Source organism: Rhizobium sp. P28RR-XV, from assembly GCF_012641385.1.
Lineage (GTDB): Bacteria > Pseudomonadota > Alphaproteobacteria > Rhizobiales > Rhizobiaceae > Rhizobium.
In genome coordinates, this window is record NZ_JABAIG010000016.1 from 1 (window position 1) to 113135 (window position 113135).

The 113135-nt window shown below is 59.4% G+C and carries 113 protein-coding genes and 4 pseudogenes (1 of these 117 running past the window's edge); 59 read left to right on the plus strand and 58 right to left on the minus strand.

Going from position 1 to position 113135, the window contains the following annotated elements:
- A pseudogene (locus tag HGP12_RS27825) lies at positions 1 to 143 on the plus strand (IS5/IS1182 family transposase); the annotation flags it as partial.
- A gap of 349 nt (positions 144 to 492) precedes the next feature.
- Positions 493 to 882: a VOC family protein gene (locus HGP12_RS27830; protein WP_168879888.1), complete on the plus strand. Its 390-nt coding sequence runs from the start codon at positions 493 to 495 to the stop codon at positions 880 to 882.
- Between the two features lie 206 nt (positions 883 to 1088).
- On the opposite strand, the pseudogene HGP12_RS27835 reads toward HGP12_RS27830, so the two are convergent.
- From HGP12_RS27835 to HGP12_RS27885, 11 genes and pseudogenes are all read right to left on the minus strand, one after another.
- Positions 1089 to 1283: pseudogene (locus HGP12_RS27835) on the minus strand (SRPBCC domain-containing protein); the annotation flags it as partial.
- A complete protein-coding gene (locus HGP12_RS27840) occupies positions 1280 to 1603 on the minus strand; it encodes an ArsR/SmtB family transcription factor (RefSeq protein ID WP_168840509.1) in 324 nt (107 codons plus the stop codon). The gene HGP12_RS27840 and the pseudogene HGP12_RS27835, both read right to left, overlap by 4 nt.
- Positions 1604 to 1710: 107 nt before the next feature.
- A complete protein-coding gene (locus HGP12_RS27845) occupies positions 1711 to 2775 on the minus strand; it encodes an ABC transporter ATP-binding protein (RefSeq protein ID WP_168879890.1) in 1065 nt (354 codons plus the stop codon).
- Positions 2776 to 2848: 73 nt separating this feature from the next.
- Positions 2849 to 4147, minus strand: coding sequence for a D-tagatose-bisphosphate aldolase, class II, non-catalytic subunit (locus tag HGP12_RS27850; RefSeq protein ID WP_168879891.1), 1299 nt, complete (start codon positions 4145 to 4147; stop codon positions 2849 to 2851).
- Complete coding sequence (locus HGP12_RS27855; protein WP_168879892.1) at positions 4144 to 5097, minus strand: SIS domain-containing protein; 954 nt, start codon at positions 5095 to 5097, stop codon at positions 4144 to 4146. Before HGP12_RS27855 ends, HGP12_RS27850 begins: the two co-directional genes overlap by 4 nt.
- A gap of 12 nt (positions 5098 to 5109) precedes the next feature.
- Complete coding sequence (locus tag HGP12_RS27860; RefSeq protein ID WP_168879893.1) at positions 5110 to 5967, minus strand: carbohydrate ABC transporter permease; 858 nt, start codon at positions 5965 to 5967, stop codon at positions 5110 to 5112.
- Positions 5967 to 6884 carry a carbohydrate ABC transporter permease gene (locus HGP12_RS27865; RefSeq protein ID WP_168879894.1) on the minus strand — a complete coding sequence of 306 codons (918 nt, stop codon included), beginning with the start codon at positions 6882 to 6884 and terminating at the stop codon, positions 5967 to 5969. Before HGP12_RS27865 ends, HGP12_RS27860 begins: the two co-directional genes overlap by 1 nt.
- Positions 6881 to 8137: an ABC transporter substrate-binding protein gene (locus HGP12_RS27870; RefSeq protein ID WP_168879895.1), complete on the minus strand. Its 1257-nt coding sequence runs from the start codon at positions 8135 to 8137 to the stop codon at positions 6881 to 6883. The genes HGP12_RS27865 and HGP12_RS27870 overlap by 4 nt, the downstream gene beginning before the upstream one ends.
- Complete coding sequence (locus tag HGP12_RS27875; protein ID WP_168879896.1) at positions 8130 to 9128, minus strand: N-acetylglucosamine kinase; 999 nt, start codon at positions 9126 to 9128, stop codon at positions 8130 to 8132. The genes HGP12_RS27870 and HGP12_RS27875 overlap by 8 nt, the downstream gene beginning before the upstream one ends.
- Positions 9125 to 9919, minus strand: a complete 795-nt coding sequence (locus HGP12_RS27880) for a DeoR/GlpR family DNA-binding transcription regulator (RefSeq protein ID WP_168840501.1) — start codon at positions 9917 to 9919, stop codon at positions 9125 to 9127. Before HGP12_RS27880 ends, HGP12_RS27875 begins: the two co-directional genes overlap by 4 nt.
- A gap of 167 nt (positions 9920 to 10086) precedes the next feature.
- A complete protein-coding gene (locus HGP12_RS27885) occupies positions 10087 to 11403 on the minus strand; it encodes an alpha-glucosidase/alpha-galactosidase (RefSeq protein ID WP_168840500.1) in 1317 nt (438 codons plus the stop codon).
- 111 nt (positions 11404 to 11514) lie between these two features.
- Between HGP12_RS27885 and HGP12_RS27890 the strand changes: the two genes are divergently transcribed.
- From HGP12_RS27890 to HGP12_RS27900, 3 genes are all read left to right on the plus strand, one after another.
- Entirely contained in the window at positions 11515 to 12387 is an 873-nt protein-coding gene (locus HGP12_RS27890; protein WP_168879897.1) for a helix-turn-helix domain-containing protein, read from the plus strand.
- 141 nt (positions 12388 to 12528) lie between these two features.
- Positions 12529 to 13038: a cytochrome P460 family protein gene (locus HGP12_RS27895; RefSeq protein WP_168840498.1), complete on the plus strand. Its 510-nt coding sequence runs from the start codon at positions 12529 to 12531 to the stop codon at positions 13036 to 13038.
- Positions 13039 to 13463: 425 nt separating this feature from the next.
- The gene (locus HGP12_RS27900) at positions 13464 to 14747 is read left to right on the plus strand and encodes an epoxide hydrolase family protein (RefSeq protein ID WP_168879898.1); all 1284 of its coding nucleotides are present in this window, start codon (positions 13464 to 13466) and stop codon (positions 14745 to 14747) included.
- A 157-nt stretch (positions 14748 to 14904) separates the two neighbouring features.
- Here the strand turns inward: HGP12_RS27900 and HGP12_RS27905 are convergent, their stop codons facing one another.
- Together HGP12_RS27905 and HGP12_RS27910 are read right to left on the minus strand one after the other, a co-directional pair.
- Positions 14905 to 16062 carry an MFS transporter gene (locus HGP12_RS27905; RefSeq protein WP_168879899.1) on the minus strand — a complete coding sequence of 386 codons (1158 nt, stop codon included), beginning with the start codon at positions 16060 to 16062 and terminating at the stop codon, positions 14905 to 14907.
- Positions 16063 to 16299: 237 nt separating this feature from the next.
- Positions 16300 to 17202: an alanine--tRNA ligase-related protein gene (locus HGP12_RS27910; protein WP_168879976.1), complete on the minus strand. Its 903-nt coding sequence runs from the start codon at positions 17200 to 17202 to the stop codon at positions 16300 to 16302.
- 427 nt (positions 17203 to 17629) lie between these two features.
- Here HGP12_RS27910 and HGP12_RS27915 point away from each other — a divergent pair, with 427 nt between their 5' ends.
- The 14 genes from HGP12_RS27915 to HGP12_RS27980 all read left to right on the plus strand — a co-directional run bounded on the left by HGP12_RS27915 (position 17630) and on the right by HGP12_RS27980 (position 29468).
- Positions 17630 to 17782: a hypothetical protein gene (locus tag HGP12_RS27915; protein ID WP_168879900.1), complete on the plus strand. Its 153-nt coding sequence runs from the start codon at positions 17630 to 17632 to the stop codon at positions 17780 to 17782.
- 28 nt (positions 17783 to 17810) lie between these two features.
- Entirely contained in the window at positions 17811 to 18047 is a 237-nt protein-coding gene (gene rpsU / locus HGP12_RS27920) for a 30S ribosomal protein S21 (RefSeq protein ID WP_168879977.1), read from the plus strand.
- A gap of 61 nt (positions 18048 to 18108) precedes the next feature.
- Positions 18109 to 18303 (plus strand): hypothetical protein, encoded by a 195-nt coding sequence (locus HGP12_RS27925; RefSeq protein WP_168879901.1) that lies wholly within the window; start codon positions 18109 to 18111, stop codon positions 18301 to 18303.
- A 127-nt stretch (positions 18304 to 18430) separates the two neighbouring features.
- A complete protein-coding gene (locus tag HGP12_RS27930; protein WP_168879902.1) occupies positions 18431 to 19435 on the plus strand; it encodes a LacI family DNA-binding transcriptional regulator in 1005 nt (334 codons plus the stop codon).
- Positions 19436 to 19492: 57 nt separating this feature from the next.
- On the plus strand, positions 19493 to 20845 hold the full coding sequence (locus tag HGP12_RS27935; RefSeq protein ID WP_168879903.1) for an ABC transporter substrate-binding protein: 1353 nt from the start codon (positions 19493 to 19495) through the stop codon (positions 20843 to 20845).
- A gap of 162 nt (positions 20846 to 21007) precedes the next feature.
- Positions 21008 to 21952 (plus strand): carbohydrate ABC transporter permease, encoded by a 945-nt coding sequence (locus HGP12_RS27940; RefSeq protein WP_168879904.1) that lies wholly within the window; start codon positions 21008 to 21010, stop codon positions 21950 to 21952.
- Positions 21942 to 22790 (plus strand): carbohydrate ABC transporter permease, encoded by an 849-nt coding sequence (locus HGP12_RS27945; RefSeq protein ID WP_168879905.1) that lies wholly within the window; start codon positions 21942 to 21944, stop codon positions 22788 to 22790. The genes HGP12_RS27940 and HGP12_RS27945 overlap by 11 nt, the downstream gene beginning before the upstream one ends.
- A 28-nt stretch (positions 22791 to 22818) precedes the next feature.
- The gene (locus HGP12_RS27950) at positions 22819 to 24015 is read left to right on the plus strand and encodes a glycoside hydrolase family 172 protein (RefSeq protein WP_168879906.1); all 1197 of its coding nucleotides are present in this window, start codon (positions 22819 to 22821) and stop codon (positions 24013 to 24015) included.
- A gap of 178 nt (positions 24016 to 24193) precedes the next feature.
- Positions 24194 to 24460 carry a type II toxin-antitoxin system Phd/YefM family antitoxin gene (locus tag HGP12_RS27955; protein WP_168879907.1) on the plus strand — a complete coding sequence of 89 codons (267 nt, stop codon included), beginning with the start codon at positions 24194 to 24196 and terminating at the stop codon, positions 24458 to 24460.
- Complete coding sequence (locus tag HGP12_RS27960; protein WP_168879908.1) at positions 24457 to 24900, plus strand: PIN domain-containing protein; 444 nt, start codon at positions 24457 to 24459, stop codon at positions 24898 to 24900. The genes HGP12_RS27955 and HGP12_RS27960 overlap by 4 nt, the downstream gene beginning before the upstream one ends.
- A gap of 373 nt (positions 24901 to 25273) precedes the next feature.
- Positions 25274 to 26485 carry a glycosyltransferase family 4 protein gene (locus HGP12_RS27965; protein ID WP_168879909.1) on the plus strand — a complete coding sequence of 404 codons (1212 nt, stop codon included), beginning with the start codon at positions 25274 to 25276 and terminating at the stop codon, positions 26483 to 26485.
- A gap of 16 nt (positions 26486 to 26501) precedes the next feature.
- Complete coding sequence (locus HGP12_RS27970; RefSeq protein WP_205926683.1) at positions 26502 to 27488, plus strand: NAD(P)-dependent oxidoreductase; 987 nt, start codon at positions 26502 to 26504, stop codon at positions 27486 to 27488.
- 298 nt (positions 27489 to 27786) lie between these two features.
- Positions 27787 to 28620: an SGNH/GDSL hydrolase family protein gene (locus tag HGP12_RS27975; RefSeq protein ID WP_168879910.1), complete on the plus strand. Its 834-nt coding sequence runs from the start codon at positions 27787 to 27789 to the stop codon at positions 28618 to 28620.
- Positions 28617 to 29468, plus strand: coding sequence for an NAD(P)H-binding protein (locus HGP12_RS27980; RefSeq protein ID WP_168879911.1), 852 nt, complete (start codon positions 28617 to 28619; stop codon positions 29466 to 29468). Before HGP12_RS27975 ends, HGP12_RS27980 begins: the two co-directional genes overlap by 4 nt.
- Here HGP12_RS27980 and HGP12_RS27985 read toward each other — a convergent pair.
- The 7 genes from HGP12_RS27985 to HGP12_RS28015 all read right to left on the minus strand — a co-directional run bounded on the left by HGP12_RS27985 (position 29465) and on the right by HGP12_RS28015 (position 36556).
- On the minus strand, positions 29465 to 30094 hold the full coding sequence (locus tag HGP12_RS27985; RefSeq protein ID WP_168879912.1) for a TetR/AcrR family transcriptional regulator: 630 nt from the start codon (positions 30092 to 30094) through the stop codon (positions 29465 to 29467). The two genes, HGP12_RS27980 and HGP12_RS27985, sit on opposite strands and share 4 nt — an antisense overlap.
- Before the next feature lie 310 nt (positions 30095 to 30404).
- The gene (locus HGP12_RS27990; RefSeq protein ID WP_168840489.1) at positions 30405 to 30986 is read right to left on the minus strand and encodes an NAD(P)H-dependent oxidoreductase; all 582 of its coding nucleotides are present in this window, start codon (positions 30984 to 30986) and stop codon (positions 30405 to 30407) included.
- The gene (locus HGP12_RS27995) at positions 30983 to 32392 is read right to left on the minus strand and encodes an FAD-binding oxidoreductase (RefSeq protein WP_168879913.1); all 1410 of its coding nucleotides are present in this window, start codon (positions 32390 to 32392) and stop codon (positions 30983 to 30985) included. The genes HGP12_RS27990 and HGP12_RS27995 overlap by 4 nt, the downstream gene beginning before the upstream one ends.
- A 1-nt stretch (position 32393) precedes the next feature.
- Positions 32394 to 33707, minus strand: coding sequence for a cytosine deaminase (locus HGP12_RS28000; RefSeq protein ID WP_168879914.1), 1314 nt, complete (start codon positions 33705 to 33707; stop codon positions 32394 to 32396).
- A complete protein-coding gene (locus HGP12_RS28005; protein WP_168879915.1) occupies positions 33707 to 34573 on the minus strand; it encodes an ABC transporter permease in 867 nt (288 codons plus the stop codon). Before HGP12_RS28005 ends, HGP12_RS28000 begins: the two co-directional genes overlap by 1 nt.
- Positions 34573 to 35397, minus strand: a complete 825-nt coding sequence (locus tag HGP12_RS28010; protein ID WP_168879916.1) for an ABC transporter ATP-binding protein — start codon at positions 35395 to 35397, stop codon at positions 34573 to 34575. Before HGP12_RS28010 ends, HGP12_RS28005 begins: the two co-directional genes overlap by 1 nt.
- Before the next feature lie 142 nt (positions 35398 to 35539).
- The gene (locus tag HGP12_RS28015) at positions 35540 to 36556 is read right to left on the minus strand and encodes an ABC transporter substrate-binding protein (RefSeq protein ID WP_168879917.1); all 1017 of its coding nucleotides are present in this window, start codon (positions 36554 to 36556) and stop codon (positions 35540 to 35542) included.
- A 184-nt stretch (positions 36557 to 36740) separates the two neighbouring features.
- On the opposite strand from HGP12_RS28015, the gene HGP12_RS28020 reads away from it, so the two are divergent.
- Positions 36741 to 37709 carry a LysR substrate-binding domain-containing protein gene (locus HGP12_RS28020; protein WP_168840483.1) on the plus strand — a complete coding sequence of 323 codons (969 nt, stop codon included), beginning with the start codon at positions 36741 to 36743 and terminating at the stop codon, positions 37707 to 37709.
- Here HGP12_RS28020 and HGP12_RS28025 read toward each other — a convergent pair.
- From HGP12_RS28025 to HGP12_RS28050, 6 genes are all read right to left on the minus strand, one after another.
- A complete protein-coding gene (locus tag HGP12_RS28025) occupies positions 37697 to 38494 on the minus strand; it encodes a creatininase family protein (RefSeq protein ID WP_168879918.1) in 798 nt (265 codons plus the stop codon). The genes HGP12_RS28020 and HGP12_RS28025 overlap by 13 nt on opposite strands.
- Positions 38495 to 38812: 318 nt before the next feature.
- A complete protein-coding gene (locus HGP12_RS28030; RefSeq protein ID WP_168879919.1) occupies positions 38813 to 39862 on the minus strand; it encodes a porin in 1050 nt (349 codons plus the stop codon).
- 690 nt (positions 39863 to 40552) lie between these two features.
- Positions 40553 to 42115, minus strand: coding sequence for a glycosyltransferase family 39 protein (locus HGP12_RS28035; RefSeq protein WP_168879920.1), 1563 nt, complete (start codon positions 42113 to 42115; stop codon positions 40553 to 40555).
- Between the two features lie 548 nt (positions 42116 to 42663).
- The gene (locus HGP12_RS28040; RefSeq protein ID WP_168879921.1) at positions 42664 to 43875 is read right to left on the minus strand and encodes an adenylate/guanylate cyclase domain-containing protein; all 1212 of its coding nucleotides are present in this window, start codon (positions 43873 to 43875) and stop codon (positions 42664 to 42666) included.
- A 30-nt stretch (positions 43876 to 43905) separates the two neighbouring features.
- Positions 43906 to 45528, minus strand: coding sequence for an MDR family MFS transporter (locus HGP12_RS28045; protein ID WP_168879922.1), 1623 nt, complete (start codon positions 45526 to 45528; stop codon positions 43906 to 43908).
- 76 nt (positions 45529 to 45604) lie between these two features.
- Positions 45605 to 46831: an HlyD family secretion protein gene (locus tag HGP12_RS28050; protein ID WP_168879923.1), complete on the minus strand. Its 1227-nt coding sequence runs from the start codon at positions 46829 to 46831 to the stop codon at positions 45605 to 45607.
- A gap of 137 nt (positions 46832 to 46968) precedes the next feature.
- On the opposite strand from HGP12_RS28050, the gene HGP12_RS28055 reads away from it, so the two are divergent.
- Positions 46969 to 47871: a LysR family transcriptional regulator gene (locus HGP12_RS28055; protein WP_168879924.1), complete on the plus strand. Its 903-nt coding sequence runs from the start codon at positions 46969 to 46971 to the stop codon at positions 47869 to 47871.
- A gap of 180 nt (positions 47872 to 48051) precedes the next feature.
- Positions 48052 to 48540 carry an Rrf2 family transcriptional regulator gene (locus tag HGP12_RS28060; protein WP_168879925.1) on the plus strand — a complete coding sequence of 163 codons (489 nt, stop codon included), beginning with the start codon at positions 48052 to 48054 and terminating at the stop codon, positions 48538 to 48540.
- On the opposite strand, the gene HGP12_RS28065 is transcribed toward HGP12_RS28060, so the two are convergent.
- From HGP12_RS28065 to HGP12_RS28085, 5 genes are all read right to left on the minus strand, one after another.
- Positions 48523 to 49551 carry a mechanosensitive ion channel family protein gene (locus tag HGP12_RS28065; protein WP_168879926.1) on the minus strand — a complete coding sequence of 343 codons (1029 nt, stop codon included), beginning with the start codon at positions 49549 to 49551 and terminating at the stop codon, positions 48523 to 48525. The genes HGP12_RS28060 and HGP12_RS28065 overlap by 18 nt on opposite strands.
- A gap of 84 nt (positions 49552 to 49635) precedes the next feature.
- Positions 49636 to 50055, minus strand: a complete 420-nt coding sequence (locus tag HGP12_RS28070; protein WP_168879927.1) for a cupin domain-containing protein — start codon at positions 50053 to 50055, stop codon at positions 49636 to 49638.
- Between the two features lie 64 nt (positions 50056 to 50119).
- Positions 50120 to 50872: an SDR family oxidoreductase gene (locus HGP12_RS28075; protein WP_168879928.1), complete on the minus strand. Its 753-nt coding sequence runs from the start codon at positions 50870 to 50872 to the stop codon at positions 50120 to 50122.
- Between the two features lie 164 nt (positions 50873 to 51036).
- Positions 51037 to 51954 carry an MBL fold metallo-hydrolase gene (locus tag HGP12_RS28080; RefSeq protein WP_168840471.1) on the minus strand — a complete coding sequence of 306 codons (918 nt, stop codon included), beginning with the start codon at positions 51952 to 51954 and terminating at the stop codon, positions 51037 to 51039.
- A gap of 78 nt (positions 51955 to 52032) precedes the next feature.
- Complete coding sequence (locus tag HGP12_RS28085; RefSeq protein ID WP_168840470.1) at positions 52033 to 52512, minus strand: carboxymuconolactone decarboxylase family protein; 480 nt, start codon at positions 52510 to 52512, stop codon at positions 52033 to 52035.
- A 130-nt stretch (positions 52513 to 52642) separates the two neighbouring features.
- Between HGP12_RS28085 and HGP12_RS28090 the strand changes: the two genes are divergently transcribed.
- Positions 52643 to 53554: a LysR family transcriptional regulator gene (locus HGP12_RS28090; protein ID WP_168879929.1), complete on the plus strand. Its 912-nt coding sequence runs from the start codon at positions 52643 to 52645 to the stop codon at positions 53552 to 53554.
- 51 nt (positions 53555 to 53605) lie between these two features.
- Here the strand turns inward: HGP12_RS28090 and HGP12_RS28095 are convergent, their stop codons facing one another.
- The 4 genes from HGP12_RS28095 to HGP12_RS28110 form a co-directional block, all read right to left on the minus strand.
- Positions 53606 to 54637 carry an ABC transporter substrate-binding protein gene (locus HGP12_RS28095; RefSeq protein ID WP_168879930.1) on the minus strand — a complete coding sequence of 344 codons (1032 nt, stop codon included), beginning with the start codon at positions 54635 to 54637 and terminating at the stop codon, positions 53606 to 53608.
- A gap of 33 nt (positions 54638 to 54670) precedes the next feature.
- Positions 54671 to 55441, minus strand: coding sequence for an ABC transporter permease (locus HGP12_RS28100; RefSeq protein ID WP_168879931.1), 771 nt, complete (start codon positions 55439 to 55441; stop codon positions 54671 to 54673).
- Positions 55438 to 56256 carry an ABC transporter ATP-binding protein gene (locus tag HGP12_RS28105; RefSeq protein WP_168879932.1) on the minus strand — a complete coding sequence of 273 codons (819 nt, stop codon included), beginning with the start codon at positions 56254 to 56256 and terminating at the stop codon, positions 55438 to 55440. The genes HGP12_RS28100 and HGP12_RS28105 overlap by 4 nt, the downstream gene beginning before the upstream one ends.
- A gap of 200 nt (positions 56257 to 56456) precedes the next feature.
- Positions 56457 to 57017 carry a DJ-1/PfpI/YhbO family deglycase/protease gene (locus HGP12_RS28110; protein ID WP_168879933.1) on the minus strand — a complete coding sequence of 187 codons (561 nt, stop codon included), beginning with the start codon at positions 57015 to 57017 and terminating at the stop codon, positions 56457 to 56459.
- A gap of 126 nt (positions 57018 to 57143) precedes the next feature.
- On the opposite strand from HGP12_RS28110, the gene HGP12_RS28115 reads away from it, so the two are divergent.
- Positions 57144 to 57641: a cupin gene (locus tag HGP12_RS28115; protein WP_168879934.1), complete on the plus strand. Its 498-nt coding sequence runs from the start codon at positions 57144 to 57146 to the stop codon at positions 57639 to 57641.
- Between the two features lie 19 nt (positions 57642 to 57660).
- Here HGP12_RS28115 and HGP12_RS28120 read toward each other — a convergent pair whose 3' ends face one another.
- The 3 genes from HGP12_RS28120 to HGP12_RS28130 form a co-directional block, all read right to left on the minus strand.
- The gene (locus tag HGP12_RS28120; RefSeq protein WP_205926684.1) at positions 57661 to 58359 is read right to left on the minus strand and encodes a methyltransferase family protein; all 699 of its coding nucleotides are present in this window, start codon (positions 58357 to 58359) and stop codon (positions 57661 to 57663) included.
- Between the two features lie 246 nt (positions 58360 to 58605).
- A complete protein-coding gene (locus HGP12_RS28125) occupies positions 58606 to 59223 on the minus strand; it encodes a 4'-phosphopantetheinyl transferase superfamily protein (protein ID WP_168879935.1) in 618 nt (205 codons plus the stop codon).
- A gap of 8 nt (positions 59224 to 59231) precedes the next feature.
- Positions 59232 to 63275, minus strand: coding sequence for a Pls/PosA family non-ribosomal peptide synthetase (locus HGP12_RS28130; protein ID WP_168879936.1), 4044 nt, complete (start codon positions 63273 to 63275; stop codon positions 59232 to 59234).
- Positions 63276 to 63447: 172 nt separating this feature from the next.
- Here HGP12_RS28130 and HGP12_RS28135 point away from each other — a divergent pair, with 172 nt between their 5' ends.
- From HGP12_RS28135 to HGP12_RS28145, 3 genes are read left to right on the plus strand one after another with little or no spacing between them, the layout of a single operon-like run.
- Entirely contained in the window at positions 63448 to 63765 is a 318-nt protein-coding gene (locus HGP12_RS28135) for a PepSY domain-containing protein (protein WP_246703573.1), read from the plus strand.
- 5 nt (positions 63766 to 63770) lie between these two features.
- On the plus strand, positions 63771 to 64442 hold the full coding sequence (locus HGP12_RS28140; protein ID WP_168840459.1) for a response regulator transcription factor: 672 nt from the start codon (positions 63771 to 63773) through the stop codon (positions 64440 to 64442).
- Entirely contained in the window at positions 64439 to 65830 is a 1392-nt protein-coding gene (locus HGP12_RS28145) for a sensor histidine kinase (RefSeq protein WP_168879937.1), read from the plus strand. Before HGP12_RS28140 ends, HGP12_RS28145 begins: the two co-directional genes overlap by 4 nt.
- A gap of 33 nt (positions 65831 to 65863) precedes the next feature.
- Here the strand turns inward: HGP12_RS28145 and HGP12_RS28150 are convergent, their stop codons facing one another.
- Complete coding sequence (locus HGP12_RS28150; protein WP_168879938.1) at positions 65864 to 66799, minus strand: sugar-binding transcriptional regulator; 936 nt, start codon at positions 66797 to 66799, stop codon at positions 65864 to 65866.
- Positions 66800 to 67202: 403 nt separating this feature from the next.
- Between HGP12_RS28150 and HGP12_RS28155 the strand changes: the two genes are divergently transcribed.
- The 6 genes from HGP12_RS28155 (at position 67203) to HGP12_RS28180 (ending at position 73495) form a co-directional block, all read left to right on the plus strand.
- Entirely contained in the window at positions 67203 to 68837 is a 1635-nt protein-coding gene (locus HGP12_RS28155; RefSeq protein ID WP_168879939.1) for an ABC transporter substrate-binding protein, read from the plus strand.
- Between the two features lie 81 nt (positions 68838 to 68918).
- Positions 68919 to 69932 carry an ABC transporter ATP-binding protein gene (locus HGP12_RS28160; protein ID WP_168879940.1) on the plus strand — a complete coding sequence of 338 codons (1014 nt, stop codon included), beginning with the start codon at positions 68919 to 68921 and terminating at the stop codon, positions 69930 to 69932.
- Positions 69929 to 70912, plus strand: coding sequence for an ABC transporter ATP-binding protein (locus tag HGP12_RS28165; protein WP_168879941.1), 984 nt, complete (start codon positions 69929 to 69931; stop codon positions 70910 to 70912). The genes HGP12_RS28160 and HGP12_RS28165 overlap by 4 nt, the downstream gene beginning before the upstream one ends.
- 8 nt (positions 70913 to 70920) lie before the next feature.
- Entirely contained in the window at positions 70921 to 71850 is a 930-nt protein-coding gene (locus HGP12_RS28170; protein ID WP_168879942.1) for an ABC transporter permease, read from the plus strand.
- Between the two features lie 10 nt (positions 71851 to 71860).
- Positions 71861 to 72739 (plus strand): ABC transporter permease, encoded by an 879-nt coding sequence (locus tag HGP12_RS28175; protein ID WP_168879981.1) that lies wholly within the window; start codon positions 71861 to 71863, stop codon positions 72737 to 72739.
- A gap of 12 nt (positions 72740 to 72751) precedes the next feature.
- The gene (locus tag HGP12_RS28180; protein ID WP_168879943.1) at positions 72752 to 73495 is read left to right on the plus strand and encodes a glycerophosphodiester phosphodiesterase family protein; all 744 of its coding nucleotides are present in this window, start codon (positions 72752 to 72754) and stop codon (positions 73493 to 73495) included.
- Between the two features lie 126 nt (positions 73496 to 73621).
- Here HGP12_RS28180 and HGP12_RS28185 read toward each other — a convergent pair whose 3' ends face one another.
- Positions 73622 to 74428 (minus strand): MBL fold metallo-hydrolase, encoded by an 807-nt coding sequence (locus tag HGP12_RS28185; RefSeq protein WP_168879944.1) that lies wholly within the window; start codon positions 74426 to 74428, stop codon positions 73622 to 73624.
- Between the two features lie 412 nt (positions 74429 to 74840).
- On the opposite strand from HGP12_RS28185, the gene HGP12_RS28190 reads away from it, so the two are divergent.
- Entirely contained in the window at positions 74841 to 76526 is a 1686-nt protein-coding gene (locus HGP12_RS28190; RefSeq protein ID WP_168879945.1) for a Na/Pi cotransporter family protein, read from the plus strand.
- The gene (locus HGP12_RS28195; RefSeq protein WP_168879946.1) at positions 76519 to 77007 is read left to right on the plus strand and encodes an NUDIX hydrolase; all 489 of its coding nucleotides are present in this window, start codon (positions 76519 to 76521) and stop codon (positions 77005 to 77007) included. Before HGP12_RS28190 ends, HGP12_RS28195 begins: the two co-directional genes overlap by 8 nt.
- Before the next feature lie 134 nt (positions 77008 to 77141).
- Here the strand turns inward: HGP12_RS28195 and HGP12_RS28200 are convergent, their stop codons facing one another.
- The gene (locus HGP12_RS28200) at positions 77142 to 78836 is read right to left on the minus strand and encodes a dihydroxyacetone kinase family protein (protein WP_168879947.1); all 1695 of its coding nucleotides are present in this window, start codon (positions 78834 to 78836) and stop codon (positions 77142 to 77144) included.
- Positions 78837 to 79172: 336 nt separating this feature from the next.
- Here HGP12_RS28200 and HGP12_RS28205 point away from each other — a divergent pair, with 336 nt between their 5' ends.
- The 7 genes from HGP12_RS28205 to HGP12_RS28235 all read left to right on the plus strand — a co-directional run bounded on the left by HGP12_RS28205 (position 79173) and on the right by HGP12_RS28235 (position 85744).
- Positions 79173 to 80897 (plus strand): penicillin-binding protein 2, encoded by a 1725-nt coding sequence (locus HGP12_RS28205; RefSeq protein ID WP_168879948.1) that lies wholly within the window; start codon positions 79173 to 79175, stop codon positions 80895 to 80897.
- A 614-nt stretch (positions 80898 to 81511) separates the two neighbouring features.
- Positions 81512 to 82351, plus strand: coding sequence for a transporter substrate-binding domain-containing protein (locus HGP12_RS28210; protein WP_168879949.1), 840 nt, complete (start codon positions 81512 to 81514; stop codon positions 82349 to 82351).
- Positions 82352 to 82405: 54 nt separating this feature from the next.
- Complete coding sequence (locus HGP12_RS28215; protein WP_168843908.1) at positions 82406 to 83068, plus strand: amino acid ABC transporter permease; 663 nt, start codon at positions 82406 to 82408, stop codon at positions 83066 to 83068.
- Between the two features lie 4 nt (positions 83069 to 83072).
- Positions 83073 to 83732, plus strand: a complete 660-nt coding sequence (locus HGP12_RS28220) for an amino acid ABC transporter permease (RefSeq protein ID WP_168843909.1) — start codon at positions 83073 to 83075, stop codon at positions 83730 to 83732.
- A 12-nt stretch (positions 83733 to 83744) separates the two neighbouring features.
- Positions 83745 to 84515: an amino acid ABC transporter ATP-binding protein gene (locus tag HGP12_RS28225; protein ID WP_168879950.1), complete on the plus strand. Its 771-nt coding sequence runs from the start codon at positions 83745 to 83747 to the stop codon at positions 84513 to 84515.
- Positions 84516 to 84530: 15 nt separating this feature from the next.
- A complete protein-coding gene (locus tag HGP12_RS28230) occupies positions 84531 to 84920 on the plus strand; it encodes a RidA family protein (protein ID WP_168843911.1) in 390 nt (129 codons plus the stop codon).
- A 17-nt stretch (positions 84921 to 84937) separates the two neighbouring features.
- Positions 84938 to 85744, plus strand: a complete 807-nt coding sequence (locus HGP12_RS28235; protein ID WP_168843912.1) for an IclR family transcriptional regulator — start codon at positions 84938 to 84940, stop codon at positions 85742 to 85744.
- Positions 85745 to 85984: 240 nt separating this feature from the next.
- Here the strand turns inward: HGP12_RS28235 and HGP12_RS28240 are convergent, their stop codons facing one another.
- The 5 genes from HGP12_RS28240 to HGP12_RS28260 all read right to left on the minus strand — a co-directional run bounded on the left by HGP12_RS28240 (position 85985) and on the right by HGP12_RS28260 (position 89558).
- Positions 85985 to 86290, minus strand: a complete 306-nt coding sequence (locus tag HGP12_RS28240) for a hypothetical protein (protein ID WP_168879951.1) — start codon at positions 86288 to 86290, stop codon at positions 85985 to 85987.
- Between the two features lie 287 nt (positions 86291 to 86577).
- Positions 86578 to 87384: an ABC transporter ATP-binding protein gene (locus tag HGP12_RS28245; RefSeq protein WP_168879952.1), complete on the minus strand. Its 807-nt coding sequence runs from the start codon at positions 87382 to 87384 to the stop codon at positions 86578 to 86580.
- An 18-nt stretch (positions 87385 to 87402) separates the two neighbouring features.
- Positions 87403 to 88101 carry an ABC transporter permease gene (locus HGP12_RS28250; protein ID WP_168879953.1) on the minus strand — a complete coding sequence of 233 codons (699 nt, stop codon included), beginning with the start codon at positions 88099 to 88101 and terminating at the stop codon, positions 87403 to 87405.
- Positions 88101 to 88826: an ABC transporter permease gene (locus HGP12_RS28255; protein ID WP_168879954.1), complete on the minus strand. Its 726-nt coding sequence runs from the start codon at positions 88824 to 88826 to the stop codon at positions 88101 to 88103. The genes HGP12_RS28250 and HGP12_RS28255 overlap by 1 nt, the downstream gene beginning before the upstream one ends.
- Positions 88827 to 88859: 33 nt before the next feature.
- Positions 88860 to 89558, minus strand: a complete 699-nt coding sequence (locus HGP12_RS28260; protein WP_168843917.1) for a GntR family transcriptional regulator — start codon at positions 89556 to 89558, stop codon at positions 88860 to 88862.
- Between the two features lie 184 nt (positions 89559 to 89742).
- On the opposite strand from HGP12_RS28260, the gene speB reads away from it, so the two are divergent.
- From speB to HGP12_RS28295, 7 genes are all read left to right on the plus strand, one after another.
- Positions 89743 to 90789: an agmatinase gene (gene speB / locus HGP12_RS28265; RefSeq protein WP_168879955.1), complete on the plus strand. Its 1047-nt coding sequence runs from the start codon at positions 89743 to 89745 to the stop codon at positions 90787 to 90789.
- Positions 90790 to 90871: 82 nt separating this feature from the next.
- Positions 90872 to 91714: a lysine/arginine/ornithine ABC transporter substrate-binding protein gene (locus tag HGP12_RS28270; RefSeq protein WP_168843919.1), complete on the plus strand. Its 843-nt coding sequence runs from the start codon at positions 90872 to 90874 to the stop codon at positions 91712 to 91714.
- Positions 91715 to 91837: 123 nt separating this feature from the next.
- Positions 91838 to 93220: an aspartate aminotransferase family protein gene (locus tag HGP12_RS28275; protein WP_168843920.1), complete on the plus strand. Its 1383-nt coding sequence runs from the start codon at positions 91838 to 91840 to the stop codon at positions 93218 to 93220.
- Between the two features lie 17 nt (positions 93221 to 93237).
- Entirely contained in the window at positions 93238 to 94830 is a 1593-nt protein-coding gene (ggt, locus tag HGP12_RS28280; RefSeq protein ID WP_168843921.1) for a gamma-glutamyltransferase, read from the plus strand.
- An 18-nt stretch (positions 94831 to 94848) separates the two neighbouring features.
- Positions 94849 to 96282 carry an NAD-dependent succinate-semialdehyde dehydrogenase gene (locus HGP12_RS28285; protein ID WP_168843922.1) on the plus strand — a complete coding sequence of 478 codons (1434 nt, stop codon included), beginning with the start codon at positions 94849 to 94851 and terminating at the stop codon, positions 96280 to 96282.
- A gap of 69 nt (positions 96283 to 96351) precedes the next feature.
- Positions 96352 to 97416: a phosphotransferase gene (locus HGP12_RS28290; protein WP_168843923.1), complete on the plus strand. Its 1065-nt coding sequence runs from the start codon at positions 96352 to 96354 to the stop codon at positions 97414 to 97416.
- 44 nt (positions 97417 to 97460) lie between these two features.
- Entirely contained in the window at positions 97461 to 98783 is a 1323-nt protein-coding gene (locus HGP12_RS28295; protein WP_168879982.1) for an aspartate aminotransferase family protein, read from the plus strand.
- Positions 98784 to 98838: 55 nt separating this feature from the next.
- Here HGP12_RS28295 and HGP12_RS28300 read toward each other — a convergent pair whose 3' ends face one another.
- The 3 genes from HGP12_RS28300 to HGP12_RS28310 all read right to left on the minus strand — a co-directional run bounded on the left by HGP12_RS28300 (position 98839) and on the right by HGP12_RS28310 (position 101215).
- Positions 98839 to 99615, minus strand: a complete 777-nt coding sequence (locus HGP12_RS28300) for a molybdopterin-dependent oxidoreductase (protein WP_168879956.1) — start codon at positions 99613 to 99615, stop codon at positions 98839 to 98841.
- Positions 99612 to 100472 (minus strand): cytochrome b/b6 domain-containing protein, encoded by an 861-nt coding sequence (locus HGP12_RS28305; protein WP_168879957.1) that lies wholly within the window; start codon positions 100470 to 100472, stop codon positions 99612 to 99614. The genes HGP12_RS28300 and HGP12_RS28305 overlap by 4 nt, the downstream gene beginning before the upstream one ends.
- Positions 100473 to 100603: 131 nt before the next feature.
- On the minus strand, positions 100604 to 101215 hold the full coding sequence (locus HGP12_RS28310; protein ID WP_168879958.1) for a hypothetical protein: 612 nt from the start codon (positions 101213 to 101215) through the stop codon (positions 100604 to 100606).
- A gap of 260 nt (positions 101216 to 101475) precedes the next feature.
- Here HGP12_RS28310 and HGP12_RS28315 point away from each other — a divergent pair, with 260 nt between their 5' ends.
- The 7 genes from HGP12_RS28315 (at position 101476) to HGP12_RS28345 (ending at position 105414) form a co-directional block, all read left to right on the plus strand.
- Positions 101476 to 102030 carry a sigma-70 family RNA polymerase sigma factor gene (locus tag HGP12_RS28315; protein ID WP_168843927.1) on the plus strand — a complete coding sequence of 185 codons (555 nt, stop codon included), beginning with the start codon at positions 101476 to 101478 and terminating at the stop codon, positions 102028 to 102030.
- Positions 102020 to 102661, plus strand: coding sequence for a DUF1109 domain-containing protein (locus tag HGP12_RS28320; protein WP_168843928.1), 642 nt, complete (start codon positions 102020 to 102022; stop codon positions 102659 to 102661). The genes HGP12_RS28315 and HGP12_RS28320 overlap by 11 nt, the downstream gene beginning before the upstream one ends.
- A gap of 329 nt (positions 102662 to 102990) precedes the next feature.
- Positions 102991 to 103221: a hypothetical protein gene (locus tag HGP12_RS34925; protein ID WP_409526877.1), complete on the plus strand. Its 231-nt coding sequence runs from the start codon at positions 102991 to 102993 to the stop codon at positions 103219 to 103221.
- 136 nt (positions 103222 to 103357) lie between these two features.
- Positions 103358 to 103648 carry a DUF2934 domain-containing protein gene (locus HGP12_RS28330; RefSeq protein WP_168843929.1) on the plus strand — a complete coding sequence of 97 codons (291 nt, stop codon included), beginning with the start codon at positions 103358 to 103360 and terminating at the stop codon, positions 103646 to 103648.
- 15 nt (positions 103649 to 103663) lie between these two features.
- The gene (xth, locus tag HGP12_RS28335) at positions 103664 to 104437 is read left to right on the plus strand and encodes an exodeoxyribonuclease III (protein WP_168879959.1); all 774 of its coding nucleotides are present in this window, start codon (positions 103664 to 103666) and stop codon (positions 104435 to 104437) included.
- Between the two features lie 396 nt (positions 104438 to 104833).
- Positions 104834 to 105034 carry a type II toxin-antitoxin system VapB family antitoxin gene (locus HGP12_RS28340; protein WP_168879960.1) on the plus strand — a complete coding sequence of 67 codons (201 nt, stop codon included), beginning with the start codon at positions 104834 to 104836 and terminating at the stop codon, positions 105032 to 105034.
- Positions 105031 to 105414 carry a PIN domain-containing protein gene (locus HGP12_RS28345; RefSeq protein ID WP_168843931.1) on the plus strand — a complete coding sequence of 128 codons (384 nt, stop codon included), beginning with the start codon at positions 105031 to 105033 and terminating at the stop codon, positions 105412 to 105414. Before HGP12_RS28340 ends, HGP12_RS28345 begins: the two co-directional genes overlap by 4 nt.
- A 336-nt stretch (positions 105415 to 105750) precedes the next feature.
- On the opposite strand, the pseudogene HGP12_RS28350 reads toward HGP12_RS28345, so the two are convergent.
- Positions 105751 to 106359, minus strand: a pseudogene (locus HGP12_RS28350) (ABC transporter permease); the annotation flags it as partial.
- Between the two features lie 108 nt (positions 106360 to 106467).
- Between HGP12_RS28350 and HGP12_RS28355 the strand changes: the two are divergent.
- A complete protein-coding gene (locus tag HGP12_RS28355) occupies positions 106468 to 106719 on the plus strand; it encodes a DUF982 domain-containing protein (RefSeq protein WP_168879961.1) in 252 nt (83 codons plus the stop codon).
- On the opposite strand, the gene HGP12_RS28360 is transcribed toward HGP12_RS28355, so the two are convergent.
- Both HGP12_RS28360 and HGP12_RS28365 read right to left on the minus strand, forming a co-directional pair.
- Positions 106701 to 106979 carry a hypothetical protein gene (locus HGP12_RS28360; RefSeq protein ID WP_168879962.1) on the minus strand — a complete coding sequence of 93 codons (279 nt, stop codon included), beginning with the start codon at positions 106977 to 106979 and terminating at the stop codon, positions 106701 to 106703. The two genes, HGP12_RS28355 and HGP12_RS28360, sit on opposite strands and share 19 nt — an antisense overlap.
- Positions 106980 to 107348: 369 nt before the next feature.
- The gene (locus HGP12_RS28365; RefSeq protein WP_168879963.1) at positions 107349 to 107696 is read right to left on the minus strand and encodes an NIPSNAP family protein; all 348 of its coding nucleotides are present in this window, start codon (positions 107694 to 107696) and stop codon (positions 107349 to 107351) included.
- 123 nt (positions 107697 to 107819) lie between these two features.
- Here HGP12_RS28365 and HGP12_RS34710 point away from each other — a divergent pair.
- Positions 107820 to 107942: pseudogene (locus HGP12_RS34710) on the plus strand (transposase); the annotation flags it as partial.
- 173 nt (positions 107943 to 108115) lie between these two features.
- On the opposite strand, the gene HGP12_RS28375 reads toward HGP12_RS34710, so the two are convergent.
- The 3 genes from HGP12_RS28375 to HGP12_RS28385 all read right to left on the minus strand — a co-directional run bounded on the left by HGP12_RS28375 (position 108116) and on the right by HGP12_RS28385 (position 110013).
- The gene (locus HGP12_RS28375) at positions 108116 to 108433 is read right to left on the minus strand and encodes a WGR domain-containing protein (protein WP_168879964.1); all 318 of its coding nucleotides are present in this window, start codon (positions 108431 to 108433) and stop codon (positions 108116 to 108118) included.
- Positions 108434 to 108520: 87 nt separating this feature from the next.
- Positions 108521 to 109165, minus strand: a complete 645-nt coding sequence (locus tag HGP12_RS28380; RefSeq protein ID WP_168879965.1) for a TenA family protein — start codon at positions 109163 to 109165, stop codon at positions 108521 to 108523.
- A gap of 5 nt (positions 109166 to 109170) precedes the next feature.
- The gene (locus HGP12_RS28385; RefSeq protein ID WP_168843941.1) at positions 109171 to 110013 is read right to left on the minus strand and encodes a BtpA/SgcQ family protein; all 843 of its coding nucleotides are present in this window, start codon (positions 110011 to 110013) and stop codon (positions 109171 to 109173) included.
- Positions 110014 to 110039: 26 nt separating this feature from the next.
- Between HGP12_RS28385 and HGP12_RS28390 the strand changes: the two genes are divergently transcribed.
- A complete protein-coding gene (locus tag HGP12_RS28390) occupies positions 110040 to 110942 on the plus strand; it encodes a PfkB family carbohydrate kinase (RefSeq protein WP_168879966.1) in 903 nt (300 codons plus the stop codon).
- Positions 110943 to 110945: 3 nt separating this feature from the next.
- On the opposite strand, the gene HGP12_RS28395 is transcribed toward HGP12_RS28390, so the two are convergent.
- The 3 genes in view from HGP12_RS28395 to HGP12_RS28405 are tightly spaced (at most 17 nt apart) and all read right to left on the minus strand, a layout consistent with a single transcriptional unit that may run on beyond the window.
- Positions 110946 to 111716, minus strand: coding sequence for a glutamine amidotransferase (locus HGP12_RS28395; protein ID WP_168879967.1), 771 nt, complete (start codon positions 111714 to 111716; stop codon positions 110946 to 110948).
- Positions 111717 to 111733: 17 nt separating this feature from the next.
- A complete protein-coding gene (locus tag HGP12_RS28400; RefSeq protein WP_168879968.1) occupies positions 111734 to 112810 on the minus strand; it encodes a phosphotriesterase in 1077 nt (358 codons plus the stop codon).
- On the minus strand, positions 112810 to 113135 hold the 3' portion of the coding sequence (locus tag HGP12_RS28405) for an ABC transporter permease (RefSeq protein WP_168843945.1). It continues 679 nt past the right edge of the window; the window shows 326 of its 1005 coding nt (coding positions 680-1005); the start codon falls outside the window, past its right edge; it ends in the stop codon at positions 112810 to 112812. Before HGP12_RS28405 ends, HGP12_RS28400 begins: the two co-directional genes overlap by 1 nt.

Genomic DNA, 113135 nt, shown 5'->3' on the forward strand with positions numbered 1-113135 from the left:
ATCTCTACGCCCAGCGCCACCTGATCGAGTGCTGCTTCTCCAGACTCAAGCAGTTCCGCAGGGTCGCTACGCGCTTCGAAAAAACCGCCGAAAACTACCTCGCAGTCGTCACTATCGCAGCAATCGTCCTATGGATCAGATAACTGTCCACACTTCCTAGCCCAGGCCAACCCCAGCGCAGTTTCTTTCTGACCCGAATTTTGCAAAACGGGGGACCGATGCAGGGTGTTTTCAGCGAGGAAGAAGTAGCGATCGTGTCAAACTGGATTCAAGCAGGGGCTGGGTCTCCCGGTGAACGAGCGACTTTCCTAGCTTTTGACAATACACTTTTTGCGGCAAACACCCAGCTATCAGACAAGCAAGCGAGGCAAGAATTTGCAATGAAACGTCCTCTTATCGGAATGGGTTCAGTTCATTAGACGTAGCATCCCGCCGGCGACCCACTGTCTACGGTGTGGCGCGTCGCGGAATTGCTGGCGTTAGGAGGTGACAATGCCATCCACTCCCCTAGACTTAAACGGGCTCGATCACTACGCGATAAATATCGCTGATTTGCAGCGTTCAGCAGACTGGTATGAGGATGTGCTGGGGCTTCATATCCTACACAAATGGAATACTACCTGGATGGTAGGTCGTGGGAACTTAAAGGTCGGACTGTTTCTGCGACCTGAAGCCGACCCACAGCCTGACATCAACAATACCGTGCTGATTCAGCATGTAGCTTTTTCGGTCGATGGCGATAAATTTTCAGATATTCACCAATATCTTCTGCAGAAAGGCCTCGCCGTGACCGGTCCTGAGGATAGTGGGATCGCTTATTCGATATTCTTACAAGATCCCGACGGGCACAAGCTTGAGATAACCACCTATCACGCCTCCTAGTTTTGTCGGTAGGTCGGCTCGGGAACTTCCTCATTGCAAGTCAGATTCCGAACTCCGGCTTTTTGCTTGCGGCGAGATTCATCACTCCTGCCAGCGTGGATGTTGAACGCATTTTGGCCTATTACATTTCGGTCGTCGGCTATGACAACAAGATTTATACCGCAGAAACAATAACATAAGAGTTCTCAGTTTCATCCTCTCCGGCGCACCTCGCAATCCAAAACACCGCCCCAGTCGGTGCGAAGAGTAAACCTGTGACCCAAGGCGGAAACGAAGTCGTTCTTCATCAGCCATTCCGCCATCAGATGCGGCTGTGTGAGGGCTCGCCAAATCCGCTCAGGCGGGTGAGCGATTTCGCGCTCGACGACGACAGCGCGCAAGTCGGGCGACACTTCTTTCATTGGTCCATCCTGCCGAGCAAGTCTTCGAGATCGTCGAGCTTGCCCTCCCAAAAGCCAGCCATTTGGCCTGCCCAATCAACCAGCGGCTTAAGGGCGTCTCGCTGTACGCTGTAATGGGTCTGGCGTCCTTCGTGCCGGTCACACACCAGCCCTGCCTGTTTTAGAACGGCGAGATGCTTTGAAACACCTGGTTGAGACACGCCGGCATAAGCGGTAAGTGCGGCGACTGTCTGATCGCCATCGTGGCACAATCGCTCGAAGATCGCCCGCCGCGTCGGATCGGCGAGAGCCCTGAAAATTGGATCGTGAGCTTTTGCCATGGCAATCATAACTCTTTGGCTATTGATTTAATTGATAGCCAAAGAGTTATGAATAAGTCAAGTAGGCGCACAACCTTTGCGACGAGCTTCGATCGAGAAAGGTTAGCTCATTCAAGCCGACGGCCCGTCGTTCCGTCGAAAAGATGCAGCCTTCCAAGGTCGGGCATCAGCGAGAGACGCTCTCCAGCCCGCGCACTTACCCTCTCGCGCAACGCCATCACGAGATTGTCCTGCCCTATGCGGGAGACGATCAGCGTCTCTGCTCCGGTGGGCTCCACGACCACGACTTCAGCATCGATCCCGCCTTCACTGATCGAGATGTTCTCCGGCCGAATGCCATAGAAGACCTCGGCCCCTTGCGTGAGATCGAGCCCTTCCGGCAGCGGCAGGCGCCCGCCGCCATCGGCGACGAATTCCAGCGCGCCGGTACTGCAGATCTTGCCACGGATGAGATTCATCCCTGGAGAGCCGATGAAGCCGGCGACAAAAAGGTTCGCGGGCCGATCATAAAGCTCAAGAGGCGAGCCGATCTGCTCGACATAACCATCTCGCATGACCACGATCCGGTCCGCCATCGTCATGGCCTCGATCTGGTCGTGCGTGACGTAGATGGTCGTCGTGCGCAGGCGCTGGTGTAGCTGCTTGATTTCGGAGCGCATCTGGACGCGCAGCTTAGCATCCAGGTTCGATAGCGGTTCATCGAACAGAAACACTTGCGGCTGGCGCACGATCGCACGGCCCATGGCGACGCGCTGGCGCTGGCCGCCGGACAGGTTGCGCGGATAGCGGTCGAGGAGGTTCTCAAGCCCCAAAATCTGCGCAGCGCCGCGCACGCGCCGCTGGGTCTCCTCCTTCGGCGCCTTCGCCAGCCGGAGCGAAAAGCCCATGTTCGCCTCGACAGTCATATGCGGATAAAGGGCATAGGATTGAAACACCATGGCGATGTCGCGGCTCTTAGGCTCGACATCGTTGACCACCTTGCCGCCGATGGCGACATCGCCACCGCTGATCTCCTCAAGCCCGGCGATCATGCGAAGAAGGGTCGATTTTCCGCAGCCCGAAGGCCCGACGAGAATGACGAACTCACCGTCTTCGATATCGATATTCACCCCATGCAGAACTTCGAAATGACCGTAGCTCTTGCGGACGTTCGTCACGCTTACTGATGCCATAATGATCTCCAAATAGAAAAGCGTGTTGCTCGATCGGCCGCGACCTCGCAGGCCTTGCAGGCGCCAAGTCGGCCTATGCGGTGGTTGCGGCGCAATAGGGCGCCAGGGCTGCATCGATCGCAGCAATGCAGAGATCGCGCGCGCGAGGCGGAACCTTTTTGGCGACCACCGCCGGATAAACTCGGCCGAGATATTGGCTGATGAGCGTTTCGGGAATATCGGCATCGAAGCGCGCAAGCATTGTCTCGACAGCTGCTACGGCCCGTCTGTCCGGCCAGTAGTAGCGGATCCGGTCGCTATAGCTGAAATGCCGCTGCAAGCGTTGTTCCCCGGCCGATCCACCATAGTGGGAGTTCCAATGAGCCGGATTTTCAAGCATGACGGCTTCCATCGTCGCATAGAGCGCATCGGGTGGAACCCTTCCGGCGAGAACCGACGCAATGGTGTCGAGTCCATAGAGCGCTTCTCGCAAGGCGAAGGTCAGGCCCGGGCCGACCTTGAGGATTGCGAAACCACCCTTCACGAGGGCGGCAAGCGCCTCTCCAGGCTGGTAGTCGGTGGAATGCGCTTCGAAAAGCAGGCCGGGCATTTGGTCGAGAGCGGCAACCAAACCATGCACGCGATCCGGTCTGTAGAGGACGACATTGGCATTGCCGAACTCGACGCCGGGCTGGACGACGATAGCGATCACCCGCTCCAGAGCATCTTCGACGCCGGCCTTCGCAAAGGCGGCACGATGCACTGCCAGTGTGTTTATCGCAGCCTCTGGTCGCGTCACCTCGAGCTCGTCGAGGGCATGGGTAGCGCCGCCGGGCGGCGGGATCTCGGTTCCGATAATGTAGACGGGCGGGCGGCGACCAAAACGAAGAGCCGCCTGTTCCGCTATGCGGGCAAGCCGCGCAGCACGCTCCGCTGTCAGCTCGTCGGCCAAGGCCACGGGCTCGCCTGCGCAGCCCATCGATGTATCGAGATGGATCTTTTCGAAACCCGCTTCGACATAGGCCGCAATCATCGCCTCGGCCTTCACCATTGCTTGCTCTGCCGACAGCTTCTTCCACGGGTTCGGCCCGAGATGATCGCCTCCGATGATGAGGCGATCGATGGGAAAGCCGACTGCGGCGGCGATGTCCTCGACGAAGCGGCGGAAGTCGCGGGGCGTCATCCCGGTGTAACCGCCGTCCTGATTGACCTGATTGCAGGTCGCCTCGATCAGCGCGACCGTGTCGCCGCAGGCTGCACGCCTGAGCGCCGCCTCGATGACAAGCGGATGCGCCGAGCAGACGGACGTGAGTCCGCGCGGCAACGTCTTGACGCGATTACCGAGAAGCTTCTTCAGCGCAACGCTGCGATTGTGTTCGACGCAGGCGTTCATCCGAGCATCACGACCTTGGTCAGATGACGGGGCGATACCGTATCGACACCCTTCGACTGCGCTGCCCGTTCGCCAAGAACCTGCAGGGCCGGTAGCACACAGAGACCGGCAAGTGCCGGATCGCAATCGACGGCCAGTTCCAGGTCGCCGGGACCGCCGAAGCCGAGGACGGTTGCTCCCTTTTCCCGCAGTTCCTCGACCAGCAGCGCTTCAGCCGCCTTCTGATCGGCGCTGTAGAGCATGACGACTGTGGTGTTTTTATCGACGAGGCTGATCGGTCCATGGCGGTATTCCAGGGGATGGAAGCCCTGGGTGATGATCTGGCTCATTTCCATCAGCTTCAAGGCACCTTCCAGGGCAATGCCGTAGAGCGATCCGCTGCCAAGGAAAACGAAATGCGAGCGACCTTCGATGATCTTCGGAAGAGCAGCATCGAGCTGATCGGCCAGCCGGCGTGCAGACTGGACAATCGATGGCGGGACTTTTACGCCGACCATCTGCATGCCCAATAGCAGCATCAAGCTTGCCGAAACCGTCATGACGATCCCTTCGTCGTCATGGGTCTGAGCTTCGATCAGCCGATCGCAATTCCTGGCAAGCGAGCTTTCGGGCTCGACCGTAATGGCGGTGACGAACACACCGGCTTTGCGGCTTGCCCTGGCGGCGGCAACGGTTTCCGTTGTTTCACCGCTGCGGGAAAGGGCTACCAGATGGACCTTCTGCCAGCGCGGCCAGAGGACGGCCGGCCGGTTCAGCCATTCAGCGCCCGGCACCGCAATCGCAGGATAGCCGGCGCGATTGGCATGTGCCGCAAGCGACAGGGCAAGATTGTAGGATGTGCCGCAGCCGAGAAAAACCGTTAGTTCGGCATCATGCGGGGTGGAGACTGATCCGATCGCCTTCTCCCAATAGGAGAATTGCTCGAAAATCACCTTTTCCGTCGTATTCATGCTAGCTCCGATTCACTTGACCGATCCGGCCAGCAGACCGCTGACGAGGTATCGATTGAGAAAGATGACAACCAGGGCGGGAATGATGATGGCAATTGCTCCGCTTGCCGTGATCAGCCCATAGTCGATGAAGTTCTTGGTGACGAATTCGGGGATCAGCACCGTCAAAGGTTTCGTCGCCTGCGGCGAGAAGATGAGCGGGACGAGATACTGTCCCCATGCGCCAAGAAAGGTCAGGATTGCCGCCGCCGTCAGGCCGGGACCCGCAAGCGGCAAAACGATGTTGAAGAAGATGTAGAGCCTGCCGGCGCCGTCGAGCTGTGCCGCCTCTTCAAGCGCGATCGGCAGGGCCTCGAAGACGCTGCGCAGCAGCCATAGGGATAGCGGTAGGTAGGCCGACACGTAGATCAGTGCGACGCCGACATAGGTGTCGACCAGATGCAGGCTGATCATGATCCGGTAAAGCGGGATCAGTACCGCATAGCCCGGAATTGCAAGCGTAGCGACAACAGCCGCAAACAGAAAACCCCTGCCGGGAAACCGGATGCGCGTGAAGGCGTAGGCGCCCAGCGCGGAGATCGCGACGCAAAAAAGCGTTGCGGCAACCGAGGTCACGACGCTGTTGATCAGCGCGGCACGGAACTGCGACCAGACCTGCACCCCGCCGATTCTCGCGATATCAATGCCGAGCAGGCGCGAGAAATGATCCAGCGTGAAATGCTGTGGGAAAAAATGGATCGGTCTAACCGAGAAATCCTCGGTCGGGGTGATGGAGCTTGCGAGCGTCCAATAGATCGGTCCGAGCGACCAGATCAGCAGAAGCGCTACACCGGCCCAGATAAACAAACGATAGGAAAGGCTCTGTTTCATCAGTCAAACCGGGTGTTGCGATAGACGCGCAGGACATAGACGAGCGAAACCAGCAGCGAGACCAGCGTGATCACGAGCGATAGCGCCATGCCGTAGGAGAAACGCAGGTTCTGGAACGTCTCGAGATAGATCTGGACGAGAACGGGCCTCGTCTCGAGGCTGGAGCCGGCCAGGACCCAGGCCTCGTCGAAGAGGTTGAATGCGTTGACGGTCGCATTGGTCATGGCGACGGCAATCGCGCTGCGCACCAGCGGAAGCGTGACGAGGGTAAACATCTGCGTGCGCGTGGCGCCGTCGATGCGCGCTGCCTCATAGAGATGTGCCGGAACACTCTGCATGGCGGCCAGCACGATGACGACGGTCAGCGGCATCATGCGCCAGACGTGAACCACCGTGACGGCGATGATGGCGCTGGTGCGATCGTTGAACCAGACGTGGTTTTCAAAAGGCAGGCCCATAGCCGACAGAATGCCGTTCAGCAATCCGGCACCGGGCTGATAGATCCAGAGCCATATCACCGCATTGACGACCCCCGGCAGCGCCCAGGGCAGGACGACGGCCGCGAGCAGCCATTGCCGGCCGACCTTAACCTGATTGATGAGGGCGGCTGCAAGCACGCCGAAGACCGTTTCGGCCATAACTGCGAGCACAACGTAAAGAAGCGTATTGACCCAGGTCGTGCCCAACTGCGCGTCGGAGAACATGCGGTTGTAGTTCTCGAGGCCGACAAAGGGCGTGCCGGCCTGCATTGGATTAATCCTGTGCAGGCTGTCCCAGACGGTCCTTCCGATCGGGAAGAAGACCAGGGCTGCCATCGTGATCAGGATCGGTAAAACAAGCAGGATTCCGAGCGTGGTGTCGGCCTTGACGCCGGCACCACGCTTGCTCCTGCCACCGGCAGAGATTGCGATTGTCATTGCGCCGATGCCTGTTTTGCCGCTTCTGCAATGTTCTGCATGGCCTGATCGACGGTGACCTGGCCTTTCGCGGCGCTATTGATCGCCGTATTCACCGCGCTCGAAAATTCCGGATACCAGGGGGGTGTGCCCTGTTGGAATAGCGGCTCGACCGTCTTCGACTGGGCCACCAGCGCGTCGCCGCTCTGCAGTTCGCCGGCAGCATTGAGCTCGGCCAACGCCGAAGTGCGGGTCGGTAAGGCGCCATTGGCCGCGTTCTTCTTCTGGAACTCCTTGCTTGTAAACCATTTGACGAAGGCGATGGCGGCTTCCCTGTTCTGCGAAACGCGGGGAATGGCGAGCGCTTCTGGCAGGCCGAAACTGCGGGTTTCGCCGCTGGCGGTTGGCACCAGGATTGCCTCGATCTGGCCCGCCACTTTCGACTGCTTGGGATCGTTCATCTGACCGATCCTGCCGGGCTCGCCCGAAATCATGATACTGGTGACGCCCTGAGCGAACATGCTTTCATTGATCTGGCTGTCCTTGAGGCCGGTGGAGGCGGGATCGACCAGTCCTTCCTTCAGCAGCATTAGCTCAAAGGCGAGCGCCTTGTAGCCGGCGGAATCCTTTGAGACGAAGAGAGGCTTGAAATCCTGGTCGAACAGCTCGCCGCCGAAGGCTTTCGTTAGCAGATACCAGCTGGTCGACGCGCCTTCGGTCGCCGAAAGCGGCAGGCCGATCGGATAGGTCGCGACCTTCTTCTCCTTGATCTGCTTTGCTGCGGCAACCAGCTCATCGAGCGTCTTTGGCATCTTAGCAATGCCTGCATCCGCGAAGTGCTTCTTGTTGATCAGCATGACGCGGAAATCATTCGTATAGGGCACGCCGAGAAGATTGCCGTTGACCGTGAAGATCCTGGAAACGCCGATATCCTTGACGGAATCCGCATCGATGACGTCATTGAGCGGCAGATACCAGTCTGCAGCGCTGAACTGGCCGGTCCACGACCAGTCGAATTCGGTGACATCGGCAGGCGCGGCACCAGCAATCAGCGAGGTGACCAGCTTCGGGCGGATATCGTCCCATGACAGGGTCTGCATGTTGACGTGGATACCGGTTTCGGCCTCGAAATCGCCGGCGATATTCGCTGCCTGCGGCGAGGGCATCAGCACCGTGATCGATTGGCCGGCAAGCGGTTTCGCATTCTGAGCGAGAGCCGGAACGACGGCAATGAGTGCCGCCAAGGCGACGAATGGCAAAGTGATTTTACGCATGTTCCCTTCTTTCCTTGTTATTGAGGTCTGCTTCACTTGAATGCACCACTGCGGTCTTTGCCGTTGCGGCGATTTGCGTGATCCAGCCGTCATCCACCGGCCAGTCGAGAAGACGGGCGGCTGCCAGGAGGGCGCCGCCGATGGGAGGAAGCTTCGGTATTGCGGCGGCGCGGCCGATCCGCCGCTCGAGTGCGGCAAGCAAAGAGCGGCTTGCAAATGTTCCGCCCGCATAGGTCCAGTCTGTGGCTGGATTGCAATGCGGCGATATGGCTTCGACATGCTTTGCAAGCTCGGATGCGGCCTGTTCGATCAGCTGCTTTGCCGCGCCATCGCCGGCGCGCGCGACGCGATCGACGAGAACGGAAAGGGTGGCGATATTGGCACGAGGGTTTTCGAGTTCGCTCGCCCATCCGCCGAGTGCATTGACCGGGTCGACACTGTCGAGATTCAGGAATTCGAACATTGCCTTTGCCAGCGCGGTTGGGGCCGCGCGTCCGTCGAGGCTCTGGCTGACGAGGCTAAGCGCCGCCCGTCCGATCCAATAGCTGCTGCCCTCATCACCGATGACATCGCCCCAGCCGCCGACGCGCGCGGATACGCCGGCGCCATTACGCGCCCAGGCCATCGAACCGGTGCCGGACAGGATCAAAATGCCGGGCCGGCCGGCAAAGGCGCCGAGATGAGCTGCGTCGACATCGTTGAGAATATGCTGCCGTGTCTTGGGGAAACTCTTTTCGATCGCCTCGCGCTGCTGTTCCGACAGCCGGACCACCTCACCATAGGCGGGCAAGGCGGCGGCGACGGCGGCCAGTTGCTGTTCCTGCATGAAGGGACGTAAGGAGCGATCCAGTTCGCGCCGCCAGTTCGGATTGTCCATTGGATTGACGCCGCTGCCGCGCGACATCCGCAGCACGTTGCCGGCCCTGTCTGCAAGTGCGACCAGCACCTTGCTGCCGCCGCCGTCGATGCCGAGGATCAGGTCGTCGCTCATTCCGGCGCTCCCAGCTCCGCAATCGTCATCTCGACGCCGAGATTGGCGAGTTCACCGCGCCAATGCGTGGAAAGTCCCGCATCGGTAATCACCTTCACCGCGCTCAATGGGGCGACCTTATAGGTTGTCATCGTGCCGAATTTCGAGGAGTCGGCGAGCACAAAGCGATGGGCAGAGCGGGCAAGCATGCATTTGTTGAGGCTCGCCTCCGCGCTGTCGACGCTGTAGATCGCGCCGTCGGGGCTGATGGCACTTGCGCCGAGAAAGAGCTGGTCGAACCAGATGGATTCCAGCATCTCTTCGGCCTGCGGGCCGACCAGCGAGGCATTCTCGCTGCGCAGATGCCCGCCAAGCAAGACGACGTCCAAATTGGGGATGTTGAGAAACTCCTGCGCGACGGTCAGGCCGTTGGTGAAGATGCGAAGCGGCATTGGGTTGAGACGGATAAGGCGCGCAAGCTGGAGAACGGTGGTGCCTGCATCGAGAAAGATCGCCGCGCGCGGCGTCAGCAGATTATAGGCGGCAGTCGCTATCGCACGCTTGGCGGACAAGTGCCGTTTGGCTCGCTCCTGAAAGGCAAGTTCCACCGATGATCCCTCGGCGATGCGAGCGCCGCCATGTACGCGGTCGATGGCGCCTTCTCTTTCAAGAACTTGCAGGTCTCTGCGCACCGTTGCCAGCGAAGCGCCGATGGCATCGGCGAGCGCCTGAATCGTCGAAAATCCGTTCGCATACAAATGACTGCGAATGGCGTCCAGCCGATCGACTTTCATTGCTCCCGCTTGGCTCAACGACTGCTCCCTTTCATAGGAAATTCTATTTCGCTCAGATTTCCATCCAATACGATCAATGTCAATCATGTTTTTGACGTTTTGTGATCTACTTTAATTTGGACGGGTAGGAGGCTTCCTCTCGCAGAAGGCCGCGCTCTGGGGAGTGCTCGGCGAAATATTAGAGACTAGTGATAGGCGGGCAAAAGATTGCCATGCTGCTCGATCATGTCATCCACGAGCTTCCAAATCTGGTCCGGTGACAGCTCCGCCGACGTGTGCGGATCGAGCAGAGCTGCCTGGTAGATGCGATCCCGTTTCTTCGTCAGCGCCGCCTCGACTGTCAGTCCCTGCACGGAAACGCTCAAGTTCATCACGGCTGCGAGCTGGGAGGGTATGCGTCCGATGCGGATCGGTTGAAAGCCATTGTGATCGACATGGCACGGCACTTCCACGATGCACTCATCCGGCAGATTCTGGATCAAACCATCGTTCGGGACATTTCCGTAGATCAGCGCGGGTTGGCCCGTTACCGCGGCATGAATGATGCCAGCCGCATATTCATTGCTACGGCAGATGTCGATCGGCTTTTCGCCTTCGAGATCGCGTCGCAATTCGTGCCACTCGGCAATCTGGGCCTCGCACCGGCGGATATATTCATCGAGCGGAATGTTGAGCCGCTCGATCAAATCGTTGCGACCTTCCTTGATGTACCAGGATGTATATTCCGAAAAATGCTCGCTCGATTCGGTCACGAAGTGGCCGAGCCGCTTGAGAACATCGAAACGGACCCGATCGTCGGCCGGGATGTGCCCTTCCTCCGCGAGGGCGTGCAGGCGCGGATAGAGATCCTCACGGCTACCATCGGCATGCAGCTTTTCATATTTGAGAAAAAAGGCGACATGGTTGATGCCGGCCGAGAGATAATTGACGTTTGCGACATCCTCGCCAAGACAATGGGCAAGATGGGCGGCTGTATGCTGCACGCTATGGCACAGCCCCACGGTCCGAATGCTTGGGGCGATCTTCTTGATCGCCCAGCAATTGATCGCCATCGGGTTGACGTATTGCATCAGCATGGCGTTGGGGCACACTTCTTCCATGTCGCGGCAAATCGCTTGTAGGACGGGGATGGTACGAAGCCCGCGGAAGATGCCGCCAATTCCGAGTGTATCGGCAATGGTCTGCCGCAGTCCGTGTCGTTTCGGGATTTCGAAATCGGTCACGGTCGCCGGCTTGTAACCGCCGACCTGCATCATCAGGATGACGAAATCCGAGCCCTGCAATGCCTGCCGGCGATTGAGCGTGGCCTCGACGCGCACCTTGTCGAGCCGGAGCGCCTCACAGATGCGCCGCGCTACGATTTCGGATGTTTTCAGACGCTGGGGATCGATGTCGAAGAGACTGATGGCATAGTCGCCACCGCTTTGGCTGGAAAGGACGTCGCCCAGGATGTTCTGGGCAAAGACGGTGCTACCGGCACCGATCAGGCAGATCTTTGGCATGGGAAAGCCTCCACAAAAGATGTTTGTCGAGCCAAGTGCGCCTTTCAAATCGGGATTTCCTCCTGCTAATGAAGAGATTATTCCCAGATTCGCGCGTAAGAGCGAGCGACCATGCCAAAACTTCGCATATCCGCCGCGCGGGGCGCTCTTGTCATATCCCAGGGCGACTTTATGATCGAGCGCCATATTGCTGACGCTATGAACGCGGCGCATTGGCACGATCATATCGAGCTGAACTATCTGCTCGAGGGCCAGATGACCTACCTCTTCAATGGAAGGCAGGAACAAGTCGAGGCGGGGCGGCTGGTGCTCTTCTGGGCAGCCATTCCCCATAGAACGATCGCAGTTGCGCCGAATGCGCCGCTCGTCTGCCTCTATCTTCCGCTCGTCGATTTCCTCGGTTTGCCGATCGATCGCGGCGTCCGCCAGGCGATCATGCAAGGACGGTTTTTCGCGGATGCGCGCGCCTATGCCGCCGATGCAATTCTTTTGCCTCAGTGGGCGGAGGACTGGCAATTCGGCGATGCGGCCAAGCGACAGCTAATCGTGGATGAGGTCAAGCTCAGGATACGGCGCTTCGTCCTCGATGCTCCCATCGGCGATCATTCTGCCACCCGCCAATCCTCGGCATTAGGCGCCAGTGCCGCCATACGTCGGGCCGAAACGTTGACCGATCTTATTCACGCTCGATATTCCGAGCCGGTCAGCCTGCCGATGCTGGCGAGGCTTGCCGGTATGCATCCGGCCACGGCCAACACGATCTTCCGCAACGTCCTTGGCATTTCCGTCAACGAATATCTCACACGCTATCGTCTGGCGCGGGCGATGCAGCAGCTTGCTGAGACGGAGACATCGATCCTCCAGATTGCCTATGACTGCGGTTTCGGTTCCAGCAGCCGGTTTTACGACATCTTCAAGCGACGAACGGGAACGACGCCAAGGGTGTTCCGTTCGTCTCTCGGGCGCGATGGGAAAACGGACTGATGTTCGGTTCGCCAGCCGGGGAACGGCTTGCCGCCAGTTATTGAAACTACAGTTCGATACAATCGGGCCGCCAACTGAAATCTGGCAGATACAATTCTGCGCGATCTTCCTATCAGATCATCGGTCGGGCAGGAGTCCAAAATGAAACTCGAATTCCTTGGCGCATTTCTTGTCTCAAGCCTCGCTGTCGGCGTTGCCGCTTCGCAGTCGGCAGGTCCCGCAACGCCGTCCGAAAACGCCTCGCCGATCTATGGCGTAACCATCCCGGAAGGTTATAGAGACTGGAAATTCATTGCGCCGGCGCAGGAAGCCCCGCCGCTCGACGAGCTTCGCGCGGTGCTCGGCAACGATATCGCCGTCGACGCCTACAAGAAGGGTACCCTGCCTTTTCCCGATGGTTCGATCCTTGTCAAGCTGGCCTACAAGCGCAAGCAATCGACGGAGTTTGCGCCGGCAACGGTGCCGGGAGCGCCGACGACCGTGCAGGTCATGGTGAAGGATTCGAAGAAATATCCCGATAGCCACGGCTGGGGCTTCGGACGCTTCATCGATGGCAAGCCGGTCGATATCGCACAGCATGAGACCTGTCTCAGCTGCCATGTCGGCAACGTGAAGGACCATGACTACGTCTTCACGCGCTATGCACCATAAGGTGCTGCAACGTTGCGCAGTTGGAAATTGCCGGCCCGATCTCTTTACATCAGGCTGGCCGGCTATCCACGGTCTCCTCCTCCCGCCGGGATAGCGGCCCCTATCTTTCAGGACCGGGCAGCTCATTGGTATCGACCCGTTGCTCATAGCGCGCAGCTATCGAGCCATGTACAGCGCAGCGCGCTTTTCCAGGCTGCGGTTTTCCAGCGTACCGCCTCGCGCCGACCTATCTGGCTGGAGGTGCGTTGTGTGTATTTCATCTTTGCCGATGGAACCTGAAAGGCGGCTTCTGTAATCCATTGTAGCCTTCCTCGGTCTTGACACGGAGGGATACAATTCGATGCGGTTGAAGACACAACGGAGATACACGTGGAAGGCAGAACGTCGCGGCATTCGACAAACTTCCCAAATATATGGAGCTCCTGATGTCGCCTTCATCCTTCTCATTGAATCGACGCGCCTTCGTCACGGCGGCTGCTGTCGCCGGCGCAGCGGCGCTGCTCAAGCCTGCGATGTCCTTTGCCGGCTCGCAAGCCTTGCCCGACGGCGTCAAGCCGTTCAAGATTCATATCCCCGACAGTGCGATCAGCGATTTGAAGCAGAGGCTTGCGACGGCACGCTGGCCGCTCAAGGAAAATGTCGCCGATGATTCCCAGGGTGTGCAGCTCGAGCGTCTGCGCGATCTCGTTGGATATTGGGCCGACGGCTATGATTGGCGAAAGGTGGAGCAGAAGCTTAATTCCCTTCCAATGTTCATCACCGAAATCGACGGGCTGGATATTCACTTCATTCACGTGCGCTCCCCGCACGAAAACGCAATGCCGCTGATCATGACCCATGGCTGGCCGGGCTCGATCCTGGAAATGCTCAAGGTGATCGATCCTTTGACAAACCCGACGGCCCACGGCGGCAAGGCCGAAGACGCGTTTCATCTGGTCGTGCCGTCAATCCCAGGCTTTGGCTTCTCGGGCAAGCCGACGACAACGGGCTGGGGTTCGGACCATATCGGCCGGGCATGGGGCACGCTGATGCATCGCCTTGGCTATGAGCGCTTCGTCTCGCAAGGCGGTGATTGCGGCTCGGTCATCTCGCAGCGCATGGCGCTCCAGAATGTGCCGGGATTGCTCGGCATCCATCTCAACATGCCCGGCATCGTCCCCAAGGAGATTGCCCACATCCTTGCAGCCGGCGATCCCGCACCGGCTGATCTGACGGACACGGAGCGCGCCTGTTTCGACAAGCTGGCGGAATTCTATCGCGACAGCTCTGGCTACGCCAATATGATGGTCACCCGCCCGCAGACCATCGGCTATTCGCTCGTCGACTCGCCGGTCGGTCTGGCCGCTTGGATCTACGACAAGTTTGTCACTTGGACTTACAGTAACAAGCAGCCGGAAAAAGTGTTGAGCCGCGGCGAGATGCTGGATGACATTTCTCTCTACTGGTTCACGGAAACCGGAACGTCCGCGGCCCAGATCTATTGGGAAGATCACACCAATAACTTTAACGCCATTCACATTCCAAAGCTGCCGGTTGCCGTGAGTGTCTTTCCCGGCGAAATCTACCAAGCTCCGAAGACCTGGACCGAGCGGTGCTACGGCAACCTGATCTATTTCAACGAGGCCGACAACGGCGGGCATTTTGCCGCCTGGGAGCAGCCGGCGATTTTCACCAACGAAGTCAGGGCGGCATTCCGCTCGCTGCGTTAAGCGAGTCCCGGCCTATTGGCTGGCGAAAGCCTCGCAGGTGAGCGATACTCCAAGCTCGCCTGCGGGCGCGGGGAAACTGTATGGCGTATCCCCTCGACGGACAGCCGGCTTTGCAGGTCGAACTTGTGAAGTCGATGCCTGTCTTGATCTGCCAGTTTTAAGAGGTCGCGAAGGCGCTGCGGCGGGACGAGAGCGACCCGATGCCCATCAAGGCCGCAAGGATGACGGGGATGCACACGAGATAGGCCGTGCGAATGCCGGCATGTTCGGCCACGAATCCAAGCAGCGGCGGAGCCAGGAAGAAGACGACGAAAGACATTTGCCCGAGAGCGGCAACATTGACATGCGCTGGACGATCGGTGCGCTGCGCGGCGGCTGAAACCGCCAGGGGATAGACCGCGCTGCAGCCGGCGCCCATGAAGGCAAATCCGACGAGAGCCACATTGGGATACGGTGCGAGCCAGACGGCGCAAAGCCCGGCGGTCGACAAAACCAGCAGGAAGAGCGCAACTGCCCTGGAGCCGTAGCGATCGACAAACGGGTCCGCGTACAATCTCGCCAGTGCCATGAAGAAGGTGAACAACGTCAGGCCGAGACCTCCGATGAATGGCTCGGCATGAAAGACGTCGCGCATGTAGATTGCCGACCAGTCGATGCCGGCGCCTTCGACGAGGAATGCCGCGATCCCGATGACGCACAGAGGCAGCAGGCCAAGCGTCGGCAGCGCTATATGGCTTGCATCCGTATGGTCATGCGTCGCGCGCGCCGGGGCGTTTCGCATGCCGGCGATCGTGATGGTACCGACGACAAGGACAACGGCGAATGTCAGGGCGAGATGCAGCTGCATCGAAAGACCTGCCTGCCGGACCGCCGAGGATACGAGAGCGGTGACGAAGAAGCCGAGGCTCCAGAAGCCATGCGCCCGGTTCATCACACCCCGGCCGAGCTGTGCCTCGATGCGATCGATTTCGACGTTGAGATTGATTTCGAGAGCGCCCGCCAGCAGGCCTTCGCAAAACAGCACGGCAAAGACCAGGGGCGCGGCACCCATCCACGGCACGAGCGCTAGCAGCGCCGATGTTCCGAGCACGGTAACGAACGCGGTTTTGCGCGCGCCAAGGCGCGCAACGATCGGTGATGCAAACGTCAGCGATATCAATGCGCCGATGGCCGCGCCGATCAGCGTCAAGCCGAGCTCGGATTTGTTGATCTGCAATGCGTCCTGAAGGTCGGGAAGGCGCGACAGCAACGCGCCTATCGATACCGCAAAGAGGAAAAAGCAGACATAAATTCGCTGCTGCGGTTCAAGACGCATTTTAATGCTCCGGAGAATCTGAACACAGGTGAGATAGAACGGGTCTATCGCAAAGCAACCACTGCTGGCAATACAAGCGCGCTGAAATGAATCGGCGAGCTGCCGGCTTTTCGCGGGCCGCTTCCACTGATGGCGGCGACGCATGCATCTGGTCAGTGGGGGTGTGCTGCCAGAAGCGCTGGAGCGGCGATGAAACCGCCCACGCGATTTCATTCGCTGCTCCCATAACCGGTCAGACTAGCTTGTCCTCCTCGCCGGCATGTCGGAAAGGTCGATCCCGTGCGTGTCGAACCACCATTCCAGATTCATCTCGCCATATTTGTCGCGAAGACGCAGATATTTGGAGTGTAATCGCTCCTGACGCTCGACTTCCTGCTCGAAATAAGGATGGTCCAGCGTTCCGCCGAGCACATGGATACGGCGAAGAAGTTTTCGCAATACATATCCTTGCTCCTTGTTTCCCGGCCGGTAGCCGCTCTCGACGATCTTCATGACAGTGTCGCTTAGCGTGCCAAGAGCGTCGGCTGGCGGTGTGCCATTCAAGATCATGTCGAGACGTTCGGCACCGAAACCGACGTCGATGCAGGTCCCGAGCGGATTGACGATATTCCCGATCTCAATGCCATCCTTGTAGAATTCGGTGCAGTAGCCGCTGATGCTGCCGTCGCTCCAGATGCACTCGGCATCCGGTACGATAGAGACGCTGTGTCGATAAAGCGGTGACCATTCCTCCAAGCGATCTGGATGGATCGTGACATGGTCCGGCACCAGACCGAGTGTCCCGAGAAACTCGATCCAGAAATCGATGGCGTCGCCGATCGTCAATTCCCGAAACGAGAAAAGACCGAGCATCGTGAAGTGAAGGAAATGCGTTCCGTCTCCAATCTCGTCGAGATCGCCCATTCGCAGGCAGGCCTGGACGTTGGCAACGGTTCCAATGTGGGATGGATCGGAGAAGAGTTGTTTGTACTGCTGCATCCCGGCGCTGCAGAAGAGCGTGGTATTATCGTGCGGCCGTACGGATTCTATGCGTGTGAAGTCGATGCCTTTGGAAAGGCAGAAGTTTTGGTATTGCTGGATCAGGCGTCCCGCGATGACATAGGCAACCTCCTTTGTAGTAAATGTGCCTGGCTGCAAGATAGTGTCATATGACGTTGACGGCAATCCATATATGCCGGGTCCTGTCCGAGTCGAGCTTGAAATCGTGATCTTTGGCCGTCGCGCCAATGCTGATCGGACAGGAAAACCCGGGAGAATGGCTGGCGCGTGGTACGCGGGGTGTACAGTCGAAGCTTGCAGCGGGGTCGCTACGGTACAACTGAACAAACGGTAGTTCACCGCAGGTGAGACCGCGCAAGCATTGTAGACTTGCTGCCGCAAATGCGGTCTCTCACCTGCGCTTTCCAGCTGCATTGTGTCTTGCCTTGTAATACGACCGCTTGCTTCCTACCTTTTGGCCATCACCCAAATTTCACACGCGGCTGCGGCAGACGTTTCAAAGCGTCGATCATTTTGCGCGCAAGCGCTGCCGAGCCATTCCGCCGCCTCGGGCGGCCAAGGATTTCGATTGAACAAGCAGAACACTGCCGCCGCGTTGGCGGCGGTAAAGCCGTGCGAGCGCGGCGAAGCCGTCAACCGGCCGGTTAAAAACTGGAAGCCATATCCCTGCCTTCTCACGCGGCAGGAGCTTCAGGCCCTCATTGCCGATCAACTCGGCTGAATTCAACAACGACAACAAGGAGAAGAAGATGCAGGTCATCGTCAGAGACAACAATGTCGAACAGGCAATGCGCGCCTTGAAGAGGAAGATGCAGCGGGAAGGGCTCTTCCGGGAGCTGAGGGAGCGTCGTGCCTACGAAAAGCCTTCCGAGCGCCGGGTTCGCGAGAAAGCGCAGGCGGTCGCCCGACAACGCAAGGCAGCGCGTAAGAAGCTGCAACGCGAGGGGCTTTTGCCGGCTGCAAAGCGACGGGCTTCGGCTCGATAGTCACTGACTGGCGGCCGGTATATTGAGCCGGCCACCGAACACCTTTTGAAAAGGGCGGTAGATGGAAGAATTGAACAATATCACGGTCTCTGAGGAGCGGCTCGAAGATTGCCGTGACGTCATCGAGCCGGATCTGCAGGATTTAATTCGCGACACGATCGCGGCCGGTTTTACGGCCGAGGAGGTTTTGATCGCGATCAGCGAACTGGTGGCGGAAGATTTCGCCGCAGTCGTGAAGATGCCTAGCGTTCACTGAAGTCATTCCGAAAAAAGGGGCGCGGCGGCTTTCCGTTCGAGAGCGGCAGACGCTTCGCTTTCGAAAACATGTAAATCGATTTGCAAAACCATTTGCAAATCGATTTACGATGTCATAGCCTGCCTGCATGACGACAATAGCCAAAGTTGCCAAGCGCGCCGGAGTTTCGCCGACCACCGTATCGCATGTGTTGAACCATGCCGATCGCGTGTCGATGGATTTGCGCAAGCGTGTCCAGGAGGCGATCGCGGAATTGGGTTATGTGCCGAACCCGCTGGCACAGAGTCTCAGGACTGGCCGCACCAATCTCGTCGCGATGCTGATCCCGGATATCCGCAACCCTTTCTATCCGGAAATGGTTCAAGCGGCTCAGTCCGATCTGGAGGCGATGGGGATCGACCTTTTGATCTTCAACACGGATGTGCCCGGCGGGCATTCCGAGGAGCACGGCAAGCACTATCTCCGCCAGATCCGCAGCCGGCGGATCGACGGCCTCATCGTCGGCGATTTCGCACTGCACGGGATGCACGACACTTTGCTCGAAATCGATCTGCCGACCATCTTCATCGGCGATTTGCCGAACCAGGCGGTCGATAGCGTCAAGATCGACGATTTCGGTGGCGGCTACCAGATGGGAGCCTATCTGGCCAAGAAGGGCCACCGCCGGATCGCGCATCTGACCGGCCCATCCTTCTTTGCCGAAGCCATGGCACGCGCTGCCGGTTTCGAACAAGGCCTGCGCGACCACGGCGCCGAGCCGATTGCCGAGCTGCGGCGCGAGGGGAGCTATCTCGGTCCGTCAGGGGAAGAGGCGGTCGATTGGCTTCTGGCGACGTACCGCGACGATCTGCCGTCGGTGATCTTCTTCGGAAACTACCTGATGGCGGCCGGAGCGCTTGCCGCCTTCTTCGATCGCGGCATCAACGTGCCGAAGGATATCGGCGTTGCCGTCTTCGGCGATCAGCCGCAGCTCGAATATATCAGGCCACGGATTACAAGGGTCGGCAACACGCCGTCGCTGCTTGCCCATCGCGCAACCGAGAGGCTGCTGGAGAGGATTTCGGGAGCTTATGCCGGGCCTGTGCGTTCGGAGGTGATCCCCTGCAATCTGCACGCTTTCGATACCGCATGAATTGAGGCGTCGTCGCCCGGGAGGAGTGTGGTGACGGCTTAAAAAAGGGAGGAAGTCATGACTGGTAAAGACAAGTTCATCACCGCCGCAACCCGTCGCAACGTGCTCAAGGGCAGCGCGATCCTTGCCGCCGGGGCCGCCGCCGGATTGAGCGGTTTTCCCTATATTTCCCGCATGGCCGCGCGGGCGCAGAGCGCGCCATTGAAGTTCTGGCAATTCTACGCACCGGGCGGCCCGGTCCAAAGCCAGGTCGACTGGTTCGAGAAAGCGGTCGCGGCCTGGAACGATAGCCATCCCCAGAAAGTCGAGCTCGAATATGTGCCGAACGCGGAATATATCAACGGGCCGAAGCTTGCCACCGCCTTCGCCTCGGGGGAGGGGCCGGACATCTTTCTCATCTCGCCCGGCGATTTCCTGCGTTACTACAATGGTGGGGTCCTGCAGGATCTGACGCCCCACATTGACGCGAAGGACGATTTCCCGGAGAGCGTCATCGCCAATCGCATGGTCGACGGTAAGATCTACGGCATCCCGATGGAAGTCGAGCCGATGGCGATGTACTATTCCGTCAAGGCTTTCGAAGAAGCGAAACTGAATGAAAACGATGTCCCCAAGACCTGGGACGACCTGCTCGAGCTCGCCAAGAAACTGACCACGCCGAAGCGCTTCGGCCTGCTGTTCGAGACCCAGCCGGGCTACTATCAAAATTTCACCTGGTATCCCTTCCTCTGGCAGGGTGGCGGCGAATTCCAGGGCAAGGACGGCAAAAGCGCCTTCGATTCACCCGCTACGGTGCAGGCTCTGAAGTTCTGGCAGGATGCGATCAATTCGGGAGCGGCCCCGCGTCAGGTCATGGGCAGCGGCGCGAATGACACCGTCGCAAACCTCGCTTCGGGCTACTGCGCCATCCAGAATGTCGGCATCTGGGGTATCTCGCAATTGCAGAGCAACGCCAAGGATTTCAAGTACGGCGTCTTTCGCCTGCCGACGCCGCCGAACGGCAAATACGTGACCGTCGGCGGTGGCTGGGCCTTCGTCGCCAATGCCAAGGGCAAGAACCCGGATGCGGCCGCGCAGTTCTGCGCCTGGGCGCTTGCCTCCAAGGAAAAGGACTCGGCTCAGCGCGTCGCCGACTGGTGTACCAAGGGCAAGTCCGACATGCCGCCGCGCGAAAGCGCGCTTGCCGCCGGCGGCGATGCCTTCAAGACCGGTATGATCGGCAAATTCGCCTCCGAGGTCTATTCGGGAGCGCGCGCCGAGCCGCGCGTGCCGCCAGAGGTCTACAAGATCATCTCCGATGCGATCCAGCAGACCCAACTCGGTGGCGCCGATCCACAGGCGACTGCAACATCTGCTTCGCAGCAGCTCGACGCGTTCCTTGGCTCCTATAGCGGCGCGCCGATCCTCTAAGCATGTCGCGCAAAAGTGCGCAGCGGTTTTGCGATAAACACTGCGGGAGATCAAAGACCCAAAGCGCAAGAAGCGTATCTGAAAGATCGCGATGCGCTTTGGGAAGAAATGCCGGCCGCGGCAATCAGCTTAAGCGGCCGTCACTCTTTCCGGGACGAGATCATGACGACAATTGCAGATGCGGCAACAAGCCGCGGGAACGGCAGGCGCAAAGGCCTTTCTGCCAGGCATCGCGAATGGGTCGCGGCCTACCTCTTCATATTACCCGACGCACTCGGCCTCTTCCTGTTTCTCGGCGTGCCGATGCTTCTGTCGCTCGTGTTGAGCGTTTATGAAGTCAACGGGTTCGGCGGCTACAATTTCGTCGGCGCCAAAAACTATATCCGCCTCTGGCACGACCCTCTGTTCTGGAAGGGAGCGAGGGTGACTGCCCTATATGCCATCATGCTTGTGCCCTCCCTTTATGTGACCGGCTTGGGGTTGGCGCTTCTCGTGCAGCAGACCAATCGCTTCAATGCCATCATGCGCTCGATGTTCTTTGCGCCGAACATGGTGAGCCTCGTGGTCGTCGCCCTTGTCTGGCAATTCATGGTGATCGACAAGATCGGTGTCGTCGGCCAGACCATGGCGAGCCTCAATCTTCCCCCGATCTCCTTCCTTGGCGACCCGAATTTCGCACTGATCACCGTCGTGCTCGTCAGCGTCTGGTTCCTCATGGGTTTCTACATGCTGATCTTCCTGGGCGGCCTGCAGGATATACCGAAGGAGTACTACGAGGCGGCGATGATCGATGGCGCAGGACCGGTCAAACGCTTTCGCTATATCACGCTGCCGCTTCTGAAGCCCACGAGCTTCTTCGTTCTCATGGTCTCGATGGTCGCCGCCGTTGCTGGCGCTCAAGCCTTCGACATCATCTATGTCATGACGAAGGGTGGCCCGGCCAATTCGACGGCGGTGCTGATCGTTTACATCTACCAACAGGCCTTTTCCTTCGGTGCTTTCGGCTATGCGGCTGCGATGTCATCGTTCCTGGTTGTCGCGCTCATGGTCGTCACTGCGATTTTCTTTGCCGTCACACGCGGAGGACGTTTCGATCATGCGGAATGAAGCTTCCAATGCCTATTTCGTGCGATCGCAGGTAACGCTGGTGCGCTGCCTTTGGATGCTGATATCAGCTATACTAGCGCTGATGACGCTGTTTCCGTTGCTGTGGATGGTGTCGATCGCCTTCAAGCCGGCGGCCGAATCCTTCTCATCAACGCTGATACCGGAATCGCCGACGCTTGATAATTTCATCTATGTGCTGACGGGCGTGCCGTTCATCCGCTACATGCTCAACAGCTTCTTCGTGTCGGCGACGGTGACGATCGTTGCGTTGTTCTTCCACACCATGGCCGGTTATGCCCTTGCTCGGCTGCGGTTTCCCGGTCGCGAGATCATCTTCCTGGCGATCTTCTCCACCTTTCTCGTCTCGCTGCCTGTCGTCATCGTGCCGCTCTTCATCATCGTCAAGGCGATGGGCATGATCAATTCCTATGCCGGCCTGATCGTGCCGGCGATCTTCAATGCCTTCGGCATTTTCCTGCTGCGGCAATATTATCTTTCGCTGCCGCGTGAGATCGAGGAGGCCGCGGTGATCGACGGCGCTGGTTACTGGCGCATCTACTGGAGCGTCATCCTGCCCTTGAGCCGGCCGATCATGTCGGCGCTCGCCATCCTGTTTTTCCTCGCCAACTGGAATTCCTTTCTCTGGCCGCTGACGATCACCTCCAATCCGAACCTATGGATGGTGCAGGTCGGCATCGCCAACTTCAAAAGCCAGTATTCGGCATCCTGGAACTATATGATGGCGGCCTCCACTATCGTCGCCATCCCCACCCTCATTCTCTTCGTGATTTTCCAGCGGCAGATCATGGATTCGCTGAAGACCAGCGGCCTGAAATAGCCGTCTTCCTTCAAGACAGGAGACCTTAATGAGCAATCTCGGCCTTTCACCCCTTCGCGGGCTTGCAAAACTGCGCGAGGCAAAGACGCGCCGCTTTTCGAGTTACGACCGCACCGGCGGCAACGACGATCGCTTCCATATCGAGCCGGGAAAGACTGAGGTCATCGCCGAGCATTCGGGTGCCGGCATCGTCACCCATATCTGGGCGACGCTTGCCTGCGAGAGCGAGAATTTCCTGCGCAAGATCGTGCTTCGCGCTTACTGGGATGGCGAGACGGAGCCGAGCATCGAGGCGCCGATCGGCGATTTCTTCGGCATGGGCCACGGTCGCACAGCGAACTATGCCAGCCTGCCCATGCAGGCGAGCCCGGAGGACGGCAAGGCGTTCAACTGCTATTTCCCGATGCCCTTCGGCTCGCACATGAAGCTGACGGTCACGAACGAAGCTGAGCACGACCTGCTGTTCTACTATTATGTCGATCTCGAACTGCACCAGAGGCTCGAAGAGGACATGGGACGCTTGCACGCGCAATATCGCCAGTCGCAACCACAGGGTATGAGCGACGCGGGTCTCACTAACGAGGAATATCTCTTTGGCGGCGAGAATGTCGATGGCAATGAGAATTACACGATCCTCGAGGCCGAGGGCCGCGGCCATTATGTCGGCGTTCTCTACAGCGTCTACTCGCGACGCCGCTCTCACGTATGGGACTGGTACGGCGAAGGCGACGACATGATCTTCATCGACGGCGAGCAGGGGCTTTGGGCGCCGGACACGGTGCGCAAGCCTGATCCGCGCATCGGACCGAAAGCGGCGCTGATCGAGCCGCGGGCCGAATCCGCAGCCGGCGCCAACGATGCCTGGCCGCCGACGCTGCACGGCACCGGCACGGAGGACTATTTCAATACCGCTTGGTGCCCGACGCAGGAGTATAGCGCGCCCTATCATGGCATCATCGCGGGGGGCGGTCCGAACTGGACGGAACCGGTGACGCTCTATCGCTGGCATATCGAGGATCCGGCGATCTTCCAGAAGCGCATTCGCGTCACGATCGAGCACGGCCATGCCAATCGCCGCTCCGACGACATTTCCTCGGTCGCCTTCTGGTATCAGGCTGAGCCACACAAGCCGTTCGGCGCGCTTCCCGACGTCACGGAGCGCGTGCCTGCTTTCCGCCGGCCGTTCAAGGAAATGGAGATTGCCGTCAAGAAGGCGAGGGAATGACAGCGAACAGGGCGCAGGCCTTGGTATCGCAAGGAAATCAGCCGATGCCCGCCTTCCGCGGCCTTCATTGGTTCGTATGGGCGAGGGTATGCGACCGAATCAGCACATTTCCGTACCTTGATTTCATATAGATATACCCTTAAAAAAGGGTCACTTATGACCAGTTTGAGAGCAGGCCATGCCAACAATCAGTTTAAAGGATGCCAAGGCGTCGTTTTCTCATGTCGTTGATCAGGCTGCGGCAGGAGAGTTTGTGACGATTACGCGCCATGGACGCGCGGCGGCTGTCGTTGTCAGTGTGAAAGCTGCGGAGGAAGCAAGAAGGGCGATCCGAAAAGACCGTCCGAGCCTCGTTCAGTATCTGAAGACCTTTCCGGCGGATGTCGATCCTGCCGACGACATTTTCTCCAGAAATCCTGCGCCCTCTCGCGGGGTTGATCTGTGAGCTTTCTTCTCGATACCAATGCCATCTCCATGTTCGCTCCATCCAGAGCTAGTGCATCGAACGCTTTTGCCGACTGGGTGGATGAGCAGGACCGACTAGACGCAATTTATCTTTCATCCATGACGGTGCATGAAATAGAAAAAGGCATTCGGTTATTGGAAGCAAAGGGTGCTAAGGCAAAGGCTGCCGGGATTCATACCTGGCTGCAGGGGCTGATTGCCGGATATGGCGAGCACATTTTGCCAGTCGACAAGGATGTCGCTCTTGAATCGGGTAGGCTGGAAGCGATAGCAGTCATCGCTGGGCACAGTCCCGGCGCTGCCGATGCCATTATCGCGGGAACGGCGAGCCTTCATAAGCTTACGGTGATCACTGCCAATCTCAAGCACTTCTTGCTGTTTGGCATCGCCGTTAAGTCGCCGGACCAAGTCGCGCGTTAGCGCTTTGGTTTGGATCCAGCGGATTTGATCGCCTCGACCGATTTGCCATCTTCAAGAACCACAATGAGTTTGACTTGCGCGCATGGCACATGTGTTCGCGCAGGGTGGCGGCTATCAACCAATCCCAATTTCCGTTCGCAGTTGCGAACGATTCAACAGAGTCGAGCGCAATGGTAAGCACGCGCCAGCGTAATCTCTGTCCTTTCAAGGGATGAAATCCTGTGGATTCAATCTGAAAGCGGGATGTCCTCGTGCGAATGGATGAATTGAAAAGTCATTGTGTTAGGGCGCTTTATGTATCGGGCGTGAACGCAAGAGAGGGCGGTTTCTTTCGTTCAACCCGGATAACACAAGCGGACGAGTTGCCGATCTCATGCGTCTCATCCTTGTCAATGATGTCTCGACGGTTCGCGGTGGCGCCACAAAGGTGGCGTTGCAATGTCTCGATGCAAGCAGGGATGCGGGCCTGACCTGCGCCATACTGGTCGGTGACGACGGCGAAGGCCTCAAACCGCGGTTCGACGGCATCCGCACGGTTGCGCTTGGCGAGCGGCCCCTAAGGGAAGGCCCGGTGTTCGGGGATATCCTCGCGAAAAACTACAATCGGCGCGCTCATGAGGCGATGGAGGGGTTGCTTCGGGAGTCGGATGAGGAGACCGTCGTCCACGTGCACGGTTGGTCCCAAATCCTGTCGCCGTCGATCTTTTATGCGCTTGCCAAGCATGAAGCCAAAGTCATCGTCACGGCGCATGACTTCTTCCTGAACTGTCCGAACGGGGGGCTTATCAATTTCCACAGCGGCGACGTTTGCGACATCAAGCCATTGTCTGCCGCATGCCTCACGACCAATTGTGACAAGCGCAATTATTTCCACAAACTTTGGCGTTTCCGCCGCACCCTGACGCAACAGGGTGTGGGTGAGGAATTCTGGGGCCGTGTCGGCATTGTGCTCGCCCATGAAAACATGGAGCCGCATCTGCGCACCGGCCCCTTGCAGCACTTCACGACATTGCGCACGCCGACCGAGCCATTGACGCGGACACCGGTCGAGGCGTGGCGCAACCGCCGCACCGTTTTTCTCGGCCGCATGTGCTGGGAAAAGGGGGTGCGGACGTTGGCGGATGCCCTCAACCAAACGGGCAGAACCGCGACACTCATCGGGCGGGGGCCTTTGCTTGAGGAGATGCAGCGCGTGCTGCCACATTGCTTCGTGCCCGGCTGGCTGAGCGATGAAGAGGTTGCGAGGATCGCCGGCGAAGCGCGCGTTTTCGTCATGCCGTCGCGCATGCCCGAGCCTTATGGCCTGGTCGCCGCCGAAGCCTTGATGTCAGGCATTCCGGTCATCGTCAGCAGTAACGCGCTGATTGCGGAAGAGGTCGAAAAACATGGCGCGGGTCTGGTTTTTACCAGCGGCGATGCGGCGTCGCTGGCGGAGAAATTGGCGCAGACCGATGACGACCAACTGATGCGGCGGCTGGGCGAAGGGGCATTGGCCCTCGGCCAGCATATCGCGCCGAGCAGAGCGGAATGGGGACGTCGCATGGTGGACATCTATATGGGGCGGGGCAGCTTTTCGGAACATTAGGTTGGGGGGAACAATAATGCGCGCTTTGGTGACAGGCGGTTGCGGCTTCGTCGGCCGACATCTGATCCAGCGGCTTCTTGCTGAGGGATTGGATGTGGTCTGCGTCGATTCACTGGTTACGGGAACAGGGGCGCTTCATCCCGATCTGTGGCAGCGCCTTGCGCGCTCCCGCTTCAGCTTTTGCGAGGAAGACTGCCGCACTTTCTTTACGCGTACGCCGGAGCATTTTGACTATGTCTTCCATCTGGCGGCGCTGGTCGGCGGCCGTGTGACGCTGGAAACCCGGGCCCTCGATGTCGCCGAGGATCTGTCGGTCGATGCGGAACTATGGCAGTGGGCATCGCGTGCCAAGCCGGGTTCGGTAATATTCTTCAGCTCCAGTGCAGCCTATCCCGTCTCGCTGCAGACCGTCGACAATCATCGGCTGCTGGCGGAGGACATGATCAATTTCGACGCCACGATCGGTGTGCCCGACCTGAGCTACGGATGGGCGAAACTCACCGGCGAATATCTGATGAAACTCTATGTCGAGCGCTACGGCCGGCGGGCCATCGCCTACAGGCCGTTCAGCGGCTATGGCGAAGATCAAGATCTCGCCTATCCTTTCCCGGCGATCTGTCGCCGGTTGCTGGCGGAAAAAGGTGCGGCGGAAGTCTTCGTTTGGGGCTCAGGCCGTCAATGCCGTGACTTTATCCATATTTCCGACTGCATCGAATTCATCTGGCAGACGCGGGAATTATTGCCCGACGGCGCAAGCCTCAATCTATCAACCGGCACCGCCACCTCCTTCATCGAATTGGCAGAGACCATCAGCCGGCAGATCGGCTGGCAGCCTGACGTTACCGGACGATCAAGCCATCCGGAAGGCGTCTTCTACCGCTGCGGCGACACGGCCCTGCAACGCTCCTACGGATTGAGCCCTTCGATCGGTCTGGAGGAGGGGATCGCGCGGATGCTCGAGTATCTGCGGGCGGAGCAGGCATCATTTGCGCTGGCCATGTAAATAATGAGCAATCGGTTCGATGCGGCGGATGTCGGCGTGGAAAAATCGCCTCGACGATATTGCCGCCGGGTCGATCCTATGGCGGGCTTGAACAAAGAAATAGGCGGCGCTTCTGGCATCCGGCGCGGGCGGAACGTCACCGCGGATATGAGCTGATCGAAATATCTGAGCAGCGCGCCGGAGTCTTCGTAAATTCATTGTTTTTTCAGTAGCTTACGGATCTGACAACGCGAGCTGACACTCACGACCCGGCTTGGTATTCCTCCTATTCATTCAAAATAGATGGAACAGCAAACCGATGTCGACCGAACAGATACGCTGGCTCTTGAAGGTCATGCAACCCGAGCGAACCCTGGCCTCGCTGCCCGGGCGCGCCGGCATCTCTCCGGAAATTCATGCCGCGCTGATTGGGTTGCCGCCGAGGGTCTATTCCGCTGAACTCAACTTGATGAAGAAAGAGGCGAGAGAAGCTGCGGGCGAACTGCTGGCCGATCCGTCCTGCGCCTCGTTGGTGGACCGGCTCTACTTGCCAAGGGGCGCCAAGGTCGTCGCGTTCGGCGACAGCCTGACATCGGACCCGCAATCCTGGGCTGTCATCCTCGGTGAGCTGCTGGCGGCGAGGCGTGCTGCTGACGGGGTTTCATTCTCGATCAGCGCGGTCGCCGCCGAGACGACGACGCATGGGCTGGTCCGCATCGGCGAGGTCATCGGCCAGCAGCCCGACTTGATCCTCTTCCTCATTGGCACCAACGACGCCCGAACCCAGGGTCCTCACCCTACGAAGACCCTTGTCCATCATGAAGAGACAGCGCGCAACGTGGCGGAGCTGCGTCAACGCGTGTCACGGGAAACCGAGGCGCGTTGCGTCTGGATCACGCCGCCTGCTGTCAATGAGGAACAGGTCGCAGGGCACTGGGGGCTGGCCCGATTCGGGGTTCGTTTCCGCAACGAGAACCTTGCGCGCGTCGCCGGGATCATCCGCGATTTCGACGACACAGTGATTGACGCTTTCTCCAATTTGGGTACGCCACCCCGGAGCGATCTCCTGATGGGGGATGGCCTGCACCTCACGCTGGCAGGACAGAAGCAGTTGGCGCTTGAGGTGATCAAGGGCTGGAGCACCGCCAAATGAAGTATTTGATCGTCGGCGCCACCGGAAACATCGGGACCCGGGTCACCCAGCGGCTCATCGCTCGTGGGGAGCGCCCATCGATTTTCGTACGCAATGCGAAGAAGGCAAAGGCGCTCTTTGGAGCTCAAGTAGATATCCATGTGGGTGACCTCGACAAGGCACCTTCGTCGCTGGCAACCGCGCTTAATGGCGCAAACGGCGTCTTCCTCGTGAGCGACGGGCCAGATCTCGATACCCGCGACCACACGGTTGCGTTCGCGGCGAAATCTGCCGGGATCCGGCACCTAGTTAAGCTTTCGACGCTGGATGTGCACACCGGCGTGGGGACCGGGCCGTGGCATGCGCGCGGCGAGGCTGCCGTGCGCGAAAGCGGTGTGGCGTTCACGTTCATCCAGGCTGCTGGATTCATGCTGAATGCGCTTGGTTGGTCGGACTCCATCCGCGAGGAGAGCGTGCTGCGGACCTTCACCGGAAATGGCAAGATCGCGTTCATTCACCCGGACGACATCGCCGATGTCACTACCGCGGTTCTCACCACACCCGACTACGATGGCCAGTCGCTGGTCATCACCGGTCCCGAGGCGCTGAGTTATGGGGAAATGGCCGCGACTCTCGGCCGAGCCATTGGCAAGTCCATCCGATTCGAGGAGATTTCCGACAGACAGGCGCATGCGGGAGTGGTCGCCTGGGCCGGCAGAGGACCCTACGCCGACGCTCTTGTCGACATCTGGCGCGCAGTACGCGAGGGGCGATTGGCGACTGTCTCGGACGGCGTGATGCAGGTCATCGGGCGAAAGCCCATCTCGTTTGGTCGGTGGGCCGAAGAGAATGTCGGCGCCTTTAGCTAGAAGCTGAGGCGACCATTCTCACACGAGTTCACATAAGCGAGGACCGTTCGGACGGCCTCACCCTTCGCGTCATGTCGAGAGATGACCGACAGCCTCCGGTCAGCGGCTCCATGCACGAGCGCTTCCATCAAATGCGGAAGGATGAAGAGTATCCGTTGCGTCGCCTCGGGGGTATAGCGCTCCTGTTTTGAGGGCGAAATCACCTTCCCTAACGTGGCCTGGAGTGCACTTTTAAAGCCAAGCGCCCCTTCCGGCACCGCAGTCGCGATAATATCATGCAGGTCGGCATCTTTCGCATGAACGTCCGCAAGCCCCTCCATCAACTCACGTGTAAAGTCCTTGAACGACGCAGTTGCGCAGTCGGCAATCGCGCGCGTCATCACGCGCCTTACGTCGTCAACATGGCGGTCATGCAAGGCTGCGAAGATAGCCTGCTTGTCAGGGAAATATTGGTAGAGCGAGCCAATACTGACGCCCGCGGCTTCGGCGATGCGGTTGGTGGTGATGGCCTTGGCGCCATGCCGGTTCACCACCCGCTGGACCGCCTCAAGGATCGCCTCCACTGAATGCCTGGAGCGTTCTTGCTTGGGCTCGCGGCGCGCGAGCGATCTTTCGTTGGCTTTCATGGAACTCTGCTGTCTGCGGTCGAGTCATGCCCCGCGCAAGCTGGGCATCCTGTATCAAGAGGATCACATTATAGTCCGCTTTTGCCCCGCGAGGCACGAAAAAACTGTGTCTTCGGAGGTTCGACCACCGAAGACGGCAGATTATCGGCGGCGCTGGCAAGTGGCCAAATGTCCGCAATCCAAATGTCTGCAATAGGGTCGAAACCGGCCACTCCCGACCGGCGAGCTGCAACAATCTGCTGTCATTTCGTCCCCATCCGGAACCGACCCCGATATGCTTGGAAAGCGCCTATAATACGCACACTTAATCTCAGAAGCGCGCCATTTCCCGCTTTACCTTGTCAAGGAAAAGCCCTCTCGTCCCGTCGGTCGAGCGGTTCATGTCGTAGTGCGCGAGGAAAACGACAGGGGCGAAGGGCTTGATCTGTGCGCGCAGCACGCGCTTGACGATCTTCTTTGGCGGGTTGCCGGCGATGAAGGCGCGGAATGGGTCGGCGCCATAGGTCAGCACCGCGCCGAGCTTGCGGATATGCTGCAGCTTTGAGCGCACCTTACCGTCGACGAGTTCGAAGGAGACGCCGGGAAGCCAGACCCGGTCGAAATAGCCCTTGAGGATGGCCGGAAAGCCGAAGTTCCAAACCGGCGTGACGATCACCAGAGCTTCGGTGCGCTGCAGCCGTTCGACATAGGGTTTTAGTATCTCGGTGTTCTCGGGATAGTCATGATAGATCAGGCGATCGCGGCGCGACAGTACGGGATCGAAGCCCTCGGCATAGAGGTTGCAGTCGTCAACCTCGTGGCCGGCGGCTTCGAGGCTTGCGACGGTCTGCCGGTGCAGCGCGCCGCCAAAGCTTTCGTCCACCGGATGGGAATGAAGGACGAGAACCTTCATGAGGCCTCCATCAGAGCCGCAAGACCGGGGAAGAGATAGTTTTTGCCGGATTTGAAGTCGAAATTCGGATCGTCCCACGCAATCATCTTGCCGGGATTGAGCAGGCCCTTCGGGTCTGTTTCCTTCTTGAAGGCAAGCTGGACGGCGTCCGTCTGCTTCATGCCGCCTTCCTCCAGCGTATAGCGGTGCGGATTGAAGATCGGGCAGCCATGGTCCTGATGGATCTTGATGATTGCCTCGAGGCGCGCCTCGGACGTATAGCGCACCAGCGGCAGGCCCGAGCATTGGATCTGCCCATCGAACCTGATGAATTCGAGATGGCCAGGCACCTCGTCGCCGAAGATCTCCACCATCTTCCGGACCTTGGCGACATGATCTGGCCCCGGATACTGCACCTGCAGGTAGGTGATCGACGGATCGACCTTGATGGCGCGCAGCGTCGTGTGGTTCCAGGCGAGCTCATAGGCATGCGGGATGCCCTTCATGCTCTCCACTTTGTCGGAGCGGAAGGTGATCTCGCCTTTCTGCTGCGTGGTAAAGGCAACGAAAGGACCCATCGAATGCGGCGCGATCATCAGCGCCACGATCGACTGCCCCTGACGAATATAAGGCTTGTGGCGGGTAAAGTATTCGTACGGAATGGGTGCGGCGATCGGGGCGATTTCCTTGACCAGAATGCCGTTGCACTTGGCGAGCGCATCGGAGAAGCGCACGGCATCCATGAAGTCGTCATAACCGACCAGTACGTCGATCCAATCATAGGCCGGCGCCAGCGGCATTTCGATCTCGGTGATGATGCCGTTGGTGCCGTAGGCATGGCTGACCTTGGTCAGATCCCATCCTGTGAGGTCGAGAACGCGTGGCTCCGCTTCCATGGTGACCACACGCAGCCGCAGGATGTTGCCGAGATCGCGCAGGCCGCCCCAGGTGATGGAACCGACACCGCCCGAGCCGCCGGCGATGAAGCCGCCGATCGTCGCCATCTGCGCGGTCGAGGGATGGAAGCGCAGTTCCTGGCCCGAATGGGCCTTGGTCTGGCGGTCGAGTTCGGCAATGACGATGCCGGGCTCGCAAATGACACGGCCTGGATGGATCTCCTTGATCCTGTTCATGCCGGCGAGGTTGAGCACGATGCCGCCGGAGAGCGGCATGGCCTGGCCGTAATTGCCGGTGCCGGCGCCGCGCGGCGTGACGGGCACGCCATGCGCATAGGCGACCTTGAGAGTGCGGATCACCTCTTCCTCTGTCTTCGGCGTGACGACGAGATCGGCGGTGACATTGTCGAGCTGGGCTTTCAGGATCGGCGAATACCAGTAGAAATCGCGGCTCTTCTGGCGCACGAGCGCCGGATTGTCTTCGACGGCGATGCCTTCGAGTTCTTTCTTGATGCGCTGATAATCCGGCATGTTACGCTCCAATGACGCTGTCGAGTTCACGATAGTCCGGCAGGCTGCGGTCGATCACCTTGCCCTTGCGAAGGACGACGCGGTCGGACTGTGGGCGGGAGAGGAATTCGCTCCAGCGCCTTGCGCTGAAGAGCACGAGATCGGCAGGACCACCGACGGCGATGCGGCCGATATCGGGGCGCCCGAGGATGCTGGCGGGCGAGGTGGTGATGACCCTTGCCGCCGTATCCAGCGGATGGTCGAGATGCAGGATGCGCACGGCTTCGCGGAACACCTCGACCGGATCGAGATCGCCATAGGCATAGAACGGGTCGCGGGTATTGTCGGAGGCGACCGCTGTGGGAACACCGGCTGCGGCAAGCTCGTGCAGAAGGGTGACGCCGCGCCAACGCGGCGTGCGGCCGGCATGGCGGTCCTGCAGGTACATGTTGCACATCGGCAGCGAGACGATGGAGATGCCGGCCTTGGCGACGAGATCGATGGTGGCGCGCGCCACCTCCTCGTCTTGCCGGGCGAGCGAGCAGCAATGGCCGGCGGTCACCTTGCCCGTGAAGCCGTTGCGAAGCACGGCTTCGGCAATCGCCTTCAGTGTCAGCACCTCCCTGTCTTCCGTCTCGTCGACATGCAGATCGATGTCGAGCCCATTGTCGGCGGCGGCGCACAAAAGCTTGTCGAGCTGCGCATCAAGGTCGGGATTCATCTGGGTGACGCCGCCCATCAAGCCGCCTGCCTCGCGGACGACGCGGAGTAGGTCGACAAAAAAGGTGTCGTCCACCATGGTATCGAGCGGAAAAAGGGCGACGGCCTGCAGCGCGATCTTGTCTTTCCAGGCCTCACGGACCGAGGTGAAGACCTCGAAGGAAATGCGATGCTGCGGTGCCAGTGAATCCAGATGCGTACGGATCAGGCCGGTGCCGTGGGCGTAAGCCGAGCGCAGCGAGAATTCCATACGCTTGCGCACGTCGTCGGCCGACCAGTTGGCCTCGCGGTCGGTTCGCACGGCATCGAGTGCGCCCATGAAGCTGCCGTCGGGATTGGGGCGGCGCTCCCATATATGGCCCTTGTCGAGGTGGGTGTGCATGTCGGTGAAGGTCGGCCAGACCATGCTCTCCCGCATGTCGACCTTGGCATATTCCGCCGGCGCGGTACCAGGCGCGCGGATATCGCTGATAAGGCCGTCGGCAACGACGATATCGGCCTTTACGAGACCCTCGCTGGATGGGGCCGGAGAGCCGGATAGCGCCACGGCAGGCACCGTGGCATTGCTCAGCACGAAGCGGGCGGCATTCGGCGGCGACATGAAGGCGTGGGACATCAGTTCTCCCGCTTGAGGCTGCTCTCATGCCAGCGATGCAGGCTCAGCCATGAGATGAAGGAGGTGAAGGCGAAGATGGCGACGCCGAGCGCCGAGAGAAGCAGCAGTGCCGCAAAGAGACGCGGCATATTCTGGCGGTATTGCGCTTCCAGCAGGCGGAAGGCCAGGCCGGAATTCGGACCGCCGGAGCCGGCGGCGAATTCGGCGACGACCGAGGCGATCAGCGAAAGGCCGCCGCCGATCCTGAGCCCGGTCATGAAATAGGGCTGGGCCGCCGGCAGCTTCAGATGCAGCAACGCCTGCCAGCGTGAGGCGCCATAAAGGTCGAAGAGGTTGAGAAGATTGTGGTCGACGCTCTTCAGTCCCTGCACCATGTTGGACAGGATCGGAAAGAAGGCGACGAGGAAGCCGCAGATTAGCAGCGCCGCCTCGCGTGTCGGCGCATAGATGAGGATCAGCGGCGCGATCGCCACGACTGGCGTCACCTGCAGGATGACGGCCAGCGGATAGAAGGCGAGCTCGATCCAGCGCGATTGCACAAGGAAGATGGCAAAGCCGACGCCGCCGATCAGCGCGAGGATGAGGGATATGAAGGTGATCTTGGTCGTCACCCATAGGGCAGGCGACAAGATGCCCCAGTCGGAAACGAGCGCTTTGGCGACCGCGATCGGGCTCGGCAGGATATATTGCGGAATGCCGGTGCCGACGACCAGAAGCTGCCAGAGAATAAGAAGCACGAGAACGGTCAGGAGCGGCACGAAGACGCCGAGCGTGCGTTCGAGATTGCGCTTTTTGACAGCAGCGACAGAGGACGCATCGGTCGATTCGACGGAAAGAGTGGCTGATAGGCTTGTGCTGTCGCTCATCAATGGGCCTCCGGCCAGCCGATGGCCTCGATCAGGGAACGGGAGACCTTTTCGCACACCTGCCGGTACTCTTCCGATGAGCGATAAAGGGGATCACGCTCACCGCTGGTTTTCAACGGAAAGTCGGTGTGGACCCGGCCGGGCCGTGCCTTCATGACGACGATGCGGTTGGAGAGATAGGCGGACTCATAGACTGAATGCGTGACAAAGATGACGGTAATGCCTGTGGTCTGCCAGAGGCGGAGCACGTCGTCATTGAGCTTCTGGCGGGTGATTTCATCGAGCGCGGCAAAGGGCTCGTCCATCAGCAGCAGCTTCGGTTTCGTCACCAGCGCGCGGGCGATCGAAACCCGCATCTTCATGCCGCCGGACAGCTCCCGCGGATAGGCGTCGGCGAAGTCCTGCAGGCCGACCGTGGCCAATGTTTCCATGATCTGTTCGTACGCGCCCGCTTTCGAAGTACCTCTGAGCTTCAGGGGTAGATGAACATTGCCGAAAACCGTTTTCCAAGGGAGTAGCGTCGGTTCCTGGAAGACGAAGCCGATATCGCCTTCCGGCAGGCCTTTGGCGTTGATGCGCGAACTTGGCCAGTCGATCCCGCCGCTGGATGCGCCGCCGAGGCCGGCGATGATGCGTAGCGCCGTCGACTTGCCGCAGCCGGAAGGGCCGAGCAAGCTGATGAACTCGCCGCTTTCCACATGGAGCGACATGCCCGACAGCGCCAGCGTGCCATTCGAGAAGATCTTGGAGACCTGCTCCATGACGACGAGCGGCCGCTTGCGCGTCTCGGTTTGGGTGACCTTGGTGGCTTCAGACACTGGCATGGCACGGCTCTCTGTTGATCCAGCCTCTTTTGAGGGGAGTGTCGGAGCGAAGCTCCGGGGCGGGGTGATCCTTAGAAATCCGAGAGTATCACCCTGCCCGCCGCTTTGCGGCGACCTCCCCGTGAGGGGAGGTGCCGAGACATTACTTCTTCAGCGCCATCCCAAAACCTTTGCAGACAAACTGCGTGTCGAAGGCTTTCTTGTAGTCGATAGCGGCATCGAAGACCTTGATCTGCACCATTTCGTCAAAGAACTTCTTGTAGTGGGCCTCGGTGATGCAGCCGATGCCCTTGTCGAGGGCGTCGCCGGATTCGACGATGCCATATTCCTTCATCTTGGCGATGGAATAAGCGATCTGCCCATCCGTCATGTCGGGATTGTCCTTCTTGATCAACTCGTTGGCCGCCTTGTTGTCGCCGTAGAGATAGTTGTACCAGCCCTCGATCGATGCATTGACGAAGCGTTGCACGAGATCGGGGTTCTTGTCGACCATCGCCTTCTGCGCCGTGATCATCGTGGAATAGGGCGAATAACCAGCATCGGCGATCAGGAAGACTTTCGGTTTCCAGCCGGCCTGCTTCTCGATCTCGTAGGGTTCGGAAGTCACATAACCTTGTTGTGCGGACTGTTTGTCGGCGAGGAAGGGCGCCGGGCTGAAATTGTAGGGCTTGAACTGCTCGTCCTTGAAGCCTGGGAAGTTCGCCTTCATCCACTCGAAATAGGTGATATAGCCGTCCTTGCTCAGGAACAGCGTCGGCAGCTTGGCGAGATCATCGAACTTTTCCACGCCGGCATCCGGATGGGCGATCAGTACCTGCGGGTCTTTCTGGAAGATCGCCGCGACATCGACGATCGGGATGCCCTGCTTGACCGCATCGATCTCCTGTTGCGGGCCGCCCATGTAGAAATCAAGCTTGCCAGAAATCAGCAAAGCCGAATTGGCGGCATTGGGGCCGCCCTGGACAATGGTGACGTCAAGGCCATATTTTTTGTACGTGCCGTCGGCGACGGCCTGGTAGAAGCCCCCATGCTCGGCCTGGGCAAGCCAGTTGGTGCCGTAGGTGAGTTTGTCGAGCGCATTCGCGGGTTCCGCCGCAGCGATTGCGGCGGCCAGACCCATGGCGGCGAAAAATGTTTTTGTCTTCAATGCATTATACATGGCTGACTGTTCCCCTTATCTGCCATGGGACGTCATTGTTGAAGCCCATTTCCCGCATTTGAGCGATTGCCTTGCGCTTTGAAAAGCATCAAAATTCGTGCGCATTGATGCCTTTTCGGCATCTCTTTCCAGGTCTGTGCCTAAATTGTGCGGTCTGGGCAAAAATTAAGCAATGGGAACGCGCATGCTGCATTCAAGACGGCTACTCTATATCAACGAAATTGCCCGCTGCGGCTCGATCCGCAAGGCGGCGGCACGGCTCAACGTCGCGTCATCGGCGATCAACCGGCAGATTCTGGCGCTGGAGGAGGAAATGGGCGCGCCACTCTTCGAGCGCCTGCCGCGTGGCCTGCGGCTGACAGCGGCGGGAGAGCTCTGCATCGAGCACATCCGCGAGGTATTGAAGAATTACGAGCGGCTGGAGGGGCGCATTCGCAGTCTCAAGATGCAGCAGGCCGGCAAAGTGAGGATCGTCGCGACGGTCGGCCTTGCCGCCGGACCTCTGCCCGAGATCATCGCCCGCTTCCTCTTAGAACATCCGAGGGTCTTCATCCAGCTGCGCAACGATGCCGGCTCGACCACCATCGCCTCGGTGGTCGCCGGAGAGGTTGATATCGGACTGGGCTTCAACATACCGGCGACACCGGGCCTCCGCTCGCTCGGCAATTTCGACATCCCGATCGGCGTCGTGCTGCCTCCCGGTCACCCGTTGATCGGACCGGGGCCGATCAACCTTGCCGACGTCGTCGAGGAGCGGCTGCTGCTGGCGCAGCCTGGAAGCAGCCTGCGCGATATCATCAATCTGACGCTGGCGCGCCTTTCCGTGCAGGTCGAGCCGGTGCTGGAGAGCAATGCGTCGGAAATGCTCAAGCAACTGGTAAAATGCGGTGCAGGGCTGACGCTGCTCAACCCGCTCGACGTCATCACCGAGTGTCGCCGCGGGGAGTTGGTCTTTCGGCCTATCGCCGAACCCCATTCGCGGCCCCAACCCATGAAGCTTTTTGCCCGCACGCGGGCGCCACTCGACGCCGCCACCAGCCTTTTCGTCGAATACCTGCTGGCAGAGCTTGCCGGAATGGTGGAGGAGCTGCAGGCGAAGGGGCATATTATCGCACCCTCCGAGCGCCGCCGTTCGGACGCCTATTTCGAATAGAGGCTGGAGAGCGGATAGTCGCGCAGGTCGCGCAGCATCTCGATAAAGCCGGTGATCTGGTGCCGGCAGATGAGCGCGCCCTTTTCCGCTGTGCCGGCCGCGGCATTGCCGACAACGCCGTTCGGATTGAGGTCATGGGCAATCCAGGCGAGCGAATGCGGCGGCAGCGGCTGCAGATATTTGGAATGCTCCCTCATCCATTCCGCCCTTGAGGCGAAATTCTCAGCCTTGTCCATCCGCACGAGCTCGGGCCGGAAATGCAGCATGAGCGAGGTTTCGACATCGCCGCCATGGATGCCGAAGCGCTGCTCATGGTCGTCGATCATGCCGTCAGGTGTGCCGAAGCGGCTCCACTGCGTAGCGACGACGGCCATCCGATGACGCACGCGCAACTCGCGCGCGACGATGCCCATGATATCGAGATTGCCGCCATGGGAGTTGACGATGACCATCTTGCGGATGCCGGCCTCGGCGACTTTCGCACCGATGGCCGTCCAGACCGGGATCAGCAACTCCGCGCTAAGCGAAAGCGTGCCAGGACCGTAGATATGCTCGTTGGCCTTGCCGATTTCCTGCATTGGCAGCACAAGGAAATCGAGATCGTTCGGGCGCTGGACCTGCAGTTGCGCCAGCATGCCCGTAGCGATCGCGACATCGGTTGCGATCGGCAGATGCGGGCCATGCTGCTCCGTCGAGGCGATGGGCAGGATCGCGATCATGGTGTCGGCCGAGAGATCGGCGAAATCATATGTGTTGAGTTCATTCCAATAAAAGGGCCTCGCCATGGCCGTATCCTCTCGTCCGTGTCTCGTCATTCAACGGATACGGCAAGGATGGTGGCGGTGGAAAGCATCAATTTGCGGCCATGCCGCTGCCTTTTTGAGTGCGCCTGCGCGCTTGGAGCGCTTCAATTTTTCTCAGAATCCCTGAACGGCTCCATCTCTTTGTCGTCCGGCAATTCCGGAAGGAAAATTACCGGCTTTCGAAGAGACAGCCGGCGATATCATTTTTAGAATGAAAAAAAGGAAGGTCCGGAGGGAAACCGGACCTTCCTCCCATTCTGATCGGAGGTCTAGTTCAGATCAGCTTAGATCTGAATAGGCTTAGAAGCTGCGCTGGAAGCGGAGGATACCGGCCCACTGGTCCTGATTGACGGAGTCCCAGTTGGTGTAGGATATTTCCGGCTGAACCAGGAGGTTCTTAACCGGGTTCCACTTGACGTTCGTCGTAGCAGCGAAGGTCTTGTTGTCGGTGTAGGCGAGCTGGAGGTTCCACTTCAGCTTTTCGTTGATCGGAACGCCAACGCCGCCCCAGACAGCCCAATCGCCCCAGCTCTGGCCGATCGAGTCGCCATTCGCATACTTGTTGAGCTTGTCGCCGTCGGTGTTCCAGCCACCCATCACGAAGGCCGAGAATACGCCGAAGTCGGCGTCGACGCGAGCCTTGACAGCGCCTTCTTCGACGATCGAGTCATAACCACCAACGAGCTTGAAGGCCCATGCGCCGGCCTTGTAGCCAACACCTGCGACAACGTCAGGAGCGTAGTGGTCGTGGCTGTCTTCGCCATTGGAGCCTACAGCACCCGGGCCGGAGTTGCTGTCTTCAACCGAGATCACAGCCGTGAAGCCGTTGCCGGCGTCGTAGTTGTAGGTGATCTGGTTCAGTTCGTACGGACCATCGCCGATCACGTCGTCGTTGATGACGTCGCCGGCATAGCCGGTAAAGACGTTAAACTGCGAGTCTTCCTTACCGACGAGGAAGCCGCCGAGGCTGATGCTGCCATGCAGGAAGTTGGTGGAGGTGGCGTTGCCGTCGTTCCAGTCCCAACGAATTTCGGTGTTGGTCTTCAAAGGACCATATTCGGTGTCGGTTGCCGTCTGCAGCTGCAGCTCAGCACGGGTGTGCCAGATCGTACCGTTGCGTGCAGCCGGGTCGTAGGCGTCGTACCACTTGCCTTCGGTACGAACCTTACCGCCGATCTTGAGGCAGGTTTCCGTGCCCGGAATGAAGAAGTAACCAGCACCGTAGGCGTCGCAGATGCGAACGTATTCCAGGGGCTCCGGCTCGGCAGCGACGATAGCGTCAGCCGCGTGAGCACCGGAAACTGCTACGAGTGCAGCAGCGGAGCCGAGAAGAAGGCTCTTGATATTCATTTTTTCTCCAATCGCTTTGCCGGATCAGAACGAGGTCGGTGACTACCCGCTGCGTTCCATCTATCCGGCTGTTCCCTCTTGCGGACGTCACAGGATGTCCGCGCACGCAAACTAGCGAGGCCATGCCTGCGTCGAAATACAATAGTTTCGTATTTTTCTGTAATTCCAGACATAAAAGCGTCATAGATGCAAAAATACATCAGAATCTATCAATATAGACGAGTCAATCATAAGCATGCTAATGGGATATACTAAATAAACATGCGATATGTATGTTATTTTCCTCAAAAATCAACGATATAGTAAGTCTATATTACAAACTATACTGATTTTTGCCTCGATTCGGTCCTTCGGCTGCAAAAAATCGGAACCCGTCGATATCGGGCAAACGCCCCGTCAGCAACGATTGCGGAACGGCGCATTTAGCGGCTGCATTTTAATTGACGGTATGACGTCGCATCGATGGACTGGAGAAAGCTTCGATTGGCTGGGCGACGCTGCCATGGACGTCCCGTGAGGTCATCCGTGGCCCTCCCGGGAGAGGGCGAGCATTGGACGTCATTGTAAGGAGGCCCAACCCCGCGCGAACGCGTCGTCGCCCTCGCGATGCGGTCGGCGAAGAGGCCATCGGCAATCATGAAAGATTGTGTATTCCAGGCGCCGGTCCCGGAAAGGGCCGGGCGCGTTTCCCTACCCCGCGGTCGGATAGAACCACGCATAGCCGAAATGGAACCGATCCGGGTCCTTCCCATAATAATAGGGAACGGCGGCGTCGTTTTGCGCCGGCAATGTAATCGAGCTGCCGAATTTCGTCGTCAGCCAGCTTTTGAGTTCGCCAGGCATGGAGGATGCGTGTCCGTCGCGCTCATTCCAGACGAGCAGGACCGGCCCACTCCCCAAAGCCTGGCGGTCAAGATCGGATGCGGGATATGCGGTCGATATTACCGCCGTATCCGGCATGTTGGCGCGGATGTTGCCGGCCTTGAGCCATGCTGTTGTCACGACTGCCGTCGGTCGTCTACCTTCCGCGGCGATCGCCTGGTTCAGAAAGGCGCCGTAGGGCGTATTCAGATGCTGGTATGAATCGAACAGCTTCGGAAAGACAGTGCCTGCCGTCAGGATGAGGGGTAGGGCGATCATCAGCCCGAACGGCAGATAGAAGGATCTCTTTATATCGGACGGGTTTTGCGTTCCGGCGGCCTCAAGCTTCAGGCAGAAGTAGAGCGGCACAAGAAACAGAAAGGGAAGAAGCCAGCGGTCGCGAAATTCCGTGAGCGTCGTGACCAGCATCAAGGCGAACAATATGGCTGCCGTGCTCACGAATATTTTTTCAAAGAAATTTACCCATTCGCTTTTGAACCGAAGCGACTGCAGAAACGACCGGCGAAAAACGATCAGGAAGATCACGGTCGTTGGCGCAATAATGACGATACTGGTCTTGATCAGTTCGACAATGCCATAGCCGATATCCGAAAGCTTTCCGCCTTGGCCACGTTCCGACATGGTTGCGACGGTGGATGTGAGAACCTGATCCATGTTCGACACCATCCATACCGCGTGGGGCAGAAACACAAGAACGGCCAGGGCCAGCGTCACCAGAAAGCGCTTGTCCAGCAGCCTTGAGCGCCCTTGCGGATGAAAAACCACAGCGACCAAGACGCTCGCGATGATCAGCGCGAAATTGTACTTCGTGAGCATTCCAAGCCCCGCCCACAGGCCCATCATGGCATAGGAGGTGAGCGTTGGCTTGCGAATGGTCTTCACGACGAAATAAATGAAAGCGGTCACCGCGAGAAGCGTGCCGACAGTGTGCGTCAGATCCCGCTGCGCCTGCCAGAACATTTGCGGGATGGTCAGAAGGGATAGCGTGGCGACCGCCGCCAGACGCTTGTCCTCCAAAAGAAGTCGCGCCAGTTGATGATAGGCGAAATAGACCAGGAAAAGCAGGATATTCTTCAGCACGGCGAGCGATGCGACGCTGGTGCCGAAGACGTCAAACACCCCGTATTGAAGCCAATTGTAGAGCGGCGGCTGTGCGTCATACCCCCAGGCCAGCCACTGGTTGACGACGAATTGCTGCGCTTCGTCTATTCGCACCGAGTTCGAAAGAGAAATCCGCACGATCGCCTGCACCGCGAAATATATCGCAAGGACCCAGGTCACCCACCGAAATTCATCGGATGATTGATTGGTCGCGGCGGATGCTCTCCGGGCGGCGAAGCGCGAAGAAAAGACGTTAGGCAAAATGCTCATTCAACTCTCCATGCTATCGGCTATCGCGTACCAGGCGCATGTGTCAACCATGTTCAGGACGGCTCGCCTTCATAGGTCTATCGTGATCAACAACGTTTTTATTGCATAATTTCAATTATTTAGACTCTCGCCGACAAAGATTCGCTGGCCGCGCGGAAATACTACGCCAGCTGTACGACGGGATTTTTGCCGAATGATTTCAACTGCATCGGCCGAGGGGCCATCGCCACCGCGAATATCAGCCCAGCGCAGCCTTTGGCGATGACGAGCGAAGGCCGGGCACATCTTGGTCGTTCCGGAGCTGGGCTTTGCGCAGATAGTCCTGAATCGCGCGAGGCGCCTTGAGACATCAGCGTTCACGCCAGGCGCGTGGACAGGAGGCGGAGTGAACGAAAGCATCATACGGGGCTGCAGGCAAGAGGCACGCCCTTCTCGCGCTCGCTGACGCATAACGGCTCCACGAGCACTGCTGTTGCCGATTCGCTGCCAAGTCCGGCAGCTATATCAAGATAACCTCCGTTCCAGCATTTTCCTCGACCCAGACGAGATCACTCCGCCTGCGCGATCGTGAAAAGCTCCATCGCCTCGGCGAAGCCCTTTAGTTGCTGCTGTCCGATCGAAATTGCGTCGGGGATTTCCGCCTTTTGCCGGAAGGGGGCCGAGGTCAGGAGCGCTTCGCCCTTTTCGCTGCAGATGCCCTGTATGCGGCTGACGATATTGACGTCGGGGCCGATCAAGGTGAAATCCAGGCGGTTGCCGGAGCCGACATTGCCATAGCTCACTTCGCCATAATGCAGCGCAATGGCGACCTTGACGCGGATGCCGTCATATTCGAAGCCGCCTATTTCATCGAGGATTGTTCGCGCCGAAGCCAGTGCGGAGCCGCTGGCGCCGGCTGCGTCGACGCCCGGGAAGAAGGCCAGAACGGCATCGCCCATGAATTTCAGCACTTCACCGCCCTCGCGGGTGATTGCGGGCACTACCTTGTCGAAATAGGCGTTCAGAAGGCCGAGGACGGTGCTGCCGGGCAACCGGTTGGAAAGCTCGGTGAAGCCGCGCAGGTCGCAGAGCAGAAGTGCCGCCTCCATGGACTCGATCTCCCTGCGGCGGATATGGCCGGCAAGGATCCGGCTTGCCGTCATCGGGCCGATATAGGTGTCGAGAAGGCTGAGTTCGCATTGTCTGAGGACGCGTAGTTCGCAGGTATTGCGCAATGCCGGCAGAATGCGCTCGATCAGGTCCTGCTCGCTGGATGTGAAGCCACCTGGCCGCCGCGTGGCAAAAACGGCGCTGCTGATCGGCCCGTCGGCGTTGCAAAGCGGCGCTATCATCAGCTGCACCAGGCCACGGCCGGAAAATATGTCGATATGCTGCCAGCGCCCATGGGGGCTTTCGCCGGGCCCGACGATGAGCGGCTCGCGCATCTCCTGCGCTTTCATAAGCGGCGTATTGGCGAGCGCCAGGCGCGAACCATGCTCGCGATCATGGATCTCGACCGGCTCGCCCGGTGCCCAGGCAAAGGTGCGGCCGATGAATTCGGGATGCAGCGTCGTCAGGTGCAGCGTCAATCGATCGACGGGAAGGCCAAGGGCCTGCAGGCGGCGGCCGAGCCCGACAACGAGGCCGGCCTCGTCCAGAGCATGGCATTCGTCACCGGTCAGCCATTCGATGAGGCTCAAAGTTGCCCCTGTACTGATGCCGCCGTGCAGCGCCCTGGGGTTAACTGTTGCGGCTTTTGACACGTCGTGCAGCAAGGTCATGGTTATTTCCTCCTCTTCGAGGTGCGGCGCTCAGTGCGCGCCGCCGCCGGAAAGTTGACCAGGTTTCTTAAGAAGCAGGCTAGCGATGAGGGCAACGACCAGTGCGACGCCAAGTAGATAGAATGTATCGCTGAAAGCCAGAATGTTGGCCTGCTTGCGAAGACTGGCGGCGATGGCGACGATCGCCTTGTGCGTGGCAAGCGCCTGGTCGCTGACCCCATGGTTCATGAAGTAATTGGTGAGATTGGCAACGCGAGCGCGGGTAGCCTCTTCGAATACCGAGACCGAATTCGTGAGGATGTTGGAGTGGAACTGCTCGCGCTTGGTGAGGAAGGTCTGCAGCGCCGCGATGCCGACCGCACCGCCGAGATTGCGCATCATATTGAAGAGTGCCGAGGCGGAGCCGGCATTTTCCTGCTCAATGCCGGCCGTCGCGATTGCCGTCAGCGGCGTGAAGGCGAGTGCCTGGCCGACGGCACGCACGATGTTCGGCCAGAAGAGCTGATCGCTGGCATAGTTGCTCGTCATGTAGATGTTCATGAAGTTCGAAGCGGCAAAGAGCGCGAAGCCGACGATGATCAGCAGGCGGGCATCGACGCGCTTCATCAGCCGTGGCACTAGTGGGATCAGGATCAGCTGTGGAATGCCGGTCCAGGCAAGCACCATGCCGATCTGCTCGGAATTGTAGCCCTGGATGCGCGTCAGATAGATCGGCAGGATGAAGACCGAGCCATAGAGGGCGACGCCCATCAGGAAGTTGGCGACGATGCCGAAGCCGAAATTGCGGCGTACCAGCAGGCGCAGGTTGAGGAGCGGATGGGCGGCGCGCAGCTCGATGATGAGAAAGAGCGTCAACGAGACCGCGGCGATGACGGAGAGACGGACGATGAACGGGGAACCGAACCAGTCGTCCTTGTTGCCTTCTTCGAGCACGGTCTGCAGCGCGGCAAGGCCGACCGCCATGGTGATGATCCCTGGCCAGTCACCCTTGGCGAGCAGCGAAAGGTTCATCGGCGCGCGGTCGAGCGAAACCCAGAGCATGCCGACCATCAGCATACCGGGTACGAGATTGACATAGAAGATGTATTCCCAGCCCCAGTTCTCGGTGAGATAGCCGCCAATGGTCGGGCCGATAGCCGGTGCGAAGGTCGCCGAAAGGGCAAAGAGGGCAAGGCCCATCGGTTGCTTGGGTTTCGGCAGCAGCGTGATGATGATGGTGAAGGCCATGGGGATCAGCACGCCGCCGGAAAAGCCCTGTATGGCGCGCAGGATGATCATCTGCTGCAGGTTCGCGGCGAAGGCGCAGCCGACCGAAAAGACGAGAAAGAGGATGGCGTTGGTCAGCAGATAAATGCGGACCGAAAAGACGCGCGCCAGCCAGGCACTGAGCGGGATGACGACGATCTCGGCGATCAGGTAGGAGGTCGAGATCCAGCCGCCATCGTCGGTTCCGGCGCCGATCGCACCCTGGATATCCGCAAGCGATGCATTGACGATCTGGATGTTCAGCACGGCCATGAAGGCGCCAAGCGTGGAGCCGATTACGGCGATCCACATGCGCAACGGGCTCATGGCGGCCTGGGCAACCGGAGTGGGGGCGACTCTCGTCGGTGCGGCGGAATTGTTGTTTGCGGCAATCTGAAGGGTGGTCACGATGTTTCTCCGTCCGGCTGATCCGGAACAATCTCATGACAGTGTCGAGGTGATAATCGGCGAAGAAGGGCAAGGATCATCCAGCGTCGCTGGATGATCCCTCGGCGTTGGCGGTCGATGTCTGGGCGGCCTTGGTGTCGATTTCGGGCTCGACGGACATGCCCGAACGCAGCAATCCCGCCAGGTGCTCATCGTCGATGACGATCTTTACCGGTATGCGCTGGACGATCTTGGTGAAGTTGCCCGTCGCATTGTCCGGTGGCAGCAGCGAGAATTCTAGGCCGCTTGCCGGCGAGAGGCTGTCGACATGACCCTTGACGGCGACATCCGGGAAGCTGTCGACCTTGATCTCGACCGATTGGCCGGGGCGTACATAGGTGAGCTGCGTTTCCTTGAAATTTGCGACGACATAGACCGAGTGCAGCGGCACCACCGCCATCAACTGTGTGCCCGAGGTGACGTATTGCCCGACGCGGATCGAGCGGGCACCGATCGTACCATCGACGGCCGCGACGATATTCGTATAGGACAGGTTGAGTTCCGCCTGTTGAACCGCGGCAGCGGCACGGTCGCGCTGGGCGGCCGCCTGATCGCGCTGGGTCTGCAGCACCGGCACCTTGTTCTGAGCCGCGACGACCGCGGCCTGATCGCGTTCGACCGCAGCGGCAGCCTGTTTGCTCGCCGATTGCGTCTCTTCAGCCCGCGATTGGGTGCCGACGCCATTGGTGATCAGCCGCGCCGAACGCGCGGCATCCGAGACCGCATAGTCGAGGGAAGCCTTGGAGGAATCAACCGTCGCCTCGGCCTGCGCGATCAGCGATTGCTGCAGCAGGATCTGCGCGTCGATATTGGCAATTGCCGCATCGGCCGCCTTGAGATCCGCCTTCGCCTGGGAAAGAGCGGCCTGGAAGTCACGGTCGTCGATGCGGGCAAGCACCTGGCCGGCCTTGACCGCGTCATTGTCGTTGACAAGCACGTCCTTGATGTAGCCGGCGACCTTCGGGGCGATCGTCGTATAGTCGGCCTTCACATAGGCATCGTCTGTGGATTCGATGAAGCGCCCGACCGTCCAGTAGCGATAACCGAAATCGGCGCCGAAGGCGACGCCGGCCAACAGCGCGGCCGCAAGCACGCCGCGCTTGACGAGCTTGCGGCCCGTTTTGGGAGCAACGGCAGTGGTGGGCGCGCCGGCAGCCGGATCCTGCTGAGCCTCGGCGGCTGGAGATTTTGCCACCTCGCCGGGTGGTGCGGCATCGGCCTGGCTTGCGTTCCTGAACGCCTCGTTGCGGGGTAGTTCGACCATTGTCCGTTTCCTTCAGCATCGCGCCCATTTGCATGGGCCTCTTTTTGATGCGATGAAGATGCGTCCGAACGGTCCTTCTGATAATCTCCTCAAATCTGGAAGGATCATCAACTCACAGCGGATAATCCGAGGACGATATGGATCGGCTGACCAGCCTGATAGTCTTTGGCCGGGTGGTGGATTGCGGCGGTTTTTCCGCGGCCGCCCGCCGGCTCAACATGTCCGTCACCATGGTGGGCAATCATGTGCAATCCCTGGAGGATCGTCTGGGCGTGCGGCTTCTCAACCGCACGACGCGCAGGGTCAGTCTGACGGAGACAGGCAAATATTATTATGAGCGCTCCTCGCAGATTCTCGCCGATCTCGAAGAAGCCGATCGGGAGGCCGGCGCTCTCAGCACCATGCCGCGCGGTACTCTAAAGATCTACACCAGTGGCGCCATCGTCCGCTTCCTGCTTCCCGTCGTCAACGAATTCATGACGCAATATCCCGCGATCTCGATCGACTTCAACGTCGGCGAGCGCTCGATCGATATGATCGAAGAGGGCTACGATCTGATGATCCGCACTTTGCCGTCATCGGAATCGACGCTTGTCGCGCGCAAGCTTACACCCTGGCGCCACATGCTCGTCTGCTCGCCCGATTATCGCGACACGCATCCCTTGCCGAAGGTGCCGGCCGATCTCATGGCGCATAATTGTCTGCAATATACTCACTATCCTTATGGCGACGAATGGCGTTTCGAGGATGCCGACGGCAAGCAGCAAGGCGTCAAAATCTCGGGCAATGTCGTCTCCAACAGCGCCGAGACTTTGCGCTTTCTTCTGGCCAGCGGGAAGGGCATCTTCCTTGCCCCGAGCTTCATCGTCTTCGAAGATGTCGCTGCCGGGCGCCTCGTGCGGGCCATGCCCGATTATCGCGCCGTGGAATTCACGATCAGCGCGATCTATCCGAACCGCAGCCATCTGCCCACCAAGGTGCGATTGTTCATCGACCTTCTGGCGGAGCGTTTCATTGAACACCGCAAATGGATGACCTGAGTGGCCATGTCTTGACGTGCGCTCCGCTGATGACTGGATTATTGCTTGTTGGCGGCAAGTGACGCCGATGCGGCGGCCTTGCACAGGTGATACGTGGCAGTCGGTTTACACTTCGGCGAAATAAGGATATTCTTTGTCCTTGATTGAGGCCAGCGAAGATCGGCCCAGCGGAATAAATGTATGATCTTGAAAAGCCAAGTCGAATGGGCGCTTCATTGCTGTGCCATTCTCGCCGGTCTGCCCGACGGTCGTTATCTCTCCACCAAAGCCCTGGCCGAATTCCATGGGCTTCCCAAGGAATATCTTTCCAAGGCTCTGCAAGGCTTGTCTCAGGCGGGGCTTGTCGATACGTCCCTCGGCCCTTCGGGCGGCTACCGGCTGGCGAAACCGCCGGCCGAACTGACCTTCCTTGAGATCGTCGAAGCCGTCGAGGGCCGGCAGCGCACCTTTATCTGCACCAACATCCGGGCCAACAATCCTTGCCGGCCGAAGGACCATTGCGACAGCAGCCCATGCGCGGTCGCGCGCATCATGTGGGAGGCCGACGAAGCCTGGCGGGCAAAATTGCGCGGGGTCAAGCTGTCGGATCTCGTCGGCATCCTGTCCCAGGAAGTTGCGCCCGAGCTTTGGAAGAGCTCCTTTGAATGGGTGCTAGAGCGAGCTGGATGAAAGCGACCTGACCACCGCTGCAGCGGGCTCGGCACCCTCGGCGGGCGGCGGGTAGAAGAAGCTTTGTTCCGGCATTGCCAATGAGAGGCCAGTCGTCTTGCAGTGCTCGTAGACGAGATCGATGATCTCGTTTTGCGCCGGCGTGCGGGTGGCCGCGCTTGCCACACGGAACTGCAGCTCGACCTCGATGGCGATTGCGTCGATTGTCTTGAGCGCGATGGCTGGCGGCGGGTCAGCGACGATCCGTTCACAACCTCGCAGAACGCTCAACATCATCTCCTCGACCAGGCGTGGTTTGTGGGCGGCGGCAATCCGGATCGTCAGCGCAACCAGATGCGACTCGTCCGGGCGGCTGCGGTTGGTCACGCCCTGTTTTGCCAGGACGCTGTTGGGCACGACGACGATGTTGTGGCCGCCGGTCAAAAGATTGGTGGAGCGCCAGTTGGTTTCGGTAACGCGCCCCTCCGTGCCGTCGCTCAATTGGATCCAGTCACCGATCGCGTAGGCACGGCCGAGCGCGAGCGCGATCCCGGAAAAGACGTCGGCCAGCGTGTTCTGCAACGCCAGACCGATAATGACGACCACCACGCCTGATGTCGCGATGAGCGGACCGATCGGTGCGCCGAAGACGAAGCCGATGACCGACAGTGCCACGCCGAGATAGACGACGCCGACGATCAGATCCTGGAGAAGATGCGCCTCCTGCGGCCGCCGGTTGAGGGTGAGGTAGATGTGGACGAAGCCGATCAGCGTCCATGCGAGATGGAGCCACCAGAGGATGCGCGCGGACTTGGCGAGCAGAATGCCGGTCTCCTGAAGCTCGGCATCGTCGAGACGGTAGGGCGAAATTCCGGCAAGCCAGAGCACCAGGCTCATGCCGGCGAAGAACAGGATCTGCACGATCAGGCGTGCGGTCGGACGGCTGCGTCCCTGGATATGCCAAGTGAGAATTCCGGCAAGGCCCAGAAGGTTGATGAGGACGAGCGGCAGGGAATGATATTCGCCAAACATGACGGGCTCACCGACGATGATTTTTTAAGAGCGAGGGGGCAGGCAGAGTGGGGGCGAGTGCCGACGGCACCCGCCTTAACGCAGCTATTTCTTGATCGGGAAGGTCAATTGCTTCTGGCTGCTATCGACGACGAACACCGCCAGCAGCTTGGCCGGCTTGGTCTTGCTGGCATTCTCGCTGACGCCGTGGCGATCGCCGGGCATCTCGGAGAAGTTCTCGCCCGCCTTGTAGACCTTAACGGGACCGTCATTGACCTGGCTGCGGATGGCACCCTCGAGGACGGTCGCATAGATGAAGGCCGAGTTCGGATGGGTGTGGGCCGAAGAGAAGCCGCCGGGGCCGTATTCGACCAGAACGCCTTTCATGCTCTTGCCGGGAACATTCGGCAGTTCATGCTCATAGACGAGGGTCACCTTGGCGTCTTTTTCGCCGGCATCATTGGCGACCGCAGCCGTGGCAGACAAGAGAGCCGTCATGGCAAGGGCAAGGATTGACTTGATCATCTCGAAATTTCCTTTCTTGAAAGTTGGGCGATGGGGCCGCCCGCGGCGGCACATCGTCATCCCCTTATTTGCGTGCGGAGGTCGCGAACCACTGCTCGAAGCCGATTTGGCCGAGGCGGGGATTGTTGTCGGAGACAAGCGAACCGTCCTCCAGCTTGGTGCCGAAATAGCGGGCTTCCGGATCGCCTTCGACCTGGCGCGCATCGCCCATGGCCTTCAGATAGCGGGCGACGAGCTCGTTCATCCGGACGCGTTCCGGGCCGGAGATCTCGATCACGCCATTCATGGGCGCCGCCGTCGCGACGGAGGCCATGGCGTCGGCGACGTCGTCGGAGGCGATCGGCTGCACGTAGCCCGTGGGCAGCCGCACGACGTTCCCGATGGTGGCGGATTGGGCGATGCCGCCGAGGAATTCCATGAACTGTGTCGAATGGACGATCGTATAGGGAATGCCGGATTCCTTGACGATCTTTTCCTGGGCGACCTTGGCGCGCATGTAGCCGCTGCCAGGCAGGCGATCGACGCCGATGATGGAAAGGGCGATGTGATGCTTTACTCCGGCCGCCTTTTCCGCCGCCGCCAGATTGCGCCCTGATGTCTCGAAGAATTCGAGCACGGCCTTATCCTCGAAGGAGGGCGAGTTTGCAAGGTCGATGACGACCGAGGCGCCAGCCAGCGCCTCGGTGAGACCCTCGCCGGTGATCGTGTTGACGCCGGTGCTTGGGGCGGCGGCAATGACTTCGTGGCCTTGCTTGCGAAGGCGCTCGGCCGTCTTTGAACCAATCAGGCCGGTTCCGCCGATGATGACGATTTTCATGAGCTTCTCCATTTGCGGCCGCTTCGCGCGCCGCATTGTTCATTCCTTGCTGAATGGTTGGTCGAGGATCGGGCTGGTCCTGCCGACGCCCGAGCCCCTCGGCTGAGCCGGACCATGGCCTTGAAGGCGGTGCGCCGGCTCGGCTCTAGTTGTGCACCAGGCGGTCAGTAGTCCCAGAAGACCGGCACCCAACGGAAGTGGTCGCCATCGGCTGCCACATGGCCGACCGAGGGGAACGGCATATGAGTGGCCACCAGAAGCTCGCCGGTCTCCACCAGCTCCCGCAAAAGACGAACGCGGACGCGGGCAGCTTCTTCCGGGTCGTGTTCGAAGCCGTTGAACCAGTCGGGGTGATCGAAGCCGACCGCAAACACTGCATCGCCGGCGAACATCAGCCGGTCTTTGCCGGATGCCACGCGAACCACGCTATGCCCCGGTGTATGGCCGCCGGTTCGGGAGACGACTACGCCCGGCGCCACCTCGTGTTCATCGTCGAACAATTGCAGGTGATTGTCGTATTCTTTCTTGAACTGCTTGGCGGCCGCCCGAAGCGCATCGGGGAAGCCGGGCGGCATGGACACATGAGTGAAATCGGGCGCCTCCCAGAATTTGACCTCGGCCGCCGCCACATGGATCTTGAGATCTGGACGCAGCCGCTCCTTCACGCCGTCGACGAGCAGCCCGCCGACATGGTCCATATGCATGTGGGTCAGGACCACGTCGGTTACGGAACCAAGGTCGATGCCGGCGGCTTCCAGTCGCTTGATCAATTGCCCGGCCCGCGGCAGGTTCAATTCCGGGTCCAGCCCCAGGCCGGCGTCGATGAGGATGGTCTGCTTGCCGCTGCGCACCACGACCACGTTCAGCGCCCAGTCGAAAGCGTCCGGTGGCAGGAACATGTCGTTCAGCCAGGCCGCGTGCTCAGTCGGGTCGGCATTGTATCCCAACATCTTGGTCGGAAGCGGCAGCACGCCATCGCTGATCACCAAAACGTCGATGTCGCCGATCTTCACCGCGTAACGCGATGGAACCAGTTCATCAGTGCCTGATTGAACCGGCTGTGTGGGGTTATTCATGTTCATGTCTGTCTCCTGTTGATTGTGGTCTTCGCGCTGCCCCTGCGGACGCGTACCGTTTGGTGGGCACTCAGGGAGAAGGGCTTAGTTGAGGCCGGCCTTGTCGAGGCCGTAGAGTTTGTCGGCCGAACCCGGCACGGACTTGAAGGCGATGCTGGCGCGGTTCCAGGCATTGATGACCATGATCGCGAAGGTCAGATCGGAAATTTCCCTCTCAGAAAGCTGGCCGCGCACGCGCTCATAAAGCTCGTCGGGAATGCCGCCTTCCGCCAGCTTCGTCACGGCTTCGGTCCAGGCGAGGGCGGCGCGCTCCCGCGGGACGAAAAGGTTGGACTCGCGCCAGATGGCGATGTGATAGAGCCGGAGCTCGCTCTCACCATGGATCTTGGCTTCCTTCACATGCATGTCCAGGCAGAAGGCGCAGCCATTGATTTGCGAGGCGCGGATCTGCACGAGATCGTGGATCTTCTGATCGATGGCGCCGTCTTTCAGAGCCATGCTGAGATCCGACAGCTTCTTGAAAAGCGCGGGGGATTGCTGGGCGTAGTTCACGCGTTGCGTCATGGATCATCTCCGTTATTAAGGACATTTGGTATCCTTATGGATATAAAATATCCGTAATTGCTGGACAGTAAAGCCCTTCGGAATTAAGGTGGCCACATAAGGCTTATGCGGAAAAGTATGGGGGTAGGGGATGGACATCGTAGGTGCGCTGCAAACATTCATGAGAGTGGTGGAAACCGGCTCCTTCTCGGCCGCCGCCGTTCACCTCAGCGTGACCCAGCCGGCGGTCTCTCGGCAGATTTCGGCGCTGGAGGCGCATCTCAAGACGCGTCTCCTGCATCGCACGACGAATGCATTGGCCCTGACGGCGGAGGGGGAGCAGATTATCCCGATGGCGCTCAAGGTCATCGAGGCGGTCGAAGCGCTCAGTGAAACGACCTGTCGTGGCGGTACGGCCGCGACGGGCAAAGTGCGGCTTGCCTTGCCGACGCCGCTGGGGCTTTGCCTCAGCGATCGCCTCGGGATGCTGTTTGAGCAGCACCAGGGGCTTTCCGTCGAGCTGCTCTTTCGGGAGGAGCCATCCGATCTGGTCGAAGAGGGAATCGATCTCGAGGTGCGCCTCGGGGTGGTTGCGGACTGCAGTCTAATGTGCCGTCGGATCGGCTGGACGACGGCATTTCTTGTCGCTGCGCCTTCATACCTGCAGGCGCGGAAGGCTCCGAAAAGACCTGACGATATCCGCGCCCATGATTGCATCTGCTACAAGCGCGCCGGCGACGGCAGGTCATGGTCCTTCTCCAATGGCGCCGAGGACGAAGCCGTACGGATCGCGCCGCGCCTGATCGCCAATAATTCCGTTGCCGCCCACCGCGCGGTACTCGCCGGCAACGGCCTTGCCGTGCTTTCCCATATATTGGCCGGTCCTGATATCGAGGCCGGTCGGCTGGTCAGACTCATGCCGGATTTTCCGCCCAGCCGATTGCCGATCAATGTCGTTTATCCGTCTCGGCGGAACCTGCCATTTCGCATTAGGGCCGTGCTCGACTTTCTGATCGAGGTCGTCAGGGAAGATCCCATGATGGCGCCGTCGTTTTCGCACTGAGCCTTTGCCGTCGCGGCGGGAGGCTGAGGCGCGACGTATGAGATGCGCTGCTCAGATCTTCGCAGCCTTGGCGAAGGTCGGATCGAAGGTCTTGTCGAATGGAACGTCGGCATTGGCGAGTTCCGGATCGAGCGTCTTCAGGACGCCCATCATGGAATTATAGCCTTCCATCGTGACCATGCCGTCCGGAGAATACATCTCCTTGGAATTCTTGAAGGCCTGCATGTAGAGATCACGATTGCCGAGCAGGTATTCCTCCGGCACGACGCCCGCCACATCGTCCGGGCTTGCGGTCGAAATCCATTTCAACGCCTTCATGAAGGCGTTGACCGTCCGCTGCGTCGTGATCGGATTCGCCTGGGCAAATTCGCGCTTGATATAGACGGTTGCGGCAGGGTTAGGGCCTCCGAACAAGGCGCGCGTGCCGGCCTCCGTGCGCGTGTCCAGAAGCACGGTGATGTCGCCGTCATATTGCAGTTGTGCGATGACGGGGTCGAGATGGGAGAGTGCGTCGATCTGACCGCTCTTGACCGCGGCAACCGCGCCGGCCCCGCCTCCGACGCCGATCAGCGATGCATCGTCGGTCTTCAGCCCGTTCTTCAGCATGGCATATTGGAACATCAGCGCCGTCGAAGAGCCCGGCGCCGTCACGCCGATCTTGCGGCCCTTCATGTCGGCCATGGACTTGATCTCGCCGGCCAGATCCTTGCGCACGGCGATGACGATGCCCGGAAAACGGCCGAGATTGCAGATCGCGACGATATCCTGCCCCTTGTTCTGCATGCGGATCGTATGTTCGTAAGCGCCGGAGACGACATCGAGCGAGCCACCGATCAGGCCCTCCAGCGACTTCGAGCCGCCGGCGAAATCATTGATGGTGACGTTGAGGCCTTCTTCCTTGAAGAAGCCTTTCCGCTCGGCGATCGTCAGCGGCAGATAATAGAGCAGGGGCTTGCCGCCAACGCCGATCAACAGGTCCGGCTTTTCCGGTTTCGCGTCCTGTGCCGCGGCCGGCGGAATGCCCGCGAGCGATGCGCCGATGCCGAAGCTCGCCGTCCCGATCAGAAATGTCCTGCGCTCCATGTTCTTTTCCTCCACTTTGCTGTTTTGCTTGCGCTACTGGCCGCGCCAGGCCAGCAGGCGCCGTTCGACGAGAGTCATCACCCAATCCACGATCAGGACGAAGGCCGTCAGTACGACCATGCCGGCAAAGACGCCGGTCACGTCAAAAACACCCTCGGCCTGCTGAATGAGATAGCCGAGCCCGGCGGCAGAGCCCAGATATTCGCCCACGACTGCGCCGACCACCGCAAAACCCACTGACGTATGCAGGCTGGAAAACATCCAGGAGAGGGCGGAGGGGAGATAGACATGACGCAGCAATTGCCGCTCGTTCATACCAAGCATGCGGGCATTGGACAGGACTGGCTGGCTGACTTCCTTCACGCCCTGATAAACGTTGAAGAAGACGATGAAGAAGACAAGCGTGATGCCGAGCGCGACCTTGGACCAGATGCCGAGGCCGAACCAGAGCGCGAAGATCGGGGCGAGCACGACGCGGGGCAGGGCGTTCGCCGCCTTCACATAAGGATCGAAGACGGCCGCGATCAGCGGCCGGCGAGCGAACCAGAAGCCGAAGACGATGCCGCCGAAGGCGCCGAGCAGAAAGGCCAAGATCGATTCCGACAGGGTGATCCAGAGATGATACCAGATCGATCCGCTCGCGAACCATTGAACGACGCGCTGCGCCACCTTGAGTGGGTCGGCGAAGAAGAAGGATATGGTCTTTGGATTGCCGAAAAGGCTGGTGTTCGTCGCCAGATGCCAAAGGACCAGGACGACCATCGCCACAAGGATCTGAAGCAGGAGAAGGAGGGAGCGGTTCATACGGTCTCTCCGCTGCTCTGGCGGTAGGCTGTCATGACTTCGTCGCGCAAAGCCTGCCATATATCGCGATGCAGCCGGTTGAAGACCGGATCGTGCCGTATCTCGCCAATCTCGCGCGGCCGCTCCAAAGGCACCTTGAAGTCGCCGATGATACGCGACTTCGGGCCGGCGGACATGATGACGACGCGGTCGGCAAGGGCAATGGCCTCATCGAGGTCGTGTGTGACGAACATGACGGCCTTGCGGTCTTCGGACCAGAGCTTCAGCAACAGGTCGCCCATGATCAGTCGGGTCTGCGCGTCGAGCGGGCCGAAGGGCTCGTCCATCAAGAGCAATTTGGGATCGCGGATCAGGACCTGCGCAAGCCCGACCCGTTTGCGCTGGCCACCCGAAAGCATGCGCGGAAAGCGGTCCGCGAAGGCGGCAAGCCCGACACGCCCCAGCCATTCGCGAGCGCTCTTCCTCGCTTCCGAGTGACCTATGCCGGCAACCTCGAGGCCGATCGCGACATTCTCCAGCACCGTCTTCCAGGGCATCAGCGAATCCTGCTGGAAGAGATAGCCCGCCTGACGATTGATCGATTTCAGCGGCTGGCCGAAGACTTCGACCGTGCCGGACGCAGGCGTCAAAAGCCCCGCGGTCGCGTTCAGAAGCGTGGATTTGCCGCATCCCGTCGGGCCGACGATCGCCACGAATTCATGTGCTTCCACATTGAGATCAGTAGCCGCAACGGCGTCGAACCGTGTTCTGTTGGCCATTTCAAACGAAATCGCCACCTGTTTCAGGCTGACCGCCCGCACAGCCGTCATCATCATGCCCTGCTGTTCCTCCCGGACATCCACCAACCTCAAAGGACCGGACGTCAGGCATTGCCGTTTCGGCCAAAAGATCAAAGCAGGCCGTACCAGTCAATATGTGAATAATGGCGAAACCGTTATGTCACAGGTCGTTATGGCAGAGCGGAGGAAGCGGAGGAGAGGCCTGGGCGCGATTGCGGGCCTCAATGAGTTCTTTCCTAAGCGACACGCCGCTCGTGGCGACCCTCCTGCACCTCCTCGACGATCTTGTCGATGAAAGCGTTCAGATCCTCAGGTGATCGCGAGGTGATGATACCTTGATCGGTCACCACTGTCTCGTCCTGCCAATTGGCTCCGGCATTTTTGACATCGGTCTTGATGGACCAATAGGAGGTTGCCCGACGGCCGCGCAACGCATCGGCTTCGATCAGGAGCCAGGGCGCATGGCAGATGGCGGCAACGACCTTGCCGGACCGTAGGAATTCGCTGATGACACGCATGGCGTCGCTATCGACACGCAATTTATCGGGGTTGATCTGGCCGCCTGGCAGCACAAGCGCATCGAACTGATTGACGTCGACATCTCTTGCCAGCAGATCAACGTCGACGCTGTCACCCCAGTCGGTCTTGTCCCAGCTTTTTATGCTGCCTTCCTTGATGGAGGCAACTGTCACGCGGGCGCCGCGCTTTTGAAGTTCATCCAGGGGGACGCGAAGTTCCGACCGCTCATAGCCATCGGTGGCAAGGATGAGAATATGTGCGGAGTTGATGGAAGGCATGATTTATCCTTTCTCATGTCATTGGACACCTTGCCCGAACCAGAGTGGCGGAGGATCGTTCCCAATTTTCTCGTGGAACCGGGACTGTCCTGTGCGGTTATGGAGACGGGCTGAGAGGAGAGAATCATGGAGCAGGCAATCAGGCTCGAGCCAAAGGAATGGGTGCCGAACAACCAGCGCTTTCCGGTCATCGTCTATCGCGGGGTGCTTGCCGCTCCGAGCCGGGCGCAAGGGTTCGAGCGGCTCTTCCGGGCCAACGGATGGCACGGGCTCTGGCGAAATGGCATCTATGCCTTTCATCATTACCATTCCACCGCCCACGAGATATTGGGTATTGCCGGAGGGCGGGCACGATTGATGATCGGCGGTCCGGGCGGCAAGGACATCGAAGTCGAAGCCGGTGATGCGTTGTTATTGCCGGCGGGAACAGGACATTGCCGGCTCGACGCCAGCGGCGACTTCCTCGTGATCGGCGGCTATCCGCCGGATCAGGAGGCCGACCTCTGTCGCGAATTGCCGTCGGCAGAGCAGAAGGGACAGATCGAAAAGCTTGGCGTGCCTGCGTCCGACCCCTTGAAGGGAAAGACCGGCGGGCTTCGGTCCCTATGGCTTAATAATACCTAGTGCTCGCTGAAAATGAACCTCACCAAAGACCCGGCACCAGGCGAAACCGCACGCGACTGGCATAGTCGGCATAGCCCTCAAGTTCGGCATGCAGCAGGGCATCTTCCCAGATCGTGCGCAGGATCAGCAGGACGGTCGCCCAGGCGGCCGGGATCAACGCCCACCACGAGGCGAGCGCCAATGCCAGCCCGGCGAATACCATGATCGCGCTGACATAGCCCGGATGGCGCACGAACGCATAGGGACCGGTGCTGATGACGTGCTGGCCGCGCTCGCGTTGCAGACGGACGCCCGGCTCGAAGAAGCGATTGACCGCTTGCGCCCAGGCGCCGAATGCAATGCCGGCCCCAAGCAGGACATAGCCGAGGATCACGACAGATGTGGGCATCACCGACCACGCCATCCTGCCGGCGTCGAAAGTTGCAACCGGAATTTCGGCGATCATGCCAAGGCAGACGAACAAGACCAAGATCAGATCCCAACGTTTGGTTCCGGCCTGGAAGCGGTTGCGAGCCCTGAAGATTGCCGGATTTACGCGTTTCAGAACTAGGATCGCCGTGCCGTAGACAACGAAGAGAAAGGCGATGAAGATCCATCCTGGCGGCCAGTCGAGGCGGCCGACCGGCAGGAAAATGAGCGCGAGCAAGATGAGCGGCAGGCCAATCGCATAGGATATGGCAGCTGTTCGGGACATAGGTGGGGGTTCGGTGACCGTCATCCGTTACTCTCCGTACATGGTGAGCGTGGGCTTGCAACCGCTGTTCCTCCTAGGGCATGCGGCTGCATCGTCCGTCGTTGAAGACATAGTTCTGCTTTTACGTGCGCCAAGACCCGCCGATGGACAAGGTTGCGATCGATCATCCGCAATCGCGCCCTGGAAAGCGGAACAATCGGACACATCCGATCATGGAGTGAAAGCGGACGGACTGGGCATTCGAGCGTCAGGCCGCGCCCGTCTGCGCCTTCACGTCAAATCACGGGCAAGGGCGCAATAAACCGGCTGATCCGTCGGCCCGGCAAGCCGGATTGCCGACACCGCAATCGGCGGCAATCGCGATCCAGCTTCGAGGCGGACGTTGGCGCCATCAATGCGGATAATATCCAGATGCTTTGCCAGGTCCGGTTCGTCAAGCCCATCGAAAATGCCGCGGCCGCTGATCTTCAAAGCCGCTTCCTTGGCGACCCAGAGGCGGTAGCAGACCTCGCGGGCCGCGCCGCGATCGAGCCTGGCAATGGCAGCCGCTTCACTTTGCGAGAAATGGTCGGCGGCAAAGGCGACCGGGTCGAAGCCATCGATATCCTCGATCTCGATATCGACGCCGACAGCAGTGTCGGGCGAGAAGCCCGCCAGCAGCAGATCGGCACGATGCGAAAGCGAAACGCCGAGTTCGTGATGGGGAGGTTTCAGCGCCGGCCGATCGCTCGGCCGGCGGTAGATGACGAGATCATCCCGCTGCGCTGCGCTTCTCAAAGCGGCTTGCGCGGCTCCGTCACGCTCCTCCCGCCCGACTGGAGCCGGGCGGATAAGGACAGCGATCGCATCCGCAACTCTCAGGACGACCTCGAATGGAGGAACCGTCACGGTGCCGCTCACGCGGCCGCGGAGGGAAGGGACTCTTTTTGAACCACAGGGGCAGGCTCCTGCTCGGTCTGCACGGCCTGGGCAGGCGTTCCGACCCATGACGTGCCCGCCGGGATGGCCTCGCCCTTCATGACCAAAGTCAACAGTCCGATCTCGGCGAAATCTCCGACATTGGCCTCGTAGAGGACCGTACTGCCCGAGCCGACGGATGCGCCGTTGCCGATCCTGATGCGGCCCACCTTCATGATGCGATCCTCATAGAGGTGCGTTTGCGGGCAGGATCCCATGTTGAGCACGGCATGGTCGCCGATATCGGTGCAATCAAACTCGCAGATATCCGTGCTGTTGATCCATGCGCCGCGGCCGATCTTCGCGCCGAAGGGGCGTAGCAGCCAGGGCAGGAAGGGCGTGCCGCGCAGGTAGTCGAGCAGCATCTTGCTGGCAAGCCCGCCATAAAAGACCGCGACGGCTTCGGTGCGCATCGCCCACCAGGACCACATCGGCCGGTTCATGGGCTTGTAGGTGCCGATCAGCGTCCATTTGAAGGCGACTGCGACCAGATACAGGATGCCCGACGTTGCCAGGCCGGAGGCCATCAGCGTCCAAAACAGCCTGCCCCAGGCGCCGTCGTCGATCGCGCTTGCCAGCATGTCGGACATTGCGAGCGCCATGACGATGAGGATCGCGGTCGGCAGCGAGGTATGCATGGCTTCGAACACGACACGGACAAGGCGCATGCGCAACGGTGGTGCGTAGGTGCTTGTGGCCGCGGCCTGCAGCCGCTCGCGCGTCGGGAACTGGAAGGCGGGGCTGCCGCACCAGGTTTCGCCCGCCTTGACATGCAGGGAGTCCGGCAGGCGCGTCTTGATGCCGACGAGTGAATCACTCTCGATCACGGCGCCCTGCGAGATGACGGAGGAATTGCCGAAGAAGCAGCGGTCGCCGGTCTTCAGGCGCTTGAGGACCATCCAGCCGTTCTGGATTTCCTCGTCGCCGAAAATGGTCTCGTCGCCGATGAAGTTGTCGCGGCCCATTTCGATAAGGTCGTAGCGACCGGCGAAGTTGGCCGAGATCTCCGTGCCCCTGCCGATCTTGGCGCCCATCAGCCGGTACCAATTGCGCATGAAGACGGTGGCATAGAGCGAATTCAGGGTTTCCAGCATAGCCTCGGTGGTCAGGCCGACGACCCATTTGCGGAAATACAGGTTGCCGAAGATGGAGTAGCGGCCCGGTACGACGCGGGGCAGCAGCACCCATCGGAGCGCCACGACGACAACCATGGACACGACGATAAGCAGCATTGCGGCCGGCCAGGATAGAGCGGCGATCATTGCCCAGGACAAAGGCTCGTCGGTACCGGCAGAGAACATCTCCTGCACGGCAGCGAACAGGTAGAAGGCCGGGAAGATCGGCAGAAGGCCGATGACGAGGCTGACATTGTAGGCGGTGAAATAAGCGGCGAACTGGAATACACGGCCGACGATTCCCAATTCTGGATGCGCCGGCATCTCCTCGTGTTCGGCATGCCCGGTCTTGCGAGCGGGCGAACCATCCCAGCGGGTATGGGCTTCGACATGCGTGCCCGCGGCGATCGCCGTCAGATCGCCGATGATAGCGCCGTCGCCGATCTCGACATTGTGGCCGATGACGCAGCCATTGCCGATCTGCACGCCTTCACCGATGTCGATCGTGCCGACATGGATCTCATTGCCGATGACTTCGACATTGGCGAGCTTGATCTTGACGCCGAGGCTGGATCTCGCGCCGACGCGCACGAGATCGATTGCGCCTTCTTCGAACTCGTCGATCATCGCATCCTGGCCAACCTTGGCGCCAAGTGCCCGCATATAGACGCGAATGAGCGGCGAGCCCTTGAGGAATTTCGGAGCCGTGAGCTGAACGATGCGTTGCATCAGCCAGATGCGGAAATAATAGGTGCCCCACAGCGGATAGACGCCTGGGCGCGTGCGGCCGATGACGAGCCATTTAAGCGCGATGACGATAAGCTTTTCGCCGAGATTGAGGCCGAGATAGACGCCGCCGAGGATGAGGATCTCGTTCCAGACCGAGGCGCCGTCATCGATCAACAGGATCGAAGCGAGCAGCAGGCCGATCCATTGCAGCGTTGCGATCGCGACGATAAAGGGCAGCACCACGGCTTGGGCCAGGCCGCAGAAGAAGCGTCGGCGCCAGGGAGCCGGCTCGAAATTCTTGAGTTCCTGCCCGGAGGCGCGCTCGGCCCGTTGCTCGAGGAGCGCCGCAATGCCCCGCAAGGTGCGGCCGGCATAGACGTCGCGCAAGGCGATCCCCGCCAGCAGCGGGATCTTGCGAACCTCAGAAACGAACCGGGCTGCCAGCATGGAATGGCCGCCGAGCTCGGTGAAGAAGTCCGCCTCGAAATTGATGGAGCGCAGGCGAAGCGCCTCGGTCGCTGCTTTCAGCAACTGGGCCTCGGTCCATGTACGCGGCGGCTCCTGCGCCTGGGTCGACTGATCGCTTGCCAACGGAATCGCGGCAAGCGTCTTACGGTCGATCTTGCCGGAGGGCAGCCGTGGCAGCGACACGTGGCTGTGCCAGGCGGCAGGCACCATATAGGGCGGCAGCTTGGCCGCCAATACGGCGCGCGCCTTCTCGCGATCGAAGCTGTTGCCCGTCGTCACAACATGGGCGACCAGCATTTCCTCGCCATCCGACGGCCGGTGTACGACGACGGAGGCTGCCTTCACGTCCGGAAGTTCGCCGACGACGGTCTCGATCTCCCCCAGCTCGATGCGATAGCCGCGAATCTTGACCTGGTCGTCGATGCGCCCGAGGAAATGGAGCTGACCGTCTTCATCCATCAAAACGGCGTCGCCGCTGCGATAGAGCACCGGATCGTCATGGGTCGCGAAAGTATTGGCGATGAACTTGGCAGCGGTGAGCTGCGGCAGGTTTCTGTATCCGGCGGCTACACCCGGCCCACCGATCAGCAATTCGCCGGTATCGCCACGCGGAACAAGCCGCAGGTTTTCGTCAACGACATAGGCGGTCGTATTGGCGATCGGGGAGCCGATCGTGATCGGCCGCGACGGATCGAGCTCGGCATAGGTCGCCACGACCGTCGTCTCGGTGGGGCCGTAGGTGTTGACCAGGCGCCGTCCAGGTTTGGAGAATCGGCTGACGATCGCCGGCGGGCACGCTTCGCCGCCAACGATGATTACGCGCAGGCTTTCGACGTCGCGTTCCAACATGGTGAGCAGGGTCGGCACCGTGTCGATGACCGTGATCTTTTCCGTTTCCAGAACATCTGCGAGCCTGTCGAGCTCGGCCATGACGTCCGATGTCGCGACCTTCAGCGTCGCGCCGACCAGATAGGGAACAAATATTTCTTCCAGCGAAAGATCGAAGGCAACCGATGCCTGCTGAAGGACGACATCCGATTCGACGAGCCCCAGGACATCGTTGCCTGCCCGCAGGTAATGGCAGATGTTCCCATGCGTAATGACGATGCCTTTCGGCTTGCCGGTGGAGCCGGACGTATAGATCGCATAAGCGGGATCGTCATGGGCGGCAACGCGTGGAACGATGTCCGCATCGTCTTCGGAAAGCAGCGCCTTGAGGATAAGCGTCTGGCCATCGAAGGCCGGTGCAAGCGCGGCCTTCTCGCCGTGCGTCAGCAGCCATTTCGCGCCACAATCGGCAAGGCTGACGGCGACACGATCCGCGGGGGCGGCCGCATCGAAGGGGATGTAGGCGGCGCCGGCCTTGAGGATTGCGAGAAGCGCGACATGAAGCTCGAGGGAACGCTGGAACCACAGGCCGACAAAATCGCCGGGGCCGATGCCGCGGCGGCTCAGTGCGCGCGCAGCCTCATCGGACAGCCGGTCAAGCTCGGCATAAGTCATCGCCTGATCGGTTCCGATCAGGGTCAGTGCCGTCTTGTCGGGGCTAGTTGCCACCGTTGCCCTGAAGATGTCCACGAGCGTCTCGTTGCGGAGGAACTCAGGCCGGATGCCGCCTGAGGAAACCGAGAGGCTGGCATTTGAAGTAATCGACGAAATCTGGATAGTCATGGTAACTTCTGCGGAACGAAACTCGGCACAATCAGCGTGCCATCTGTCAACGCTTATACACCTTCCAATTTGCAGCTCTCTTACGGGGATTGTCAGGGAACTGTAATGTTGAGAAAGCTATATTTGACCGAAGCGGGATGCGACCTGCATGTGTGAAGAAGGATTGATATCGTTGCGCATATTCGAGCGAAGAGCCGGCTGGCCCCGCCGACTGTCCGTTCTCCTGGTGGCAGCTTCGCTAAGTTCCATAGGCATAGAGGCATCGGCCCGCTCGCATAACAGCGTGCTGGTGGAGGACGCCGGTACGCTGCGGCCGCTGCGCGACATCTATGCCGTCGTGGCGCGCGAAATGCCTGGACGGGTGCTGCGAATCAAGCGGGTTCGCCGCGCCGGCCATCAGGCCTATGCCGTGCGCGTGCTGAAACCCGACGGCAAGCGTGGTGATATCGTGCTCGATGGCACAACGCTCGCCGTGATCGAGAGACGCTGACGACGATGCGCATTCTGATAGCCGAGGACGAGCCCAGCATCGTAGCGGATATGCGCCGCTGCCTGGAAGACCAGCACTATATCGTCTCGACCGTAAGCAACGGCGAAGAGGCATGGTATCGCGGTGATATCGAGCATTTCGATCTCGTGATCCTCGATCTTGGGTTGCCGAAGCTCGATGGCCTGACGGTCTTGCGACGCTGGCGTGCCGAGCGGCGCGGCATGCCTGTCATCATATTGACGGCCCGTGACGGATGGCGCGACAAGGTCGATGGCATGGATGCCGGCGCCGACGATTATTTGACCAAACCCTTCCGCATGGAGGAACTTTTGGCCCGTGTACGCGCCCTGATGCGCCGCGCGGCCGGGCAATCCTCTCCTATCCTCTCCAATGGCGTGCTGGAGCTCGACACGCGCCAGCGCACGGTTTCGTTTCGCGGGCAGCCGGTGCAGGTCACGGCTCTCGAATATCGGCTTCTGGCCTATTTGATGCACAATGCCGGTACCGTCCTGTCGCGATCGCAAATCGCCGAGAGTATCTATGACGAGGAAACGGAGCTTCTGTCGAACGCGCTTGAGGTCGTCGTCGCGCGCCTGCGGCGCAAATTCAATGGGACTATTATCGAGACCCGCCGCGGCCAGGGCTATATCATTCCGCGCGAGGCGCCGCCGTCATGACACCGTTCTCGCTGCGGGGACGGTTGCTGCTGGGTTCTGTAGTGGCTATCATCGTTGCAACCTTTCTTGCCGGGGTCGGCATCAACGCCATCTCCGGGCTGGCGGTGAGGGCACTCGCGCTTTCCGAGATAGACGAGGAACTGCGCGTTCTGCTGGCGGCGGTCGACATAAATTCCTCCAATCAGCTCTTCCTCGACGATACGCCGACGGATCCCCGCTTCGGCATCCCGAATGGCGGCTTCTATTGGCAGGTCGGGCGCAACGGCACTGTCGAGCTGCGCTCCCAATCGCTCTGGGAACAGAACCTGCCCTGGCTTCGTGCCCGCCCTCGCGATGCCGGCCGGGCGACGGATATGAAAGGGCCGAACGGCAGCCGACTTCTCGCCGTCGAACGGTCTATTTCGATCCCCTCGGCCACGGGCGACCAGATCGTCGATATCGTCATGGCGCTCGATAATAGCGAGCTTGCGCCGGCGCGCTGGCGCTTCTTCTATGCCATGGCACCCTCACTTGGCGTGCTGTCGGTCGCCCTGATCGGGGCTGTCGTGGTATTTCTGCGCTATGGATTGCGGCCGCTGAACGATCTCCGTACGGCATTGATGGCGGTGCAAGAGCGATCCGCACGAAAGATCACCGGACAGTTTCCGCGCGAGGTCCAGCCTCTCGTGGACGATCTCAACGGGCTGCTGGCCTCCCGCGAGACGCAATTGACCCAGGCGCGCGCCCGTGCCGGCGATCTCGCGCATGGCCTCAAGACGCCGCTGGCGGCGCTCGAAGCGACGGCGCGGATGCTTTCGGAAGAGGGCATGTCAGAGCGCGCGGCGGCAATCCAGGCGGAGGTCAGCCGCATGGACGCACAGATCAAGCGGACGCTGGCGCAGACCCGCGCGAGCCTGGCGGCCGCCCATACGGTCGGCGTCATGGATGCCAGCGCGGACCTGCAGAAGATTATCTCGGTCATGCGGCGCCTGTCGGCGGAGCGGGAGATCGAATTCGAGCTCGCGGCACCCACGGAGATGTGGCTGGCGATGGACGAAGCGGATTTCGCCGACATTACCGGCAACCTGATCGACAATGCCAGGAAGTGGGCGACGGGAAGGGTTAAGGTTTGCCTGTCGCTGCTGCCCGAACTCGAAGGAGTGAAGTTGCTCATCGAGGATGATGGTCCGGGCCTGCCGGAAGATGCGGAGATCGCCTTTATCCGCCGTGGCCGGCGACTGGACGAAAGCATCGCCGGAACCGGTTTCGGTCTTGCGATCGCCAAGGATCTCGTCGAGGCCTATGACGGCAGGCTGACGCTTGCCCGCTCCAATCTCGGCGGATTGTCAGTCACCGTCAGTTTACCGGCGCGGCTGGTCAAGGACAGGCAAATGGCACCAGAAGTCTAAAGTATTTTCAAGAACTTTTGCTGCCCGATGTCGTCAGGCTGATAACAACAGCTTGGCGCTTTCCTCATCGGTAACGAGTGACGTTGCCAGTCCGGCTCGGATGGCCGCGCGCAGGATTGCTTGCTTGTGCGCACCGCCGGAAGCGAGGATGCGACAGGGTATGCGGCGATAATCGACGAGATCCGGGGCAAGCACTTTTCCGTTCAGCGGATGGTCGACGGGATTGCCGTCCGCGCCGAGATAGTGGCCGAGCAGGTCTCCAACCGCGCCGACTACGGCAAGGCTTTCGACATCCGTGTCGGCCGGCAGGCCATAGCGCACCTGCAGCGATTGCCGGGTCATATCGCCGACGCTCAGGAAGGAAATATCGACCTCGCAGGTCTTGCGGAAAATTCCTTCGAAAACGGATTGCGAGATGATCGCCGCGCGCGATTGTGGGCATTCTGCATAGATCGGAGCGAGGAAATAATGGCATTCCGCCTTCAGCACCTGGGCGAAGCCGCGCACGATTTCAAACGTGTTGATTTCCGAGCCGTGCGCCAGCCCGCCCATCATCGAGCGCACCTCGATCTGCGCTTCGCTTGCGGGTGTCATGTGGCTCACCGTTTCGCGCAGTGTCGCGCCCCAGCCAACGCCGATCGAGCGCGGCCTGCGTGCCTGGATCAGCCGATCCAGATAGGCTGCGGCGCCACGGCCGATCGCCCGATGGAGAAGGCGCGGATCGGCCGGCGTCGGAACCACGACCGTACCCTCGAGGCCGAAGCGCTCGCATAAGCGCGATTCAAGCTCGATGCTAGCGGTGAGCGGTGAGGCGAAGCTCACTCTGACAATCCCTTCTTCCATGGCGGCGGCGAGCAATTCGTTCACCCGCCGGCGGGTAAGGGTCATGCGCTCGGCGATCTGCGCCTGGGTCAGGCCTTCCACGTGGTAGAGCCATGCCGCCCGGACCTTCATCTCGTGCAATTCCATATTTCCCTGCCCAAACGGCTAAAAGTTACAAACATCACATAGGTGTAACATATGTAACGTAATGCCCTCGGCATGACGATAGAGTTTCTGATCTCCGATTGCGATGCGGCATTGATCGACAGCGAGCCGATAGCCAGCGGCGCGCTGGCTCAAGGGGCTAGAGTCCTCTTTGTTTATGGGCCTTTTCGCGGGAGCGTCCGGCACCTTTGTGTCCAGGAATGCGGCGCCAGCTGATCTCGGCGCGCGAATGTCTCGCGCGACGAAACCGCTTCTCGCGGCATCTGCGCTGGGGGCGTTAACCGAAACTTCATGGAGCCGTCACCTTGGCGACATGCAGGCGATCTTAATAGGCAAGGCCGCGCGGCTCCGGGGGCTCGTGGGGTCATCACAAGAGGAGTTTCCGATGCTTTCGATCAATCGACGCGGCGCGCTCGGCCTGCTCGGCGCAACCGCCGGCACGCTCATACTGCCGCGCTTCGCCTTCAGCCAGGCCAAGCGTCCGTCCATCACCATTGCGGTCCAGAAGATCACCAACAACAACACGCTCGACATATGGAACGAGCAGTCCAACGTCGGCGAGCGCGTCTTCTTCCCGAATCTTTGGGAAGGCCTCATCCTGCGCGACTGGATGGGCAATCAAGGGCCGGTTCCGGGTCTCGCCACCGAGTGGAAGCGTCTCGACGACAAGACGCTCGAACTCAAGCTGCGCCAGGGCGTGAAGTTCCACAACGGGGATGAACTCACGGCCGAAGACGTCGCCTTCTCCTTCTCTCGCGAGCGCGTGTTCGGCAACACCGAGCCGGCAGGCGGCAAAACGATTTTCGAAGACGATCACAAGCCCGCAACCGTCAAGGAGTTGCCGGCCTCCATTCCCGGCATCGGCCGTCGTCTGTGGCCGGCGCTCGCCGGCGTCGAGATCGTCGATAAATACACGGTCCGTTTCCACAACGCGACGCCCGACGTGACGCTGGAAGGCCGCCTGTATTCCTTCGGCAGCCAGATCGTCAACCGCCGCAGCTGGGACGAAGCCGCCACCTATGCCGATTGGGCTCGCAAGCCCGTTACGACCGGCCCGTACATGGTCGGCGAATTCAAGCCCGACGTCTCGCTGACGCTGGTCGCCTTCGACGAATACTGGGGCGGCCGCCCGCCGCTCGCGCAGATCCGCTTCGTCGAGGTTCCCGAAGTCGCCTCGCGGGTCAATGGCCTGCTTTCGGGCGAATACGACTTCGCCTGCGACCTGCCGCCGGATCAGATTGCCACCGTCCAGGCTGCTCCGGGCTATGAAGTTCAAAACTCGATGATCTGGAACCATCGCATCTCGGTCTTCAACGTACAGAACCCGGTCCTTGCCAACCCGCTGGTGCGTCGCGCCATGACGCATGCCATCGACCGTCAGGCGATCGTCGATGCGCTCTGGGGCGGCAAGACCGTCGTCCCGGCCGGCCTGCAGTTCGATTCCTTCCGTTCCAGCGACATGTTCGTCGAAGGCTGGAAGGTTCCGGAATACGATCCGAAGCTTGCCCAGGATCTTCTGAAGCAGGCAAACTACAAGGGCGATGCGATCCCGTTCCGCCTGCTGAACAATTACTATACGAACCAGACGGCCAACGGCCAGATCATGGTGGAGATGTGGAAGCAGGTCGGCATCAACGTCGAGATCCAGATGAAGGAAAACTGGGCGCAGATCCACGATCCGGCCGGCGTCAAGGGTATTCGCGACTGGTCGGCCGGCAATAGCATCAACGACCCGATCACCCCCCTGGTCGTACAGTTCGGCCCGAACGGCGAAGTCCAGCAGAAGAAGGATTGGAGCAACGACGAGATGAACAAGCTCTCCGTCGTCATGGAAACCTCCACCGACCGTGCGCTGCGCAAGAAAGCCGTCGCACGCATGCTCGAAATCTGCGAACGCGAGGACCCGGTCTACCAGGTCCTGCATCAGAATGCCGTCTTCACCGGCATGAAATCATCGCTGAAGTGGAAGGCGGCTCCGGCTTTCGCCATGGACTTCCGATCCACCAACTGGTCGATCTGACCGGCTCATCGCTTCGGCCTGCGGCGGTTACAAGCCCGCCGCGGGCCGTCTTTTGCTTCGAATGAAATGCGGGGATGAAACATGAGCACGACCGGCTCCAGCCTGGTGCAACTGCGCGACCTGACGGTTGCCTTCGACGGCGTGCAGGTTCTCCACGGCATCGATCTCGACGTCGGCAGGGGCGAGGCGCTCGGCCTTGTCGGCGAATCCGGCTGCGGCAAGTCGGTTACCTGGCTGGCAGCCCTTAGCCTGTTGCCCGCCAAGGCTGATGTTACCGGCTCCGTGAAGCTCGAAGGCCGCGAGCTGATCGGCGGGCAGCGTAGCGTGCTCGAAAACGTGCGCGGCAAGCGCATCGCCATGATCTTCCAGGACCCGTCGAGCTCCCTCAATCCGGTGCTGCGCATCGGCCGGCAGATTGCCGAGGCGCTCACCGCTCATCGCGGCCTGCGCGGCGAAGCTGCAAGGGCGGAGGCGATGCGGCTGATGGACATGGTCGGCATTCCCGACGCGCGGCGCCGCTTCGATTCCTATCCGCATGAGTTTTCTGGCGGCCAGTGCCAGCGCCTGATGATCGCCATGGCGCTTGCCGGCCAGCCCGACCTTCTGATTGCCGACGAACCGACGACGGCGCTCGACGCTACGATCCAGGCGCAGATCCTCGATCTGCTGATCGAGCTTCGCGCCGAGACCGGCATGGCGACCGTCTTCATCAGCCATGATCTCGGTGCCGTCAGCCAGGTATGCGAGCGCATCTGCGTCATGTATGCCGGACGCATCGTCGAGGAGGGCAGTGTCGAGCAGCTTTTTTCCGAACCGCGCCATCCCTATACGCGCGGCCTGTTCGACGCCATTCCCCGCATCGACGGTGGCCGCGAGCGGCTGATCCCCATTCGCGGCACCGTGCCGAACCCGAAACATCTGCCGAAGGGCTGTTCCTTCTCGCCGCGCTGTTCGCGCGCCGTCGAGGACTGTCGCAACGAGCGGCCACCGCTTGCTACGCTCGAAGACGGACGCAAGCTCGCCTGCTCGCGGCCCGTGCCCGCCGCGGAAGCTTCCGGGATCCGATCCCATATTCACGAGGGCCTGTTGCAATGACCCCGCTCATCGAAGCTCGCGGCCTTGTGCGCATCTACAGCATGCGTAGTGGCCTCTTCGGCCGTACAAGCCTGGTGCGCGCCGTCGACGGCGTGTCGCTGGCAGTCGCGCCGGGCGAGACGCTGGGTATCGTCGGCGAATCCGGTTCCGGTAAGTCGACGCTCGGGCGCATGCTGCTTGGGATCGATGATGCTGAGGAGGGTACGGTTCATTTCGAAGGCCGGCCGATGCCTGAACACGGTAGTGCGCGGTGGCGGGCACTGCGCGCGAAAATGCAGCTCGTCTTCCAGGATCCGCTTGCAGCCCTCGATCGCCGCCTGACGATCGCCGCCCAGATCGCCGAGCCGCTCGAGATCCATAAACTGCTTCCGAAGGAACATCATGCCATGCGCGTGGCGGAGCTGATAACCGCCGTCGGGCTGCGTGCCGATCAGGCGGGACGCTATCCGCACGAGCTTTCCGGCGGTCAACGCCAGCGCGCGGTGATTGCCCGGGCGCTTGCCTCGCGACCAAGGCTTCTGGTCTGCGACGAACCGGTTTCGGCGCTCGACGTGTCGATCCAGGCGCAGGTCATCAACATGATGCGGGACCTGCAGGAACAGAACGGCATCGCCATGATCTTCATCAGCCATGACCTGAAGGTAGTGCGCAACGTCGCGGACCGTGTCGCCGTCATGTATCTCGGCCGCATCATGGAGGAGGCCTCTTCCAACGTCATCTTCCGTTCGCCGCAGCACCCCTACACCAGGGCGCTGGTTTCGAGCATTCCCGTTCCCGGCAAGCCGCTCAAGGACCGCGTCATCCTGCAAGGCGAGCCGCCAAACCCGGCAAGCCGTCCATCCGGCTGCGCCTTCCATCCCCGTTGCCCGCTGGCTCGCGACATATGCCGCTCCATCGCGCCGAAACTGCGCGAGATTGGCGGTGGACGCACCGCCGCCTGTCATGTCGTGGCGGGTGAAACCACGCCGGTTGCGGCATAGGGGCCATCATGATTCGCTTTGTTCTCGTCCGCCTCTTCCGTGCCGCACTGACGATCCTGGCCGTCATCACCTTCGCTTTCGTCGTGCTGCGCATGTCGGGCGATCCGGCCCTGGTGATGCTCGGGCCTGATGTGCCACAGGAAGCGGTCGATGCCTTCCGCAAGTCCTGGGGCCTCGACCAGCCCCTATGGGTTCAATACATCGCCTATATCAAATCGATCTTCACCGGCGATTTCGGCGTATCGATGCGCGACAAGGCTTCGGCGCTGCATCTGGTGCTGGAACGTGTGCCCGCGACCCTACAACTGACGATCCCGGCCCTTGTTTTCAAACTCATTCTCGGCATTCCGGCGGGCGTCTATGCCGCCCTGCATCGCCAGAGCCTCACAGACCGCGGCGTCATCCTTGCCGCCGTGCTCGGCTTTACCATTCCCTCCTTCGTCATGGGGCTGGTGCTCGTGCTGATCTTCTCCGTCATTCTCGGCTGGCTGCCCTCGGGCGGGCAGGACACCTGGATGCACGGCATCCTGCCGACACTGACCATGAGTATCGGCGGGATCGGCATCCTCGCGCGCTTCTCGCGCAGCGCCATGATCGAGGTCATGGGGCAGCCGTATATCCGCACGGCTTCCGCCAAGGGGCTGACATGGCGCGATGTGGTCTGGAAACATGCCCTGCCCAACGCGGCGGTGCCGATCGTCACCATCGTCGGCTTCATGGTTGGCTCGCTGCTTGCCGGCGCCGTCGTGGTGGAATCGATCTTTTCCTGGCCGGGTATCGGGCGCCTACTGGTGGTTTCTGTCAGCAATCGCGACCTTGCCGTCGTTCAATGCATCCTGCTCATCATCGCCGCCGCCATGGTCGTGTCGAATCTCGTCGTCGACCTGCTTTACGGCTGGCTCGACCCGCGCCTTCGTTCGCACGCGGCACGACACTGAGGAGAACATGATGGCTACCGCCGATCTTATCGAAACGCCGGTCTCCCGAAAGCAGGGCGGCTTCGTTTCCTTCCTGCGTCGCAACGTGCCTTTTTCGGTCACTCTCTGCCTGCTGTGGCTTGCGGCCATGGTCGCGACCGCAATTTTCGCCGACCATATCCGCCCCTTCAACATTACCGCCATGGATCTGACCAGCCGGCTGTCCGCGCCGGGCGGGGTCAAGCATCTGCTCGGCACCGACGAACTCGGCCGCGATGTGCTTTCGCGCCTCGTTCAGTCGATCAGGGTGTCGCTCGTCATCGCCTTCGGCGCGACGCTGCTGTCTGCGATCTTCGGCACGCTGCTTGGCTTTCTGGCGGCGCAATTCCGCGGTTTCGTCGAGCATCTGGTCCTGATGCTCGCGGATTTCCAGGCTGCGCTGCCCTTCCTCATCATGTCGCTGGCCGTACTCGCTTTCTTCGGCTCCTCGATGCTGCTGCTCGTATGTCTTATGGGTTTCTATGGTTGGGAGCGCTATGCGCGCATCGCGCGAGGGCTTGCCATTACCGCAGGAGCTCAGGGTTATGCCGCCGCGGTGGTGCAACTCGGCGCGACACCGGTGCGCGTTTACCTGCGTCACATCCTTCCCAACGTCGCCTCGACGCTGATCGTTTCCATGACGCTGACTTTCCCCGAAATCATCCTGATGGAAAGCGGCCTGTCGTTTCTCGGCCTCGGCGTGCAGCCGCCGGAAAGCAGTCTCGGCAACATGGTCGGCTTCGGTCGCGAATATCTGACGCGCGCGCCCTGGATTATGCTGGCGCCCGCGATCGTCATTATGCTGACAACGCTCTCCATTTCGCTCGTCGGCGATTGGCTGCGCGATAAGCTCGATCCCACGATCCGATAGGAAACATGCTCCATGACCCTGATTACCGGCCATCGCGGCGCCCGCAACCTCTGGCCCGAAAATTCGCTCGCCGGCTTTCGCAATGCTGCCGCGCTGGGCGTGGACGCTATCGAATTCGATGTCCATCTGACGCGCGCCGGCGAGCTCGTCGTCATTCATGACGCCACCCTTGAACGCACCACCGAAAGCGCCGGGTCCGTAGAGAACCTGTCGATCGACGGCCGCAAGGCGACACGGCTAAAGGGCACGGACGAGGCCATTCCGACTCTTGCTGAGGTGCTGCAAGTGCTTGCGCCGAACGAAGCCATCGACCTCCATGTCGAAATCAAGGTCGACGGGAATGGAGCCCCTTATCCGGACATTGCGGCACGGGTGGCGGGCGAACTAGCACGTTTCGGCATCGAGGAGCGCTCCTATCTGACCTCCTTCGACCATTCGGTTTTGGAGGATTGCCGCCGTCATGCTCCAAAAATTTCGCGTCTCGTTTCCGTTAACGCCGTCTGGGCCGAAAAGCATGGCGGGGTTGCCGCCTTCATCGACCGAGCGGATGATCTGGCGGAGGTCGTCGCCATCCACCACGAGCTTTTGGAAGCCGAATGGGATCTGATCCGCGGCAGGCTGCCTTTGGAACGGCTCTGCGTCTGGACGATCAACGACGAGGCGAACATCCGACATTGGCTGGAGCGGGGTATCGGCAGCCTAACTTCGGACAGCCCCGATCTCGCATTGACGCAACGCTCCAAGATCGCGACATGATCTTCACCGTCGGCGACCCCAGAAGCGTCTCATTTGCGGCGATAGCCTGGGATTCGGTGCGCATCAGCACAGGATCGGTCCTTTGGGATGATCCGGCGTGTACGACGTCCAGGGTGCATTATGGCTCTAGCTTGCGATCGCCTTGAGATATCTCTCCGCCGAGCGCTCCACCACGCGGTTGCCGTCGCTCTCCACCGTTCGACCGGGAAACGCGCTGTAGATCGTCTCAAACCGGTACGGCTGTACGGCTTGCGAAATTGCCGTGACCGCCTTGGCGTCGAGGGGAATGAGGTTCGGATAGCTGCGCATAAAGCTGACGAAACGGCGGTCCATCGTGACCTGCATGGTGTCGCCGACGAAAAGGGCGCCTCGGCCGCCCTCGAGCCAGGGGCAATGGAGCACGGAACTGCCGTCAAAATGACCGCCGCAGCCGATCATGGTCGCCTGACCGATCCGCAGCGTTTCGCCGGTCCATGGGCGCAGGGCCGAGCCGGACCTCTGCACCCATTGGGCATCATCGGCGTGGATATGGACCGGCGCGTTGCCGCAGGCCGCGCTCCACCCGATCATCGACGAATAGAAATGGGGATGGGAGATCGCGATCGCGCTTAAGCCGCCGATGGCGGCAATCCGGGCTTTGCTGGCCTCGTCCACGAGGCTGAGGCAATCCCAGAGGATATTGCCATCAGGCCCTTCGATCAGAAATGCGCGCTGGCCAATGCCGAAAGAGGGCGAGAGCTGCAGGCTGTGAACGCCTTCCGCTTCTTCGTTCCAGACCAGGCTATGGGTTTGGCCGAGCGTTGCCATGTCGGTCCATTCCTGCCCTGATTGGGGCACGAACTGACGGTCATCTTCACAGATCGGGCAGGTCGGCGGCGGTTCGTCGCTTTCGCTGAACTGCGTGCCGCATGTGGTGCAGATAAAATGCGTCATCTTGAAGTCCTCGTCTGCTTATCTTCCAGCCCGTTGTCTTTCCAGCCTGCGGGCGGGGAGCCCGCCGCGCGGCAAATGGATGCTTTTATGCTATATTGGCCAGACGTCGGACGGATCAAAGCGGAAAAGGCGAAGCAACGCCCATCGGACAAAACCGTTGCGGACAGAAAATCGTCGCTTTCAGACCGGCCTTTGCAGGCGAAATGGGTATCTGTAATGAATAATGACAGGAATCATGTCATCTCATCACTATGATTTTAAAAGAGAAAATGATTCTCCCATTAGTTTTATGACAATCTGGTCTTGCAAAAAATGTAAAGACAAAGAACATAGTCGGCTAATAAAAGGTTAGTTGATCGAGATGCTGATGTTCGGCATTTATCCGGGCATCACAGACATACGGAGGACCGCTATGGCGCTTATTTTCGGCCTGGTTGCTTTGGCCGGCCACATCGCCCTGTTGCTGTGGGGCACGCGCATGGTCCAGACCGGCATACAGCGGGCATTCGGCCCGGATCTCCGCTCTTTTCTCGGCCGCGCCTTGAGCAACCGCACGAAGGCGTTCTTTGCCGGCATCGGTGTCACCGCGATCCTGCAGAGCAGCACGGCAACCGGCCTGATGGCATCGGGCTTCGCCGCCGGCGGACTGGTGGATCTCGTGCCGGCGCTTGCCGTCATGCTGGGCGCCAATGTGGGAACGACCCTGATCGTGCAGGTGCTGTCCTTCGACGTCGCGGCCGCTTCGCCGGCGCTCATCCTCATTGGTGTCCTGATGTTCCGGCGGATCGGGAACTCGCGCATTCACGATCTCGGGCGCGTCATGATCGGGCTTGGCTTCATGCTTCTGGCGCTGCATCAGTTGCTCGATCTGATGACGCAGTATGAAGGGTCGAAGGCGCTCGCCTATGTGCTGGACGCGATCGCCGCGACGCCGGTGCTCAGCATGCTTCTTGCGGCGATCCTCACATGGGCCGCCCATTCCAGCGTCGCCGTGGTGCTGCTCATCATGTCCCTGGCAAGCAAGGGGCTTGTCGATCTCGATCAGGCCTTTGCTCTCGTTCTCGGTGCCAATTTAGGCACCGCGATCAACCCGCTGATCGAAGGGCAGTCGGGCACCGATCTATCCGTCAAACGGCTGCCGATCGGCAATATGCTGACGCGTATCGTCGGAGTGATCGCGGTGATCGGCCTGCTGGAGCCCGCCACGCGCCTGTCGGCGATGGTCGACAGCGACAGTGGCCGTGCCGTCGCCAATTTTCACAGTGCCTTTAATATCGTTCTGGCGGTGGTCTTCATGCCGTTGCTGCGGCCCTATGCCGATCTTTTGACGAAACTGCTGCCGCAGAGAATCGACGAGGCCGATCCGACACGTCCGAGATATCTCGATCCGGCCGCCAAGGAGACGCCTGTCGTTGCTCTCGGGGCCGCGGCGCGGGAGGCGCTGAGGCTGGTCGACGTCTTGTCGGAAATGCTCGCCGGCGCGAAATCGGCGCTGTCGGACACCGATCGCCGCGCATTGACGCGGTTGCGGTCGCTGGACAACATCCTCGACAGCCTCAACACGGCGGTTAAGACCTATCTGACTTCGATCGATCCCGATGAGCTCGGCGAAGCCGACAGGCGGCGTCTGAACGAAATCCTGCTGTTTTCGATGAACATGGAGCATGCCGGCGACGTGCTCGACCAGAACCTGCTGCCGCACCTGGCCAAGCGCCTTCGCCGGGGTTTGAGCTTCTCCAAGGAGGGGCAGCTCGAACTGGCAAGGCTGTTCGACCGATTGCAATCGAACCTGCGGACGACGGCCGCCCTGTTCATGACACAGAACGAGAGTGCCGCCCGCCTGCTGGCAGAGGAGAAGGTCATTTTTCGCAAGGCGGAGCGCGAGGGAACGGAAGCCCATTTTCAGCGCCTGCGGCAAGGTGGGATCGAAACCGCCGAGACCAGCTCGCTTCACCTCGATCTGCTGCGTGATCTCAAGCAGATCAATTCCCACCTGGTCGCCGCCGCTGCCTATCCCGTTTTGGAAGAGCGCGGCGAACTCCTGCAGAGCCGGACGCCAAGCCCGGTCCCACAGGCGGCCGTGACCGCGAATGACTAAAAAGACCTATCTTAGCCGTCTGGCCGGTGAGGCGGACAAACTCTTCGCCGGCCGCTCCATCGAACAATATGGCGCGATCTGTTACCGGCGAGCGCAGGGGCAGGAAAATGTCGAAATCCTGCTGATCACCTCGCGCGACAGCGGCCGATGGGTCATTCCCAAGGGATGGCCGATGGACAGGAAGCTTCCGCATCAGGTCGCCGAACGCGAAGCCTGGGAAGAGGCAGGCGTCAGAGGAAAGGCCAGGAAGAAGCGCTTCGGCTACTACACCTATCTCAAAGTCCTCGGCACCGGCGAGACCGTTCCCTCTATCGTTCAAGTCCATCTTCTTGACGTCGCCGAATTGGCCGAGCGCTTTCCGGAGCGCGGGCAGCGCCAGCTGCAATGGTTCTCGCCCAACGAAGCCGCCGCCCATGTCCGCGAGCCGGAGTTGAAGAGCCTGCTGCGCGGGGTGGAGGCAGCTCTCGCGCCGGACAAATGAGCGAAACGGCGGACGCCGCCTAATGGCGGTCCGGATAAATCGCATGTTCAAATCTCGTCTGAGGATGCCTTGGAAGGTTGGCTCGAGCATGGAGCACAACGGATGCGAATGACTCGCAGCCTGCGCTCGCGCAATCAGAGACTTGTCGCCAGCGCCGCCATCCAGATCGCAACGGCGGCGGCACCGCCGTCTTCGGTTCCGAGAGCTCTTTCGCCGAGATAGCTTGCGCGGCCGAGCCTTGGCACCATATCCGCCGTACGGCGCGCGCCGTCCGCCGCTGCCATCGCCGCGCGCTTCCACGCCTCGATCGCGGGCACATTGCCGTCAGTCGCCTCAAGTGCTCTCAACGCTGGGTCGAGTGCATCCAGCATGGTTCGATCGCCCGGTTTGGCGCTGCCGATCTCGCTGATCGCAGCTATGCCGATTGCGAAAGCGGCCCGGAAATCCTCGGGCGAGAAGCGATTGTTCTCTCCGAGATGGCGTCCGGCTCGGGTGAGCGCAATGGCATAGAAAGGACCCGAGCTACCGGCGATCGCCCTGCGCAGCGCATTGCCGATCGCAACCAGGGCATTGGCGGGATTGATCCAGGCGCGGTCGGGCAGGGCGCGGATAGCTTCGGCGCCACGAAGCATGCTCGCTCCGAGATCGCCATCGCCCGCCTTGCTGTCGAGCTCCGTCAGATGGGCTTCGGCTTCTTCCAGCGCATTGCAGACGGCAAGGCCGATACGGCGGAGCTCGCTGGGGTCGAACCGACCCGCATCGCCAAGTGGAGCCTCGTTCTCCGGCGTCTTTGGCACCCGCACGATATGGGGTGCTTCCGCAATTTCGCCGCCCCTCGGCCAGGCGGAGGCACTGGTTGCGGCATCCAGCAGCTCGACATCGCCTGGGCGTAGATCCAGAAGCGAAATCGAACAGCCGGGCATTTCGAGCGCAGTCAGGAAATTGCCGCTCCAGGCACGCTCGATTGCGAGACCCCGCGAACGCAAAGACGCGAGCGCGCAACCGGCGACAATCGCCAGCTCCATTGGCGGCGTCGCGCCGAGACCATTGACGAGCAATGCAACCTTGGTACCCGCGACGAGCTTCATATCCTTTGCGATCTGATCGACGATCCTGTCGGTGATCGCGTCGGCGGGCAGAAGCTTCGTGCGCTCGACACCCTTTTCCCCGTGAATGCCGAGGCCCAGCTCGATCTCGTCCTCGCCGAGCGTGAAGCCGGCCTTGCCAGCCGCAGGGACGATGCAGGAGCCGAGCGCGACCCCCATGGTGCCGAGGCGGGACGCCGCGGACCGAGCGATGGCGGCGACCTCCTTCAGGCTCTTGCCACTGGCTGCGGCGGCGCCCGCAATCTTGTGCACCAGCACCGTTCCAGCAATGCCGCGCCGGCGCTCGGGCGGCACGAGGCCTGAAAGCGCCACATCATCCGCCACGACGACCACTTCGGTTGGAATACCCTCGATGGTGGCCAATTCGCCGGCAAGGCCGAAATTCAGGCGGTCGCCGGTATAGTTCTTCACGATCAGCAATGCACCAGCAGGGCCGGCACTGGCGCGGATTGCGGCAAGAACCGCATCGACGCTGGGGGAGGTGAAAACCTCGCCAGTAACGGCCGCGGTCAACATGCCCGGTCCGACATATCCGGCATGAGCCGGCTCGTGCCCAGCGCCGCCGCCCGAGATCAGCGCCACCGGCCTCTCGGTGACCACGGGAAGATCGCCGCGAACAACGACATTCTCCGTGTCCAGCAGGGCGAGGTCGGGCGCAAGGGCGACGATGCCCTCCAGCATCTCCCGTACGACATCGATGGGTCGATTGATGAGCTTCTTCATTGGCCTCCATCCCGTTGCTGCTTGCGTCGAAACGTTTCCAGTCATCTCGCGCTTATGCTCGGTAAGGGAGAACCTGCGGCAAAATGCGCATAGAAATCCACTCCACCAAGACCCTGCGCCCACCACTCCCAGAATCTCGCGCACCATAGCATAATCGCCGTTCATGCCATGAACCGTGGCCAAAAAATCAAATGCGCCTTCGAGCAGGGTGGCGGTCTTGCGCCGTTTATCCCGAGCGCCATGGCAGCAGCGCGGCTATGATTAGTCTCCTGTTAATTAACTCGGTTTAAAGTTTTTTAATCTAGAGGCCCTCCCAGCTCTTACGAATAATCGGTAATGTCGATCATCCATGCCCTCGGCGCAAATAGCGGTCGCCTCATCAGGATCACCTTTGGCCCAGGGTGGCGCCAGCAGCCGCCGGCGCGTGTTGCGGGTCAGGCCAAGCTCGCAAGAGCCCGCATCATCATGTTGGCCTGCGGGCTGGTCGTCTGTTATCTGGCGATCGTCGCCAAACTCATCTATTTCGACCTGGAGCCGAGAGCCGATACCTCCGCGATCCCGCCGGATCGCGTGAGCGCGGCTCGCCCGGATATCGTCGACCGAAACGGTGAACTGTTGGCGACCGATGTCCGCACCGTATCGATGTTCGCCGAGCCAAACCGCGTGATCGATCCGGACGAAGCGGTTGAGAAAATCGCCTCTATCTTTCCCGATATCGACCGCAAATCCCTCTATAAGAAGCTTGCCGACCGCCGGTCGCACTTTGCCTGGCTACGCCGGCAGCTGACGCCGAAGGAACAGAGCGAAATCCTTGCGCTCGGCATTCCGGCAATCGGTTTTCGCCCCGAGGTGAAACGCTTCTATCCGGGCGGGCGCACAGCCGCCCATATTCTCGGCTATGTCGATATCGACAATCATGGCGTTGCCGGCATGGAGAAGTATCTGGACACGCAAGGCCTGTCGGATCTCGCTTCCACAGGCCTGACCAGCCGCGATACACTCGAACCGGTGCGCCTTTCGCTCGATCTTCGTGTTCAAAACATCGTCCACGACGTGGTGTCGGATGCGATCGGCCGCTACCAGAGCCAGGCGGCCGGCGCCGTCATTCTTGACATTCACACCGGGGAAGTACTTGCGATGGCCTCGGCCCCCGATTTCGATCCGAACGATCCACAGGCGGACGGCAACAAAGGTTGGCTGAACCGCATGTCGGACGGCACCGATGAGATGGGCTCGGTGTTCAAGACTTTTTCGATTGCGATGGCTATCGACGCGGGCACGGTCAAGCTGACGGACACCTTCGACGCCTCCGCCCCGCTGCATTACGGCGGCTTCACTATCCATGACGACCGTGACGTGCCGCGGCGCGTCCTGTCGATCCCGGAAATCTTCCGCTATTCATCAAACATTGGGACGGCCAAAATGATGGACAAGGTGGGCATGGCAGTCCAGAAGAGCTATCTGACTCGCTTCGGCCTCTTGTCGAAGATGCAGACGGAACTGCCTGAGGTGAAAACGCCGAGTCAGCCAAAAGTTTGGAAGAAGCTCAACTCCATAACCATAGCGTTTGGCCACGGCGTCGCCACGACGCCGATGCAGACCGCCGTCGCCGGCGCGGCCCTCATTGACGGCGGCGAGTTGATCGAGCCGACCTTCCTTCCGCGCACCCAGGAAGAGGCAGAAAAGACTGAAACGATGATCGTGAAGAAGAGCACCAGCGACACGATCCGCTACCTCTTCCGGCTGAATGGCGAACAGGGTACCGGCAGAGCCGCCGATGTCCCCGGCTATCACGTCGGCGGGAAGACGGGCACCGCAAACAAGGTCATTCACGGCGTTTATTCGCACAAGCTCAGCTTCAATTCGTTCTTGGCGGCGTTTCCAATGGAAAACCCGAAATACGTGGTGCTAGCCTTCATCGACCAGCCGCTGACGGGCGTGCATAACCTGAACCTCGCCGCTGAAACGGCGGCTCCCATGGTCCACGACATCATCAGCCGTGCCGCACCGCTGCTTGGCGTCAAGCCGGACTTCGGAACGAACCTGATCGCATCCTACTGATAGGACAGCTCGCTGTTGACTACCGCTATGTCGGGCGAGGCAATGGCAGCGGGCTGGTTAAAGACGCGCTGCGATGCTGTATCGCCGGGGCGAAAATCGTCGGCGGCCGCGCGTAGGCCGGAGCCCCGCCTATGCTTAGCGAGGGCGAACCATAAAAGAAGATAGCGATTTTCGTTGGCCTGCGATCCGGCGGCGATGAAGCGTGGCGTGCGTGAGATCTATTCTAGTAAATGGATTTCCGGAACATGAGCCAGCTAAGGACGGCCCAATGAAGCGTTTAAAAAGCTGCGCTTTTAATTGCCGATCTGATCGGCGCAGGCGCTGGTTTCTGCAGCTGGTCTGCGACCTGTGCCGCTCTGCTCCGCGATCGTTAGCGCGTTTCGATTTCTGACTGCGTAAGCCCCATACACCCAATTTCCATCAACTCCGCCATTTTGGGCACAGATCGTGGCCGCCGAGGTTGCCATTTGACCTGGCGACGTAGCGCCGGGCCGTATGCAGCGGCGGCTATTGACAACTCACCCTTCATAAGACTTGATATAGAAATCCGTTAAAACGGACATATGTCCATAATTTTGGACACCGGGAACGATACTCTACAAAGGGGAGCCGCAATGTCGATTTCACTTAGAACCGGCCTGATCTCGCTGGCCGTGACCGCAATTCTCTGCAGCCCGGTGCTGGCCGCCGGCAGCAAGCTCGATGACGTGCTTGCCCGCGGCCATCTCGTGATGGGCACCGGCAGCACCAACGCGCCCTGGCATTTCAAGAGCGCTGACGACAAGCTCCAGGGCTTTGACGTGGATATGGGCCATATCATCGCCAAGGCTCTCTTCGGCGATCCGGACAAGATCGAATATGTCAACCAGTCCTCGGACGCGCGCATTCCGAACATCACCACCGACAAGGTCGACATCACCTGCCAGTTCATGACCGTGACGGGCGAGCGTGCTCAACAGATCGCTTTCACGATCCCTTATTATCGCGAGGGCGTCGGCCTCATGCTCAAGGCGGACGGCAAATATGCTGACTATGCCGCACTTAAGGCTGCCGGCTCCTCGGTGACGATCTCGGTACTTCAGAATGTCTATGCGGAAGCGATGGTCCATGCGGCCCTTCCGGAAGCAACCGTCGATCAGTACGATTCCGTCGACCTGATCTACCAGGCGCTTGAGTCCGGCCGGGCCGATGCCGCCGCCACCGATCAGTCGTCACTTGCCTGGTACATGACCCAAAACCCCGGCAAGTATAAGGATGCCGGTTACGGATGGAACCCGCAGACCTATGCCTGTGGCGTCAAGCGCGGCGATCAGGATTGGCTGAACTTCGTCAATACCGCCCTTCATGAGGCTATGACGGGCGTCGAGTTCGATACTTATGCGAAGTCCTATAAAACTTGGTTCGGCAAAGACCTGGCACCTCCGCAGATCGGCTTTCCGGTCGAATTCAAGTAATAGGCAAAAAGGAACGGGAGTATCTCCCGTTCCTTCTTCTGGAGGTGGCCTGTCATGGGTTACACGCTGAATTTTGCTGCCGTTTGGCGCAACTTTGATTTTCTCCTGAGCGGATTGCTGCTGAGCCTTGGGCTGGCAGTGATCTCGCTGTTGATTGGTGCCGTGCTCGGTCTTCTGGTGGCCTTTGCGCTGATCTCGAAGCAACGAGTGGCTGTGGTGCCTGCACGCTGCTACGTCACGCTTATCCGCAATCTCCCAATCCTGGTGCTTGTGCTGTTTGCCTTTTTTGCATTGCCACAAATAGGGTTTAGGCTCGACAAGATCAAAAGCTTTGTCCTCGTCCTGTCCTTGTACTCTGGCGCCTATCTCGCCGAGGTGTTTCGTGCGGGACTGTTGTCCATTCCCAGGGGTCTGACGGAAGCCGGGCTTGCGATCGGCCTCACCGGGATGCAGATTCGTACATCGATCGTTGCGCCGCTGATGCTGCGCAATGTACTCCCTTCCTTGTCATCGACAGTCATATCGCTGTTCAAGGATACCTCGCTTGCGGCAACCATTGCTGTCCCGGAACTGACTTTTGCCGCGCGCAAGATCAACGTCGAAAGCTTCCGCGTGATCGAGACATGGATGGTTACCTCGGCGCTCTATGTTGCAACCTGTCTCCTGATCGCCGCCGGCATGCGTTTTGTTGAACGCCGGCTGGCGCTGCCGAGGTAAGTCGATGTCACAGACCTTTTTAGATCAGCTTTGGATCGCCCGTTATGTCATCATGAACGGTCTGGCAATGACTGTGTCCATATCGTTACTGGCAATTCTTGGGGGTTCACTCCTTGGCGTCCTTGTCGGGCTATCTCTCGCCTATGGCAATGTCGTCCTTCGTCTCATCATACGTGTCTATACCGACGTGATCCGTGGAACGCCGGTTCTCGTCCTGGTGCTGGCAAGCTACTATGTGTCGAGTGCCGTCGGGCTCGCGCTCGGACCCTTTGCCGCCGGTGTGCTGGCATTGGCCATCTTCTGCTCGTCCCATGTCGGAGAAATCGTGCGTGGTGCGCTGCAGGCGATCCCGAAAGGGCAAACCGAAGCGGCCAAGGCGATCGGACTGACCTTTTCGCAAACATTCACCTCGGTGCTCTGGCCGCAGGCGCTGCGCCAATTCCTGCCGGCCTGGGTCAACACCGCCGCAGAGATGGTCAAGGCGTCGACGCTGCTGTCCGTCATCGGGGTGGCCGAGCTGCTTCTTCGCTCACAGGAGATCATCTCCCGCAACTTCATGAGTCTGCAATTCTACTTTCTTGCGGGGGCTCTGTATTTCGTCGTCAACTTCGGGATCGAACGCTTCGGTCAGTTCATCGAGCGCAAGACCGCTCTTCCATCGTGAGGAGGCCAAGCCATGGCCAAGACAATTCTCGAAATCAAGGGCCTGCGGAAGAGTTACGGTCATCACGAGGTCCTCAAAAGCGTCGACTGCTCGGTTGCCGAGGGCGAGGTCATCTCGATCATCGGCTCGTCCGGGTCGGGCAAGACGACCATGCTACGCTGCGTGAATATGCTGGAAGAGTTTCAGGGGGGCACGATCAGCCTCGACGGCGAAGAGATCGGTTATCACATCGAGGGCAGTTCTCGCCGGCGCAAGAGTGAAAAGGAGATTGCCCGTCAGCGTGCGCTGACAGGGATGGCATTCCAGCAATTCAATCTCTTTCCGCACATGAGCGCGGCTGAAAACGTGATGCTTGGCCTGATCAAGGTAAAGAAGATGCCGAAGGCCGAGGCGCGCGCAATCGCCGAGCGCTGGCTCGACCGCGTCGGCCTTTCGGCACGCACCAATCACTACCCCGGCCAGCTTTCCGGCGGCCAGCAACAACGTGTGGCGATCGCCCGCGCGATCGCGATGTCGCCGCGCCTGATGCTCTTCGATGAGGTGACCTCCGCACTCGATCCGGAACTGGTGGGCGAAGTGCTGCAGGTGATCAAGGGGCTCGCCGCGGATGGAATGACCATGCTGCTGGTCACGCACGAAATGCGCTTTGCCTATGAAGTCTCGTCCCGGGTGATTTTCATGAACCAGGGTGTGATCTGCGAGCAGGGTGATCCGAAGGAAATGTTCATCAAGCCCAAAACCGAGCGGCTTGCCGAATTCCTGAAAAACTCAAGCTTCAACTAAAAGGAAAGAAAGAATATGACGATCAAGCGTTACGGTGCGGGTGAGACCGGCGCGGGCGGCCAGCCGCTGCCATTTGCACGCGCCACCGAAGCCGCGGGATGGCTTTATGTATCCGGCCAGGTGCCGATGGAAAAGGGCGAGATCGTGCCTGGCGGCATCATCGGGCAGAGCCGAAAGGCAATCGAAAACATGATTGCGATCCTCAATGAAGCCGGCTACAGCTTGGAAGATGTCGTGCGCGTCGGCGTGTGGCTTGATGATCCACGCGATTTCTGGAGCTTCAATGGTGTCTATGCCGAGTATTTCGGCAAGAACCCGCCGGCTCGCGCTTGTGTTCAATCGCGCATGATGGTCGACTGCAAGGTCGAGGTTGATTGCGTGGCTTACCGCGCCGATCGCGCCTGACAAGGATTGGAGAGAGCATGACCGAGGCCGCAAGCGATACAGTATCGCGACGCACCCGGGGACTGGATCGCGCCTTCGAGATTCTTGAATTTCTCCGCGTGAAACGACAGCCCATGCGGCCGAACGAGATCGCGTCCGAAATCGGGGCTCCCCGATCGTCGGTCTATGAATTGGTCAATCTTCTCTTGCGCCATGGCATGCTCGATTACCAGGGGAATGACGGCCGTGTTTATCTCGGCCGTCGCCTGTACTTTCTCGGAACAGCCTATGCCGAACAATTCGATTGGATGCGCGAATGTGATCGCATGCTGGTGCGGCTGGCCGAGGAAACACGCGAAACGGCGCAGATGTGCCTGCTTGAAGGCAGGAAATATACGGTTGCCATGATGCGCGAAGGTGTCCGGCCTTTCCGCATTTCGTCAAATGTCGGCGAACCGGTTGCGATCCCCTGGACGGCTTCAGGACGCCTATTGGTGTCGCATCTTACCGATCGAGAAATTATCGATCTGATCCCGCCGGAGGATTTTGTCCTTCCCAATGGGAGGCAGATGGAGCCGTCCGAGTTCATCGGCCAGGTGCGCCAGGCTGGTCGCGACGGTTTCTTCACGTTCAATAGTGAAGTTGAAAATTTCACCCATTGCTTCGCAGTTCCGATCCATCAGGCCGGGGGAGCCTGCATAGCCACGCTCTGCCTCGTCGCCCCACGCGAAGATGGCCTTCGCAACCGCAACATCTACCTTCAAAGCCTGGCGACAGCAGCCAATGAAATCTCTGAGAAACTGGGCTTTCACATTGAACGGGACAAGTCCATCGCGCTCCGTTGAGCCGCCGTTCAAAATGTTCTGGCTTAATGATCGGAAAGAGGGCTGAGATAGCGATCATCGTCTTTTCATGAGGATCACCGGAGCGAGCCCGGCTCCTGGCGGATAACTTCAATGGCAATCGTGCTGATTCAGTTTCAAAATTGCAGAGGCAGCACAGCGTAGCTTTGGCGTTAGCTCGATTTTGTACAAAGCCGAGCTTAGAGGCGTTGCTGTCTATTCGAGCAGGCCCTAACAGTGGCACTAATTGGACTTGGTGCCTTCCTTGTCCGAGACTCGACCAAGATCTGGCATTGCGCCCGTAATCTGTCGGCTCGCCTTCAAGTCGTTTTCATCAAAGGCGTACCGGCGCAAGATCGCAAAGAGTGCTTCATTCATTTGCGCGCCATCCAGAAGCTCGGGACTGTCGCAAATGACATTGATGGTTCGTTGAACGACACGATCGGCAGCCACTTCCGAATCGACAAGCTTGCTAGCCCACTGGCGAAGAAGGGCGCGAAGTTGCGGATCCTGTGGTATGTCTGGGGACGGTGTAAGGGACATGTTCACTCCTCCTATCCTTGCAGGCGGGAGCACGCATGAGCCCTCGGTCGTCACGGCATATAGGATTGGTCTGTGACGATGATTTATCGTATCAATTAGAGCGCAAGAGTCCAGTTCCAATCGAGCTGGCGGCTACTATTAATCTGCTTAAGTGCTCGGGTATCGCGGTCGACCGTGGAATCGCGGCCTATCCCCGGTCATTGTGCGAACACAGATAGAGGCGGTGTTCTCTTCCGTGTCCGACCGGGGCGAAAACGTAAGGCACGGCCAGATGACGGTAAAGTTGTACTTCTTCAGATTCGTTCGTTTGCGAGAAACTGACGAAATCGCTCGGATTTCGGACGTTTGAATAGTTCCGCCGGCTCTCCCGTCTCTTCAATGACACCCTTGTGAAGAAAAACAACTTTATTGGACACGTCTCGCGCAAACGCCATTTCGTGTGTGACGACCAACATCGTTCGACCTTCCTCAGCAAGAGAGCGCATCACCTTCAGGACCTCACCGACGAGTTCGGGGTCAAGCGCAGAAGTCGGTTCATCAAAGAGCATTACCCTGGGCCGCTGCGCGAGAGCGCGGGCGATAGCAGCGCGTTGTTGCTGGCCTCCGGATAGATGCGCCGGATAGAAATTCCGCTTGTCGGCGATTCCAACCCGCTCGAGCAGCGCTTCTGCTTCCGCAACGCATTCAGCACGATCGCGTTTTTGTACGTGCACCGGCGCCTCGATCACATTCTCCAAAATGGTCATATGTGACCAAAGATTGAAGCTCTGAAACACCATGCCAATGTGTTCGCGCAGTCGATCTACTTGGCTGCGGTTAGCGGGCTCGGTTCTGTGGCGGCCTTTTTTCAAAGCGAACATCTCGCCGCCAATACGTATCTCCCCACTGTCAGGCACTTCAAGCATGTTGATGCATCGGAGCATCGTCGACTTGCCGGAGCCGGAAGAACCCAGGATCGATACAACGTCGCCTTCGTGGGCCTCCAGCGAAACACCTTTCAAAACCTCCAACGGGCCAAAGCATTTTCTGAGGTCTTTGACCGAAACGGCAGCGCATTTTTGTATGTTATCGCTGGCCAAAACTGTTCCCCTGACGGACATGCGCACTCCCGTTACGTGTTAAGATTGCGGCCGCATACGCATATGTGGGGAAAGCCAAAATTCGACCACCATGAGCATACGCGTGACGACGAAATTGATCGCAAGGTAGATCGCCCCTGCGACGATGAAGATTTCGAAAGCCCGAAAGCTGTCAGCGATCAATTTTCCCGCGAGACCGGTGACCTCCATGATGGTGATGACAGACGCAAGTGCCGTTGCCTTGACCATCAGGATGATCTCGTTGCCATAGGCAGGCAGTGCGTGCCTGACGGCAATCGGAAGAATGATCCGTCTGAACAATAGGATGCCCGACATGCCGCAAGCGCGCGCTGCCTCAACCTGTTGCATGGAGACCGCCTGCAGGCCACCTCGAAAGATTTCGCTGCAGTAGGCGGCAGTATTCAGTGTCAGTGCCAACACGGCACACCAGTAGGGTTCACGAAAGAACCACCAGACGCCAAGGTCCTGCAGCCCATGCCGGAATTGACCCAGGCCGTAGTAGATCAGGAACATTTGGACAAGAAGGGGTGAACCTCTGAATGCGAAGACATAGGCGCGGGTTACGGTTCGGCCGATTGCGCCGCCTGTTACTGCGAAGAGCGAGATGGCAAGCGCCAAGGCACTCCCCGCCAGGATGGAGGTGATCGCAAGTTCGATGGTCAGCGGCAAACCGGTTACTAAAGTGAGGAGCGTCTCCCACATGAAGCCAATATCCATCACAACGCCCTCCTGATCCCTTGAGTTGTCCGAGCTTCCATTTTCCTGAACAGAATCGAGGAGAACCAGGTTACAACGAGATAGAGGACGACCGCTGTGAGGTAGAATTCGAACGGACGGCGCGTGGATCCCGCGGCGATTTGCGATTGGCGGAGGAGTTCGACAAGACCCGTCACAGAAATCAATGCTGATTCCTTCAGCACAAGTTGCCAAGTGTTTCCAAGGCCCGGAATGGCGTAGCGAAGCACGAGTGGCGCGACGATGCGTCTGAATTTCGGCCACGGCCGCATGCCAACGGCGCTGGCTGCTTCAATTTCGCCGCGTGCAACCGATCTGAAGGCGCCGCGAAAGATTTCAGCTTGATAAGCCGCCGAGACCACACCAAGTGCCAAGGTCCCTGTCAAAAAGGGAGGCATTCCTATGAATCCACGATAACCTAACAGGCCACCGACAGAGCCGAGAAAGGCGCTTCCGCCAAAATAGAAAAGATAGATGACCAGAAGGTCCGGCACGCCGCGTAGAACCGTCGTGTAACAGTCGGCAAACCAGCGAACCGCCATGTGCCGGGACAGTTGCATGAAGGTGACAATTGAGCCGATGATCGTTCCAGCCAGAAAGCCACATACGGAAACGCCAATTGTCATGGCCGCTGCCGTCAGAAGGAGCGAACCCCACCCCGTCTGTCCGAAGCCGACGAGTGAGAGGTAACTATCGATAAGCTCCATGCGTGAACCTCTTTGTAAAAGACCAGCTTCGGTTCAGTCGGCAGCTCGCCGATGCGCCCAAATGCGCTGGAGCTTCGACATATTCTTGAGGGAGCTTTGAACGTGAGCACGCGCTGCATTTGCCGCGGCCTCGCGGTCGCGTGCACAGATAGCGTCCGCGATTGCCTGATGCTCATCGAGATCAGTATGCTCGAGATCGACCCAAAGAACTTCGAGCCACAGTGCCAAACGAAGCTGCTGGTAGACTTGGTCGGTCACCCTTACCAGCGCTTCGTTGCGAGTTGACTCCACGATGACGTGATGGATGTGTAGGCCAAGGTCGAGGTTACGGGCCGCGTCGGACGGCGCCTCGTTAGTCGTCTCCTTGAGCTCTACCATCTGGGCAATTACGCCCCGAAGCCGATCAAGGTCTTCCTCCGTCGCCGTCTCGCAGGCGAGCTGCGCCGCGCAAACATCGAGTGCCTCGCGAACAACCAACAGATTGCAGAATTTGGTGATGTCCAGATCGGTGACCGTGTAGCCGAGGTTCCTTTGCCCGACGATCAGCCCTTCCTCTTCAAGTTTCATAAGCGCTTCGCGCAACGGCGTTCGGCTGACGCCAAAGCGCTTGGCAAGTGTGCTTTCAGACAGGCGCTCCGAGGGTCGTAGTTGGCCACTGAGGATCAGGTCCTTCAGCTGCGAGTATGTGCTCTCACGCAATGAGACTCGCTGTTCCGTTTTGGTCGATGCCAATTAATTCCCCTTCCGTCTTTTGGGCCATTTGCCAGGCCTCCAAGCGTCATCATAACTTTTTCCCTCTTGCTCGATCAAGAAGAATACGATTATGTATACAATATTGGCCACAACAAGCAATGGCTCTTCATCTGCGTTTTTGGAAGCGGCTTGAAAATGTGGGTACAGGATAAATGGAGGCCCGATGCCTGAGATTCTAAGTCTGGAAGAACTGCGGAAACGCTTTTCGAACGTCTCAGGCGGCGAGATGTTTGATCCGGGGTTTCGAGAGGTTGCCGAACTGGTCTTCGGGGAGGGCGACAGCCGTCAGGCTCCTTACTGTGGCGTACCAACGCTTTTGAAGGCTCCTTATCGTCCTGATGCGTCGCCCGGTTTCGCGGGTATCGACATCGCGCTTTTCGGAATTCCGATGGATCTTGGCGTAACGAACCGATCAGGCGCACGGTTCGGGCCGAGAGCCGTTCGCAATGTCGATCGGGTCGGTCCTTATGACCATGTCCTACATGCGGTACCAGCCGCCCATGCCCGCGTTGCTGACGTTGGCGACGTTCCCTTCCGCAGCCGCTTTGATCTTGCGGCGTCGCATGAAGATATCGAGAAATTTGTGCGCGGGATCATGCAAGCCGGCGTCGTGCCGCTTGCAGTCGGCGGCGATCATTCGATCGGCCTTCCGATCCTAAGGGCTGTCGGCAAGGATCGACCCGTGGGGATGATCCATATCGACGCACATTGCGACACGGGCGGTTCATTTGAGGGCTGCAAATTCCATCACGGCGGCCCCTTTCGCCAAGCGGTTCTTGACGGTGTCCTTGATCCAAGGCGGACGGTTCAGATCGGAATTCGAGGAAATTCCGAATATCTGTGGGAATTCTCGTATGCCTCCGGCATGACCGTCATACATGCGGAAGACGTCGGCGACCAAGGGTTAAAAGCCGTAATCGCAAAGGCGAGAGAAATCGTCGGACCTGGCCCGACCTACATCAGCTTCGATGTAGACTCTCTTGATCCGGCTTTTGCGCCGGGCACAGGCACGCCCGAAGTCGGCGGATTGACCTCCGCTCAGGCTCTGGGAATCCTGCGCGGCCTCATGGGTTTGAATATAGTTGGCGGCGACGTCGTCGAGATCGCTCCGCAATATGATCCAACCACAAACACGGCACAGATAGCAGCTCAGGTCTTATTCGAAATCCTCTGCCTAGCGGCCGAGGCAATCAAGGTTCGCACGTCCTAGCAATCGGAGCAGGACGTCGCGGAGTCTGTAACAGCCTTGTCTCGCAAAAGAGGGGCAGGGTACAACAAAAAGGGGAATGCAAATGCAACTATCGAAACTTTTGCTGACGTCCGCCCTGCTCGGCGTTTTGTCGGCCGGCGCTGCCGTCGCCGAGACAAAACCAACCGAAATCACCATTGCGACCGAAGGCGCATACGAGCCGTGGAATTTCACCGGCCCCGACGGCAAGCTCGCCGGGTTCGAGATCGATCTCGCCAACGACCTTTGCGCTCGCATGAAGATCAAGTGCACGATCGTTGCCCAGGATTGGGACGGCCTCATTCCGTCGCTCAACGCGAAAAAGTTCGATGCCATCATGGCCTCGATGATCGTTACCGATAAGCGTCTTGCCGTCATTTCGTTCAGCGAACCCTATGCGCCAACGGCGGCGGCCTTCATGGTCGACAAAACAGGTCCGCTTGCGAAGCTTCCAGGGACCGGGACGACGGTCGATCTGGCTGGTGACAAAGCGAAGGTCGAGCAGGAATTGCAGCCGCTTCGCGACGCTCTCAAAGGCAAGGCCGTCGGCGCCCAGGTATCGACCGCAAATGCCACGTTTCTCGACACCTACTTCAAGGGCGTCGTCGATCCGAGAGAATACAAGACCGTCGAGCAGCATGATCTGGATCTTCAGGCTGGTCGCATCGACGCCGTCATTGCACAGAAAACGTCTCTGACAGCAACGCTCGGCAAGGACGATTTCAAGGACTACACGATCGCTGGTCCGACATTCAAAGGCGGGGTTTTTGGGCAGGGCATCGCCGCAGGCCTTCGCAAGGACGACACGGTCTTGAAGTCGATGTTTGATACGGCGATCAAAGCCGCCAAAGCGGACGGCACGATCGACAAACTTTCGCAAAAATGGATCAAGACAACTCTTGATTGATGCGGAGCGAAAGCCCGCCTGAGAGCAAAGAGCAGCCGGTGCGGGCGACGTCTCACCGGCTGACTGACGAAGCCTTGCCCAGCATCGCGCTGTCGAAACAAACCTACCATTCGGAGAACCACTGTGACCATTCTTCTCAACTCCCTGGAATCTCGCGACGCCGCGTTTGTTCTCCATCCCTATACCAACGCGTCACAGCATTTGAAGGATGGCCCGCTGGTGATTGCCAGGGGTGAGGGAATCCACATCATCGACAGCGAAGGCAATAAATATATCGAAGGTCTTGGGGGGCTGTTTTGTGCGTCGCTCGGCTTTAGCGAACAGCGTCTGGTCGATGCAGCAACGCGCCAAATGAAGGAATTGCCGTTCTATCACAGCTTCGGCGGCAAATCGCATGAGACAGCCATCGAGCTGGCCGACAGGCTTATCCAGCTTTCACCGGTCCCGATGTCGAAGGTGTTCTTCGCCAATTCGGGCTCCGAGGCCAACGACACGGCCATGAAACTCGTCTGGTATTATCACAACGCGATCGGCAAGCCGGAAAAGAAGAAGATTATCTCGCGGATGCGGGCCTATCACGGCGTGACCATCGCCTCGGCGAGCCTGACCGGACTTCCGAATAACCATCGTGATTTCGATCTGCCCATCGATCGCGTGCTTCATACGGATTGCCCGGAATACTACCGCTACGGCCAACCAGGCGAAACCGAAGAGGAATTCGCAACACGTTGCGCCGACTCGCTTGAGAAGCTGATCCTCGCCGAAGGCCCGGAAACCATCGGTGCATTCTTCGCCGAGCCGCTGATGGCGTCCGGTGGCTGCATCGTTCCGCCTCCGACCTATTATGACAAGATCCAGGAGATCCTCAAAAAATACGAAGTGCTGCTGATCGCTGACGAGGTCATCTGCGGCTTTGGCAGGCTGGGCACGATGTTCGGTTCCGAAAGTTTCGGACTTCGCCCGGACATGATCGTCATGGCCAAGCAGCTTTCGGCGGCCTATCAGCCGATATCGGCTTTGATGATCAACGAAAAAATCCATTCCGCAGTCGTTTCGGAAAGCGAGAAGATCGGAACATTTGGCCATGGTTTCACATATGGCGGTCATCCGGTTGCGACAGCCGTAGCCCTGGAAACACTCAGGATCTATGAGGAGCGCAATATTGTCGGCCATGTCCAGGACGTCGCACCGGTATTTCAGCGGCGTTTGCACGAACTTGCCGAACATCCACTCGTCGGCAATGCGCGAGGACGCGGCCTGATCGGGACGCTTGAACTGGTTCGCAACAAGGAAACCAAGGAGCCGTTCAAGCCCACCGATGGCATTGCCACTCATGCAGGCAAGATGGCTCAGGTTCGTGGCGTCATCACGCGCGCGCTCGGCGACAACTACTCGCTTTGCCCGCCGCTGATCATTACCGCGGCACAGATCAACGAATTATTCGACCGTTCCACCCGAGCCCTGGATGACACCTACAGCTGGGCGAGGGCGAATGGTCTCTATTGATTGAAGGATCAGACGGTATGCGAAATTTCGAAATGCAGGGACGGTCGATGGCTGTCGGCCGCAATGGAATGGCGGCGACCTCCCATCCAATGGCGACGTTGACCGCCATCGAGATACTCAAGAGCGGTGGCAGGGCGATCGACGCTGCGGTGGGTGCCTGTGCCGTCCAATGCGTGGTCGAGGCAGGTTCCACCGGTATAGGCGGCGATTGTTTTGCACTGCTGGCGTCGAATGGGAGCGATGCAGTCGTTGCTTATAACGGCTCCGGACGCACGCCGGCGGCAGCGCACTTCGACTGGTACAAAGACAATGGGATCGCGTCGATCGAACGATCATCACCGCATGCTGTGACTATTCCCGGCGCGGTGGACGCATGGACGCGTCTTGTCGCCGACCATGGAAGAATGTCGATGGCGGAAATCCTCGCTCCAGCCATTGCACTGGCGCGCGAGGGCTACGGAATCACGCCACGGGTGGCGGTCGACATTTCGAACCAGCGCGATCTGCTGCTCCGCGATCCTTCGACGCGCCGCATTTTCTTGACCAATGATCATGCCCCGCCGGTTGGAGCGGTTCAGCATCAGCACGAACTGGCGCAAACACTGGAAGCAATAGGCGTTTCAGGGCGGGACGGATTTTATCGCGGTCCCGTGGCCGAGGACATGGTGACGCGGCTGAAGTCGCTTGGCGGTCTACACACGCTTGAGGACTTTGGCTCCGCCGCCGGCGAGTATGTCAAGCCTATCAGCGCGACATATCGGGGATGGACGGTGCACGAATGCCCTCCCAACGGGCAGGGTGTCATCGCTCTGATGATCCTGAAGATTCTGGAACGGTTTGAGCGCAAAGGGGATCCCCTGAGCGCCGACAATCTGCATGTTGAAGTCGAGGCGACCCGATTGGCATATGCGGCACGCGATCGGTGGGTAGCCGATGCTGCAGTCTCCGATATTCCGGTCGACTTTCTCTTGTCGGACAAACTCGCCGACAATCTTGCCGCCAAGATCGATATGCATAGCGTGGCGAACGCCAAAGCCGAGATCGACGGCGTTGAGCATTCGGACACTGTTTACATTTCCGTCGTCGACAAGGAACGGAATGTAGCAAGCTTCATCAATTCGATCTTCCATCCCTATGGAAGCGGTCTGATGGCGCCGAAGTCCGGCGTCCTGTTTCACAATCGCGGCCAGAGCTTCGTCGTGAAGGACGGCCACCCAAACGCGATAGGGCCGCGCAAAAGGCCGATGCACACGATCATCCCCGGGCTGGTCACGCGTGGAGGCAGAGCCGTTTTGTCATTCGGTGTTATGGGCGGGCACTACCAGGCGATGGGCCACGCCCATTTCCTCTCCAAGCTGTTCGACTTTGAGCTGGATCTCCAGAGCGCAATTGATTTGCCTCGCCTCTTCCCGCTCCCCGGCACTGCCACCATCGAAATCGAAGCGCTTTTGCGCACATCAATTGGCGCTGGCCTTGAAGCCCGTGGTTTCAAGATTGTCGCACCGAATTGGGCGATTGGCGGCGCGCAGGCGATCTGGATCGATGATCAAAACAACACCCTGTTGGGCGCTTCCGATCATCGAAAAGACGGCTGTGCTCTCGGCTACTGACAAAAGATTGGAATTGATATGTCGGAGTATCCGAACACAAGGCTTCATATCAACGGCGTTTGGCGCGATGGCTCCAACGAGCCGCTAGCCATCATAAATCCAGCCTCGGGCGAGGTCATCGGCAACGTCTCAAATGCCGGCAGCAATGATCTCGACGAAGCGCTTGCCGCAGCCGCGGCCGGCTTCCAACAATGGCGTCAGGTCAGCGCGTTGGAGCGGTCGAAACTTCTTCGCAAGGCGGCTGAAATACTCCGTGGGCGCTCGACGGCGATCGCCAGGACGATGACGCTGGAACAGGGTAAGCCGCTGGCCGAGTCCCTGGCGGAAACCTTGAGCGCCGCCGACATCATCGATTGGTTTGCCGAGGAGGCTCGTCGCGCCTATGGCCGTTTGATTCCTCCAAGAGCGAGGAATGTCAGACAGATGGTCATAAAGGAGCCAGTCGGCCCGGTGGCGGCCTTCAGTCCTTGGAATTTCCCGTTGAATCAGGCGGTGCGTAAAGTGTCGGCAGCTCTTGCAGCCGGCTGTTCAATCATCCTGAAAGGACCCGAAGAGACCCCGGCGAGTTGTGCTGAACTTGTTCGCGCATTCGCTGACGCAAGCTTGCCGGCTGGTGTGCTCAATCTTGTCTTCGGCATACCGGCGGACATCTCGGGTTACCTCATTCCGCACCCGGTGATCCGCAAAATCTCCTTCACCGGATCGACGGCGGTCGGAAAACAACTCGCCTCGCTCGCGGGTGCCCACATGAAGCGCGTGACGATGGAACTGGGCGGGCATGCGCCAGCCATCGTGTTCGACGATGCGGACGTCGATCTGGCGGTTCGAATATTGAGTGGTGCAAAGTTTCGAAATGCCGGACAGGTCTGCGTGGCGCCAACGCGCTTTCTTGTTCAGCAGGGCGTCTATGAGAAATTTCTCGACGGCTTTGTGAAGGCGGCCGAAGCGATAAATGTGGGCGACGGTTTGAAGGATGGTGTGAACATGGGACCGCTTGCCAACGCTCGCCGGATCGAGGCGATGGAAGCCTTGACGGCAGACGCCGTGTCTCGTGGAGCAAGCGTTGCGATCGGAGGCAAGAGGATTGGAAATCGGGGAAATTTCTTCCAGCCCACCATTCTCACCGATGTTCCGCTCGACGCGCGTGTCTCTAATGAGGAGCCTTTTGGGCCGATGGCGCTGGTCAGTACATTTGCGGACTATGATTCTGCCGTCGCGGAGGCGAACCGGCTACCATACGGACTGGCCGCCTATGCCTATACGACATCCGCAAAGACAAGCGCCGCGCTCGCTCGCGACATTGAAAGCGGGATGCTTTCTATCAATCACCACGGACTGGCGCTCCCGGAGTTGCCGTTCGGCGGCATCAAGGATTCCGGTTACGGCTCGGAAGGTGGGACTGAGGCGATGGACAGTTATTTCAATTCGAAGCTCGTGACCGAAGCGACATAGTCCGATTTTTGCCCGCGGAACGCCCGAGACAACTTCAAGAGACGTCCCTAAGAAAGCTGGAACAATGCAATGTCCGCGTTAAAAGGAAATTCTAAGACGGGTGTGCTCGGCGCCGAACTGGAAACTGCTTCTGTTCCCGTGCCATGTGACCAAGCTCAACAAATTGCTTGCGACCATTATGGCCTTTCTGGTCGCGCAACATGGCTGTGGGGCGAAAAGGACAGCAATTATCGCCTGACGCTCGAGGATGGCACGGCGTATCTCTTAAAAATCCTCAATCCTGTAGAGGATCCACTCGTTACCTCCATGCACAGCTTAGCGCTCTTACATGTGGAGGAAGTGGATCCAGGAATTCCGACCCAGCGCGTCATCCGCACGCGTGACGGTGCCGCGGATTTTCGCTTTGTGGCGGACGACGGCAGCGAACGCGGCGTGCGCATGGTCACCTTCGCACCAGGCGTTTCACAACGGACCGCGCCACAGTCTCCTCTACAGCGCCGGCGGGTTGGCGCGTTGCTCGGACGTTTGCAAAAGGCCTTGAAAAGCTTTTCCCATGAGGCTGCATCCCATCGCATCAGCTGGGATTTGAAACATGCGATAGGGATGCGTGAAGTCCTGCCGACATTTGCTGATATACATCAGCGAACGCGCCTCGAAAATGCGATCGACGAGTTCGAGACGGCGATTGTGCCGATCATGAACACGTTGGATGCCCAAGTCATCCACAACGACTTCAATATGGAAAACATCCTCGTCGATACGACAACGCCCGATACAATCACCGGCATCATTGATTTTGGCGACATGGTGCACGCCCCCACGCTTTTCGACGTGGGTGTCGCTGCTGCCTACCAGATCGGGGATGAGCCTGATCCGGTACGGGCGATGTGCGATCTTATCAGGGGATATCGCAGCGAATGTTTCCTATCCGATACCGAAATCTCTCTAGTCTACAAGGCAGCGGTCATGCGGTTGGTGATGCGGCTTTGTATTCCGAAATGGCGCGCACGGCTATTCCCCGAGCACGCTCAGCGCTTGACCACCCAAAGTGCGGGCGTTTGGGCACAATTAGCGCGCCTTGATGCAATTCCAAGGACCGTCGCTATCGAAAGATTGCGCGAAGCCAATCGGTGATCAAAAGCATGAAAAAAACCGTTTCCCACAAACCGAGCGCACCGATGGTCAACGGTTTCGACTCGGCACGGCTCGGTAGCCTGCCGGAACGAGAGCGAAAGATGATCGAGCGCCGACAGATGCTACTCGGATCGTCGTATCGGCTCTTTTATGAAAATCCAGTCCATATCACAAAGGCCAAAGGCGTATGGCTGTATGGACCGGACGGAGAAACCTATCTCGACGCCTATAATAACGTGCCGTCGGTTGGTCATTGCCACCCGCACGTTGTGGAGGCAATAAGTTACCAAGCATCGCAACTCAATACTCATACACGTTATCTGAACGAGCAAATCCTCTCCTACTCCGAAAGGCTTTTGGCGACGTTTCCGGCCGAACTCGACCGTGTGATGTACACCTGCACCGGCAGCGAGGCGGTCGATCTAGCCCTCCGGTTGGCACGCTATTATACCGGTGGCACCGGTATCATCATTACGGAGAACGCTTATCATGGCGTTACGGCTTCGGCGGCGGAAATCTCGCCGTTGCTTGGGGACAGCGTACCTCTTGGCCAGCATGTGCTGACGGTGCCGGCGCCCGACACTTATCGCGCCAACGGTCGCGATGTTGGCGCGGCATTGGCGCAGGACGTCGCTAAAGCGATTGGCCACATGCGCCGCCGGGGTATCACGCCAGCCGCCTTTATCGCCGACAGCATCTTTTCCACGGATGGCGTTCTTGCCGATCCGCCCGGTTTCCTCAAGCCTGTCGTTGATGTGCTAAAAAAAGCTAGTGTACTTTATATCGCTGACGAGGTGCAGCCCGGTTTCGGGCGAGTAGGCTCAAACATGTGGGGTTTCGCGCGTCACGAAGTCGTCCCGGACATTGCAGTCATAGGCAAGCCGATGGGTAACGGAATGCCAATCGCAGCGGCCATTATGAAGTCGGACATCCAGGAGCGTTTCGGCCAGGATATACGTTACTTCAATACATTTGGGGCCAACAACGTTTCTTTGGCTGCTGCCTCGGCTGTACTTGACGTTATCGAGAAAGAAAACCTTATGCAAAATGCTCGCAAGACAGGGGACTACCTAAAGGCAGGAATGAACAGCTTGAAAGAGACGTTCACGTCGATTGGAGATGTACGAGGCAGCGGTTTGTTTCTTGGGTTGGAGTTTGTACGCAATCGGGACAGCCGCGAGCCAGATAGCCGCCTCGCGCTGAAGGTCGTTAGTAAGCTTCGTGATCGGCGTGTGTTGATAAGTGCCTCAGGACTAAATGGCAATGTTCTCAAAATTCGGCCGCCACTCCCTTTCTCTCGCGAAAATGCTGATATGCTGCTCAACGCATTGGAGGATGCTCTTATCGAAATAGAACGCGGGGAGTGAGTATGGCAGCCTTCAAGTCGAGGCGGTGGAAGCCGGAGTGGCAAAGAAGAACCCTTCAGATCCCAGCATACCATTCATAGCCGCGATCCTCCCAGAAGCCGCCATTGCCGCCCCAAAGGTCGTCGAACTTGTCGCGGATCTCGATTCTCATAAGGTATTTGGCATTTTTGTAACCGAGGTGACGCTCGACACGCAGGCGTAACGGCGCGCCATGCTCGACTTCCAGATCCTTGCCGTTCAATGCGTAAGCGAGAATCGATTGCGGATGAAACGCGTCGATCAGGTCGATGCTCTCGTAATAGCGGCCGCTGCCATCAAGCGTCTGCTCCAGCTCATCAGCGCAATAGAAGACCGCGTAGCGAGCACCGGGCTTCAGGCCGGCCGTCTGCAGGATCAAACCCAAAGGCACGCCCTGCCATTTGCCGATGGCGCTCCAACCTTCGACGCAGTCGTGGCGGGTGATCTGGGTGCGCGAGGGCAGTCTCTTCAAGTCCGCCAGCGACAATTCCATCGGCTTGTTGACCATGCCGTCGATCTTCAGACGCCAGTTGGCAAACTTTGTCTCGACCATCTCGACGTATGCCGGACTGTTGGGCGCTGTCGATCCGTTCGGGTGAAAGCTCGGCGAAATATCGGCCTCGGTATATTCGCGGGCGAGCGCCTGCGGGGAAACGATCAGCCGTTGCGTGCCCATGGTCAACCGTTCCGCCAGAGCCAGCACCTGCTGGACGTGCTGGTTCTGGGTAACATCATCGCAACCGGTCAGGCCCAACGCGCCGAAGCCGGCGGCCGAGCCGATGAGAAAGCGGCGGCGGCTGAGAAAGGAGGTCATCGGTCGGTCTCCTCATTGGTGATGGAATAGCGGCCGGTCACCATCGAACGCATGTTGTTCCAGAGGCCGGAGAGGAACACCATCGCGACGTGAACGATGACGAACAGCACCAGGCTCCAGGCGGTGATAAAATGAATGCCGCGCGCCGACTGGCGGCCGCCGAAGATGTCGAGCAGGAATGGATAGCCGGCATCTATTGCAGGCGACATGGTCAACCCCGAGCCGATCATCAGGGGCAGCAGGATGAAAATCACGATGAGGTAGGCCAGCTTCTGCAGCGCATTGTAGCGGCGCGCATTGTCGCCCTTTGGAAAACGCAGCCGGGCATGGTCCTTGATTTCATGCCAGATATTGCGGGGTGCGATATCCTGAGCGGTCGGGGCTAGGTCACGGCGGAAATGACCGCCGATCAGGCTATATGCAAAATAAACGAACCCGTTGATGACGAACAGCCAAGCAAAAAAGAAATGCCATCGCCGGCCGGCCGCAAGATCCTGGAAGCTGGGGATCGTGGCCCAGGCGGGGAATGCACGCGGCGCCATTTCGCCATCGACCGCAGACGCGCCAAGCAAACCGGTTGTCGTGATCGACAGGCGGCCGATCCGTACTGTTCCGATGACGTTGTCGCCATCCTGATTGCTGGCGATTTCGAACCAGGATGGGTCTTCGACCGCACCGTAGTTCCCCCAATGCAGCTGCGGATCGGCATTGAAGATCTGCATGCCGCTCATCAGCAGCAGCGTCAGACATAGGACGTTGATCCAGTGCGTGATCCGCGTGACAACCGAATGCCGGCGAATGAAGATCTTGGCTGGGGGAGGTGGCGGCGCAGTGCCAATCTGCTCGATGCTTGCCATAGACGGTTCTCCTGATGGTGCCACCGGATAGCGGCTAGCTGGAACTCTATGAGGGGCGGGTCGTCGCCACCCATTGAAATTGCCCGGATGCCATCGGCAGCCGGGCAATCTGCGATTTCGCCGCAGTCGTCTCACATCGGCGGAATAACGCCGTTGATGCCGACGAGCACGCGGTCGGATTCAACCATGTTGTCCCCAGTCGTCGTGCCGTTGATAATAACACCGGCGCCGGGCTTGATGTCGTCCTTCGTCGCGTTGCCAATAGTCACGACGGGCGTACCCGGCGGGATCGAGATCTTCTTCTCGCCGCCCTTATAGGTGAGCGACAGCGTCGGGCCGTTGACCGAGGTCACGGCACTTGCAACCGTGGCATTGGTCATCGAGCTTTTCGGCTTCAGGTCCCAGCCGTAATCACCCTCGCCGGTGCCTTTCATGGCCGCCGGGAAGATCAGCACTTCCAGCGCGCCGTTGACGCCGCTATCGGTCGGCACTGACGCAATGCCGACGAAGTCCCCCGGTTTGATATCTGTTACGGCGGCTTTGACGATGCCGTTGACAGCCCATCCGGACTTCAACATGATCGTAACGTCCTTGCCTTCACGCGATTTGACCTTCAGTGTATCGCCGTTGAGGCTTTCCACGACGCCGCGAACGCGAGCCTTGTCGGCCGCATGCGCAGACACTACGGTCAATGTCCCGAGGGCCAATGCAGCACCCACGATTTTCAACTTTGACAGCGACATTCTGCTCTCCATATCTTCATCTCCTAATACGTGATCCCCACGCGGCCATCGGGCATAGTGCGTAGGCGATCGCTTGGAAGGTCGAACACCTTGCAATGGCGCCTGAGCGGCAACAGCAATTGTTCCTCAATTCCGCCCTCTCATTCGGCGGCTCCGGAAATGCGTTACACAGATCACGGGGATGTGATCACGAGACCGGGGAAGAATAATTTGGATGGACATGTAACAAGTCGCGGCCAAGAACGAATGATGGCCCGTGGATGACTAAATCGGTATCGGAAGAGATCTTGAAGGGTTTAATGCTTCTATCGCTTGACGGCGATGAGGCGGCATACAGACGCTTGCTTACAGTTCTGCGTGATCTGCTTCTGATTTATTATCGGAAGCGTTTAGGATCGCGAGTTGAATGGGACGTCGAAGACCTTGTCCAGGAAGTGCTTCTGGCTTTGCACAACCGCCGAATAACCTTCGATCGGGACCGACCGTTCACGGCGTGGTTTTTCCAGATCGCCAGATACAAGCTAGTTGACCACCTGCGTATCGCCAAGCGCAAAAGCGAGAGTAACGTAGAGCTGGACGATGAACTTGCAGGCGATTTTCGAGAGGAAGCACTATTTGCCCATCTCGACGTCGATCGCCTGCTCGATCAACTGCCTCTTAAACAGAGAGAGCTTCTCCGACAGGTCAAGCTATTCGGGAATACGACCGCTGAAACGGCAGTCAACACGGGTCAGTCGGAAGTCATGGTTCGCGTAAGCATCCACCGAAGCATACGAGAGATTGGTCGCAGATTGGGCTTTGCCAATGACGAATAGTGATGAATTGATCGAGAAGCTGGCAGCAGGGCTTGCCCCCGTACCTCCGCACGCCCTGAGAAAGAGGCTGGCTCACGTTGTCGGAATTGGAGTGCTGGGGGCAGCGGTTGCGCTGTTGGCATCGTTCGCTATTCGCTCAAATAGCCAAACCGTTTCCCTGGTCGCGTTCACCGTAAAATTCGCATATTCGGTTTGCGTGATGGCTATGTTGATCGTTGCGCTCGAGCAGATAGCCCGGCCGGGAGGGCGGATTAGTGAGCCGTTACGCGTCATCGGCGCTATATTCGTCATCATGGTTTTTTTGGCTGTCGCGCAGCTTGGCTATTCTCCGCCTACCTCTTATCGCTTTTTGATCCTTGGTTACTCCTCGGTGATATGTCCGTTTCTGATCGCGGCGTTCGGTCTTCCGGCCTTCGGGGCCAACATATGGTTTCTCCGCCGGGCGGCTCCGACGCGACCCAGGCTCGCTGGATTCATTGCTGGTGCGTGTGCCGGCGCTACGGGCGCCTGGGTATATTCCTGGGCGTGCATCGAGAACGGTATTCCGTTCATCACCATCTGGTACACACTCGGCATCCTGTTGAGTGGGCTGTTAGGATGCTTCTTCGGTAAGCTGCTTTTGCGCTGGTAGTCCCCATCGAAACGCCAGCCGTCCTTCCGGCGATTGCCGACCCTCATACGTACTCCTGTGGGTGGAATGCGACCAAAGATATTGGCGTCGCAAATCACAAGCCCTTCAGGTTGGTAATGCTCGCCAATAAGCACCGACGGCATCAACGCAAGCCAACATCGTGGATCGCCTTCTGAGCGGAACATCTTGACGGCGCCATCGGTCACGGGGACGGGGTCTTTACCACCAACCGGATCGAAGACGCCATCGCCGGCGTCTGCACGTCGAACGTCGAAGTCCAGCAGCAGAACAGGCCGATTGGCAAGACCGGCCAGAGCGGGCGCATTCTGGTGCCGAACCTCAATTCCTGTGGACCCAATACCGTTTCCATCGATCCCAAGAATCTCCCCGTCGACGCCGACGTGCCGGCAACCTGGGAAATTGTCGTCCCAGCGGATCGCAGCGGTGTCGTCGTCAAATTCGGCGTGGCGGAAGCGCCGCAGGCGGCACTCGTGACTATCAACGACAAGAATGGCGCCCCTGCGGGCGGGATTGAGCGGCACATTACAGGGATCGGATGAGGCGTTTATTGTCGACTTTGTGATGAAGAGGACCAGCGGAACAATAGCTGGAAAATCGAGTTACTGAGACGCGGAACCCAACTGCGCAATCGGTTGATTGCGACGCTGGATTCCCATTGAAGGAGGAGGAGGAGCGATGGCAATTGATAAACACGAGCAGATCCGCCGCCGTGCTTACGAAATTTGGGAGCAGGAAGGCCGCCCCGATGGCTCAGCTACAAGGCATTGGCTGCAGGCCGCTGATGAACTGGCGGAGGATAACGAGCACGAGACATTGCAAGATTTGATCGACGAGGATGATCGGGATGATGAAGTCTCGCTGCGGACTCAAGGTGAAAGCGGCGATCGACCCAGGCAGTCATCAAAGGCGTCATCAGGCGGGGAAGTGCGTCAAGTCGAGCGAAGACGATCGCGGCGACAATCATAGCGGGCATTGAAGTGCATGAAGATCGCCACCTTCAATGTCAACGGCATCAACGGCCGGCTGGATATTCTTTTACGATGGCTGCAGGAGGCTGAGCCTGCCATCGTTTGCCTGCAGGAATTGAAGGCGCCGGACGAGAAATTTCCAGTCAAGGCATTGAACGCGGCTGGATACGGAGTGATCTGGCATGGTCAGAAAAGCTGGAACGGCGTCGCCATCCTGGCGAAAGGGCAGGAGCCGCTTCAGACAAGGCGCGGGCTACCGGGCGATCCTGACGACACGCACAGCCGGTATATTGAGGCAATCATCGACGGTATTGTCATCGGCTGCCTCTATATTCCGAACGGTAATCCGGCTCCGGGTCCGAAGTTCGATTACAAGCTTCGCTGGTTCGAACGGCTCAGTACATATGCGGCTGAGCTTCTGGAGCTCGGCGCCCCCGTCGCGCTTATCGGTGACTTCAACGTCATGCCGACCGACATCGATGTCTATGCCCCTGACCGATGGCGCGACGACGCACTCTTTCGGCCCGAGGTGCGAGCCGCTTATGCCGAGTTGATAGCGCAGGGATGGACGGACGCGCTGCGGCACCTGCATCCGGATAAGCGGATCTATACCTTCTGGAAATATTTCCGGAATGCATTTGCGCGCGACGCCGGCCTCAGGATCGATCATTTCCTGCTCAGTCCTGCGCTGGCCCCGGAACTCACTGCGGCCGCGGTAGACAAGTTTACGCGTGCATGGCCGCACGCGAGCGACCACGCGCCGGTGTGGATCGACGTTAAGGATTAATCGATATTTCAACTTTGCTTGCGGTCGCAATCTGCTCCGACAGAAGTCGCCCTTTGGTTCTTTTTCATCCGATTGCCAACGTTGCTTCGCGCGCAGCAATCAACGGTTTACGGGCGAGGGTCCATTAATCACCATTGGATAAAATGGGCAATGTCCCATAATTGAATTAATTTCCATTATACAATTATAGGTAGTGTTTCTAGCATAATCTATATTATGGAACTTTAGCCGCGCCGGGTTTACCGAAGGCCATTTCGTTTAAGTTTTGCGGCCATGGCTGCTTCGTCCAGCATGGCGTAGTACGCTCTTCAGCTTCAACGGATCGAAGTGGAAAATAGGCGTATATTTCATCACCAAATGGTGCTATTTAAAACACCAGAACAAGGAAACCAAATAATGCGATCGACCATCAACCTCGACGACACTCTCATGGAAAGGGCGAGGTTCCTAACCGGTACAAAAGAAACCGCCGCCCTGGTCCGCCAAGCGTTGGAAACGCTTGTCCGAGTGGAGTCCGGAAAGCGCCTCATCGCGCTCGGCGGAACTATGCCTGATGCAGAGGCAGCCCCACGTCGCCGGAGCGCAGCAGCCAAGTGATACTGGCAGACACTTCTATATGGATCGATCATTTCCGCCATGGTGACGCAGAGCTGCGCACGATTGTTGATAACGATCGTCTACTCTGCCATCCGGCTGTGATTGGCGAGTTGGCGCTCGGCAGCCTCCGAGATCGTGGGAGCGTGATAACTTTCTTGGCGGCCCAGCGCGAAGCGTTCGTCGCAACACACGACGAAGTCATGACGATGATTGATCGCCACGGCATTTTCAGTATGGGCATTGGCTATACAGATGCCCACTTGCTCGCCTCGATCCTGCTTGATCCGCGGGCGGCCTTATGGACCAGAGACAAGCGTCTGCAGGTAGCGGCTGAAAAAGCGGGCGCTTCACTATACACGCCGGTCAATGCGCGCAACTAAATACTGAAATAATGCTGTTAAGGTTCAGATCAGCAGGACGCAGCAATGGCGCGGTCGCAAGGCCTGCAGTCTTTTTTCCTCCGGGGGTGAGCGGAAATCTGTGAGGATTGGTGGAGTATGCTGGAGGCCTCCTTCCGCTCAGGCCGACTGATCTGAACCCTTCAAACTCGACCAGTTCTAGCTAGAGTTTTCCGGTGATCGACCGACCGGTCAGGCTCGCCGGTGCTGGGAGGCATTAAACCGGTTTGCAGCCGCTGAACAATTTGAATCGTAAGAGTCCGTCGAAGTGCGAAAGTCCCTGTTTCGCAATAGGGACTTTCGGCAACCTTTGCAGAATCAAGTGGTGCGCTCCGCCCCGCGCGGCCGCGATTTGATGAGGCGGCCCTCGACGAAATCCAGCACGAGGTCGATCAACAGGACAAATACCGCCAAGATGACTATGCCCGCAAAGACACCGACAGCGTCGAAGTTACCTTCTGCCTGTGCGATAAGGTAGCCCAGACCGGCCGATGCGCCCAGATATTCACCGATGATCGCGCCAACGACCGCAAATCCCACCGATGTTCGTAGCGACGACAGGATCCAACTTGCGGCGGCCGGAAAATAGACGTGCCGCAGGAGTTCAGACCGTGTCGCACCGAGGATGCGGGCGTTCGACAGCACCACGGGATTAACTTCGCGGACGCCCTGCATCGCATTGAAAAAGGTCACGAAGAACACGAGCGTAACGGCGAGAGCCACCTTGGACCATAGGCCCAACCCGAGCCAAAGAACAAAGATCGGAGCAAGGACGACACGCGGAATTGCGTTCAAACCTTTGATGAACGGATCGAGGATGCGCGCGGCTGAGCGCGACAGGCCGAGCCACACCCCCGCGGCAACGCCAAGGCCAGTGCCGATGATGTAGCCTAGCACCGTTTCAGTCAGGGTAATGGTTACTTGCTTTCGGCAGTCGAGGCAGGCGTTCCCCTCCTATCGTAACATGATCGATTCCCCGCAAACTTTCCGGAACTTTCCAGCCCACAGTCCGTTCACCGCCCGAGGAGAACGTCGATGGTTCAATGGTGGAGTAAGCCCGTTATCGTCGAAACGCGTAAGACTGGTGCGCGACTGGTCATTTCGAACGCAGAACGCGCCACTGAATATCTTCTGGACGAATGGCCCACGCTTGAAGCTGGACAAGCATATCAATCTGCCAAAAAAGTGTTGCTAGACGCCCACGAAGAAAAGATAGACGCTGAGAAAGCGCGAGAGGCGTTTATCGCTGCTCTGAAAGAGGGCGATATTTACATCTTTGACGAATGAACTCGCGCCACGTCGTGATCTGCCGACATGAGACAATCTGCGTGATCGGCTGATGAGGCAGGTATGGCGGCGGCAGTAGCTTTCACCTTGAGCGTAATCCCTGCCGGCGCCCTCACCGTGATGGCACAAAGGGCCTCAATTTCGTGGCGCATGCCGGTCTCCGCGTTGCTATATGCCTCAGGTGCTTTGTCGATGCCGGAATTGACGAGCGTTGCGGCTCGTTCTGCTTCGAGCTTTTTCGCGAGGCCATCCAGCTGCAAATGGCGCTCCGGGCCTCGGCCATATCCACGAGGTCGTTGGACGCGTCGCTCATCATATTCGGGATGAGCCCTCATATATGATACGATTTCGTCTGCAGGAGACAGGTGCCGGCGGAGGCTTCAATGGGAAACATGGTTTTAGGCTTGCTCGCCCTTGGGGGCCTGGTCGGGTTCATCTTTCTGGCATTCTGGAATTCAATGCCTCGGAAAACGACAAGAAAAGACGGCGAAAATAACAGGCATGGTACCCATGACGAAACCCAGGTTGCCCATGGATCCAATACCGGGCACTGGTCCATCTGGGGAGCCCCCGGCCCGGACGCTTAGAGCAATTCCGGGAAAAGTGCCGGGCGGTTTTTCTATCCGTCTTCAGCCGTCGGCCTCGACGGAGGTAAAGGGGCGAAAGAATCCAGTCGGCTGCAGGATCGAGCTGGCGATATTGGCAACGATCTGGCCCGGCGCCTCGCTCTTTGCCTTGGCCTCTTTCCACGCCGGATCAGCCAGGAATTCCGCCCATTTCCGCTCGCGCTCCTCCAGCGATTGCCATTTGAGGAAATAGATAAGATCGAAGCTGGAAGGCCCGATCATCGTCGTCCAGAAACCGAGGGGGCGGATGCCGAGCCGGTCCCAGATCGCCAGCGTCGCCGTTTCGAAACGCTCCTGGAGCGCTGGCAGCTTGCCGGGCAAGCAGGTATAGATGCGCATTTCATGGATCATGGAAATCCTCCCCGAGTGAGTTTAGAGCAGGCCGAGCTGGCCCCTGAGAGCCCGATTTAAAAGTAGTTGAGCGATAACGGCAGGTTGTGATTCTCTTTGGGTGCTGAAACAAAAGGGCTTCCGATAACCTGGACCGCTATTGCTCAATCTGAGCATAACAGACGCGCGCTTCGTTTTTCAAGTGATTTAACGGACCGGGAATGGGCGTTGATCGATCCTCTGATCCCACCGGCACACAGTGTCGGTAATGGCGTTCAGAATCATTGGTGCGCTCCACAATATCGGGAGCGCGAATTGCTCGTCGCGTCGCCAGTATATAGTTAAGGATCCCAATTCGCGACAGGTCCATTTTCCCTCGGGAATTACGGGACAATAAAAAGATAGAATGGTTCAAAGATTCTGTGAAAAGCCAAACCACTTTAGGATGGCGGCCGGTATCCTCTGGCCCGCTTCTGCCGGGTCAATGTGAGAAACATCCTGACAGCGTCGCTTTCATCGGCGAAATGATGTGCCATGCTCTGTCCGCCGAACCCTATGCGGCCCCATCTTCTTGTCAGGCATGTATCGCCGAACAGTGTCGTCGATATTTCCAGAACATAATAACGCGCCATGTTCCGCCCGGCATCCGCGCGTTCGATGTATAGATGATAGGGTTGAGTAAGCATGCCGGCAGGATGATCGATCCAGCCGGAGGGGTCCAACGAGTGTTTTGAATCGGTCGGCCCGGTTCGATTCATTTCCGTTATTTATTCGGACCGGTCGTCCCCTCGCCTCTTCGAACCTCCCCTGCTCGCAGACCATGCCTGGATCGGCAATCGCTGCCTTTAGGAATAAGCGGCTTCGTGGAAGCCAATTTCCAGACGTTGTGCTTGACCGAAAATGGCACTCAGCCGCTTCCGCTCGTCACCACCCATGGTCTCGCCCGCCTGGTCGAGTACGGCCTTCAGCCATCGCGCCTGCGCCTCGAATTCGGGCTCGGCATGGAGCTTGACCCATTCCTTGAGCAGGGGATCGCGGATCGCCGATCGGTTGGTTTCGATCGACCAGGTCCAATACATCCATTCGGCGGCAAACATCGCCGCGATCGTATCGAGAAACCCGCCGTCGCGGGCGATCGCAAGCATTCCCTCGCGGAAAGCGGCGACATCTTCTCGAGCGGTGTCGTATCGAGCCGGATCGATGCCGCGCGCTGCGAAGGTCCTTTCGAAATAGGCGATCTGCTGGTTTGCCAGCGCGTCGAGTACGCCGATCAGCCAGCGCTTCTGCGCAATGCTCTCGGCCTTGGCGGTGGCATAGGAGAAGATAGCAATCGCCGTGTCGACGAAGGCGCCCTCGAAGACGAGGTAACGCTCGAAGACCTCGTTCGGAAGGCGGCCGGCCTTGATATCCTCGACGAAGCGGTGGCGAACCATCGCTTCAAAGACTTGCCGGTTCTCGTCGAGTATCTGCTCCGATAGGGTTTGTGCCATCGTCCTTACGCCTCCAGGCCGGGTTTTGCCGCTTCGACGAAGGCTGCGACACGGGCTGGGTCAACCGGGTTCCACCAGACGCCGCCTTCCTTCAAAGACGAGGCGACGATGACGCCGTTCGTGCGCTTGAGGATCTCGACGATATTATCCTTGGTGACGCCGGAGCCGACCAGCAGCGGCAGATGGGTGGCGGCGCCGATCTCTTCGATCTCCTCGATCGTCGCGCTGTTGCCTGTCCTCTGGCCGGTGGCGATGACGACGTCGGCATCGAAGAAGGCGAGGTCGCGGGTCAGCTCATCGATCGTCCGGTCGGCGGTGATGGCATGTGCGCCATGCTTCACATGGCTATCGGCAAAGACCCTGATATGTTCGGCGCGCAGCAGCGAGCGATAGCGCATGGCCTCCGCCGCGCGTCCCTCCATGAATCCTTCATTGGCGACATAGGCGTTGGCCCACTGATTGACGCGGATGAAGCTCGCGCCGCCGGCCATCGCAATCGCGAAGGCGGGGATTGGCGCATTGGCAAGGACGTTGATGCCGAGCGGCACGCCGGCGGCGCGGGCAACGCGGTCGGTCACGACGGACATGAAGGCCGCGGTTTCATGGCCGATGTCCTCGGGTTTCGAAAAGGGAATGTCCCCGTGGTTTTCGATGATCAGGCCATGGATTCCGCCCTTGACGAGCGCCTCGGCGTCGCGAATACAGGTGTCATAGATGGAATCCATCGCGGCGCCGCGATAGCGCGGAGCACCGGGGAAAGGCGGGCAATGGATCATGCCGATCAGCGCCTTGTCAGTACCGAAGATTTCCCGTATGGCGCTTGAGGCCCTATCCGATATCTGCTGCATTTCTCTTTCCTTTCTGAAAGCCTGCCATGCGTGCCTATGTCATCGGTAACGTCGCCATCGACGAAACCATATCCGTATTGTCCATGCCCGAAGCCGGCGCCTCGATCCTCGGTCGGGAGGAAACCCGCGACCTTGGCGGCAAGGGCGCCAATCAGGCGGTCGTGATGGGTCGGACGGGCCTTTCCACGACGCTCGTAGCCGCCGTCGGCGAGGACTTTCGCGCCCAGACGATCCGCGACCAACTTGCCGGAGAGGCGGTCGATGCCCGCCTTGTGGGACACTCCAACCGCTCCAGCGACTTTTCCATCATCTTCACCACGCCAGACGGCGAAAATGCCATCGTGACGACGACGGCCTCGGCCGAGGCATTGACCCTTGCCGAGGCGCTTGCACCGCTCAAGGACGCTGCAGCCGGCGACCTCGTCGTGCTGCAGGGCAATCTCAGCGAAAGCGTTACCCGCGGCATTCTTGCCGAAGCCAGACGCCGTGGCCTGACGACCGCCTTCAACCCCTCCCCGCTACGGCCGTACTTCGCCGAGCTCTGGCCGCTGATCGATATCGCCTTCCTCAACAAGGGCGAAGCCGAAAGCCTGACCGGATCGTCCGGCGAGACCGCCCTTCACCGCCTGGCCGAAGCCGGTGTCGCGCAGACTGTTCTGACCCTCGGAGGCGCCGGCGCGATCCTTGCCAGCGGCAGCCAGGTGCTTACTACCGTCGCTGCGCTTGCGACCGAAGTCGTCGACACGACCGGCGCCGGCGACACCTTCATGGCCGTTGCGCTTGCCTCGGCTGCCCTCAGAGGCACGACACTCGACACCCGTGCCGTTCGTCACGCAACAGCGGCAGCCGCCATCACGGTCAGCCGCCGGGGAACGCGCTCAGCTTTCCCCAGCAAAGCAGAGCTCACCGGCATTCTTGCCGGCGAATGACACTTATTTTTCCTCCGTCAGCCAACCGAGGATATTCTTCCAAAGACGCCCGTAACCCTCCCATTCGCAGAAGGCGGGGGAGAGCCAATGCGGGCCGATATCCGAGGTCCAGGCGGCCGTCCTGCCCTTGCCGAAGCGGCCGGTTACCAGGAGCGGATGCCCGCCCTGATCATCGGGCAATCGGGCGATGACTTCGACATCGGCGCGCTCGCGGACTTCGACTTCATTGACGCCGAGCAGCAAAGGCCAATCCTTCGGCATGCCGGCAACCGTCGCATGTTCGGACTTGACGATGACAGGCGTCGTCCCCTCGGGAATTTCGACGCGGTCGTCATAGGGCAGGCATGTCACCGGCAACGCGTCTTCCACCGGCGTGCGGCGCCAGCGGGCCTTGCCGTCTATCCCTTGGAAGGAAAAATAGCCGCCGACCATCAGCAGGCCGCCGCCCTTTTCCACCCAGGCCTTGAGCAGTTTCAGCCGGTTCGGGACGGTCTTCGAATGCAGCCAGACCGCCGGCGGAAGAAGCAGCGAATTGGCGCCGATATCGGAAAGAATGATTGCGTCATAGGCATCCAGCCCGGCCATGTCGAAGGGCAGCTGTTCGACCGCCTCATGGGCCGGCATATAGGTGAGCTCATATTCGCTGCCGGCGAGCGCCTTTACGAGCGGCTCGGCGCCGAGGTGGAAGGTGACGCTTCCGAACTGGTCGAAGCCCTTGTAGTGCGTGGCGGAACTGACCCAGCTTTCGCCGACGAGAAGAACCTTCTTTGTCATGATGTTTCCATTTCTTTTTATGGCGTTGTGTCGGCCTCGAAGACCGACCTCGGATTGGCGCGCATGAAGATGTCGAGCGTTGCGTCGTCCAGTCCATGGCGCTTTAGGCGTGGCAGGAAGTGACGCAGGACATAGGCGTAGCCGTTGCCCCCATAATGCTTGAGCATCATCTTCAGAAAGACGTCGTGGGAGAGCAGGAGCCGGTCCTTGTGTCCCATCTCGACGAGCTTGACGAGCGCTCGGGCAGCCTCCTCATCGCTTGGGCATTGAACCTGCTGGTCGGCGTAGAAGAAATCCATGCCGATCATGTCGTATTCGAGGAAAGCGCCGCGGGCAGCCAGCTCCGATTGGTAGGTGAGATCGTCATGCGACGGGTTCATGTGGCAGAGCACCGTATGCCTGAGATCGCCGCCCTCGGACGCCACGATGTCGAGTACCTTGTGACCCAGGCGATACCAGCCCGGAAGGTGGACCATCAGGGGCAGACCCGTGCGTACATGCGCCTGCGCCGCGCCCCGCAGCGATTTTTCTTCCGCGGCCGTGAAATCAGACGAGACCCCGATCTCACCGATGAGGCCGATCTTCACATCGGTGCCATCCGCGCCCACGGTTGCCTCTGACACGATTTCATCTGCGATCTGAGCCACGGACATATCGGCAACCCTCGTCGGATGAGACGAGCCGAGATAAAAGCCGGCCCCCATGACGATGTTCAGTCCCGTCGCCTTGGAAATCCGTCGCAGAGCCAGAGGATCGCGACCAATGCCTTGACATGTCGGCTCAACGACCGTCCGGCCTCCGAGCCCGGCAAAATCCTTGAGCTCCGTCACGGCGAGCTTTTCGTCATCCAGCGTGATGTTGTGCTTGTTGACGAAGGGGTCCTGCCGCAGCTCGCCAAGGATCTCCATACAGACGAAGCTCTCGGCAAGATATTGACGTTCGGGCGTCTTCGGCGCGTGCCACCAGCAGCGGCAATCATTGAGAATATGCTCGTGCATCAGGGTGATGCCGATGTCGGATACCGGAACCAACCCCGAGGCGGTCATCACATGTCCGGACCGGCCGTGACCGGGTGAAAGCTCATCCGTTGCCATCAGCTCTTCCTCCTGCCCGACAGTCGGAAGTTGGTAGTGAAGATGCGTGTGTTCAGCCAGATGGCGACAAGGATGATCGCCCCGGTGACGATTTGGGTAAAGAAGGGTGAGATATGCATCAGGATCAGGCCGTTGCCGATGACGGCGATGGTCATGGTGCCGAGAACCGTGCCGATCATCGTGCCTCGACCGCCCATGAGCGATGTTCCGCCAAGCACGACGGCGGCAATCACCTGAAGTTCGAAGCCGACGGCCGCGTTCGACGAGCCGGAGCCGAGACGTGCGGCGATCAAAAGTCCCGCTAGTGCCGATGCGACCCCTGAGA

Coding starts and splice junctions, on each gene's coding strand:
- HGP12_RS28305 (WP_168879957.1), bottom strand. CDS start 100,472: ATGGCAAGCATCGAGCAGATTGGCACTGCGCCGCCACCTCCCCCAGCC.
- HGP12_RS27945 (WP_168879905.1), top strand. CDS start 21,942: ATGCGGAATGAAGCTTCCAATGCCTATTTCGTGCGATCGCAGGTAACG.
- HGP12_RS28205 (WP_168879948.1), top strand. CDS start 79,173: ATGTCGATCATCCATGCCCTCGGCGCAAATAGCGGTCGCCTCATCAGG.
- HGP12_RS28190 (WP_168879945.1), top strand. CDS start 74,841: ATGGCGCTTATTTTCGGCCTGGTTGCTTTGGCCGGCCACATCGCCCTG.
- HGP12_RS27865 (WP_168879894.1), bottom strand. CDS start 6,884: ATGACAATCGCAATCTCTGCCGGTGGCAGGAGCAAGCGTGGTGCCGGC.
- HGP12_RS28160 (WP_168879940.1), top strand. CDS start 68,919: ATGAGCACGACCGGCTCCAGCCTGGTGCAACTGCGCGACCTGACGGTT.
- HGP12_RS28000 (WP_168879914.1), bottom strand. CDS start 33,707: ATGTCCCACGCCTTCATGTCGCCGCCGAATGCCGCCCGCTTCGTGCTG.
- HGP12_RS27885 (WP_168840500.1), bottom strand. CDS start 11,403: ATGCCAAAGATCTGCCTGATCGGTGCCGGTAGCACCGTCTTTGCCCAG.
- HGP12_RS27980 (WP_168879911.1), top strand. CDS start 28,617: ATGAAGTATTTGATCGTCGGCGCCACCGGAAACATCGGGACCCGGGTC.
- HGP12_RS27900 (WP_168879898.1), top strand. CDS start 13,464: ATGTCGCCTTCATCCTTCTCATTGAATCGACGCGCCTTCGTCACGGCG.
- HGP12_RS27840 (WP_168840509.1), bottom strand. CDS start 1,603: ATGGCAAAAGCTCACGATCCAATTTTCAGGGCTCTCGCCGATCCGACG.
- HGP12_RS28145 (WP_168879937.1), top strand. CDS start 64,439: ATGACACCGTTCTCGCTGCGGGGACGGTTGCTGCTGGGTTCTGTAGTG.
- HGP12_RS28155 (WP_168879939.1), top strand. CDS start 67,203: ATGCTTTCGATCAATCGACGCGGCGCGCTCGGCCTGCTCGGCGCAACC.
- HGP12_RS28395 (WP_168879967.1), bottom strand. CDS start 111,716: ATGACAAAGAAGGTTCTTCTCGTCGGCGAAAGCTGGGTCAGTTCCGCC.
- HGP12_RS28375 (WP_168879964.1), bottom strand. CDS start 108,433: ATGAATCGAACCGGGCCGACCGATTCAAAACACTCGTTGGACCCCTCC.
- HGP12_RS28075 (WP_168879928.1), bottom strand. CDS start 50,872: ATGAAAATCGTCATCATCGGCGGAACCGGCCTGATTGGTTCAAAGACG.
- HGP12_RS28005 (WP_168879915.1), bottom strand. CDS start 34,573: ATGAGCGACAGCACAAGCCTATCAGCCACTCTTTCCGTCGAATCGACC.
- HGP12_RS28040 (WP_168879921.1), bottom strand. CDS start 43,875: ATGACCTTGCTGCACGACGTGTCAAAAGCCGCAACAGTTAACCCCAGG.
- HGP12_RS27965 (WP_168879909.1), top strand. CDS start 25,274: ATGCGTCTCATCCTTGTCAATGATGTCTCGACGGTTCGCGGTGGCGCC.
- HGP12_RS28070 (WP_168879927.1), bottom strand. CDS start 50,055: ATGATCAAGTCAATCCTTGCCCTTGCCATGACGGCTCTCTTGTCTGCC.
- HGP12_RS27995 (WP_168879913.1), bottom strand. CDS start 32,392: ATGCCGGATTATCAGCGCATCAAGAAAGAACTCGAAGGCATCGCCGTC.
- HGP12_RS28200 (WP_168879947.1), bottom strand. CDS start 78,836: ATGAAGAAGCTCATCAATCGACCCATCGATGTCGTACGGGAGATGCTG.
- HGP12_RS28060 (WP_168879925.1), top strand. CDS start 48,052: ATGATCTTGAAAAGCCAAGTCGAATGGGCGCTTCATTGCTGTGCCATT.
- xth (WP_168879959.1), top strand. CDS start 103,664: ATGAAGATCGCCACCTTCAATGTCAACGGCATCAACGGCCGGCTGGAT.
- HGP12_RS28400 (WP_168879968.1), bottom strand. CDS start 112,810: ATGGCAACGGATGAGCTTTCACCCGGTCACGGCCGGTCCGGACATGTG.
- HGP12_RS28185 (WP_168879944.1), bottom strand. CDS start 74,428: ATGACGCATTTTATCTGCACCACATGCGGCACGCAGTTCAGCGAAAGC.
- HGP12_RS28385 (WP_168843941.1), bottom strand. CDS start 110,013: ATGCAGCAGATATCGGATAGGGCCTCAAGCGCCATACGGGAAATCTTC.
- HGP12_RS28170 (WP_168879942.1), top strand. CDS start 70,921: ATGATTCGCTTTGTTCTCGTCCGCCTCTTCCGTGCCGCACTGACGATC.
- HGP12_RS28010 (WP_168879916.1), bottom strand. CDS start 35,397: ATGCCAGTGTCTGAAGCCACCAAGGTCACCCAAACCGAGACGCGCAAG.
- HGP12_RS28220 (WP_168843909.1), top strand. CDS start 83,073: ATGTCACAGACCTTTTTAGATCAGCTTTGGATCGCCCGTTATGTCATC.
- HGP12_RS27890 (WP_168879897.1), top strand. CDS start 11,515: ATGCCAAAACTTCGCATATCCGCCGCGCGGGGCGCTCTTGTCATATCC.
- HGP12_RS28365 (WP_168879963.1), bottom strand. CDS start 107,696: ATGATCCATGAAATGCGCATCTATACCTGCTTGCCCGGCAAGCTGCCA.
- HGP12_RS28035 (WP_168879920.1), bottom strand. CDS start 42,115: ATGAGCATTTTGCCTAACGTCTTTTCTTCGCGCTTCGCCGCCCGGAGA.
- HGP12_RS28255 (WP_168879954.1), bottom strand. CDS start 88,826: ATGGAGCTTATCGATAGTTACCTCTCACTCGTCGGCTTCGGACAGACG.
- HGP12_RS27895 (WP_168840498.1), top strand. CDS start 12,529: ATGAAACTCGAATTCCTTGGCGCATTTCTTGTCTCAAGCCTCGCTGTC.
- HGP12_RS28055 (WP_168879924.1), top strand. CDS start 46,969: ATGGATCGGCTGACCAGCCTGATAGTCTTTGGCCGGGTGGTGGATTGC.
- HGP12_RS27870 (WP_168879895.1), bottom strand. CDS start 8,137: ATGCGTAAAATCACTTTGCCATTCGTCGCCTTGGCGGCACTCATTGCC.
- HGP12_RS28355 (WP_168879961.1), top strand. CDS start 106,468: ATGGTTCAATGGTGGAGTAAGCCCGTTATCGTCGAAACGCGTAAGACT.
- HGP12_RS28390 (WP_168879966.1), top strand. CDS start 110,040: ATGCGTGCCTATGTCATCGGTAACGTCGCCATCGACGAAACCATATCC.
- HGP12_RS28215 (WP_168843908.1), top strand. CDS start 82,406: ATGGGTTACACGCTGAATTTTGCTGCCGTTTGGCGCAACTTTGATTTT.
- HGP12_RS28095 (WP_168879930.1), bottom strand. CDS start 54,637: ATGGAGCGCAGGACATTTCTGATCGGGACGGCGAGCTTCGGCATCGGC.
- HGP12_RS28290 (WP_168843923.1), top strand. CDS start 96,352: ATGTCCGCGTTAAAAGGAAATTCTAAGACGGGTGTGCTCGGCGCCGAA.
- HGP12_RS28085 (WP_168840470.1), bottom strand. CDS start 52,512: ATGACGCAACGCGTGAACTACGCCCAGCAATCCCCCGCGCTTTTCAAG.
- HGP12_RS27950 (WP_168879906.1), top strand. CDS start 22,819: ATGAGCAATCTCGGCCTTTCACCCCTTCGCGGGCTTGCAAAACTGCGC.
- HGP12_RS28210 (WP_168879949.1), top strand. CDS start 81,512: ATGTCGATTTCACTTAGAACCGGCCTGATCTCGCTGGCCGTGACCGCA.
- HGP12_RS28180 (WP_168879943.1), top strand. CDS start 72,752: ATGACCCTGATTACCGGCCATCGCGGCGCCCGCAACCTCTGGCCCGAA.
- HGP12_RS28105 (WP_168879932.1), bottom strand. CDS start 56,256: ATGATGATGACGGCTGTGCGGGCGGTCAGCCTGAAACAGGTGGCGATT.
- HGP12_RS28270 (WP_168843919.1), top strand. CDS start 90,872: ATGCAACTATCGAAACTTTTGCTGACGTCCGCCCTGCTCGGCGTTTTG.
- HGP12_RS27970 (WP_205926683.1), top strand. CDS start 26,502: ATGCGCGCTTTGGTGACAGGCGGTTGCGGCTTCGTCGGCCGACATCTG.
- HGP12_RS28165 (WP_168879941.1), top strand. CDS start 69,929: ATGACCCCGCTCATCGAAGCTCGCGGCCTTGTGCGCATCTACAGCATG.
- HGP12_RS27850 (WP_168879891.1), bottom strand. CDS start 4,147: ATGAACGCCTGCGTCGAACACAATCGCAGCGTTGCGCTGAAGAAGCTT.
- HGP12_RS27930 (WP_168879902.1), top strand. CDS start 18,431: ATGACGACAATAGCCAAAGTTGCCAAGCGCGCCGGAGTTTCGCCGACC.
- HGP12_RS28330 (WP_168843929.1), top strand. CDS start 103,358: ATGGCAATTGATAAACACGAGCAGATCCGCCGCCGTGCTTACGAAATT.
- HGP12_RS27990 (WP_168840489.1), bottom strand. CDS start 30,986: ATGAAGGTTCTCGTCCTTCATTCCCATCCGGTGGACGAAAGCTTTGGC.
- HGP12_RS27845 (WP_168879890.1), bottom strand. CDS start 2,775: ATGGCATCAGTAAGCGTGACGAACGTCCGCAAGAGCTACGGTCATTTC.
- HGP12_RS28090 (WP_168879929.1), top strand. CDS start 52,643: ATGGACATCGTAGGTGCGCTGCAAACATTCATGAGAGTGGTGGAAACC.
- HGP12_RS28195 (WP_168879946.1), top strand. CDS start 76,519: ATGACTAAAAAGACCTATCTTAGCCGTCTGGCCGGTGAGGCGGACAAA.
- HGP12_RS27985 (WP_168879912.1), bottom strand. CDS start 30,094: ATGAAAGCCAACGAAAGATCGCTCGCGCGCCGCGAGCCCAAGCAAGAA.
- HGP12_RS28120 (WP_205926684.1), bottom strand. CDS start 58,359: ATGACGGTCACCGAACCCCCACCTATGTCCCGAACAGCTGCCATATCC.
- HGP12_RS28115 (WP_168879934.1), top strand. CDS start 57,144: ATGGAGCAGGCAATCAGGCTCGAGCCAAAGGAATGGGTGCCGAACAAC.
- HGP12_RS27860 (WP_168879893.1), bottom strand. CDS start 5,967: ATGAAACAGAGCCTTTCCTATCGTTTGTTTATCTGGGCCGGTGTAGCG.
- HGP12_RS28015 (WP_168879917.1), bottom strand. CDS start 36,556: ATGTATAATGCATTGAAGACAAAAACATTTTTCGCCGCCATGGGTCTG.
- HGP12_RS28130 (WP_168879936.1), bottom strand. CDS start 63,275: ATGACTATCCAGATTTCGTCGATTACTTCAAATGCCAGCCTCTCGGTT.
- HGP12_RS28380 (WP_168879965.1), bottom strand. CDS start 109,165: ATGGCACAAACCCTATCGGAGCAGATACTCGACGAGAACCGGCAAGTC.
- HGP12_RS28020 (WP_168840483.1), top strand. CDS start 36,741: ATGCTGCATTCAAGACGGCTACTCTATATCAACGAAATTGCCCGCTGC.
- HGP12_RS28250 (WP_168879953.1), bottom strand. CDS start 88,101: ATGGATATTGGCTTCATGTGGGAGACGCTCCTCACTTTAGTAACCGGT.
- HGP12_RS28295 (WP_168879982.1), top strand. CDS start 97,461: ATGGTCAACGGTTTCGACTCGGCACGGCTCGGTAGCCTGCCGGAACGA.
- HGP12_RS28230 (WP_168843911.1), top strand. CDS start 84,531: ATGACGATCAAGCGTTACGGTGCGGGTGAGACCGGCGCGGGCGGCCAG.
- HGP12_RS27955 (WP_168879907.1), top strand. CDS start 24,194: ATGCCAACAATCAGTTTAAAGGATGCCAAGGCGTCGTTTTCTCATGTC.
- HGP12_RS27830 (WP_168879888.1), top strand. CDS start 493: ATGCCATCCACTCCCCTAGACTTAAACGGGCTCGATCACTACGCGATA.
- HGP12_RS28065 (WP_168879926.1), bottom strand. CDS start 49,551: ATGTTTGGCGAATATCATTCCCTGCCGCTCGTCCTCATCAACCTTCTG.
- HGP12_RS28110 (WP_168879933.1), bottom strand. CDS start 57,017: ATGCCTTCCATCAACTCCGCACATATTCTCATCCTTGCCACCGATGGC.
- HGP12_RS28175 (WP_168879981.1), top strand. CDS start 71,861: ATGGCTACCGCCGATCTTATCGAAACGCCGGTCTCCCGAAAGCAGGGC.
- HGP12_RS28320 (WP_168843928.1), top strand. CDS start 102,020: ATGACGAATAGTGATGAATTGATCGAGAAGCTGGCAGCAGGGCTTGCC.
- HGP12_RS28235 (WP_168843912.1), top strand. CDS start 84,938: ATGACCGAGGCCGCAAGCGATACAGTATCGCGACGCACCCGGGGACTG.
- HGP12_RS28140 (WP_168840459.1), top strand. CDS start 63,771: ATGCGCATTCTGATAGCCGAGGACGAGCCCAGCATCGTAGCGGATATG.
- HGP12_RS28300 (WP_168879956.1), bottom strand. CDS start 99,615: ATGACCTCCTTTCTCAGCCGCCGCCGCTTTCTCATCGGCTCGGCCGCC.
- HGP12_RS28050 (WP_168879923.1), bottom strand. CDS start 46,831: ATGGTCGAACTACCCCGCAACGAGGCGTTCAGGAACGCAAGCCAGGCC.
- HGP12_RS28245 (WP_168879952.1), bottom strand. CDS start 87,384: ATGTCCGTCAGGGGAACAGTTTTGGCCAGCGATAACATACAAAAATGC.
- HGP12_RS27875 (WP_168879896.1), bottom strand. CDS start 9,128: ATGAGCGACGACCTGATCCTCGGCATCGACGGCGGCGGCAGCAAGGTG.
- HGP12_RS27975 (WP_168879910.1), top strand. CDS start 27,787: ATGTCGACCGAACAGATACGCTGGCTCTTGAAGGTCATGCAACCCGAG.
- HGP12_RS27925 (WP_168879901.1), top strand. CDS start 18,109: ATGGAAGAATTGAACAATATCACGGTCTCTGAGGAGCGGCTCGAAGAT.
- HGP12_RS27935 (WP_168879903.1), top strand. CDS start 19,493: ATGACTGGTAAAGACAAGTTCATCACCGCCGCAACCCGTCGCAACGTG.
- HGP12_RS28340 (WP_168879960.1), top strand. CDS start 104,834: ATGCGATCGACCATCAACCTCGACGACACTCTCATGGAAAGGGCGAGG.
- HGP12_RS27905 (WP_168879899.1), bottom strand. CDS start 16,062: ATGCGTCTTGAACCGCAGCAGCGAATTTATGTCTGCTTTTTCCTCTTT.
- HGP12_RS28025 (WP_168879918.1), bottom strand. CDS start 38,494: ATGGCGAGGCCCTTTTATTGGAATGAACTCAACACATATGATTTCGCC.
- HGP12_RS28100 (WP_168879931.1), bottom strand. CDS start 55,441: ATGAACCGCTCCCTCCTTCTCCTGCTTCAGATCCTTGTGGCGATGGTC.
- HGP12_RS28315 (WP_168843927.1), top strand. CDS start 101,476: ATGACTAAATCGGTATCGGAAGAGATCTTGAAGGGTTTAATGCTTCTA.
- HGP12_RS28030 (WP_168879919.1), bottom strand. CDS start 39,862: ATGAATATCAAGAGCCTTCTTCTCGGCTCCGCTGCTGCACTCGTAGCA.
- HGP12_RS27855 (WP_168879892.1), bottom strand. CDS start 5,097: ATGAATACGACGGAAAAGGTGATTTTCGAGCAATTCTCCTATTGGGAG.
- speB (WP_168879955.1), top strand. CDS start 89,743: ATGCCTGAGATTCTAAGTCTGGAAGAACTGCGGAAACGCTTTTCGAAC.
- HGP12_RS28150 (WP_168879938.1), bottom strand. CDS start 66,799: ATGGAATTGCACGAGATGAAGGTCCGGGCGGCATGGCTCTACCACGTG.
- ggt (WP_168843921.1), top strand. CDS start 93,238: ATGCGAAATTTCGAAATGCAGGGACGGTCGATGGCTGTCGGCCGCAAT.
- HGP12_RS28310 (WP_168879958.1), bottom strand. CDS start 101,215: ATGTCGCTGTCAAAGTTGAAAATCGTGGGTGCTGCATTGGCCCTCGGG.
- HGP12_RS27940 (WP_168879904.1), top strand. CDS start 21,008: ATGACGACAATTGCAGATGCGGCAACAAGCCGCGGGAACGGCAGGCGC.
- HGP12_RS28080 (WP_168840471.1), bottom strand. CDS start 51,954: ATGAACATGAATAACCCCACACAGCCGGTTCAATCAGGCACTGATGAA.
- rpsU (WP_168879977.1), top strand. CDS start 17,811: ATGCAGGTCATCGTCAGAGACAACAATGTCGAACAGGCAATGCGCGCC.
- HGP12_RS28225 (WP_168879950.1), top strand. CDS start 83,745: ATGGCCAAGACAATTCTCGAAATCAAGGGCCTGCGGAAGAGTTACGGT.
- HGP12_RS28285 (WP_168843922.1), top strand. CDS start 94,849: ATGTCGGAGTATCCGAACACAAGGCTTCATATCAACGGCGTTTGGCGC.